The following is a 111,691-nucleotide window of genomic DNA, read 5'->3' on the forward strand; positions in this document are numbered from 1 at the left end:
AGGGCGCGATGGACCGCCAGGCGTCGGCGGTCGCGCGGCCGGCGACGATCTCCTCAAGGGCCGCACGGGCGGCCGGGTACCAGGGTTCGCCGCCGCGCAACGACGCCGTCTCCCGGCGCAGGTCCGCGTCGATCAGGATGCCGACGGCCAGCACGCTGGGCGTGATCAGCGCAAGCCTGCGGACGTATTCCGGGTGGCGCTCCACGTAGCGCACAGCGAGGTTCGCCCCGGCCGAGTGCCCCAGCAGATCCATCCGGTCGAGCCCGAGGTGTTCGCGCAGGGCGTCCACGTCCGCGACGAGACGGTCGCAGCGGTACGAGTCCTGGTCGGCCGGCACCCCGGAGGCACCGGTGCCACGGAGATCCGGCACGATCAGCCGGCGGTGCGCCGACAGGCCGCCCAGCTCGCCCAGGTAGGCGGAGGCTTGCATCGGGCCGCCCGGCAGGCAGACGACGGGAGGGCCGTCCCCGAAGACGTGGTAGGCCAGTACGGTGCCGTCGGGCGCGGGGAAGGCAGGCATGATCCCGACCCTCGCAGAGACGTTCGGCACGGGCAATCGGATTGTCCGGCGACCGCGAGTGGAAGGTGTCTGACGACCGCATGCGGACGGCGTGCGGGTTCGACACCGGGAGACGCGCATGGCGGACTGGGTGCCGCGCGAAGAGTGGGTCAAGTCCCAGCCCATGACTCTTCTGGCCTCGTGTGTGGTGATGCTGGACGATCGGGGCCGGGTCCTGATGCTCCGCTACGGACCGGGACAGCCGGCCGCCGGGACCTGGTGGCTGCCCGGCGGGATGCTGGACCACGGCGAGGATCCGTGGACGGCCGCACGCCGCGAGATGCGGGAGGAGACGGGCTCGAACTCGCGCCGGCGCCCAGGCTGATCGGCCTCGACCACCGGGCGGACGTGCTCGGCACGGGTCCGGTCCTCGACTGCTTCTTCGACGGGGGAAACGTCGCCGGGGACACGGGGATCCGGCTCAGCTCCGAACACGACCGGCACGGACTGTTCAGCCTCGACGAGTTGGCCCGCATGCCGCTCGCCGCGCCGCTCCCGACGCTCGTCTCCCTGCACACGGCGGCAATGGCGGGAGCCGTCACGTACCTGCGTGAGGGCGATCCCGTCTGACCGCCGCCACACGGCCCGGGGCGCCGGGCCTGTCATCGTGGCTCGGCCCTCTTCCACGGGCCGACGGCGAGTTTTCCGGTCGTTCCGAGGTCCAGTTCCGGAGTCACCGTCACCGGAGCGGCACCCGGCTTCGCCCACACCCTCACGTAGGGGGCGTTCACCGGGGTGCCGGACAGCACGGTATTGCGCCACACCAGGCCGGCATACGCCTCCTCGCCCGGCTTCAGGGCCAGCGGCTGGGGCGGACCGTCGGCTCCGGTGCTCGCGGCGACGGAGGATCCGTCGTGCAGGATCAGCACCTCTCCGACGCTCTGGTGGGAGTCGTCGAGCACGCTCAGCCGGGGGTATCCCTCGATGTGGTACGTGTCCGGGCCGCAGTTCACCAGATGGAGATTGACCACGCGCAGGCCCATGGCGGCATCGCCCCCGTCCGCGTACACGCGCACCCCCGACGGCGGGCAGGAGCCGGCCGGGGCCGGCGCCTCGGCGGTGGGAACGCCGCGTACGGTGACCACCTCCACCTGAGTCCGACCGGCGGCGTCCGACGGACCCGCGAGCATGTCCACGGTGTCCGCCACCGTGGCGTGCGGCTCGACGGACGACAGGACACGTGTCGTGTTCACCGGCGCGGCACCGCTCGCGGGCCGGAACCGGAAGGTGATGGTGTACCGGAAGGGCGTGTCGTGGTGGTTGGTGACCTGGAAGACCGCGCAGCCACCGGCCCTGCCGCCGGCGTCGGTGATCGTGACCTGGTCCGTCTCCGGTTCGGAACTGCCGCCCGGCGTCGCCGAAATCGTGGCCCCCGGCGTCGGCGTGGCATCGCACGCGGGAGGGGTGGCCTCTCCGGAGGACCGACCGGGCACCTGGCTGCCGCACGCCGTCAGAAATAACGCGGCGGTGGCGACCGCGAACGGCGGGAGTGACATGACACGCATCCGCAGAGTCGACCAGGATTCGAACACGATGTGCTGTGATCAGGACCACTCTTCCGGTCACAGCACTGTCACAGGCAGAGCCCCATGAGCCGATTCCAGCGCCGAGTTCCCCCGAACAGGTGACCGAGTTGTCCACAGGTTCGCCTCCGTCCACCGACTCACACGGCGCCCTTCTGCCCAACCCGCGAGCGCCGTACCGTGATTCACGCAGGGTGCGGCCCGGCCACCGGCGTGATCCCGGCGGGCGCGTCGCGGGGGACGACGGACCGAGGGGGTTCGCGGATGTCGGGGGAGACCGCGTCTGGGCTGCGCCGGGACGCCATCGGGCTGCGCGAGGTCCTGTTCCAGAGCATCACGGCCATGGCACCCGCCGCCGCGGTCGCCGCTTCCATCCCATCGGGTGCTGCCTCCGCGGGCGGCAGCCTGCCACTGTCCGTACTGATTGCGCTGGTGGCCTGTCTGTTCACCGCGTCCTGCGTGGCCGACCTGGCTCGGGAACTGCCCGCGGCAGGCTCGGTCGCCACCTACGCGGCGCGGGGTCTGCATCCCGCCGTGGGATTCCTCGTCGGCTGGGGTTATGTGTTCGTGGAAGCACTGATCCCGCCGCTGCTGCTCCTGCAACTGGGCTTCACCACGGCCGGCACACTGCACGAGGAGTGGTCGTCGTATCCGGCGGACCTGTGGTGGCCCTGGTCGCTCGCGGGCGCCGTCGTCATAGCGGTCGCCGGGTATCTGGGCGTGCGCGCCTCGGCCCGCTTCGGCCTGGTCCTCGGGGTGTTCGAGGTTCTGGTTCTCCTGGTGTTCGCCGGCTGGCTCATCGGCAGGGCGGGTGCGGACAACACCCTGTCGGTCTTCGGTACATCGCACACCGCCGACGGCCACGGAGGCATGAGCGGCGTCTTCGCGGGCTCCGTCTACACGGTGCTGGCGTTCGCCGGCTTCGAGGCCGCGGCCCCGCTCGCCGAGGAGACGCGCGACCCCCGGCGGACCATGCACCGCGCGGTGCTCGGCGCGGCCCTGGGCATCGGCCTGTTCTACGTGGTGACGACCTACGCGATGACCGTCTACTTCGGTCCGGGCCGCTTCGGGACGTTCGGCGCGTCGGGCGAGGCGTCCTGGGAGGGAGTCGCGCGGGCTTCGTTCGGACTCTTCTGGGTGCTGGTGTTCCTCGCGGTGGTGAACTCGACGATCGCCAACGCCAACGCGTGCGCGAACGTCTCCACGCGCACGGCCTTCGCGCTGGCCCGTATCCGTGTCCTGCCCGGCTTCCTCGCGCGGCTCCATCCCACGTACCGCTCCCCCGTCGCGGGCATCGCGGTGCAGAGCGCCGTCGCCGTGGGCGCGATGCTCGGTCTCGGTTTCGGCTACGACCCGGTGACCGCGTTCCTGCTGCTGGCCACGGTGATCGTCACCGTCGTCATCGGTGTCTACATCGTCGTCAATCTTGCCTGCGCGCGGTACTTCCTGCGCCAGGGGCGCGCGGCCCTCGAACCGGTGCGGCACCTGCTGTTCCCGTTGCTGGGCATCGTGGCGTTCGTCCCCGCCCTGCTGACCGCTGCCGGAATACCTGCGTTCGACTTCGTGACCCGGCTGACGGCGCCGGTTTCGTACGCCGGCCCGGTGGTCGGCGTGTGGATGGCGGCCGGAGTCGTCGTCCTGGTGATCCTGATACGGCGTCACCCCGAGCGGATAGCCGACACCGCCCGTGTCCACCTGGACGAACCCGTGTCCGCCGGCCCCCGGCAGAATGGAGCTGAACAGCGATGACCGACCCGCGAGTGCTGACCGTACGACCCGAACCGGGTGAGTACGCCTGGACGTTCGGCGGTGCCCCGCCCGTGGCGCGGATCACGCCCGGAACGGTGCTTGACCTGTACACGGAGGACTGCTTCGGCGGGCGGGTGCGGTCCGAGAAGGACCTGGTGTCCGAGGTGTGCGAGTTCCCGTTCCTGAACCCGCAGACCGGACCGTTCCACATCGAGGGCGCCGAGCCGGGCGACACGGTGGCCGTGCACTTCGTGTCGATCGAGCCGGCCCGTGACTGGGCGGCGTCGACCACGGTGCCCCTGTTCGGCGCGCTCACCTCGACGCACACCACGGCCACGTTGCAGCCTCCGCTGCCCGAGACCGTGTGGATCTGGCAGCTGGACCGGATGCGCCGCACCGCTCTGTTCCGTGCACATGACAGCGACATCGAGGCCGAGTTGCCCCTCGATCCGATGCACGGCACCGTGGGCGTGGCCCCGGCCCATCTGGAGGTGCGCTCGGCGCTGGTTCCCGACGCGCACGGCGGGAACATGGACACACCCGAGATGCGGGCGGGTGTCACCTGCTATCTCGGGGTGAACGTCGAAGGTGCGCTGCTCAGCCTGGGTGACGGGCATGCGCGGCAGGGCGAGGGCGAGACCTGCGGGGTGGCGGTCGAGTGTGCGATGAACACCGTCGTGATCGTCGAACTCCTCAAGGGTGTCTCCACCCCGTGGCCCCGCCTGGAATCCGACACCCACATCGTCTCCACCGGTTCGGCGCGCCCGTTGGAGGACGCCTTCCGGATCTCCCAGCTCGACCTCGTGCAGTGGCTGGTGCGTGACTACGGATTCGCCGAACTGGACGCCTACCAGTTCGCGACTCAGGCGGTCGAATCGCCGCTGGCCAACGTGTGCGACACCAATTACACGTGCGTGGCGAAGATCCGCAAGGAGTGGCTGCCGGACCGCGAGACCCATCGCGGACTGCACGCACGGCTGCGCGAGACCGCGGCGGAGCTGCACGTCTGACCCCGCCACCGCACTTCCCCCGAGTCCCCCATTCCCGAAAGGCGATCGCCCATGGACCGGTCCCGACCGCTGCCCAGCAGACGACGCATCCTGAAGGGCGCGGCCCTCACCGCGGTGCCCTACGCACTGCTGCCCGGCACGCGCGCCGGTGCGCAGACTCAGGCCGTCGACTATCCGTCCGCCGAGTGGCAGCCCGCCAGCACAGCCAACTTCACGGCGTCCACCCGCCCCAGCGCCTACTCCGTCGACCGCGTGATCGTCCACGTCACCCAGGAGACGTATGCCACTACCCTGTCCATCTTCCAGAACCCGCAGAAGCAGGTGTCGGCACACTATGTGGTGCGTTCCGCCGACGGGCACGTCGCCCAGTGCGTGCGCGAGGCCGACATCGCCTGGCACGCGGGGAACTGGAGCTACAACACCCGCAGCATCGGCATCGAACACGAGGGATGGGTGGACCAGCCCGCTTACTTCACCGACGCGCTGTACGAGCAGTCGGCGAAGCTGACGGCGGCGATCTGCGACAGGTACGGCATCCCCAAGGACCGGACGCACATCCTCGGGCACGCGCAGGTGCCCGGTACCGATCACACCGACCCCGGGCCGAACTGGGACTGGGTCCGCTACATCAGACTCGTCAACCTCGCCTGACCGCACCCGCCGCCCGCGCAGGGCCTCAGCCCTGCGGTCCGTCGGGCGCACGCCCGGCGTAGTGTGCCGGCGCGCGCCCGTCGCCCATCGTTCGGGTGAGCCCGGTCGAAACGGTTGTCCGCGCCGACCCCCCGAGTGACGATGTCCCCAGCCGCATCGCCGTCCGGGGGGAGGCCGAGTTGACCGATCCATGGGTGGCCCTGGAGCCGGGGGCCGACCCGACCGAGCGCGTTCGTGTGCTGCGCCGGGCGCATGAGACGTTCACCACGGCCGGCACCGTGCCGCGACCGGTGCGGTCGGTGGTGGCGGACTCCTGGCGGCGCTCCGCACGGGCGGGCGTGGGGCCGGACGGCAGCGCGCACGTGGAACTGACGGACGGCGACCTCGGCGCCTACCGCGCCGAGCACCCGCTGGCCCAGGTCATGCCGCTGTTCCGCGAGCTGATGGGCACGTTCGCGGCGGACGGTGAGCATTTGCTCGCCGTGTGCGACGCGCACGGCAGGCTGCTGTGGGTGGAGGGTCATCCCGTCACCCGGCGCAGGGCGGACCGGATGAACTTCGTGCCGGGGGCGCGCTGGGCGGAGAGCGCGGTCGGGACCAACGCGCCGGGCACGGCGGTCACCGTCGACCGGCCCGTGCAGGTCTTCGCGGCCGAGCACTTCATCCGGCAGGTGCAGCCATGGACGTGTGCCGCGGCGCCGGTGCACGATCCGCGCACCGGCCGGGTGCTCGGTGCCGTGGACATCACCGGCGGGGACGGCCTGGCGCATCCGCACAGCCTGGGGTTCGTGCAGGCGGTGGCGCGCGCCGCCGAATCCCAGCTGGCGCTGCTCACCCCGCCGCGGTCCGTGGGCGAGGCGGCCGCTCTGACCGCGCTGGGCCGCGACGAGGCGCGGCTCCTGCTGGCCGGGCGCACGCTCGTCCTCAGCCGTCGCCACAGTGAGCTGCTGGTGCTGCTGGCCCGTCACCCGGAGGGCCTGACCGGAGACGAGCTGCTGTGCGCGCTGTACGAGGACGAGTCGGTGACGCCGGTGACCATCCGCGCGGAACTGGCCCGGTTGCGCAGGTTGTTGGGGCCGGGGCTGCTGGTGTCACGACCGTACCGGCTGACGGCCGCGGTGGAGTCCGATGTCACCGTGGTGGAGCGGCGGCTGGCAGCGGGCGCGATCACGGCAGCCGTGGCCTCGTACGCCGGGCCGCTGCTGCCCGGCTCGCAGGCGCCGGCCGTCGTACGGCTGCGACGCAGTCTGGCCGATGGTCTGCGCGCGGCGCTGATCGCGCGCGGCGACCCCGATCTGCTGGCCGACTGGGCGCATGCGCCCTGGGGTGAGGACGACGTGGAGGTGTGGCGGGCGCTGGCCGTGCTGCGGCCGACGCCGTCGGTCCTGGCGCGTCTCACCGAACTGGACGCACAACTGGCGGCACCGCACAGCCCGGTCGGCGTCCCGGCCGGGACGCCGACCGGCCGCGCAACGTGGTTGCAACGTCCGGGTCCTTAGCCTCGCCGCCCGAGCTGTCCAACGGCGGGCAGCGCTTCACCGGAGGCAGACCACGATGACCCGTTACACGGCGCCCGGCACCGAGGGCGCGCTCGTCTCCTACCAGGCGCGCTACGACCACTTCATCGGTGGGGCGTACGTGCCGCCGGCGCGCGGGCAGTACTTCGAGAACCCGTCGCCGGTGAACGGTCAGCCGTTCACCGAGGTGGCGCGGGGCACCGCGGAGGACGTGGAGCGGGCGCTGGACGCGGCGCACGCGGCCGCGCCGGGCTGGGGTCGTACGCCGGTGGCGGAGCGGGCCGGGATCCTGCTCAAGATCGCCGACCGCATGGAAGCCTCCCTCGAACCGCTGGCGGTGGCCGAGAGCTGGGAGAACGGCAAGCCGGTGCGGGAGACGCTGGCGGCCGACATTCCACTCGCCATCGACCACTTCCGTTATTTCGCGGGGGCGATCCGAGCACAGGAGGGTTCGCTGGGCGAGCTCGACGACGACACGGTCGCCTATCACTTCCACGAGCCGCTGGGTGTCGTGGCGCAGATCATCCCGTGGAACTTCCCGATCCTGATGGCGACCTGGAAGCTCGCGCCCGCGCTCGCCGCGGGCAACACGGTGGTCATCAAGCCGGCCGAGCAGACCCCGGCGTCGATCCACTACTGGATGAGCCTGGTCGCGGATCTGCTGCCGCCCGGTGTGGTGAACATCGTCAACGGCTTCGGCGTGGAGGCGGGCAAGCCGCTCGCGTCGAGCCCGCGGGTGGCGAAGGTCGCGTTCACCGGCGAGACCACGACGGGGCGGCTGATCATGCAGTACGCCTCCGAGAACATCAAGCCGGTCACGCTGGAACTCGGCGGCAAGTCGCCCAACATCTTCTTCGACGACGTGTGGGCTCGGGACGACGACTTCCGGGACAAGGCGCTCGAAGGATTCACGATGTTCGCGCTCAACCAGGGCGAAGTCTGCACATGCCCGTCCCGGGCGTTGATCCAGCGTGGTCACTACGCCGAATTCCTCGACGCGGCGGTCGAACGCACCCGGCAGATCAAGCCCGGCCACCCTCTGGACACCGACACGATGATCGGCGCCCAGGCGTCCAACGATCAGCTGGAGAAGATCCTCTCCTACCTGGACATCGGCAGGCAGGAGGGCGCCAGGGTCCTCACCGGCGGTGAACGCATCGACCACGAGGGAGAGTTGAAGGGCGGGTACTACGTCCAGCCGACCATCTTCGAGGGCGACAACCGCATGCGGATCTTCCAGGAGGAGATCTTCGGCCCGGTGGTCTCGGTCACCTCCTTCGACGACTTCGACGACGCCGTCAAGATCGCCAACGACAGCCTGTACGGCCTCGGGGCGGGGGTGTGGACGCGCGACGTCAACACCGCGTACCGGGCGGGCCGGGCCATCCAGGCGGGCCGCGTCTGGACGAACTGCTACCACGCCTACCCGGCACACGCGGCGTTCGGCGGTTACAAGCAGTCCGGGATCGGCCGGGAGACGCACCGGATGATGCTGGAGCACTACCAGCAGACGAAGAATCTTCTGGTGTCGTACTCACCGAAGAAGCTCGGCTTCTTCTAGACGCACACAAAAAGGCGCCTGACCTGGATTTCCACCCGGCAGGCGCCTTTCGCTCAGTCAACTCTCGACCGAGCCCGGCTTGCGCGCTGACTCCCTTTTCCTCCCAGTGCTGTACCCCTCCTGACCGGTGCCTCCGGACCAGTCACGGACCAAATCCCCGGTTCAGCCCCCGGGTGCGTCACCTTGACTGACGCGCTGCCATTCGTTCATGGAATGCTCGATGAGGCGGTTCGCCTGCAAGACCGGCGCCGCCCCCTGGCGCATCCCGCTGGACGTCCCCGCCCGGCCCGGCGCCCTCCTCCTCGACGACCTCGCGGTGACCGCCACCGGCACCCATCTCCAACTGTGGTCCACCGCCACCACAGGCCCGTCATCCCCGTGCTCCACAACGGCTAAGCGCGAGGCAATGCCCTCGGACGAGGAGATCGATCGGGTTCGACGCCTCATCCGCCGAGTCACCGAGGATCTGGGCTCGCTGACCGAACAGGAGCGAGGCGAGATCGAGGAGGCCGTTGCCACGGTCCGCAAGACCCGGCAGGGCTTTCTCGGCATGCCCAAGATTCGGCAGCCCTTGCCCGACGTCCGTCCGGAGTGTCCGTCATGACGCCCACCCCGAGCTCAGGTGAGCGTCTCGCTCAAGGTCGCCGAGCCGACTCCGCGCGGCGCCGCCAGCGAGTCCGCAACGTCCTGGATCAGCTCTCCCGCAAGGGTGGCACCGTGTCTGTCTCCGCCGTCGCACGCAGCGCCGGAGTCGACCGGACGTTCCTCTACCGGCACCCTGATCTACTCGCCCATGTCCATGCGCTGGCCACCGAGTCGCCCCCAGACTCGGGGAAGGGCCCGACGGTCAGCCGGGCGTCACTGCAAGCAGACCTCTTGGCCGCGAACGCACGATGCACCCGGCTGTCTGAGCAGATCCGGCAACTCGAACAGCGCCTGTCCGAAGCCCTGGGCGAGCAGGTCTGGCGCAGCACCGGTATCGGACCGCCCACAGATATCGACAGATTGCAGGTCCGCATCACCGAGCTCGAGCAACAGACTCTTGACCTTCGCCTGCAACTGGAGGAGAAGGATGAGGAGTTGTCCGCCGCACGGGCCGCGAACCGTGAGCTGACCAAGACCGTCAATCAGGAACCTGGGAGAACCGCATGACCAGCCGTTACCGCAGCATCGTCGATGTCTACGCACCCTTGCGCAGAGCCGACGGCCGCGTCCTGCTCATGGAACGCGCCAACACCGGCTCCGCGGATGGCCAGCTCTGCGCACCCAGTGCGCGCCTCGAATCCGGAGAATTCGTGATCGCCGGCGCGATCCGCGAGGCCGCCGAGGAAGTCGGCGTCGAGCTCAACGAGGCCGCTCTCCATTTCGTGCACGTCGTCCACCACCGCAATGGCGACGGCCCACGCGAGGAGAGGACAGATCTCGTCCGGGTGGCTTGGTGATCAGTCACCTGGTGGCGGGTCAATCCCGAGGAGGGGTAGGAGTCACCGACGGCGACGAGTTCGATATCGCTGCGCCGCCGCTTGGCCTGCTGTTCGCGGGTGAGCCTCCATGGCAAGCTCGCCGAGGACGAGCTGAACGACCTGCTCAGAGCATGATTCAGAAGGGCCCTACACGTAACCTGTGGCCACTGGTTACTGTCGATCTGGCCAAGGCGATGCTCCAAAAGGGCTGGCGCGCCCGGGCCGGCTTCTCTGAGGCCCGGTCCGGGCGTCGCTGTCAGCTGTCGGCGTCCGTCCGCGCCGCCGTCTCCTGCTGCGGCTCCACTTGGGCCAACCGGTTGCGCAGCGCCGCCGTGACCGCCTGGTACGAGTCGCTGCCCAGCACCAGCCGCAGCGGGGCCGGCTCCGTGGCCGCGCTCTCGATGACCCGCGCCGCGATCTTCGCCGGGTCGCCGGGCACCGGGACGGGGGTGTTCCGGAATGCCTGCACCATCGCGGCCGGTGTGCCCTCGTAGGCGGGCAGCGGGTCACTCAGCCGCAGGCTGCTGCTCGTGAAGGAGGTGCGCGCGCCGCCCGGCTCGACGATCGTCACGCCGATACCGAAGGGGGCGACTTCGCTGGCGAGCGCCTCCATGAAGCCTTCGACGCCCCACTTGCCCGCGTGGTAGAGCGAGGCGCCGGGGTGCGCGGCGAGCCCGGCCACCGAGGAGAGCTGGATCAGCCGCCCGCCGCCCTGGGCGCGCAGATGCGGCAGCGCGGCGCGGACGGTGCGGATGGAACCGAGCAGGTTGGTGGCGATCTGGTGCTCCACCTGCTCGTCGGTGAACTCCTCGGCGGCGCCGAAAAGACCGTAGCCGGCGTTGGCCACCACCACGTCGATGCGGCCGAGGGCGGCGAAGGCGGCGTCCACCACCTCCCGTACCTGCTTCGGATCGGTGACGTCGAGGTGCCCGAGCCAGAAGCAGTCGTCGTACTCGGCCCGCAGATCGTCGGCCGAGCCTTCCCGCCGTACGGTGCCGGCGACCCGGTCGCCGCGGGCGAGCAGCTGCTCGGCCAGCTCGCGGCCGAAACCGCTGTTGACACCGGTGATGAACCATGTGCGCGTAGTCATGTTCCGATCTTCACCAGGACGGCGCGGATCCGGCAGCCCCAGCCGTTCCTGGTAGCGGCTGGGACAGTCACGGCAGCGGCTGCCGGCTTAACGTTGTACGTATGGACAACGCCCTCGGAGACTTCCTGCGCGCCCGGCGTGAGCTGGTCACGCCCGCGGAGGCGGGGCTGCCGGCCGGGAACGGTCTGCGCCGGGTGCCGGGCCTGCGCCGCGAGGAGGTGGCGATGCTGGCCGGGATCAGCGTGGAGTACTACCTGCGACTGGAGCAGGGACGCCACCGCAGCCCGTCCCCGCAGGTCCTGGAGGCGATCGCCGGGGTGCTGCAGTTGGACGCAGAGGGCACGGAGTATCTGCTGGCACTCGCGGGCCAGCGCCCGAACCGCCGCCGCACGGCCGCACGGCGCGACGAGCAGTTGCCGCCGAGCCTGACGATGCTGCTGCAGACGATCAATGTGCCCGCGATCGTGTTCAACAAGTACGGCGACGTGCTGGCCGCCAACCGGCTGGCCCAGGAGCTCTCCCCGGACCTGGTCCCGGGCGTGAACCGGCTGCGCTACCTCTTCACCGAACCGGCGGCACAGGAGTACCACCCCCATTGGGAGCAGTACACGGCCGCCGTCGTGGCCCACCTGCGTGCGCAGATGGGCGCGGAGACGGACGACGCGCGGCTGCACACGCTGATCGGCGAGCTGTCGCTCAAGAGCGAGCGCTTCCGCCGGCTGTGGGCCCGCCACGATGTGCGCACGGCCCACAGCTCCGAGTTCGAGATCCGGCATCCGCGCGTCGGCGGCCTGAAGCTGATGGTGGAGAAGTTCGCGGTGACCGGCGCGGACGGCCTGGAAGCGCTGCTGCTACACGCCGAGACGGGCTCGCGCTCGGCGGACGCGCTCGCGCTGCTCGCGTCCCTCACGGCAGCTGACTCATAGCCGCTGGGCCGCACGTCTCAGCCCAGGCCTGCTGGTTCGCCGCTACCGCGTGCGCCTGCCGGTCCGCGGTGGGCTGGATAGCATCCGCCATGTGGTCTCCGAGGGCTACCGTCGGTCCGCCTTACCTGCATAGTCTGTTGCACCGAGTTCGGCCTGGGCGGCACCAACTGTGCCGCCCGTCGTCGGGCGTCATGGGATGCGGACGACTTGGCCCGCATAGCTGAAGCCCACTCCGAAACCCAGCAACAGCGCTCACACGATGGACGGTCTCGCCGCCGCACGCGCCCCGGCGCCGGGTCGGCGGGCGCCGGCCACCTCGACGTCGAGAAGGACGACGGTGCATCGCTGCACGCCGACGGCTACAACCTGATCACCCTGCGATTCGTCGCCCCCGTTCCTCACCTCCCGCGACCGCACCCTGGACGCACTGGGCCACCGGCTACGGCCGGGCGGCGCCCCTGTGATCATCACCCCGCTCGCCGCCCACCCCCCTGCCGAACGCGCGGTGTCGCCCTCGACGAGGACGACCTCGCACGCCTGCAGAACCAGTGGGCGGCTGCGGAGCGGCACGACACCGACGGACTGGCCATCCTCATCCTGCGTGGCCCACGCCAGGTTGAAACCGCAGTGCACGTCGGAGCGCAGCGCACCCCGTCCAGCAACCAGCGCGGAAACCCGGCCTCGCGGCGCCAGCATCACTTCCACCCCTCGGGGCGCTACTACGGGCAGGTGGAGTCGGGACGCAAGACAGGAGAGGTCCGCGTCGCCTCCCCGGAGAGGCGGCGGTCGAGATCGGAGACGCCCTCGTCTTCCACGACCGGGACAGCGACCGGGAACTCGACGTCATCGCGAAGCGGATCACCCCGTACGCCTCGTTCGAGGATCTGCTCGATGCGGAGGATCCCGCCCGCATCGACCCGGACTGCCGGCGCGAGGAGATGCTCGTCGACCTCCGCAGCATCTACCCGCCGGCCGATGAAGCGCTCGGCGCCCTCACCTTCGACCACCGCCCCGCACGGCCCGGCCGTCCCCTGCCGATGACACCGTCGCAGTACACGCAGACCGTTCCCCACCACACGGTGTACGGCTGCCTGTACGTCCGCGACGTGCACGTCCGACCGGTACAGCTGCGCCCGGTCTACGGATCCCGGCTCTGGCAGTTCCCGGGCGGCGACCTCGACGCGCAAGGGGAAGACCCTCTCCGGACCGCCCGCCGCGAAGCGGTCGAAGAGACCGGCCTCGAACTCGGCCCGGACACACCGAGACTGCTCCTGACCCACTTCCTGCACGCCGGGCCCCGGATGCCCCTGAACAAGGTGGGTCTCATCTTCGACGGAGGCCGGCTCAGCGCGGACCAGCTCCGCCGGATCCGCCCCGCGCCGTACTCGCTCAATGGCGTCGAGACGGACGAAGGAGCCGGGCGCCATCAACTCATGCCATTCGGCGAGATCGTGGACGGCCCACAGGTCGTGCTCGGCGGGATCGAGGCTGTCCCCGGGCACCATGCGCAACCACCTGTCGTCGGCGATCGGCAAGACGCGGGCACGCACCCGCGCCGAGGCGGCCCGGCCCGTGGAGGCCAACGGCCGGCTGTGATCGCCGCGCCGTTCTCAGCGGCGGACACTTGTTGTCGCTGGAGGCGGGAGAAGTGCGCACCACAAGAGACGATGTTCAAATGTCTGATGTTTGTGTACGGTGTTCCCATGAAACGCATCAGCGCACCACGGCGGACGGCCAGCCTGTCCGCCCAGCTCGTGGAGAGCCTCCGCTCGCACATCGAGGCAGGGGGCTGGCCGGTCGGGACGCGGATCCCGCCGGAGCAGGCCCTCATCGAGGAGCTCGGGGTCGGCCGCAGCACCCTGCGGGAGGCGATCGGTGCGCTGGTGCACCTCGGCCTGCTGGAGCCCCGAGCCGGGGACGGCACCTACGTCCGCTCCTCCAGCGAGCTCCAGTCGGTCATGGTGCGGCGGGCGAGTTCCGCGCAGCGGGACAAGGTGCTGGAGCTGCGGACCGTGCTGGAGGAGTACGCCTCGGGCGCCGCGGCCCTGCGCCGCAGCGAGGAGCAGGTGCAGCAGTTGCGGGAGCTGCTGGCCGACGCCGACGCGGCCGGCGCCGGTGAGGACGCGTCCGCGGCCACGGGCGTCGACGCGCTGTTCCACCGGGCCGTGGTCCGGGCGAGCGGGAACGACCTGCTGATCGAGGTGTACGACTACCTCGGCACGGCGCTCACCGCGCACCTGGGGGGCTTGCCCTGGGATGCCGCCCACGCCGAGGAGCACGCCCGCCTGCACCGGCGGCTCGTCGACGCGATCGAGGCCGGGGACGCGGACGGCGCCCGCGACGCCGCGGCCGCGATCGTCCGGCTCACCCGCGACCGCGAAACCGCCGACGCACGCCCAGCGGAGGAACAGTGAACCCGCAGCCGGATTCGATATCCCGTCAGCACTCAGCCTCCGAGGCACCGGCCGCCGACAGCGCCCGGCCCGCCGTGTCCGCCGGACTCGTCATCGCGATCTGCCTGGTCGCGGCGAACCTGCGCACCACGCTCACCGGCGTCGGCACCCTGCTGCCGGACATCGAGCACGGCAGCGGCCTGACATCGAGCTGGGGCGGACTTCTGAGCACCCTCCCGCTGCTGACGTTCGCCGCGACGTCGCCCCTCGTAGCCCGGGCCTCCCACCGGTTCGGCAGCGCTCGCCTGCTGGTGGCGGCGCTCGGTGTGCTGGCCGTCGGGACGGTGGTCCGCTCCCTTCCCTCCGTGGCCTGCCTGTTCGCCGGAACGGTGATCCTTTCCGCGGCCATCGCGTTCGGCAATGTGCTGCTGCCGGCCCTGATCAGGCGGAGCGTGCCCGCACACCGCATCCAGGGCGTCAGCGCTCTCTATGTGACCGTCATGGGCCTGATGGCCGCGGTCTCCTCCGGGGTGTCCGCGCCGCTGGCCCACACCGTGCCGGGTTCCTGGCGCACCGCGCTGGCCTGGGGCGTCGCCTTCACCGTCGCGGCGCTCCTCGCCTGGCTGCCCCGGATGCGGGGTGACAAGCCACAGGCGTCCACCGGCGGGACCCACAGCCCGGTCCCCTGGCGGTCGCGGCTCGCCTGGCAGGTCACCCTCTTCATGGGCCTGCAGTCCCTGGCCTTCTACACCGCCGTCGCCTGGCTGCCCAGCATCCTGATCGACCGCGGCACGAGCAGCACCACGGCCGGATGGATGCTGTTCTACTACCAGGTGGTGTCCCTGGCGGCCAGCAGCCTGCTGCCCCTGCTCACCCGGGGCCGGCACGACCAGCGCTGGATGGCGGCCGGCGCCTCGGCCCTCCTGGCGGGCGGCTTCACCGTACTGATCGCCGCCCCCGCGCTGTCCGTCCTGGCGTGCACCCTGCTCGGACTCGGCGGCGGCGCGTGCCTCGTCCTCGCACTGACCTTCCAGAGCCAGCGCGCCGGCAGCTCCGGCGAAGCCGCCGCACTGGCGGGCATGGCCCAGTCCATCGGCTACCTCGTGGCGGCGGCCGGCCCCCTCCTCCTCGGCATCCTGCACGACACCACGCACAGCTGGACGCTTCCGCTCACCGTCCTGGCCGTCCTCGGCATCGCCACGGCAGTCACCGGACACGGTGCGGGACAGGACCGCCACATACGTCAGCCCTCCCGCTGACACGGTCACCCTGCCCGAACAGCAACGCCCCCACATGAACAGGCTTTCACGGCCGCAAAGGAGATCACTCGTGTCTCGCCCCCAACCCCCCACCCACGAGTTCGACGCACGGGCCGACCGACGAAGCGCCCGCCTGTACGCGACCGACGCCCAGTTCCGTGACACCGCGCCCCTGGACGCCGTCACCGAGGCGATCCGGCGCCCCGGGCTGCCGCTCGCCGATCTGGTGGCCACCGTGATGGAGGCATACGCGGACCGCCCCGCCCTGGGCGAGCGTGCCAGGGAGCCGGCCACCGACCCGGAGACGGGCCGCACCACGCTGCGCCTGCTACAGCGGTTCGACACGCTCACCTACGGCGAACTCTGGGAGCGGGTGGGTGCGGTGGCCTCCGAGTGGCGGCACCACCCCGAACACGCGGTGGGCCCCGGCGACTTCGTCGCCGTCCTCGGTCCCACGAGCGCCGAATACACCGTGGCGGATCTGGCCTGTGTCCGCTCCGGCGCGGTGTCCGTTCCCCTGCCGTCGGGTGCTTCGGCGGCACACCTGGCCCCCATCGTCGAGCAGACCGGACCGCGCCTGCTCGTGGTGGACGTCGACCACCTGGAGGTCGCGCTGGAGATTGCGGCGAATGCCCCCTCGCTGGGCAGGATCGTCGTCATCGGCCACCGGCCCGAGGCAACCGCCCACCAGGAAGAGCTGGAGTCCGCGCGCGCCCGGCTCGCGGCGCGGGGCCGCGGAGTGGCCCTGGACACGCTGGCGTCGGTCGTCGACCGGGGAAGGGCGCTGCCGTCGCTTCCCCGGGTTCCCGACGGGTCGGCGGCCGACGCGCTGAGCGCGCTGATCTACACCTCGGGAAGTACCGGCATCCCCAAGGGGGCCATCTACACCGAACGTCTGGTCAGGCAGTTCTGGGTCGACTTCGTGCCCGGCCAGGTGGTGCGGCCCTCCATCGTGCTCAACTACCTGCCGTTGAGTCACATGATGGGAAGGGGCGCACTGTTCGGGACGCTCGCCAAGGGGGGCCTCGCCTGTTTCGCGGCGTCCAGCGACCTGTCGACGCTCTTCGAGGACCTCTCCCTGGTCCGTCCCACCGAGTTCGTCATGGTTCCCCGCATCTCCGACATGCTCTTCCAGCACTACCGGGCGGAGTTGTCCCGCCGGACCGGGGCAGGCGGCGATGCGGCCGAGCCGGCGGGGCAGGTGATGGAGGAACTGCGGGAGAAGGTCATGGGCGGCCGCCTCCTGTGGGCCGTCAGCGCCTCGGCCCCGCCGGGCGCCGAGACGACGGCATTCATCGAGGACTGCTTCCATGTCAGGCTGCTCGACGGCTACGGGTCGACGGAAGGCGGGGTCGTCTCCCTCGACGGCCGGGTGCTGCGCCCGCCGGTGACCGACCACAAGCTGGCCGACGTACCCGAGCTGGGATACTTCGGAACCGACTCGCCGTACCCCAGGGGCGAACTGCTGATCAGGTCCGACCGGCTCGTCCCCGGGTACTTCCGGCGTCCGGACGCCACCTCCGAGGTCTTCGACGAGGACGGCTTCTACCGCACGGGCGACATCATGGCCCGCGTCGGCCCCGACGAACTGAGGTACGTCGACCGCCGCTCCAGCGTCCTCAAGCTGTCACAGGGCGAATTCGTCGCTGTCTCCCGCCTGGAGGCGCTCTTCAACGGCAGTCCGGTCGTCCGGCAGATCTTCCTGTACGGCAGCAGCACCCGCGCCTACCTGCTCGCGGTCGTCGTACCGACGAAGGAGGCCCTCGACCGCGTCGACGGGGATGCCCGGCGCCTCAAGCCGATCCTGCGGGAGTCCCTGCAGCAGCTCGCCACCGCGGCGGGGCTGAACTCCTACGAGATTCCACGGGACCTCCTCGTCGAGACCGAGCCGTTCGCCCCGGAGAACGGGCTGCTCTCCGGGGTGCGCAAGCCGTTACGGCCGGCCCTGACGAAGCGGTACGGCGAGCGTCTCGAAGCGCTGTACACCGAGCTGTCCGACCGTGAGGCCGAAGAACTTCGGACGCTGCGTCAGGTCGGCGCCGACCAGCCGGTACCGACTACCGTGCTGCGGGCTGCGCAGGCGCTTCTCGGGCAGGAAGAGGGTGTCGTGGAGCCTGGCACACACTTCCTCGAACTCGGCGGTGACAGCCTTACGGCGCTGACGTTCTCCCAGCTGATGAAGGAGATTTTTCACGTCGGCATCCCTGTCGACGTGATCATCAACCCGGTCAACTCGCTGCGGCAGGTGGCCGATCACATCGAGCGGGCGCTCGCGTCGGAAGACCGCCGTCCTACCGCCGACAGCGTCCACGGCCCGGACGCGACGCGACTCGACGCGGCCGAGCTGCGGCTGGACGCGTTCCTCGACGCGCGGACCGTCGCGCAGGCCGAAAGGCCGGCCGGTCCGCTGCCCGAGGCCCGGACCGTCCTGCTGACCGGCGCCAACGGCTACCTGGGCCGTTTCCTGTGTCTTGAGTGGCTGGAGCGCGTGGCGGAGCGCGGCGGCACGCTGGTATGCGTGGTCCGCGGCTCCTCCGCCGAGGCAGCCCGGGCACGGCTCGACGCGGCCTTCGACAGCGGCGACCCGGAACTCATGGAGCGCTACCGCAAGTCCGCCGCCCAGCATCTTCACGTGGTCGCCGGCGACATCGGGGAATCGCGTCTCGGGCTCGACGAGGAGACCTGGCAGCGGCTGGCCGACACCGTGGACCTGATCGTCCACCCGGCGGCACTGGTCAACCATGTCCTGCCCTACGGCCAGCTGTTCGGCCCCAACGTGCTGGGAACGGCCGAACTGATCAGGCTCGCCGTCACCTCCCGGATCAAGCAGTTCACCTACCTGTCGACGGTCGCCGTCGTCTTCGGGAACGCGGCAGCGGCCGACGAGTCGGCGGACATCCGCACCGCCTGCGGGGCACGCGGCCTCGACGGTGATTACGCCGACGGTTACGCGGCCAGCAAATGGGCCGGCGAGGTGCTGCTGCGCGAGGCGCACGAAACGTTCGGTCTGCCGGTCGCCGTCTTCCGCTCGAACATGATCCTTGCGCACCCGCGCTACCGCGGTCAGCTCAACATCCCGGATGTCTTCACCCGCCTCGTGCTGAGCCTGCTGGCGACGGGCATCGCACCCGGCAGCTTCTACGCCCGGGGCACCGGCGACGGCCGCGCACACTTCGATGCGCTCCCGGTGGACTTCACCGCGCGGGCCATCACCTCGCTCGGTGACGACGCACGAGAGGGCTACCGGACCTACAACGTGGTCAACCCGAACGAGGACGGCATCTCACTCGACACGTTCGTCGACTGGCTGATGACAGCCGGACATCCCCTGACACGTGTTCAGGACCACGCCGAGTGGATCGACCGCTTCGAGACCTCCCTGCGCGGCCTGCCCGACCGCCAGAAGCAGCATTCGCTGCTCCCACTGCTGCACGCCTTCGCCGAGCCGGAACAGCCGCTCGCCGGATCCGCCCTGCCGGCGGACCGGTTCCGCTCGGCGGTACGGACGGCAGCCCTCGACGACGAGAACGGCATCCCCCGTCTGTCACCGGACCTGATCACCAAGTACGTGGCCGATCTCCGGGCACACCGCCTGATATGACACAACCTGTGACCGCCGCGGGGCCCGCCATCGCCGGCCCTGCGGCGGCCGGGAGAGCCAGTCAGGGGCGCCGCCACCACCCGGAAGGTCATCGCCGAACGCGTCCCGCCCGCAACCGAGCCCGATCCGCCCGGGACGAACACCGCCTACAGGGCCATCGTGAACGTCTTCCAGACGCGAAAAAAGGGCGCCTGACCAGGGCAGATGCCCGCCAGGCGCCCTTCTCGGCGCGCATCCGAGCGGCGAGTTGAAACACACCCCACTCCCGGTGTCTCCCAGCCGTATCCCAGACCTGACCAGCAACTCCGCGGCGTTCCGGGGTTTTTCCGGGCCAAAGTCCCGCCAAGGCGCTCTCCGCCGACCCACCCCGCCCGGCAGGGTCGGACCAGGCCGGTGATCACACGGCCGTGGCAGTCGTAGCCGGACAGGAACCGCACCTTCGACCAGGGCGGACAAGCGCACGTACCGTCAGGGTGTCCACTGCTCGGTGCAAGCCAGACAGATGCGCCGGTTCGCCCACCGGGCCCGAGCCAGTTCCGCGGCCTCCGCCCGCCGGTGAATCACCACGCCCCAGCCGGCCCCCACCGCGACCGCGACCAGGCCGGCGAAGACCGCACCCGACACGACCACCACAATCCCCAGCAGCGCCAGACCAGCCGCCGCCAGATACGAGACATCCGCCGCGGCCGGCTGCGCGTAAACGTCACGCAGCGGCGAATCCGGCGGAAGACTGTCCCGGTAGTGAGAGAGCAACTGCACATTCGACGATCCGCACTTCGGGCTCGGGCAGTTCACGGCAACCTCGGTCAGTCCGGCGTGAGTTGGTGACGCCAGATTCCGAACCAGGGAGATCCACAGCAAGCCACAGCGGGGAACTGTGGCGCGGGTCACCGAGCCGGCGTCACACGGGATGCAGCAGTCACGCAGACCTCCGGGTGCGCCCGCGCGTACGACCCCGCTTCCGGCAGCACCGCGGGAGGCGACGGCGGATCCGGTTCCGTCCGACGATCCGACGCCCGCGCGTTCTCCAGCCGCAGCGACGTCAACCACGGCCACAAACCCGGCACCGCCCGGAGCGCGAACCGGACGGGGCGTATGCGGCACAAGCAATCAGAGAGGCGCGGGACACAGACGACTGCCGCAATCCGCAGCTCACGGCACCAGGACGGCAGGCCGAGACCGGACCGTCCGCGCCGTCAAGAACCCTCAGGTTCGGGCAACTCCGCCCACAACCGGGCCGCCATCAGATCCGCCTCGTCCTGCGGCGTACCAGCCTTCACCAGGATGAACCCGCGAGACTTATCCGGAAACGTGACCTCACGCATCTCCGTCCCCAACATGCCTTGGACCGGCTCGTCCGGCACGACAGCCTCCCTGCGACGACTTGCCGCACACCGTAAAGGGTCCCCGCGGCGAGCGCGAGGACCCTCCGCCGGACGGCCTACAGCACCGTCTTCTGCGGCGGCTCCGGCAGCCGCTCCGGCTCGGCCGTCGACGCGCGGCCGCCCGTCGCTCATCGGTTCTGTCCACCGGGCCGTGGATCCTCCGGTGGCTCTTCCTCGGGCGACCTGGTGCTTGAGGGGTGCACCGCCACGAGCAGGGCCGTCCCGGTGACGGCGAGTGCGAGCATCGTGCCCGCCAGCACCCAGGCGGTTGTCGTGTTGCCGAGGGCGGCGAGCAGATAGCCGGCCAGGAGACCACCCAATGGGACGGCGCCGTTGGGGAGAATGCCACTGGCCCCGCTGACCTGACCCAGGAGTGTGGGTGGTGTGACATCGACGCGGTGCAGACCTACCGTGACACCGCTGAGCGCACCGATGCCGCCGATGCCGGACCAGGCGATGCCCTGGACAGCGGGGTGGCGAGTGGCCGCGACGGCTGTGGCACACAGGGTCCAGCCCCAGAGCGCGAGGACGAAGATTCGGCGGGCCGGGAACAAGGCGGAGACATGTGCGGCGACTGCCGCGCCCACGAGGCCGCCGATGCCGGAGCCGGCCAGCAGCAGGCCGAGGACCCAGGTCGGCTGACGGTCCTGGGTGGCGGAGACGATGAAGAGCAGGATCATGCACTGCCAGAGCATGTTGGTGGCGCCGAACAGGAAGTTCGTGATGCGCAGGAAGGGTTCGTGCCAGAGCCACGTGACGCCTCGGCGCAGTCCCTCGGAGGGCAGGCCGTCCACGGTGTCGGGATGGCCGACCGGGTTCATGCGGCGGCCGTCGACCATGCCGAGGGTCAACGTGGCGACGGCGTAGGAACCGAGGTTGGCGAGGAACGGCAGCCACCGCATGACGCCGTAGAGGACGACTCCGACCGCGCGGGACAGCAGGACGGTGGCATGGGTCTGTGCTTCGTACAGGGACAGGGCTGTGGGGCGCTGGTCTTCCCGGACGACGTCCCGGATGGCGGCCGTCTCGGCCAGCTGGAAGAAGACGAAGAAGCATCCTTCGACGAAGACCAGGGTGATCACTGCCGGCAGGAACCAGCTCACGTCGAGCATGCCGAGGGTCACCAGTAAGGCTGCGGTGGCGAGTCCGCCGGCTTGGCATACGGCCATGGTGCGGCGCCGGTTGGCGGGTATCGGCGTTCAGCCCGGCCGGCAACTGCACGAGGATGTTGGGCAGTGCTCCGGCGAAGGTGACCCAGCCCGCGGCCACCGGGGAGCCGGTCTCGGCCAACGTCAGCAACGGGTACGCGATGCGGGCGCTGTTGGTGCCCAGCAACGAGGTGCCGTTGCCCAGCCACAGCAGCATGAAGTCGCGGTTCCTCCAGACGGAGTCGGCTTTCATCGGCCGTCCCGCATGGCCGGCCGGTCCGTCAGGTCCGCACCGGCCGGCCCTCGCGTCGCTGTCGGGGTGCTGCGCACCGGTACGGCCCGGGTGACGCGGTCGACCACTGACACTGCCATGGCTGCTCGTGTCCTTCGGACTACTCGGCTTTCGAGGGACAGGTCGGAGGGGCGCCTGGCCAGGGAAGTGCCGGGCCAGGCGGCCCATCCTGCCCGTGCCGTGCCGACCGACGATCACGTCAGGGCCGGTCGGCATCGGCTCCCGGCGCCTGGGTGACCGTCAATGTCACCGGGCCACCCGGCATCGGGGTGCCGTTCGGGAAACCGAAGGACGAGGACTGGTTCGCCTGGTCGGAGAGGCGCAGGGCGATGGTGTACGTCCCGGGGGCCACGTTGGACGGCAAGGGGAAGCTCATGGTCAACGGGCCGCTGAAGGTCAGGGAGGCGCCGCCGGTCACGGCCGGGATCATCTGCCCCGAGGAATCGATCAGGTACACGTCGTAGCCGTCAACACCCGCGGTGGTGCCCGAGACGTTGACGGTGAGGCGCAGGTCGGTGGAGTGGTCCGTCGCCGGGACGGTGGTGGGCGAGAGCATGGCCTGGTCGATCTCGGGCAGCACCGTGTCGGGTGCGGAAGTGATCGTCAGACCGGTCTCCGGTGCGCCGAACTCCGAGCCGTACAGCGCGACGTTCCCCGCACGGTCCGTGATGATCACGCCGGTGATGTGGCAGGTGAAGACCTGCCGCGGCACGTCGTAGTCCACCGAGACGGTCCCGTCCGCCGCGGTCGTCGCCGTACTGGAGGGCTGTCGGCAGCCGTTGACGCTGTCGGTGTCCACGACCGCCGACGCGACCCCGTCCCGGTCCCCGTGGGGCCGGAATCCGACCTTGACCGTCCGGGCGCCGTGCCAGGTGTCGACCGGGTTCGGCGTTGCCGTGAAAGCGTCCGCGGAGAGCACGTCGTTGGAGGTGACATGGACCGGCGCGGCTGAGAGGTTGTCGTAGCTGCTGGTGTTGCCCGCGTTGTCCGTCAGCTCGACCTTCGAGACGGTCCACGTGCCCGATGCCGCGTGTGCGGGGAAGGTCACGGACACGCCGCAGGAACTGGCGTCCGTCTGGCCCCACCCGATGTAGCCACAGCCCTGGTAGCCCGAGTACCAGGTCCACTCGATGGCGAACGAGCCGGTCAGGTGCTGCCCGCCGGGGCCGGTCAGCGTCAGGGTGCCACCTGAGACGCCGGCTTGGGGGTCGTGCACGTCGAGTTCGTAGGTCATGCTCGACGAGCCCCCGCCGACGTAGACGTACGGCTGCCGTTCGTTGTCCACCGCGAGGGCGTCGTACGTCGGGCCCCGTGTGTCGGCGAGTGTCCTTGCCCTGAACGTGTTGTGGAACGCACCCAGCCGGGCGGCGTCCCAGTCCAGCGAGGTGCCCTGGGTGTCCCATGCCTCCAGCCGGGTGACGGCCCAGGTGACCGACGTCCCCGCCGCGTACTGCGGAGGGGCCAGGGTCCACTCGTAAGTGGCCTTCTGCGGCGTCGAACCGGGCACCAGGGTGATGTCCTGGCCGGCGGAGCCCACGTCATAGGTTCCGACCAGCGGTACGCCCAGGTAGGTGCCGGCGGTCGCGCCCTGGCGGCGCAGATAGACTCGCGCGCCCATGCCGTCGGTCCCCGGGGTGGTGTCCGTCATCGTCCAGCGGAGCGTGACGGTCTTGCCGCCGGCCGTCGCGTCCACCGCGGACGGGGTGAAGTCCATGTCGGTGACGGCCATGGTGCCCGTCTCCTGCGCCGCCGCGGTCCCCGTGATCGGTGCCAGGGCCAGTGCGAGCCCCACCCCGATGACCGCGGCCATCCGTCTCAGCCGTATGCCCAACTGTGCCCCCTCATTCTGTTTTCTGTCCCGCCCCGTACCTTCGGGGCAGCCGGACTGTAACAGTCGAATCACCCACCGTACCGGGAAAATTCGGTGATCTGTTCGACTGTGTCCGTCTCGTCGACCGGAGTTCCGTGGTCCTTCGGCGAGGTGGACGCGGGTGCGGGTGACCTGGGTGGTCGGGGCGGCGGCTCCTCGCACGAGGCTCGGGGCGGCCGGGCCGTGCGGGGTCGCTCGCCTGGTGGCGGCGTCGGCCCGCCGTCCTGCTCGCACCCCGCGGACCCCGTCCGTGACGGCATGGCGGACAGCCCCCGACGCCACACCATCGACGTCCCTCGGCCCCCTGTCCGCCCGTCCCGGCCGGCGCGTGAGACGGGATCAGCGCCCGTAGCGCTCGCAGCGAAGGGGCTTGTGGGAACCGTCGGTGAGGCAGATGCGCACGACCGCCGCCCCGCCGGGGACGTCCGCCGGCACGGTCATGAAGAAACGGGCGCTCGAACCGCACACGACGTTGGGGCTCAGCTCGTCCCCCAACTGCCCGTCGTGGGTGTCGAGGGTGTACGCCCGGGTGGCCCGGCAACTCGCGATGTCGGCCGAACTCACTGACTTGTGCTCACCGGACACGATGACCGACCGATCGTGCCACTCGATGAGGCCCCTCGTGTACGTGTTCCCGATGGTGACGTCGAATTCGCTGATCGGGTAGTCGGCCGCGTGGGCGTCGGCGGCAGGGGCACCGAGGAGTGTGCCCGTGGTCAGCGCGACGGCGCTGAGGGCAGCGGCGAGATGAGTGCGCATACGGTCTCCAGGAGTCGAGCCTGTCGCAGCTGTCGGCTGACAATTGCCCCAGTGTCCGGGCACGCAGTGATCGCGTCTACGGCAGTTCGAGCCAATTGCCCGACGACGTGAATGTCACCCTCGGCTGTGGCTGCGGGCGTGCCCGTCACTGGGCGGGGAGCCGTACGGAGTAGATCGACGGGGTGTCGAGTCTGCGGGAGACGAGCATGGCGCCGGTGACCGCGAGGAGCAGGGGGACCATCAGGGCGTCGATGGTGCGGGTGAGTTCCAGCATCATGACGACGGCGGCCACGGGGGCCTGCATGGCGGCGGCGAGGACGGCGGCGGCACCGATGACCGCGAAGCCGGCGGCGGGACCCGGCCAGGCGTGGGCCCAGCCCTGCCCGATCAGGGAGCCGAGCAGAGCGCCGGTGGCGAGGGTGGGGGTGAAGAGTCCGCCGCTGGCCCCGCTGCCCAGGCTGCCCGCGGTGGCGATCGGTTTCAGGAAGAGGAGGGCCACCAGCGCGGGGGTGGCGAGCTGCGCGCCCAGGGTGAGCTGGACGATGTCCTTGCCGTTGCCGAGCAGTTGCGGATACGGGACGGCCAGCGCGCCGACCGCGGTGAACACCAGCAGGGGCGCGACCAGTCGGCGCCGTCCCGCCGGACGGCGTTCGTACGCGATCCTGATCATCCGTACCCAGGCGACGGCGACCAGCCCGGCGAGCGGGCCGATCAGCACGGCGAACACGGCGAGCGACGCGGACAGTGCCACGCCGGACAGTCGGTAGGTCGGTCCGGTGGGGAGCACGGTCCAGGAGACCGCGGTGGCGATGCAGGACGTGGCCAGGGCGGGCAGGGCCAGCCGCAGCGACAGGACGCCGAGCATCACCTCCAGGGTCATCAGCGCGCCGCCGAGCGGGACGTTGTACACCGAGGCCAGGCCGGCACCGGCGCCGCAGGCCGCCAGCAGCCTGCGGTGCGCGGTGTCGATGCGGGCCCAGTCGGACAGCCAGGAGGCCAGTGCCGCGCCGGCCAGCCGCGGTGCGGCCTCCCGGCCCAGGGAGGCACCCATGCCGACGATCACCACGGAGACCACCGCGGTGCCGAGGCTCCGGCGCAGCGGCAGGTGTCCCTCGTCCCGCCACAGCGCGGTGCTCACTTCCGAGCCGCCGGGCCCCGTCCACCAGCGCAGCAGCCACCAGCCGATTCCGGCCAACGCCCCGGCCGCGGCCAGGGCCACCACGCGGCGCTGCGCACCGGCCCGCTCGACCGCGGTCAGAAAGTCCCCCGAACTGTAGGAGTAGGTGAGGTGGGCCGCCGCGTCCAGCAGCGTCATCAGGGCGGCACCCGCAAGTCCCGCCAGCACGCCGGTGGCCACGACCAGTGCCCAAAGCCGTGCGGACAGCGTGGGGACGTCCGCCGGCGCGATGAGATTGGGCTGCCCGGACGTGCCGCCACCCGTGGCCTTGTTCCTTTCGCGGTCACCGCCTCGGCCCAGATCCATCGCTCGCCTTTCCGGGGAAGTCGGCCGTCGCACAGCCCTTGGCGTGCATCGTCTCCCGGCCCGGCCGGGCAAGGCGGAGTGCGGCGCGCGTGTCGCGCCGCCCGGGACCGGGGCCGGCAGGGGCAGCCGGAGCCGGGCCTGCGGCGGGGCTGCCCGACCGCACGGGAACACGGACGCTCGGCACACGCCCCTGGTCGGAGCACGAACTCCCCGGGTCACTCCCCGAACGGAGCACGACGAACGGCGAGCGACGAACGGCGAACGGCGAACGGCGAACGGCGAACGGCGAACGGCGAACGGAGCACGATGAACGCCCGAGCCCTTGAGCGCGCATCGCCGCACCGGGGCAGCAGGGGTGAACATCCGCGCCCAGCCGGACACGGCGACGCCCGGAGCCGAGCGGACCGCCTGACGTCGGGGCGGGCAGATCGCCGGACGGTCACCGGACGGGGAGCCCGGCCGAGCGGGTCGCAGGACCAGGACCCCGCCGAGCGCGTCATCGGCAGCCGAATGTCGGGAAACACGGCTTGACAAGGAGGCACGGGCCGGGGCCGGGTTCCAAGCTCTCCCGCACGCCCAGGTGTTTTCAGACGTCCGGCGGATACCACCGCAGTTCCACGGTGTTGCCGTCCGGGTCCAGCACGTAGAGGGAGACCGCGACGCCCTGGGCGCCGAACCGCTCGCCGGGGCCGTCCACCACGGTGAAGACACCGGAGTCGACGACCTGTTGCCAGTCGAGCGGCTCCACCACCAGGCAGATGTGGTCGACGTTGGAGCCCTCCGGCCGCCCGGCCGGTGCCTTGACGAGGTCGATGATGGTGGTGGGGCTCACCCGGACGGACGGGAAAGGTGCCTCGCCGGCCCGCCACTGGTCCACCCGTACCGGTTGCAGGCCCAACGGGCCCGTGTAGAAGGCGAGCGAGCGCTCGATGTCGACGGTGTTCAGGACGAGGTGGTCGAAGGCGATCACGCGCATGGGTGTCTCCGCTGGGTCGGGGCGCCCGGTGCGCCGATGGCGGTACGCCGGGGCCGGCGGCGCCCCGGACCTCGCCGGTCCGGGGCGACGGCTGGTCACCGGTTCGAGCATCGCCGAGCGGACATCCATGGGTCCAACGCATGTTTGTCATCCGATCCATCGTGTTTCACGATGGATCGGTGGACCTCCAGCAGATGCGCTACGTCCTCGCGGTCGCGGAGACCGCGAGCTTCACCCGCGCCGCCGAGCGGTGCCACATCGTCCAGTCCGCGCTCAGCCACCAAGTGGCCCGGCTGGAGCGGGAACTCGGCGCCCGGCTGTTCGACCGGACCAGCCGGCGGGTGCGGCTGACCACCGCCGGAGAGGCGTTCCTGCCCGCCGCCCGCCAGGCCCTGGAAGCGGCCGACCGGGCCCGGGCCGAGGTGGCGGCGGCCACCGGCGAGATACGGGGCCCGCTGACGGTCGGATCGATCCCCACCGTGGCGGCGGTCGATCTGCCGGCGGTACTCCGGGACTACCGCCTGCGCTACCCCCGGGTCCGGATCAGTCTGCGGGCGGGCTCCAGCGAACGGCTCGTCGAGCAGGTGCGCGACGGCAGCCTGGACGCGGCCTTCCTCGGCGTACAGCCCGGATTCCGGTCACAGGGCGTCCGGGACAGGGACCTCGCCCACGGGCAGCATGTCGCGGTGGTCGCCCCGGGCCACCCGCTCGCCGCGCGCCGCGAGGTGGACCTGCGTCTCCTCGCCGACGAGGTGTTCGTGGACTTCGCCGCGGGCAGCGCCGCCCGTGCCCAGTCGGACCAGGCGTTCGCGGCGGTCGGCCTGCGGCGCGAGGTCGCCTTCGAGGTCTCCGGCGTCGAACTCATGGTCCGGATGGTCCGCCACGGGCTGGGCATCGCGCTGCTGCCCGCCTCGTTCACCACGGAACTCCACGGACTGCGCTGCGTGCCGATCACCGACGGACCGGTACGGGTGGAACGCCTCGTCTGGAGCCGGTTCACCCCGTCCCCAGCGGCCTCCGCCTTCCTCGCCATGCTGGACGTCTCCCGGCCGGACCCGGCCGCCTGACCACACGTCTCAAGGCACCGGCGAGACCCGGCCCCGTGGTGCACACGGTCCCGCCCGGCGGATGGCGGTCCCGACCCGGGAACGGGGCCTCGGACGAACGGAACAGGGCTCGTACGCAGCCGGCCGTCACGGTGTTGACCTGCGGTGATAGGCAGAGCCATGGGGCGGGAAGCCACTTCGGCGAGGTGTTACCGGAGATCTTGACGCGTCCATAGAAAGCGCTTAACGTCCACACCCATGTCGTCAAACCCCGTACCGTTGGCCGACGTTGGTGTCGGCGACCGTGGGACGAAGCACGCCGGCTGCACGCCGCGGCACCAGGGCGTGGCGAGCGTGCTGAGCGTGGCCGGGCCGTGCCGGGGGCGATCCGTCGCCGCACCCCGGATCGCGCACGACCGGACTGCCGGGACGAGGCCGAACCGGCGGGCGGGTACTCCGCTGGGCGCTTCCGCTCCGTGCGGCCGGTCCACGGGCGGCACGGCTGTCCGCCCGGGGTCGAGGACGACGGCTTCATCCTCCGCGGGCCCTGCCGAAGGCATGGCGCCGCCTTCGGCACCTCCTCCGGCAGCGGCACCACCGGCCGCCCCGGCGGGACGGCGCACACCCACGCGCCGGCCTCACCCGACCGGTGGCCCGACTCGGCCGCCCGGGGCAGCGACACCGCCGCCACCGCGCCGTACCCCGGCAGCGGACGGCCACCACAACCACAGGGTCCACACGTACGCCGGAGCCGTCGGCACGGCTCCCGGCGGGATCGTGGCCGCGATCACCGCGCGGAACCCGAATCTGACGGCCGCCGACGGCCGGCCGGCCCTGCGCCCCTTCTCCCTCTCCGCCGGCCGGCCAAGCCCCGTCGGCTGACCAGGGCCGACGCCTCACCGGGGCCACCCGTCCTTCCCAACCGGCCCCACCCCGTTCCCTTCTCGCACCACCCGCTTCTGTTTCGCACCATCCGTTCCCTTGTGGGCTGCCCGCCGGTCCCTGCCCGCGCACCGCGCTCCCTCCCGCGGGGCGGGGCCGCGCCTGCCCTTACACGGAAGGCTCGATCTCGTGAACCAGCCGAACTCGCCCCGGTCGCACCCACGCGGTGCGGACCTGGTGCCCACCCGCAGGCAGGTCCTCACCCTCGGCGTGGCGACAGCCGCCGCGCTGGGGCTCGCCCGGACAGGCGCCGCACAGGCCGCCACGCCGGGCCCGCAGACGGACGGCGGCCGGGTCCTTGAGTCCCTCAACGGCACCTGGGACTTCCTGCCCGCGACCCCGGACGCCTCCTATCCCCCGCCGTCCGCGGGGTGGAACACCATTCCCGTGCCCGCGGAATGGAACATGAGCGGTGGCCCGTTCAGCACCGGCTGGCAGGCGTACGACCTGTTCGGCACGCCGGCGGAGTGGAACTCCGTCACCGCTGCCTGGTACCGGCGCGAGCTGTCCGTACCGGCGAGCAGCGAGGGCAAGCGGATCGTCCTGCGCTTCGAGGCCGTCAATGCCGCGGCCACGGTGTTCGCCGACGGGGTCCAGGTGGCGCACCACACCGACGGTCTGCTGCCCTTCGAGGCCGACATCACCGAGCAGGTCGCCTTCGGCGGGACCACCACGGTCCACCTCCTGGTGCGGTCGCCGGCCGGTCTGCGCCAGGCCGACGGCTACCACTTCCCCGGCGGGTCCTGGTGGGGCCAGTGGGGTGCCGGCATCTGGCAGGACGTGTGGCTGCTGGCCCGTGAGCCGGTCTCGGTGGCCGACACCGCGGTGGTCACCTCCGTCACCGACAAGGCGTTCACGGCCACCACGACGCTGCGCAACGACGGCGCCGCCGCCCGTACCGTACGGGTGGAGCACACCGTGTGGGACGGGCCGCGCCAGGTGCGCAGGGCGAGCGCGCAGGCGAGCGTGCCGGCCGGCGGCACCGCGCAGGTCCGGACGGACTCCGCGTGGGCCGACCCGCGGCTGTGGGGGCCGGACGACCCGCACCTGTACGAGCTGCGGGTGGACGTCCGGGACACCGCGAACGGCCCGGTGCTGGACTCGGCCACCACCCGCTTCGGTTTCCGCGAGGTCACCGTCGACGGGCCCGTCCTCAGACTCAACGGGAAGGCGCTGCTGCTGCGCGGCGACTCCTGGCACTACATGGGCTCGGTGCAGAACAGCCGTGCCTACGCCGAGATGTGGCTGGGCATGGCCAAGGACGCCGGTGTCAACTACATGCGGATGCACGCGATGCCGTACCCGCCGGTGTACTACGACGTCGCGGACGAGCTGGGCATGCTGATCATCGGCGAGTCCGGGATCTACGGGTCGTCGGGCAACTACGCGATGAACGCGGACGACTTCTGGGCCGCCTGCCACACCCATGTGACCGACTGGATCGTCCGCGACCGCCACCATCCGTCGATCATCGCCTGGAGCGCCGAGAACGAGATGCTGGCCCGCTTCGGGCAGAGCTGGTCGGCGAAGATCGCCGAACTGAAGCCCACCGTGCTCGCGAAGGACACCACCCGGCCGGTGTACTTCGAAGGCGACGGGGACCCGCAGGGCGCGGGCGACATGCGCAGCAACCACTACTCGCTGGAGATCACCAGCAACAGCACGGCGATCCCCGAGAGCGCCCGCGCCCTGGCTCCGGGACAGCCGCGCGGCACCGAGTGGGACCGCAAGAAGCCGTGGCTGATCAGTGAGTTCAGCTCGATGTACTACGCGAGCCCGTCCGACGTCAGCGCGATCGGCGGCCCGGGGGCCTATGCGGACCTGGACGGCCTGTGGGCCACGCACGCGACGATCGTCCGGGCCCAGATCGAGGGCTTCCGGCTGGCCGGCATCACCGGGATCTCCCCGTGGAACACGGTCTGGTACGGGATGCGGCCGCTGCCGTTCGACGGCACCTCGGTGCCGCGGCAGGACCCCGGCGGCTCCGGACCGGTGCTCAAGCGGGTGGGACGCTACGCGGCCACGCTCAACCCCGGGTTCCAGGAGGGACTTCCGTCCTGGCAGCCCAACCCGATCCACGGCGCCGTCGCCCGCGCCTTCTCCCCCGTCGCCGCCTTCGCCCTGGACTACCGCACCCACGTCTTCGGCGGCACGAAGTTCACGCGTGACCTGCTGCTGGTCAACGACGGGGCGGAGGACGCCAGGCTCACCGTGCGCTGGCAGGCCGGGGGCGGGTCCGGGCTGCCCACGCGCAGCGGCAGCGCCACCGTCACCGTCCCGGCGACCGGGCGCAGGACGCTCACCACAGCCCTGAGCCTGCCGAAGGTGTCCAAGGACACCCGGGCGGTCTGGCAGGTGACCGTGGAGCAGCGCGGTGAGCAGGTGTTCGCCGACCGGGCCACGGTGACCGTGTACGCCACGGCCCCGGCCGCGTTGGGCGTGCCGCTCAGGGCCGCGGTGGTGGCGGGGACCGACGGCGCGACCACGTCCGCGCTGACCGCTCTCGGTGTCACGACCCGGAAACTGGCGGACCTGTCGGCGCTGCCCGACCCGGGCTCGGGCGAGATCCTGGTGATCGCCGAAGGCGCGGAGACCGGCGCGAGTGCCGACGACGGCACCCGGGTCACGGAGTTCGTCAAGGCCGGCGGGCAGGTGCTGGTGCTCGCGCAGAGCACGCTGCCACAGATCCTGCCCTGGCCGGTGGTCGCCTCCGCGAGCGCCCAGACGGTCAGCCACGTCACGGCCCCGCACCACCCGGTGCTGACCGGCATCGGGGCGGACGACCTGCGCTGGTGGCAGACCCCCGACGAACTGGTGGTGAGCATGCTGCTGGCCAAGCCCGGGTTCGGCAGCATGCTCTCGCTCGCCGACGCCGGTCCGGCACTGTGGGGCTCCGCCCTGGCCGAGGCCCGCTACGGCAAGGGCCGTTACCTGCTGTGCCAGTACCCGGTGGTGGCCGCCCAGGCCGCCGAGCCCGTCGCCGCGAGGCTGCTGCGCAACCTGCTGCGGTACACCGCGGGCAGCCCCGAGCCGGTCCGCACCACCGCGGTACTGGCCACCGCCCCGAAGAGCGGGGTGGCGCCGGTCCTCAAGGCCGCCTCGGTGGACCTGACGGCGCTCACCGCGGTGGACGCCGCCGCGCTGGCCACCGTCGACCTGCTGTTCGTGGACGCCTCCCCGGGCAACGAGACGGCGCTGGCGTCCCTGAAGGACCACGCGGCGGACGTGACCGACTGGCTGTCCGCGGGCGGCACCCTGTGGATCAACGGTGCCACCCCGGACACCTGGCCCTCGGTGGCCGGGTTCCTGCCCGCCGGGGCCACGCTGTCGCCGGTGGACACCGTGCACCGCAACGGCGCGGTGACCACCGGGGACAGTCCGCTGACCGCCGGCCTCACCAACGCCGACCTCGACTGGCCCGGCACCGCCCTGGCCGCGCACACGCTCTCGGTCTCCGGCGGGGAGAGCGCCGCCACCACCCGCGCGGTCTCCTGGAACGCCCTGCGGGGCGGCAACGAGCAGACCAAGTACAGCAAGGCGCTGGACAGCACCCGCGGATTCACACCGGGTACCGTCCTGTGGCGCGGTGCCGGCGGGAAGGGATCGGTGGTCGTCGACCAGTTCGCCTGGCCGAACGCCTTGGCGCTGCCCACCCAGGTGGGTCTGGCCGCCCGGCTCGCCGCCAACGCCGGCGCCGCCTTCGTCGCCGGATCGGGTTCGGGCGACCTGCCCACGACCGGTTGGAAGCCGTTCACCGAACCCGACAGCGGCGGGGCCGCCAACGCCTTCGACCGCAACCCCGGCACCCGCTGGAGCAGCAACGGCGCCCAGAAACCGGGCATGTACTACGGTCTCGACCTCGGCGGGGTCCATCGCATCACCCGGGTGGTGTGGGACACCTCCGCCTCCGTCAACGACTACCCGCGCGGTGTCGACGTCCAGGTCTCCTCCGACAACACCACGTGGACCACCGCGCTCAAGATCGCCGACACCACGTCCGTCGTCGCGGCCGGGGTCCTGGTCCTCACCTTCGACCCCGTGGAGGCCCGCTATCTGAAGATCGTCGACACCGGTTCGACGGCGACCAACTACCTGTCCCTGCACGAGATATACGTCTACGAGGCGACGAGCTGACCCCACTCGCCGCACGACGCGCCGGCCCCGCCCGCCGCACGGTGGGGTGCCCGCCCTCCTTCACGGGAGTGGGCCCCCTGCCCGCGGGGCCGACGCACACCGCTTACGCGATGGCGCTCTTCCTGAGCCTGTCGAGAACCGTCAGCTCGCGCGGGGACAGCGGGGGTTCCGACAGGTGGGGCAGCGGGGAGCCGCTCACCGCGGCCAGGACGGCTCTCGGGCGCAGGAGGCGGGTCGGCGTGGTCCGCAGGCTGGTGACGTCCCACAGGGCGGAGGCCGCGTCGTAGGAACCCGTGGCCGATCGGGTCAGCATGCGGGAGTAGCGAGCGGTGAGGCGGTCGGCGATCGTCGGCTTCCCCCCGCGTACCGCGGGGTACAGCACGTCCGTCCCGACCGCGGTGGCCCAGGCTCCCTCGGCGCACTGGGCGGCGCCCCGCAGGACCCGGCGGGACAGGCCGGGACCGGCGGGGCCGGTGCGGCGCACTTCCCGGGCCAGGACCTGGGCGCCGAGCGCCGCGACGCTCATCCCTTGGCCGTACGCGGGGTTGAAGGTCGCCAGCGCGTCTCCCAGGACGATCAGGCGCTCGGGCCAGGAGGGGGACTTCTCGAAGAAGCGGCGGGCGTTGCTGGTGCTGCGGCTGACCACCACGTCCGTGAGCGGTTCGGCGCCGGAGATCAGCCAGCCGACGAGGGGATGGGGCAGGTCGAGCGTGTACCGCACGAAGTCGTCGGGGCTCTGCGGGGGTTCACCGCCCCGGGTACCGCCCAGGCTGACCATCCACCGGTCGTCCTCGATCGGGAGGATCATCGCGCTGCGACCGGGCCGGCCGTGGTAGGGGTTGGCCTGGATCACCGTCAGCGGAAAACTCTCCGCACCCGCGGGAGTGCGGTAGACGCGGGTCGCGTTCGCCAGGCCGGAGTCGACGTTCCGCACGGGCACACCCGTGATGCCGATCTCCTCCAGCCACCGGAGGATGTGCGAGCCGCGTCCGCCGGCCTCCACCACGATGTCGGCGTCGAGTTCGGGCCCGAGCGGGTCCCCCGCGTCCGACGCGCCGACACGTACACCGTGCACCCGTCCGGCGTCGCCCAGCAGGCCCTCGACCGCGGCCCGGTGGACACGGACGTTGCCGCTGACGCTCAGCACGGCCTCGCGGACCACCCAGTCCAGCAGGGCCCGGGTGCAAGTGATCATGCTGGGCCCGTCATGGCGATAGCGGTGGAACCACCCGTCCGGGGTGAGGGCGACCATGCCCGAGCTCAACGAGACCTCGTGCGCCCCCGCGGCCAGCAGCCGTGCGCGTACGCCCGCTCCGGGCAGCAGGTCCTCCATCGCGGCCAGGCCGCCCGCCATGAGCAGGTGTGCGTGGTGTCCCTGGGGGACGCCCTTCCGGTTCTCGGGGCCGTCGGGCAGGACGTCGCGGTCGAGGAGGAGGACTTCGTCGGCTGCGGGAGACAGCGCTGCGGCAGCCAGCAGTCCGGCCAGCCCCGCTCCGACGACGACAGCTCTACCCATGATGCTCCTTCATGCCGAGGTGGGTGCAGTCACTGCTCTCTCGCTTGCCGCGGTGTCGCGAGCCGGACGCGCGCCAGCGCGTCGGCCAGGTCCAACAGTTCACTGGTGAGGCGGTACTTGGCGGGATGCGCCGTGGAGGCGTCCCCGTCGACGGAGTTGCGGCGTGCCGCCTCCACGGTCATGGCCGCCTCCGAGGCGGCCCGCGCGCTCCTGGACGTGTGGCCCTGCTCGACCGCGGCCTGGTACGCCTCCTCACCCACGCGGTCGTCGAACTCGGCCGCCAGACGCAGCAGCGCGTCGTGGATCGACACCTCAAGCAGGTGGAGGCGGGTCCTCGGCAGTTGCCAGCAGGACGGCTGCGGCTTCGGCACGGTCGCCACGTCCCGCACCTCCAGCCACAGCGGCTCCAGGCTGCGGAACTCGGTCAGGCTGCGTCGCTGGGCGGCGACCGCGGAGACCAGTCCCGGCAGGACGAAGCCGGCGGCGCAGAGCAGGGCGCCGAGCGAGGCGGCCGGCGGGGCGACGGTCGTGGAGAGGAAATCCAGGTCGTACCCGAGCCACCGGGCCACGACCGCCGTGGCCTTGGTGCAGACGAACCCGGTCACGTCCAGCGTCAGTCCGGCGAGGATCAGCCTCAGGCCCGTTCGGAGCAGGCCGGTCACCTCGTCCCGCACCCACCGTAGGCACAGCAGGGACATCATGATGGTCGAGGCCAGGTGTCCCGCGAGGTAGAGGACGATCATCTCCCGCAGGTAGCGGGTGTTCGCATAGTAGGTGTCGAGGTCCTGGAGCCGTTCCGTGCCGGCGTCCGCCAGGAAGAAGAGGACGATGATGGTGATGATCAAAGAGGCGTAGACGGCCATGCCGGCGCGGACCATCCGCCGCACCTGCCGGGGCGGGCCGCCTCTCCAGTGGATCAGCAGGATCAGCAAGGAGCCGCTGTAGGCGGACAGCGCGCTGTAGGTGAGCGGCGCACCCGCGTTGGGGATGCCCGTGAATCTGTTGAACGCGGCCAGGGTCGTGGGGGCCGCGCAGAAGAACGTCAGGGCGCCCAGGCAGATGGATGCGCAGGTGGGCAGGGTCAGCGGGTTCCGGGGAGCCGTCCGCGGGTGGCGAAAGATCACGACAGCGGCCAGGAAGAAGACCAGAGCCGCTATGTACACGACAAGGCTCATGTGCCGTGGCTCCGTTCGGCTCCGCCGGCGGTGGTGGGGGCCGGTTCCGGGTGCGCCGGGGTCAGGGCCGGTCCTGGCAGCGGGGAGCGGACACGGAAGGCGGCGACGGCGTCAGAGGCCGCGAGAGCGTCCGCGAGAGGGCCGAGCGCCGTCGGCTCCGGTGTCCGCGACAGTCGGTCGGCGGTGTCGAGGGGGCGGGCGTTCGGCGTTCCGCTGTGTTCGGCCGCCGCCGCGACGGTCACGGCCCACGCCGTCGACGTGGCGCGCTCGGGGTCGCCCGTCGTGTGCAGTTCCGCCGCGTACGCCCGGTCGTAGAGTCTGCGGTCGTAGAACTCCTCGATGTCCCTGAGTCCGTTGAGAATGCTGCTCTGGCGCCAGATCAGCCACATGAACGGTGAGAACGGACGCGGTACCCGCAGGGCCCGCCGGGTGAGGACCTCGTCCAGTTCCCGTTCGAGCGGGGCGAGCCGGACGTAGTCACGCCGCGACTGGCGCAATTCCGTCAGGCGGGGACCGGCGAGTGGCACGAGGACCCCCGCCGTGGTCAGGAAGGCTCCGACTCCGGCGCAGACGGGTGCGATCGTCGTGCTCAGCATCGACAGGTCCTGCCCGCTCCAGCGGGCCACCACGGCGATCAGCTTGGAGAGGCTGTAACCGGTGGTGATCAGTGTGCCGAAACCCATGATCAGCAGGCCGCCGCGCAGCCAGGGACGGCGTCGCACCTGGCGGGCCCAGCGCAGCGACCACAGCGAGGTGACGGTCACGGCCGTCAGATGCGCCACGAGGTACAGGACGATCATCTCGGCGATCCAGGGGGTCGCCGAGTAGTAGGTGTCGAAGTCGGTCCGGCGTTCCCGGTCCGCGCGCCCGATCACGAACATCACGGCGATGGCGACGACGACCGCGGCGTAGCCGCACACCCAGCGCCGAGTGGTCCGGCGCGCGTCGGATCCCGCACGCCAGTGGGCGATCAGTACCAGCGACGCCGCACCGTAGGCGGTGATCGATATGTAGGTCAGGGGCGCCGCCAGGTTGGGTACACCGCTGAGGTCGTTGATCGCCCTCACGGTCGGTGGCGCGCCGAAGAGGAAGCACAACGACGCCAGGGCCAGCACCGCGTTGATGGCGCGCAGGGCGGGCTCACGCCAGTGCCGGACGAGGTCGGGCAGCTTGATCAGGAGTCCGAGCGACAGCGCGGCGCAGCTGACGTAGTTGATCAGCCCGCTCATCTTCGCGTCCCCCCGCGGTAGTTGAGCGCGGCTCCGATGCGTCCGGCGAGGTCGTCGGTGTCGGAGGGGAGTTCCATGAGGGACCGCATGCGCTGGCCGACCAGCAGCCCGAACAGCTCGGCCTCCCGCTCTTCCGCCAGCAGGAAGTCGGTACGGGCGGCGACCGGTTGGGGATCGCCGTGGCCGGGGATCTGGTCGGGGGTGATTCTGCTCATTTTATACATGTGCCACATTTCATGACCGAAGATCCCCGTCTGATGCCACGGGACGGCGTCCTTCTCGACGAGGACGTCGTCGTGGTCCGTGCGCTCCAGCCAGAGTCCGGTGGCTGCCGATGCCGCCGGGAAGTTCACCTTGTGCACGTAGATGGGCCGGCCGCGCCACTCGATCGCGGCCTGGACGAGGGCCTCGAAGAGCTGTTCGGGGCGCGCGGGGGCCTGTGCCCGGATCGGGTCGATGAGTGTGTCGGCGAATCTGCGCATCTCCTTGTTGCGGGTCTGCGCCAGCCGCCACCGCCGCAGCCCGCTCATCATCGCCATGCGCGGCTCCCCTCGGCGGCCGGCCGCGTGCGAGGGCGGGGCCTCGGCGAGCCGGGCCGGGCGTCGCACCGCCGGATGGGCGCGACCGTGCGCGGGGTCCCGGAGAACTCGGCGTTCATCGGCAGTCTCCGCCGGTCGGTCCGCTGCCTTCGGTCCCGGTCCCGGGACCGTCGGCGTCCGGACAGGTGATCATGTCGGCCCACCGGCTGAGGCTGCTCAGTGCGTCCGGGAGGATGTGCGGCGCCCGCGCGGCGAGGCGCCGGAACTCGGGTGTGCGCAGTGCGGCGAGGGGGTCCGATCTGGCCTCCAGACCTCGCAGTACGGGTTGCAGCGCTTCGTTCAGCGCTTCGGGTTCGTCCGCGGTCAGGAAGCCGGGCGGCTGCGCGAAGAAGCGACGCAGCCTGTCCGCGGACTCCAGGCTGGGGACTCCCTTGGTGAGCCAGTCGCTCATGGTCTGGCGGGACACACCCGCGTGGGCGGCGAGTTCCTCGACCGAGTAGCGCCTCCCGTCGGGCCGTCGCCGTGTCCTGCGCAGGAGTTCCAGCCGCTGGCGTACCCGTTCGGCCACCGACGTCTCGTCGGGCCGCCCGCCGTCCAGCAGGGATCGGACGACGGCCTCGGGAACACCTGCGTGCAAGGACAGGTCGGCGACGTCAAGGGCGTCCGTCAGCCGCTCGGGGCGTCCGGCGGCGTGCGCGAGCCGCTCCAGGGTCTCCCCGAGCCGTGCGTAGGCGTCTTCTGCTGCCACCGAGCACTCTCCCCGGCTGCGTCGGCCGACCAGGTCGAACCGGCACCTCGGGAGTGCCTGCCCCACCTCAGAAATGCCAAATGCTCCAGCCCTGTTACACAAGTCCGATTGACACCTCGCGGGGAGAATAGCAGGCAGGACACGTGTGGTGATGCTCCGTCGGGACATCCGTGGCCGGTTCCGGTCCGGTCCGCCGCGGCCCTGAAGCCGGCCCCGGAGCGGGGCGGGCGCGCGGCCCGGGTCGGGTAGCTTGGGCAAAGAAGCAGTGAACGTGTCGAGGTGTCGAGGTGTGAGGAGGTCCCGGGCAGTATGGCAGAGGTGATCGACTCCGAGCCGCCCACCGAGGGGGCACCGCGCCGTTCCACGGTGCGCTGCGACGGTGAACTCCTCAGCTGCGTACGGCTCGTTCCCTCCCCCGGAGCGTCGGCGGACGGGCGGCCGACCGTGGTGTTCCTGCACGGCGCGGGCACCAGTGACAAGTCGCGTTTCACCGGCCTGATGACGGAGGTCGCCGCCCGCGGGCACGAAGCGTTGGCCTTCGACTTCTCCGGGCACGGCGAGAGCACGGGGACGCTCCCGGAGTTGAGTCTGCGCCGTCGGTTCCACCAGGCCCGGGACGTGATCGGCCAGCACGTCCCGGGCGGCCGGCCGCTGGTCCTGGTCGGCTTCAGCATGAGCGGGCAGACCGTCGCCGACCTCGCGGCCCACTACCGTGCGCGGGTCGCGGCCGTGGGGCTGTGCGCCCCGGCGGTGTACGCCTCGGCCGCCTGGCCGTTGCCCTTCGGTGACGGTTTCACCGAGGTCATCCGGAGACCGGACAGTTGGCGGGATTCGCCGGCGCTCGGGGTCTTCGCCGGGCTGACCGCGCGTGCCGTGCTCGCGACGCCCGGCACGGACGCGGTCATCCCGCCTGCCGTGACCGAGGCCGTCGCCGGTGCGCTTCAGGCGCGCTCCCGGTTCACCCGGCTCGTCCTTACGGAGGCCGACCATCGCCTGGGGCTGTGGTTCGCCCGCGACGCGTCGTCACGGCGCCGTTTCGTCGAGGCCCTGCTCACCGGCGGCTGAGCCGCCCGTCCAGGCCGCGCGGCGCCGGGGGACGGTCAGCTGTCCAGGCCCCCGCGGCGGACCAACTGGCTGGCGATGACGTTGCGCTGGATCTCGTTGGCGCCCTCGCCGACGATCATCAACGGGGCGTCCCTGAAGTACCGTTCGACATCGGACTCGGTTGAGTAGCCGTAACCGCCGTGGATGCGGACCGCGTTGAGGGCGATCTGCATGGTGGTCTCCGAGGCGAAGAGTTTGGCCATGCCCGCTTCCATGTCGACCCGGTGTCCGGCGTCGGCCTCCCGTGCCGCGAACAGGGTGAGCTGCCGGGCCGCCATGAGCGAGGTCGCCATGTCCGCCAGGTAGTTGCCGATCGACTGGTGCTGCCAGATCGGCTTGCCGAACGACTCCCGTTCCCGGGCGTGGGCGAGGGCGTCCTCCAGGGCGGCCCGGCCGACGCCGAGGGCGCGGGCGGCGACCTGGAGCCGGCCGGTCTCCAGGCCCTTCATCATCTGCGCGAAGCCCCGGCCCTCGACCCCGCCGAGCAGGGCACCGGCAGGCGCCCTGTGGTCCACGAAGGACGGCTCGCAGCTCTCCAGGCCCTTGTAGCCGAGCTTGGGCAGGTCGCGGGAGACCGTCAGGCCGGGTCCGTGTTCCACGAGGAGCACGGAGATGCCCGGTGCGCGGGGCTCGCCGCCGGGTCCGTCTTGCACAGCAGTGCGATCAGCTGTGACCTGCGGGAGTTGGTGATCCAGGTCTTCGTGCCGGTCACGACGTAGCCGCCGTCCGCGTCCTTGCGCGCCACCGTGCGCATCGCCTGGAGGTCGGAGCCGCCGCCCGGCTCGGTCAGCGCCATCGTCGCCCGGACCTCGCCGGTGGCCATCCTGGGCAGATACCGCCGCTTCTGCTCGTCCGTCCCGAAGTGCAGCAGCAGTTTGGCGACGACCGTGTGGCCGCCCGTCGCGCCCGCGAGGCTCATCCAGCCGCGGGCCAGTTCCTCCGTGACGAGGACGTAGCAGGGGGTGGACACCGGTGTGCCGCCGTACTCCTCGGGGACGGCGAGGCCGAAGACGCCGAGGTGCTTCATCCGCTCGATCAGGTCCGCGGGGCAGGTGTCGGTGTGCTCCAGTTCCCGGACCACGGGCCTGACCTCCTTGTCCACGAAGTCACGCACCGTGCGGACGGCGAACCGTTCCTCGTCCGGCAGGATGTCCAGAGTGCTCATGCTGTGCCGCTCCTCGCTCACGGCCGTGCGGCCGTGGGTGGTCCGGTGGGCGTGCGCGGCGGTCAGACGACGCCCGCCGCCCTCAGTCCCTCGATGTCGTCCGCGTCGTACCCCAGCCGGGCCAGGATCGCGTCGGTGTGTTCACCGACGGCCGGGACCGGGTCCATGCGCGGTGCGGTACCGGCGAGGTCGACGGGTGGCAGCAGCGCGGACACCGTCCGCTCGCCGGGGAGAGCGACGCTCCGCCAGCGCTGCCGGACGCTCAGCACGGGGTGGGCCAGGAACTGCGTCATGTCGTTGACACCGGCGTTGGCGATGCCCACGGCGTCCAGCAGTTTCATCACCGCGCGGCTGTCCAGCTCGCGAAAGCGCCCGGCGATGAGGGTGTTCAGCTCCTCGCGGTGGGCCACCCGGTCCGGGCCGGTGGCGAAGCGCGGATCCGCGACGAGATCCGGTCGGCCCAGGAACCCCTCGCACAGCGCGGTCCACTCGCGTTCGTTCTGGACGGAGAACAGGACCTCTTTGCCGTCGGCGGCCGGGTAAGCGCCGTAGGGGGCGATGGTCGCGTGCTGGGTACCGAGCCGCGGAGGCTGGCCGCCGCCGTAGCGGGTGTAGTACGCGGGCTGGCTCATCCACTCCGCCAGCGCCTCGAACAGGGAGACCTCGACGGCCCGGACCGTGCCGCGGGTGGCACGGGCGAACAGCGCGGTGAGGATGCCCGAGCAGGCGTACATCCCGGCGGCGATGTCGGCGACCGAGATGCCCGTCCGGGCACCGCCCTCGGGGGTGCCGGTCAGCGAGACGAGGCCCGTCTGGCACTGCACCAGCAGGTCGTACGCCTTGCGGTCGGCCCAGGGTCCGCTGGTGCCGTAGCCGGAGACGGAGCAGGGGATCAGGCGCGGGAAGCGTTCCGTGAGGACGTCGGTGCCAAAACCCAGCCGGGCGGCCGCGCCCGGGGCCAGGTTCTGCACGAACACGTCGGCGTCCGCGAGCAGCCGGCCCAGGATCTCCTTTCCCCGGTCACTCGCGAGGTCGAGTGTGATCGACTCCTTGGAGCGGTTGAGCCAGACGAAATAGCTGGACTCGCCGTGCACGGCCGTGTCGTACCGGCGGGCGAAGTCTCCGCCGTCCGGCCGCTCCACCTTGATCACCCGGGCGCCGAGGTCGGCCAGCTGCCGGGTGGCGAAGGGGGCCGCGACCGCCTGTTCGACGCTCACGACGGTGATGCCGGTCAGGGGCGGTTCTTCGACGGGGTCGATCATGCGGCGGCCTCCAGGAGCGGGTTCCCCGGCGCGGACTACGATCGGGAGCCGGCAATCCCCATCATGAGCGGTCACCGGACTCATGGGCTGTCACCACCATCATGAGCTGTCGTGCGAGCCGAAGTGAACAGCGGTCCGTGACCGGTCGGGACCCGTGAGCGACCGTGACCGGGACCCGGTGGGCCGCGCGGCGGCAGCGCGCCGGAACAGGGAGGTCGGAGATCATGGACGAGACCCCGCACCCGCTCGGTTCGTACGTCGAGTCCTGGGCTCCCGGGCCGGTCACGGACACCGACCCGCTGCCCCCGGGTCCGGCCGCCGCCGTGTCCGCGCTGCTGGACCTGCCCGCACCCGTCGCGGCCGACGGCGATCCGCTGCCGCCGCTGTGGGAGTGGTTCCACTTCCTGCACTGGCCGGCCCAGCGTGACCTCGGCCCGGACGGGCATCCGCGCGCCGCGCGGTTCCTGCCGCCCGTCCCCGACCGGCAGCGCATGATCGCCGGCGGACGCTGTGAGATCACCACTCCCCTGCGCCTCGGCGAGCCGGCCGAGCGGATCAGCAGCCTGGCCGCGGTGACGCCCAGGCGCGGCCGCTCCGGCGATCTGCTGTTCGTCACCGAACGCCACGAGTTCCGGCAGCACGGCCGTCTCCGGCTGGTCCAGGAGCAGGACGTCGTCTACCGGTCCGGCCGCAGCGCCGCGGCGCGGCACCCGCACACGGTCGACGGCGGCGCCGCACCGGAGCCCGCGGGCCCCTGGCGGCTGCGGCTGCACCCGGATCCGCCCCTGCTGTTCCGCTTCAGCGCGCTCACCGCCAACGCCCACCGCATCCACTACGACGCGCCGTACTGCCGTACCGTCGAGGGGTATCCCGGTCTCGTCGTGCACGGCCCACTGCTGGCCCTGCTCATGCTCGAACTGGTCCGCCGCAACGCGCCCGGCCGCCGGGTCCGCACGCTGGCCTACCGGCTGCACCGTCCGGTGTTCGCCGACGAACACGTCCTGGCCGACGGTACGCCCGACGGCGACCACGCCCGACTGCGCGTCGCCACGCACCGCGAGGCCCGGCACGCCACGGCCGAGGTGACCTTCGTCTGAGCGGCCGGACCACGGACACAGCGGGCCACGGTCGGGTTTCGGCCAAGGGTGTCCGTATCTCAACTGGTAGGCGGAGACACGGCTGTTGGGCCGCACAGTTGATCAATAACCTTGTTGCCCGCAGGCTGTGACTCACTCTAGGAGCCCCATGTCCACCGCTCAGCAGGTACCTGACATCCTCGCGCCCGAGTTCGCCGCAAACCCCTATCCGGCCTACCGGGCGATGCGGAAGAGCGCTCCCCTCATCTGGCACGAAGTCACGCAGAGCTACATCATCTCGCGCTACGACGACGTCGAGCGCGTCTTCAAGGACAAGAACAGCGAGTTCACCACCGACAACTACAACTGGCAGATCGAGCCGGTGCACGGCAAGACCATCCTGCAGTTGAGCGGTCGCGAGCACTCGGTCCGGCGGGCGCTGGTCGCACCGGCCTTCCGCGGCAGCGATCTGCAGGAGAAGTTCCTGCCCGTCATCGAGCGCAACTCCCGTGAACTGATAGACGCCTTCCGCCACACGGGCTCCGCGGACCTCGTCCACGACTACGCGACACGGTTCCCCGTCAACGTCATCGCGGACATGCTGGGCCTGGACAAGAGTGACCACGACCGGTTCCACGGCTGGTACACCTCGGTGATCGCCTTCCTGGGCAACCTGTCCGGCGATCCGCAGGTCGCGGCGGCCGGGGAGCGCACCCGGGTGGAGTTCGCCGAGTACATGATCCCGATCATCCGGGAGCGGCGCGACAACCTGGGCGACGACCTGCTGTCCACGCTCTGCGCCGCCGAGGTCGACGGCGTACGGATGAGCGACGAGGACATCAAGGCATTCTGCAGCCTGCTGCTCGCCGCGGGCGGTGAGACCACCGACAAGGCCATAGCCAGCATCTTCGCCAACCTGCTCGCGCACCCCGAGCAGTTGGCGGCCGTCCGCGAGGACCGCGGCCTCATCCCCCGCGCCTTCGCGGAGACGCTGCGCTACACGCCGCCCGTCCACATGATCATGCGGCAGTCGGCGACCGAGGTCGTCCTCAGCGGAGGCACCATACCGGCGGGCGCGACCGTCACCTGTCTGATCGGGGCCGCAGGCCGCGACGAGAAGCGCTACCGCGATCCGGACCGGTTCGACATCTTCCGGGACGACCTGACCACGACCACGGCCTTCTCCGCCGCGGCCGACCATCTCGCCTTCGCGCTCGGCCGGCACTTCTGCGTGGGCGCGCTGCTGGCGAAGGCCGAGGTCGAGACCGGCGTCGGTCAGCTGCTCGACGCGATGCCCGACGCCCGGCTGGCCGACGGCTTCGACCCGGTGGAGCAGGGCGTGTTCACCCGTGGCCCGCAGTCGCTGCCGGTGCGGTTCACACCGAGCGCCGCCTGAAGGAACGAGCCGCCGCCCGCGGCCGGACCGGACGGACCTGCCGTCGTCCCGGTCCGCCGCGGCGCCCGCGCGCTACTGGACGACCGGTGTGAACAGCGCGGGCAGTGTCGTCAGACCGCGCATCCAGATGGACGGACGCCAGGTCAGTTCCTCCGGTTCCACCGCCAGGACCAGGTCCGGCAGCCGCTCCAACAGCGTCTCGACCGCCGTACGGGCGATGACGTCGGCGAGCAGCGGCGCCGGGTACGGACAGCGGTGCTCGCCGTTGCTGAACGACAGATGGGCGGAGTTCTCCGCGCCGACGTGTGCCTCGGGCCAGATCTGCGGATCGGTGTTGGCCGCGGCGAGACCCAGTACGACACAGTCGCCCGCCCGGATCAGCCGGCCGCCGAGCTGGGTGTCGCGCACCGCCCAGCGGCCGATGAAGTTCTGGGTCGGCGTGTCCAGCCAGAGGACCTCGTTGAGGGCCTCGCCGACGCTGAGCCGGCCACCGGAGACGTTCAGGGCGAACCGCTCGTCGGTGAGCAGCAGCCGCAGCGTGTTGCCGATCCAGTTGGCGGTCGGCTGCTGGGCCGCGGCGATCACGGAGATCAGATCCTGGACGATCTCCTCGTCGGTCAGCCCCGCCGGGTCGAGGATCATCCGGGAGGTGACGTCCGGGCCCGGCCGGTCCCGCTTCTCCTTGACCAGTCGCTGGATCCGTTCGCCCACCCGGATGTAGGCGGCGACCGGGTCGTCGCCCTCCGCGGCGTCGAGCGAGATCCGCAGGTCCTCGACGAGTTGCTGGGTGTCCGTGCCCTGGTGCGGCATCCCGCACATCTGCACCGCCGCGCGCATCGGCAGGGCATGCGCGTAGGTGCTCATCAGCTCGGTCCGGCCGCTGCCGGCGAAGTCGGCGATGAGCCGGTCGGCGATGACCTGGCAGTCACGGGCCAGTTCGAACTGGTCGACGCCCTCCAGCGCCTGGGTGATCACACCGGCCCGGCGCCGGTGCTCCTCGCCCTCGGTGAACAGCACCGAGGGCTGGTAGCCGACGAAGGGCAGCAACGGCCAGTCCTGGGGAATGGCCGACCACTGGTTCCAGCGCCGCGAGTCCCGGGCGAACAGCTCGTCGTGGCTGGTCACATAGCTGACCTCGGTGTAGCCGAGGACGAGCCAGGCCGGCACGTCCCCGTCGAGCAGCACGGGCGCGACGGCGCCGTGCTCGCGGCGCAGACTCCGGTACAGCTGTGACGGCGCCTGCTGGTACTCCAGACCGGCCAGCGGCACCGCACCGTGGTGGGCCGGGCAGCCCGGGGGCGGTGTGGGGTCGGATCCGGTGTCGGTCACGATGCGCTCTCCTTGACCGCGGCCATCTGGTAGAGGTGATCCACGAGGGTGATCAGTACGTCCTTGCCCGATGCCCGCACCCGTGCGTCGCATTCGACCAGCGGTACGTGCTCGGGCACGGCGAGCGCCTGCCGTATCTCGTCCAGGGAGTACCTGGAGGGGTCGTCGTCGAAGCGGTTGACGGCCACCACGAACGGCGTCTTGTGCTGTTCCAGGCGGTCTATCGCGTACCAGGAGTCGTTCATCCGCCGGGTGTCGACCAGGACGACCGCGCCCAGTGTGCCGGAGAAGAGCCGGTCCCACAGGAACCAGAAGCGCTCCTGCCCCGGGGCGCCGAACAAGTACAGCACCATGCGGTCGTTGAGGCTGATCCGGCCGAAGTCGAAGGCCACGGTGGTGGTGGTCTTCGCCCGCACTCCGCTGATCTCGTCGACGCCGACACCGGCCTGCGTCATCACTTCCTCGGTGTTCAGCGGCCGGATCTCGCTCACCGAGCGGACCAAGGTCGTCTTGCCGACACCGAATCCGCCCACGACGACGATCTTCAGTCCGGTCTCGGCGGCATCGGCCAAGGGCGCGCGGCTGGAAGGCAGCTCAGAGATTGCGGAGCCCATCGAGCACCTCCTTGAGAAGGGCGGTTTCGGGAAGCGAGGCGAAGGATTGTGCCGCGCGCGGGTGGCGCGCGGTGATCCGGCTGGTGGCCAGCAGGTCACCGAGCAGGATGCGCACCACGGTGATCGGAAGTTTCAGCTCCGCGGCGATCTCGACCACGGCCGTCGGGTGCCGGCACAGTTCGAGGATCCTGATGTGTTCCGACTGCATGCCGGCGGTGGGCTCGCATTCGCTGACCACCAGGGTGACCAGGTCGAAGGAGTCGTCGGCGCGGCTGCGTCCGCCCGTGACCGTGTAGAGCCGATCCGGATCACCGGTGTCCACGGGCTTGCGCGTCACGAGGAGGCACTCCCCGCCACCGGATTGCGGGGCTCGGCCCGCAGGTGCTCACCGATCTGCTCGACCAGCTCGGTCATCTGGTTGCCGACCACGCCCGGGTCGGCGGCCTCGTCGGCCACCACGGCCAGGTGGGCTCCCTCGCCCGCCTCCACGATGAACAGCAGCCCGCCGTGGAACTCGGTCATGGAGTGGCGGACTCCGCCGGTGCCGTCGCCGAACTCGACGGACGCGCCCTGGGCGAGGGCCTGGATGCCCGAACAGATCGCGGCGAGCTGGTCGGCCTGGTCCAGCGTGAGGTTCTCGGTCCAGCAGAGCTTCAGGCCGTCCCGGGAGAGCACCAGGGAGTGACGGGTCCCGGGAGTACGTTCCAGGAGGTTCTGCAGAAGCCAGGTCAGGCTGTTGTCGGTGGTCTGCATGGCAGGTGATGGGACGGTGGTGCCCGGTTGTCCGGTCACCGGCCCGTTCCTCCAATTCTCGCGAACTTGGGGCAGGGGATGCCAAGGCTCTGGGCGTCGTACGGAGGACGCCGTGGTGCTACTCCGGGGCGGGCGGCTCCGACTCCGTGCCGTCGGACGGGATCGTGTCGCCCGCGCCGGCCCGGCGTCCGCGGTGGAAGGCACCGAACTGCGCGCCCGCGTCCCGGGCCGCCCCGCGTCCGCCCGGACGCGGTTCGTCGCGGCCGGGGGTGTCGTCGCCGGTCCTGCGCTGCCGTCGTTCGTGTTCGGCCTCGGCCATGGTCCGGCCGGGGGCACGCACCGGCAGGCCGTTGGCCGTGGAGGCGGTACGGCGGGTCAGGCCCGGATCAGGCTCCGGCTCCGGCTCGGCCACGCTCGGGATGTCCGGTCGGGAGAGGGTGAACAGCTCGGTTTCCAGGGCGGGCACGGGCCCGGGGGCGGGGATCACCGTTTCCGTGCGGGGCTCGGAGGCGGCGGGGCCGGGGTCGCGCTGCTGGGCGAGCAGTTGCGGCGGCAGCAGGACGACGACACCCGTGCCGCCGCGCGACGACGGCCGGTAGTTGACGCTGATCCGGTACTTGGCGGCCAGTCGTCCGACCACGGCCAGACCGAGGCGGGTGCCCTGCAACGAGGCGAGGTCGGTCATCTGCCCCGCCACCGCCCGCTCGGCGTGCCGCATCGCGGCGTCGGCCATCTTCAGGCCGCTGTCCTCGATGGTCACGACGATTCCGGCGGTGCGCTCCTCCACGTAGACGTGGACCTCGTCGATGGGCGGGGAGAAGTTGGCGGCGTTGTCCATCAGTTCGGCGAGCAGGTGCATGACGCCCTCGGCCGCGTAACCGGAGATCGCGGCCTGGGTGGAGCAGTGCATGCGGACGCGCTGGTAGGCGGCGATCCGGCCGACCGCGCCGCGCAGGATGCTCTCCATCACGATGGGCTTGTTCCAGGCGCGGCTGGACCGGCCGCCCATCAGCAGGGCCAGCCGGTCGGTCATGAGACCCAGCTGGGAGGTGCTGTGGTCGAGACGCAGCAGATCTCCGAAGACCTCCTCGCCGTACCGCTCCTGGAGTTCCCGGAGGTCGGCGAGCATGCTGACGGCCTTGGCCTGGACGCGGCTGAGGGCCTTGGCCGAGGCGGCCTGCGCGGCGGCGGCGCGCCGCTCGCTGAGGGCCATCTCCCGCAGGAACAGCTCCACGGGAGTGCGCAGCAACGGCAGGGTCGGCCAGTCCAGTTCGGCCATGACGACCTCCGCGGAGCTGCCCTCGCGCAGCCGGGCGATGGCCGCGGGCAGCGTGTGCTGCGTCAGCCGTTCCAGCTCCGCCGCGCCGAGCCTGCGCTCCCGCTCGGCCTCGTGGTGCTCGGCGCGGGCCGCGGCGGCCTGCCGGACGGCTTCCTCCATGAGGGTGGCGAACGCCTGTACGATGCGCCGCAGTTCCGGTTCGGCGACGGATCCGGAGTTGGCCACCGCGATGTCGGCGCCGGCCCCGTCGTGCAGTTGTTTCGCCACGGCCGGCAGCGCGACGTTCGCCACGTGCAGGGCGCCCGCGTGCTGCTGGGCCAGCTGTGCGTTGAGAGTGCTGAGCCGCGCCGCCTGCTCGTCGGCCGTCCGGCGGGCGCGTCGTACCAGCCGGGAACTCACGAGGGTGGCGCAGCCCAGGCAGAGCCAGGAGGCCCCGGCCACCGCCAGCGTCCAGCCCCGGGCGGGCTCGGGTGCCGCCGCCGAGACGCCGCCGGCCGCCGCGGCGGTCGCCAGCAGCACGGCCGGAGGTACGGCCCGTGCGGTGCGGGACGCCTTCGTCCGGGGCTGGCGGGGGGAAGCAGGCACTGACATTCCGCGGTCCCTCTGGTCCTAGAGAGCAGGGCAAGATCGATCGGCACACGTCGACCGCAGGTCAGAACGGCTCCAGGTGGAGCGGAACCGTCCGGACGGCACCCGGCACATGCTAGTCATCCCGCGGACCGCGCATGCCGGACAAGCTGCACACTCCGCCCAGGAGCGAACTTCGTCGAGATTTGGCCACCTGAACCAAAGGATGTGATAGGGATTTCGGCCGCCGGACACGGCGTGATGTCCCAAACGCCCTGAGTCCGCATGCAGTTGTCCTGCGTCGCTCAGTGGATCTTCCGTCAACCCCGGCGATCTTCTCGTCCGAGAGGCCACTGCTTTCAGCCGATTATGGCCGAGAGTCGGCCCTGACGAGGAGTCCGGACCCGACGACGACGGCGGGGCCGGTCCTCGCGACGCGTGTGAGGGCGTCCGGCCGGGCGGGTTCCCGGCGGACGCCCTTTCCCGCGCGGGTCGTTCAGCCGGCCTTGCGGGCCACGCCGCTCCAGAAGCCGATCTCGTCGGATCCGGGCGGCGGCGGGGCGTCCGGGCGCCAGAACGGGGCCTGGACGAGGCCCGGTTCGATCAGGTCGAAGCCGTCGAAGAACTGCCCGACCGCGGCGTGCGAACGCAGGTTGAGGGTCGCGGTGGCCTTGCTGTAGACGGCCTGGGCGGCGCTGCGGTCGGCGAAGTCGCCCGTGGCGTGCGAGAGCACCAGGTAGCTGCCGGCCGGCAGCGCGTCACGCAGCGCGGCGACGACCTCCCCGGGCCGTTCGGCGTCGGTGAGGAAGTGGAGGATGGCGACCAGGAGCAGGGCGACGGGCTCGTCGAAGTCGATGATCCGGCGGACGTCGGGGTGGTCCACGATCGCCTGCGGGTCGCGCAGGTCCCCGAGCACGATGCTGGTCACGCCGGAGCGGCTGAGCAGCGCGCCGGCGTGCGTGTGCACGATCGGATCGTTGTCGACGTACGCGACGCGGACGTCCGGCGCGATGTCCTGGGCCGTCTCGTGGACGTTCGGCGAGGTGGGCAGGCCGGTGCCGATGTCGAGGATCTGGCGGACACCGCTGCCGACGACGTGCTGGACGGCCCGGCGCAGGAACGCGCGGTTGGCCTGCACGCCGACGCGTACCTCGGGGGCCGCGACGGCGAGTGCGTCGCCCGCGTCCCGGTCCACTTCGTAGTTGTCCTTGCCGCCCAGCAGGTAGTCGTAGATCCGCGCGGGATGCGGCCTGCTGGTGTCGATCTCCTCGGCGCGGAAGCCGTCCTGTCTCACGCTGCGCTCTCCTCTCGGGCGACCGTCACGACCCCCTTGCCCGCGGCCGGCCGACGACAGCTTTTCACACCAACACCAGGGCTCACAGGGGTATTTCCGCGGGTCACACGGTTGTACCGGTGTACCGGCCGCTCCGCCGGCGCCCGGTCATCAACAGGGCGGGGCATCGGCCGTCCGCCCGTCGCCCTGGCACGGTTTCCGGCCGGCCCACCTCGACCGTGGCCCGGCATGCTCACCGGGCCGGCCGTCGTCGGCCGGTGAGCATGCCGGGCCCGGCTCGCGTGCTGGCCCCGCGCCGCCACGGGATTAGCGCCGCCACGGGAGTTCCGTGCCGACGGGTTCGGCCTGCCCGGGCCGGCCGGCGCCCGACGGGGTGCGCGGTGCGGCCGGCCCGGGCCTCCGTCAGGAGCGGCGCGAGCGCCGTGCCGCGGCGAACGCGACACCGGCTCCGAGGACGATCACGACGGCCGCGGCCCCGGCGATCGGACCGACGGGCGCGCTCGAACCGGTCTCCGCCAGCGGCGGGGAGCTGTCGTCCGGCGACGGCTGCGGGGCGTTGGGCGGAGCCGACTGCAAGGGCGGGACGTCCGCGCTGGTGGGGGGCGTCTCGGCGGGCTTGGGGGTGGTCGGGGCCGAGCTGGTCCCGGCGGGGGGCGTGCTGTCCGCCGGGGTGGCGGGCGTCGCGGGCGCCGTCGGGGTCGTCTGCGACGGGGTCGGGGTGGGCGAGTCGGGCGTGCTGGGCGTGCAGGGCTTGTCGCCGCCGTTCCACGCCGCGACGAGGTGGTACGGGGTGGAGATGTTGTCGGGCTGGTACGGCGCGGGGCCGTGGCCCTCGCCCGTTCCGCCGTCGTAGGTGACGTCGTCGCCGTACAGGTCGATCTGGCCGTAGCAGTCGGGCGACTTCACGGTGAGCCGCTGCCAGGTCCGCTGCGCGTCGTCCGCGCCGGCCAGGTCCGCGGCGGTGAGGTAGACGGTGGCCTTGTCGACCAGCGTCTGGTGGCCCGAGGACTCCCAGTTCGGGCCCTCGGTGGTGTATTCGGCGAGGGAGACGGGGTACTTGCAGCCCTCGGCGACGGACTGGCCTGCGGCCAGGCGGACTTCGACGGTGCCGGGGACGGTGTCCCACTGGCGGAATCCGCCCTGCGAGGTCCAGTCGGCACCGACGACGTTTCCGTCGGCGCCGACTATGCGGTACTGAACCGTGGCGGACTGGCAGTCGCCGCCCGTCGTGGCGCTCGCCGTGCCCGCGCCGAGCACGGGGACGGCTGCGGCGAAGGCGGTCGCGGCGAGCGCGGCGAGGGTTCTGGAGTTGGGGGAACGCGACAAGATGAGCCTCTGTGGAAGTGGTGTGCGGGAGGTGGCGGGCGCGAGGACGGACACCGGCGGGTTCCGACGCGACCGAAGGACACCGAAGACCCCTGCAGACCCCTGCAGACCCCTGAAGAACGCCGAAGAACACGGACGGACACGGCGGAACACCGAGAACACCGAGAACGACGACGGACACCGAGGACGCCGACGGAGACCGGCGGTGGCCGATGGGCACAACGGATGCGACGGACATGACGGATACGACGCGGCAACGGCCGGACGAACCGGACCGAGCCACTCACGCCCCTGCGCTCACTCTAGCCACAGCGAAGCAACCGAATTCTCACGGCCCTTCACAACTCCCGTCAATCCTCCACGGGTTCGGCGGGCGCCCGGTGGCCTCAGTGCTCCGGCGGAATCTCCTGCTCGGCCCAGATGATCTTGCCGTCGGGCACGTACCGGGCGCCCCAGCGATGGGCCACCTGGGCCACCAGGAACAGGCCCCGGCCGCCCTCGTCCGTGCTGCGGGCGTGCCGCAGCCGCGGTGCGGTGCTGCTGCTGTCGGAGACCTCGCAGGTCAGCCGGGAGTCACGGATCAGCCGCAGGCGCAGGGGCGGTGAACCGTAGCGGATCGCGTTGGTGACCAGCTCGCTGACGATGAGTTCGGTCGTGAAGGCCAGTTCTTCGTAGCCCCAGTCCATCACCTTCCGGGTCGCACGGCTGCGCAGTTCGCCGACGGCCGCCGGGTCCAGGGGCACGTCCCAGGAGGCGACGCGGTCGGCGCCCAGTTCGTGGGTGCGTGCCAGCAGCAGCGCGATGTCGTCGAGTTGCGGCTGGGGGACGAGCTGCTGCGCGGCGGTGGCGCACAGCGTTTCGAGATCGAGGCCGGGCCGGGACAGCAACCGGCCCAGCTTGGCCATGCCCACGCCGATGTCGCGGTCGATCCCCTCGACCAGACCGTCGGTGTAGAGACCGAGCAGACTGTTCTCGGCGAGTTCGATCTCGGTGGCCTCGAAGGCCACCCCGCCCAGCCCGAGCGGCGGTCCGGCGGGCAGTTCGGGGAACATGACCTGGCCGTCGGGGGAGATCACCACCGGGGGCGGATGGCCCGCGCGGGCCAGCGTGCACACCCGGGTCACCGGATCGTAGACGGCGTACAGACAGGTAGCTCCGAGGAACGTCGTGACGGTCTGGCTGGCCGCCTCGCCGTCCGGCTCCTCCTCGCTCAGCCGCAGCACGAGGTCGTCCAGGTGGGCCAGCAGTTCATCGGGGGGCATCTCCATGTCCGCGAGGGTCTGCACGGCGGTGCGCAGCCGGCCCATGGTCGCCGCCGCCGCGATGCCGTGGCCGACGACGTCCCCGACGACCAGTCCCACCCGGGCGCCGGAGAGGGGGATCACGTCGAACCAGTCGCCGCCGACCCCGCCGGTCGCGTTGGCCGGCAGGTAGGAGGAGGCGACCTCCATGGCCGTGCCGCCGCTCAGGGCGTGCGGCAGCAGACTGCGCTGGAGCGTGACCGCCGCCGTGTGCTCCCGGCTGTAGCGGCGGGCGTTGTCCACGCACAGCGCGGCCCGTGCGACCAGCTCCCGGGCCAGCAGGACGTCGTCGGGGTGGAAGGGGACCGGGTTGAGCGAGCGCACGAACGTGGTGAGGCCGAGGACGGTGTTCCGGGCCCGCATCGGCACGGCGATCATGGAGTGCAGTCCGAACTTGCGCATCCGGGCGGCGCGGACGGGTTCCTCGGACACCCACAGCTCGTCGGAGGGGTCGAGGACGGGGGTGAAGATCGGGTCGCCGTCGACGAGCAGGTTCAGGTCGTGCGGCGGCGGGATGAAATCCACCCGATCGCCGATCTGCGCGACCGCTTCCGGGCAGCCCTCCCGCACCGAGCTCAGGCCGGCCCTGCGCATCCCGAGCCGGGCGGTGGCCGGTCCGGCGTCGGACAGCCACGCCCCGTGACCCTCCAGGCTCAGCACGGGCTCCAGCAGATCGACGACCACGAAGTCCGCGAAGCGGGGTACGGCGAACTCCGCCAGCTCCTGAGCGGTCCGCATCACGTCCAGGGTCCGGCCGACCTGGCTGCCGGCCTCGTTGACCATCGCCAGGAGCCGGCGCGCGTACCAGCGCTCGGTGATGTCCAGGACCATGTAGCAGACGCCGGTGACCTCGCCGACGGCGTCGACCAGCGGGAAGAACGACGAGGAGTACGCGTGCCGGCGGTGCGGATCGGCCCAGCTCCAGCCCTCGTACTCGTAGTCGGTGACCGGGACCCCGGTCACCATCACCTTGCGCATCAGGGCTTCCAGGGTCTCCGCCTGCAGACCCGGCAGCAGCTCGCCGAGCCGCCTGCCCAGCCGCTGGTCACGGGGCACACCGCCGAACTGTTCCAGGGTGTCGTTCAGCCAGAGGTAGCGCAGCTGGGGGTCCATCACGGCCATGCCGATCGGGGAGCGGGTCAGGAAGCCGTCGAGGACGGACTCGCGCATCGTCCACTGCGGCAGCTGTTCGCGGCCCGAGACCAGGAAGCACTCCTCCCCGCCGATCCCGAACGACGCCGACACCCGGAGATCGGCCTCGATGCGCCGGCCGTCGCGGTGCCGCAGCGCGATCAGGCCGCTCCACCCCTTGCCCTCGCGGCAGTGCTCCACGATGCCCGCCAGCCGCAGGGAATCCCCGGCCAGCGCCAGCAGGCGGGCGCCGGAGCGCCCGACGATCTCCTCGGCGGCATAGCCGAGCAGCGCCCGTGCGCCGCAGGTCCAGCTGACCACGGCGCCCCGCGCGGACACCACCGCGACCGCGTCGTTGGACATGTCGAAGAGATCGCGCTGCCCCGTGGCCGGAGGCGCGTCGGATCCGTTTCGCCCAGGTGCCATCTGTCCCATCCTCTACAAGACAACATGGTCCTGCCTGGCCGCCGGATGCGCACGGCCCGGGGCGTGACCGCGGACGGTCACCGGTCGGCCGGCCGGCCGGCGCGGAGTGTCCGGGCGATGAGCAGGGTGGCGTCGTCCCGGTCGTCCGGGGTGCGCAGCGCGGCGAGCAGCCGGTCGCAGGTCTCCTCCAGGGGCCGGTCGGGGCCGTCCAGGAGGCCGAGCAGCGTGTCCAGGCGGTCGTCTATCGCGTCGTGGCGGGTTTCGATCAGGCCGTCCGTGTAGAGGACGAGCAGGTCACCGGGGTCGAGGTCGACGGTGCTGCTGAGGAAGGTGACCCCGCCGACGCCCAGTGGGACACCGGTGGGCAGGTCGAGCAGTTCCGGGAGGCGGCCACCGCGCACCAGGACGGGCGGCAGGTGTCCCGCGTTGGCCAGATGGCATTCGCCGCGGGCGGGGTCGTAGACGGCGTAGAGGCAGGTCGCGATGTAGTGCTCAAGACCGCTCGCGGTCCGGTCCAGGTGGTGGAGCACCTGTGCGGGGTCGAAGTCGAGGACGGCGAGGGTGCGGGCGGCGGTGCGCAGCCGCCCCATGGTGGCCGCCGCGTCGATGCCGCTGCCCATCACATCGCCGACTACCAGCACGGTCCTGCCGTCGGCGAGGGCGATGGTGTCGAACCAGTCGCCGCCCACCTCGCTCGCGGCGTGGGCGGGCCGGTAGCGGGAGGCGACCTCCAGGCCGGCCAGCCGCGGCGGGTCCTCGGGCAGCAGGCTGCGTTGCAGGGTGACGGCGGTGTTGCGTACGCACTGGAACCAGCGGGCGTTGTCGATGCTGACCGCGGCGCGGGAGGCCAGGTCGCCGGCCAGCATCACGTCGTCCTCGGTGAAGGGCAGCGGGTTGCGGGTCCGCTTGAGGTCCAGGGCCCCGAGCACCTCGCCGCGGGCGATCAGGGGTACCGCCAGGTAGGAGTGGACGCCCGCCCGGGCCAGCAGCGGGACCGATGCGGGATCGCGGGCGATGCGTTTCAGGTCGGGGCCGGTCACGTGCGGCACCAGGACCGGGCGGGCGGTGTGGACGCACTCGGCGAGCAGCCGGTCGGCCGCGTAGGTGACCGGTTCCCCGGGCAGATCGGCCGTCCGGGTGGCGGCGCTCGGGCAGGCGACGACCAGGGCGAGGGAACGCATCAGCGCGGGTCCGCCGGCCGGCGCGACGGGATGGCAGGACAGGACCGAGTCGAGGACGTCGACCGCCGCGACGTCGGCGAGTTCGGGCACCACGACCTCGGCGAGTTCACGGGCGGTGTGGTTCACGTCCAGGGTGGTGCCGATGCGGGCGGAGGCGTCGGCGATCAGGGCGAGGCGTCGGCGGGCCCGCTCGGCCTCCTGGGCGGCGCGATGCCGCTCGGTGATGTCCACGACGGCGCCGGCGACGCCGAGCACCTGCCCGCCGGAGTCCTCCAGCCGGAAGTAGGAGACGGACCAGGCGTGGTCGTGGTCGGGATCGGCGGGGGTACGGCCGGTCGTGCGCCGGTCGATGAGGGGGCGGCCGGTCTCCAGCACCCGGCGCATGGCGCCTTCGATGTAGTCGGCGTCCAGGTCCGGCAGCAGGTCGCGCAGCGACCGGCCCCTGCTCGCCTCCGCGGGTATGCCGTTGATCCGCTCCAGGGCCGGGTTCACGGTCAGGTAGCGCAGGTCCTTGTCCTGGATCGACAGCCCGATCGGGGACTGCGACACCAGGCGCTCGGACAGTGCCAGGTCGGTCTCGACCCGCCGGAGGGCGCCGTAGTCGGCGGCGATGCCCAGGGCGAAGACGGCGCCCCGGTGATCGAGCAACCGCATGTTGCGGAACTCCACCAGCCGGGTGCCGCCGTCCCTGTGCCGGACGGGGAAGGCCCCCGCCCAGCTCACGCCCGTCTCCATGACCTCGGCGAACAGGGATATCACCAGGTCCAGGTCCGCCTCGTGGACGAGCAGCCGGCCCGCGTACTTGCCGAGCGCCTCTTCGGCGCTGTAGCCGAACAGATCCTCGGCCGGGGCGCTCCAGAACACGATCCGGCCATCGGAGTCCAGCACCACCGCGGCGACGCCGAGGACGTCGAGGAGGCCGTACCGCTCGCGCGACCCGGCCTGCCGCAGGATGCCGTCGGCCCGGAAGGGTTCGGCAGTCATCCCGGTTCTCCCTCCGTCCCGCAGCAGGGCGCTGCACAGAGTCCGGCCCCCGGCCCCGGGCGGTGACCGGTGTGACCTTTCCCATGGTCCCTCGGCCCGCGCCGGACCCGCATCCCTCGCCCCTCCGGCGCGGCCGCGACCGCGCACACCGACGCCGCCGCCGCTCTCCGCGCCCTTTGCCGCCTTCTCCGTCTCTCCTCGTGCGGACCTGCTTCTCCCTGTGCCGCCGACCGCGACGGCGGCACGGCGCCGATGAGGGGCCGCACTCACCCACCGTGACCGCCCCCGCACGCTCGGCCGCGGATCCGGGCCGCTCCGCGGTCCAGGCACCGAGTCCGGGTCAATCGATCCGCACGCCCCCGCGGGCCCGGTCCGGATGCGGGGTGCCCGCCCGGTTGATCACGTGCCCCCGTCGGCGTCGGCCGAGTCCGCCACACAGGGTTCGGGCCGATCGATCACACACCCCACCGACCCGGTCCGCCCCACAGGGTGCGGGCCGGTCGATCGCACACCGCCGCAGGTCACCCCGTACGCCGTCGGGTGACCGCGTCCCCTCCCCCACCCCGTGGCGACGGCACCGCACGCGAGTTCGGCACGGCCGGTCGACGAGGTGCGGTGGACGGCGACCTGACGAGTCGTGAGACTGGAAGCTTTCCCTGCCCCGACCCGGACGGTGATCATGTATCAGGAGATTCCGCGCGTCGAACTCACCCCGCAGGCCGCCGAATTGATCCGCCGGCTGCGTGCCGCGCACGGCCCGCTGATGTTCCATCAGTCCGGCGGCTGCTGCGACGGCAGCGCGCCCATGTGCTACCCGGAGGGCGAGTTCCGCACCGGAGGTTCGGACGTGCTGCTGGCCGAACTCGACGTCGAGGGCGTCGACGAGCCGGTCACGTTCTGGATGTCGCGCAGCCAGTACGAGGTGTGGAGCCACACCCGGCTGATCGTGGACGTCGTCCCCGGCCGTGGCAGCGGCTTCTCCCTGGAAGCACCCGAGGGCGTACGTTTCCTCACCCGTTCGCGTGTGGTCGACGCCTAGCCACCACGGCGGGCACCCGCGTCTGCTGCACTGCCCCTGACATCAGCACACAAGCGACGGTTGACGGGATTTCAGGGGTGGGGGCGACAGTGACGCGTCGGCATGGGCGGCTCACGGCGGGCAGAGCGGTACTCACGGTTCTCACGGCGTTCGGCGTGGTGGCCGGTGCGGCGCTGACGGGGGCGGCCCAGGCCGCCGCGGCGGCCGGCACCACGATCGCGCCGGGCGTGACCTACCGGCAGTTCGACCTGTCGGCGGCCAAGGGGACGACACACGTCCACCTGGTCTCCGTCGACCTGGGCGACCCGCACGTCCGCGTGGACCTGCTGTACCCGGGGAAGATCGCGGCCCGTTCGTCGGTCTCCGCACTCGCCGACTCGGCGGGCGCGATCGCGGGTGTGAACGGCGACTTCTTCAACATTGACGAGACCCAGCACCCGGGCGTCGAGGCGACGGGCGCGAGCGTGGGGCCGGTCATCGCGCGGGGCCGTGCGGTCAAGGCCGCGGTGCCGCGTGGTCAGCGGTTCGGCCCGGCGCTGCCGCCCGGCACGACCACCGAGGAGGTCTTCGGCGTGGGCACCGACCGGCGGGCCCGGCTGGACCGGCTCCGGCTCGCCGGCTCCGTCCGCACACCGGACGGCCGGCTGCCGCTCGGCGGCCTCAACCAGTACGCGCTGCCGGTGAACTCCGTGGGCGCGTTCACCGCGCAGTGGGGCAGCGCCTCCCGGCTGCGCGCCACCTGCGGCACCGACACCGACCGGGCCGCCGCGTGCAGCAGGGACACCTACGAGGTGAAGGTCCGCGGCGGCCGGGTCGTGTCCGTGTCGGACACCCCGGGACGCGGCGCCGTCGCCGCGGGCACCACGGTTCTGGTGGGCCGGGAGGCAGGGGCGCAGCGGCTGCGGAAGCTGTCCGTGGGCGAGCGGGTGACCGTACAGAACTGGCTGGCCGCCGCCGGCTCCAAGACCCCCTACCGCTTCGCCCTGGGCGGCTTTCCGGTGCTGCGCGCGGGCCGGCCCCTCGCCGGCCTCGACGGCAAGACGTCCGCGGTGCGCACCGCCGTCGGCATCGCGGACGGCGGACGGCGGCTGCTGCTGCTCGCCGTGGACGGTGCGCCCGCCTACCGCAGCGGCCTGACCGTCGCCGAAGTCGCGGACGAGATGCGCGCGTTGGGCTCGGTCGACGCCTTCGGCCTGGACGGCGGCGGTTCGACGACGCTGGTCACCCGCGCGCCGGGCGCACGCACGGTGGCGGTGCGCAACCACCCGAGCGGTGGCGCCGAGCGCCCGGTGCCCAACGGCATCGGGGTCTTCACGGCGCCGTGAACACGTCGGCCCGGCCCCTCGCCCCGGTCACGGCCGCAGACTGCTCACCATGTCCGCGGTCGCGGTGAGCCCGCTCTGAATGGTAGGGGCCACGCTCGTGCTGGCCAGATAGAACCCGAGCAGCACGCAGACCAGGGCGTGGGAGATCTTCAGCGCGCCGTTGCGCAGGAAGACCACGGCCCAGATCAGGAGCAGCAGCACCACAGAGATGGAAATGGCCATCGCGAACCTCCTCCGCCACGCCAGTTCGCGGCGTTCGGCCGTAAGTGTGGCGTAGCGGGGGGTTCGTCCGGGCGGCTGACGTGTCCTCCGATCGAGTGGTGTTCGCGGTTCCGCTACGCCGGCGTGTGGGCGTCCAGGAACGCCTCCAGGCCCGCGAGGTCGTCGGTGTTGAGGTAGTCGACGCCGGCGGCGAGCAGTTCGGTCCACAGCGCGTCCCGCGCCGGGCCCGCCGCGTCCGGGGTGGCCCAGAACCGGATCTGCTGCCCGCGCGCGTGCGCCGCCCCCACGATGTCCCGCAGCTTCTGCCGCTCGGCGGCCGGGAACGGCCCCTCGCCCGGCCAGCTGAAGTTGAGCGTCCAGTTGTCGCTGATCAACGGGACGAAGGAGGCCGGTGCCGTGCTGCCGAGGTCGCTGAGCCGGCCGTCGTAGAAGGCGCGGCGCTCGGTCTGCGCCTCCATCGGGGTACGGGCGGCGCGGTCGCCGGAGATGACGGCGGTGGCCGGTCCGGGGTGCACCCGGCCGTGCGCGTACGTGGTGAACAGGTGCTGGTAGCGGCGCAGGTGGCGGTCGAGTTCGAGGTAGGTGGAGGAGCCCTCGGTCTTGATGTCGATGAGGAGTTGCAGGGGCCTGCGCGCTCCCCGGTACACGGCGCCGCGGTTGGCCTCGACCCGGGCGGCGAGCGGGTCGAGGTAGAGGGATTCGAGGGTGCGGGACGGATCGAGGTCGGTCACGTCGTGGCCGATGAGGAGTTGGTCGCCGACGAGGAAGATGTCGGCCTCGACGCTGCCGAAGCGGTGGTCGAGGGCGTCGAAGAGGGGGCGCTGGTGCTCGTAGTCGTTGTGCGCGTGGGCGTGCCACAGCGGGCGCGGGGCGTGCGGGCCGCGGCTCGCCGACGCCTGCGCGGCGGGCAGGGCGACCGCGCCCGCGAGGGCGGTGCCGAGGGTGGTGAGGGCTCTGCGGCGGGTGGTGAGGGCCATGCTCTGCCTCCCTGATCGGGCCGGTGGGACCGAAGGGAGTATGCGTGCCGAAGGTGTCCGAGTGGCATGGCCGTGCGGGGAGTTGGCCGGACCGACGTCATGCGTTCACTTCGCCGGAACGGCGCGCAGGAGACAGCCCGCCCCAGGTGGGACGGGCTGTCGGTGGGGTCGCCGCGGGGCCGGGTCAGGGGGCACGCAGGTCGACCAGTTCGGCCAGCGCGGCGCGGTGCGCGCCCGCCGTGCCGAAGGCGAGGGAGTCCGCCTTGGCCCGCTTGAGATACAGGTGGACGGGGTGCTCCCAGGTCATGCCGATGCCGCCGTGGAGTTGCAGCGCCTCCTCCGCGGCGCGCACGGCGACCGGCGCCGCGTACGCCTGGGCGACGGCGACCGCCACGTCCGCGTCCGTGCCGGTGGCCAGCGCGTCGGCGGCGGCCCGTGCCGCGGCCCGGAGGCCGGCCACCTGGAGCCACAGGTGCGCGAGCCGGTGCTTGAGCGCCTGGAATCCGCCGACCGGCCGGTTGAACTGCCTGCGTTCCTTCAGATGGCGGACCGTCTCGGTCAACGCCCAGTCGGCGAGGCCGAGTTGCTCGGAGGCCAGCAGTCCGGCGCCGGTCCGCAGGGCGCGTCGTACGGCGGGTTCGGCCTCACCGAGGCGGCGGGCGTCCCGCACCCCGTCGAGGACGACGCGGGCCACCGGCCGGGTGAGGTCCAGGGACACCTGGGGTACGACGGTCGCGGCGGCGGCGTCGACCGCGTACAGGCCGCCGTCGTCCGCCGGTACGAGCAGCACGTCGGCAACGGCCGCGTCCGCGATGCCGGTCAGCTCTCCGTGCAGCGCCCCGCCTTCGAGGCGTGCCCGCTTGACGGGCGCGCCCGGCGCGGTGTGCAGGGCGACCGTGAGCGCGCAGGTCGTCGTCGCGGACGCGCATGGGGCCAGCAGGTCGTCGGCGCCGCAGGCCAGCAGTGCCTCGGTGGCCACCACGGCACTGGTCAGAAAGGGCACGGGGGCGACGGCGCGGCCCAACTCCTCCAGGACGACGGCCGCTTCCCGGTGGGTGGCGCCCTGGCCGTCCAGTTCCTCGGGCACCAGCAGGCCCGCGATGCCCATTCCGCCGGCGAGGGACTTCCACAGCGGCACGTCGTGCGGGGTGTCCGTCTCGCTCCGGGCGATGACGCCCGCCGCGTCGCAGTGGTGCGTGAGCAGGTCGCGGACGGCGGCGCGCAGTGCCTCTTCCTCCGGCGAGTGGAGCAGGTCGGGCTCGGTGCTCATCGGGCCAGGTCCTTCCAGGCGACGTCCTTGTCGGTGCGCGGCTCGACGGGCAGGCCGAGGACCCGCTCGGCGACGATGTTCAGCAGGATCTCGCTGGTGCCGCCCTCGATGCTGTTGCCCTTGGACCGCAGGTAGCGGTAGCCGGCCTCGCGACCGGTGAAGTCGACGAGTTCGGGCCGGCGCATGGTCCAGTCGTCGTACAACAGCCCTTCCTCGCCGAGGAGTTCCACTTCGAGTCCGCTGATCTCCTGGTTGAGGCGGGCGAACGCCAGCTTCATGCCGGAGCCCTCGGGGCCGGGCTGGCCCGCGGCGAGCTGCTGGCGCAGGCGTTCGGCGGTGAGGCGGGCCACCTCGGACTCGACCCAGAGTCCGAGCACACGCTGGTGCAGGTCGTGGGTGCGCAGTTCGGGGCGTTGCCGCCAGGTCCTGGCGACGTTGTCGATCATGCCGCCCTCCCGGGGCAGCCGCATGCCGCCGATGGAGACGCGTTCGTTCATGAGCGTGGTCCGCGCGACCCGCCAGCCGTCGCCGACCTCGCCGACGCGATGGGAGTCGGGGATGCGCACGCCGGTGAGGAAGACCTCGTTGAACTCGGCCTCGCCGGTGATCTGGCGCAGCGGCCGTACCTCCACGCCGGGGTCGGTCATGTCGCAGACGAAGTAGGTGATGCCTTGGTGCTTGGGCACGTCCGGGTCGGTACGGGCGATGAGGATGGCCCAGCGCGCGAGGTGGGCGCTGGACGTCCACACCTTCTGCCCGTCGATCACCCAGGTGTCCCCCTCCCGGCGGGCCCGGGTGGCGAGCGCGGCCAGGTCGGATCCGGCGCCGGGCTCGCTGAACAGCTGGCACCAGACCTCCTCGCCCGTCCACAGGGGGCGCAGATGGCGCCGCCGCTGCTCGTCGGTGCCGTGGCGCAGGAGGGTGGGGGCTGCCATGCCGAGGCCGATGCCGATCCGCCGCGGGTCGTTGTCGGGGGCGCCCGCGGCGGCCAGTTCGGCGTCCACGACGGCTTGCAGGGAGCGCGGGGCGCCTAGACCGCCCAGGCCCTCCGGGTAGTGCACCCAGGCCAGCCCCGCGTCGAAGCGGGCCCTGAGGAAGTCGAGGCGGCCGGTGCTCGCGGGCGGATGTCCGGCCAGCAGCTCGTGGGTGCGGCGGCGCAGGTGGGCGGCGTCGGTCATGCGGCGGCTCCGTTCCACGGTGTCGGTACGACGGCGATCCGGCCGGTGGTCACCCCGTCGGCGACACGCTGCACGGCCGCCGCGGCCTGAGCCTGCGGCACCCGCGCACTCACCAGCGGTCTGATCGCGCCCCGCGCGGCCAGACCGGTGAGCTGTTCGTGGCAGTGCCGGACCAGCTCGGGGTTCTTGGTGTTGTACAGGCCCCAGTGCAGTCCGAGGATGGCGTAGTTCTTCACCAGGGCGTGGTTGAGCGCGGGGCTCGGGACGGTGCCGCTCGCGAAACCGACCACGAGGATACGGCCCTCGAAGGCGACGGCCTTGGCGGACTGGGCGTAGGCGTCCCCGCCCACCGGGTCGTAGACCACGTCGGCGCCCCGGCCGCCGGTGGCCTGCTTCACCGCGGCGACGACGTCCTCGGTATGCCGGTCGACGACGACGTCGCAGCCCAGTTCCCGGGCGACGGCGGCCTTGCCGGCGCCGCCCACCACGCCGATGACCGTGGCCCCGGCCGCCTTGCCGAGCTGCACGGCGGCGCTGCCGACCCCGCCCGCGGCGGCGTGCACGAGCAGGGTCTCGCCGGTCTGGAGGCGGGCCCGGCGGTGCAGGCCGAACCAGCCGGTCTGGTAGCCGATGTGCAGCACGGCGGCCTCGGCGTCGTCCAGCGTGTCGGGCGCGGGCAGCAGCGCGGCGGCGTCGGCGACGGCGTACTCGGCGAAGCCGCCGTACGGCAGCGCCGGGGTGGCGATCACCCGGCGGCCGTCCGGAGTCTCGCCGCAGATCTCCACGCCCGGGGTGAACGGCAGCGGCGGACGGATCTGGTACTGGCCGCGGCACAGCAGGGCGTCCGGGAAGTTGACGCCTGCGGCGCGCACCCGCAGCAGGACCTGGCCCGCGCCGGGCGTGGGCCGCTCCGTCTCCGTCAGCCGCATCACCTCCGTCGGCTCACCGATCTCGTGCACCTGCCATGCCTGCATGCGGGCCTCCACGGGGCTGCGTCACCGGAACCGGGATCGATCGCATACTAAGCGGTCGCTTGACCATCTGGAAACAGTCACCGCGCACCGGACCCGGGACAGCCGCGCACGCCGTACCGAGACAGTCACCCCGCCTGCCAGGGACGGCACCGCACGCCGCACGGAACCAGCAGCCGCCGTCAGCCGTACGGAAAGCGCGGCCCGGCAGCCGCACGGGAAGCACGCCCCGCCGGCCGCACGGGAAGCAGCGTTCGTCAGCCGCACGGGAGCCGGCGTTCGTCAGCCGTGCGCACAGTGCGCCCCGTCAGCCGTGCGGAAGCGCCCCGGCGGCCGTACGGAGAGCACGCCCCGTCAGCCGCCCTCGCCGTTCCGGGCCGGCCGCGTCCGCACATGCATCCGCTCGCCCTGTGGCCCGAAGAGGCTGAGGAACTCCACCGGCCCCTCCCCCGTCGACCCGAACCAGTGCGGGACCCGGGTGTCGAACTCGGCCGCCTCCCCCGGCCCGAGCACCACGTCGTGCCCGCCGAGCACCAGCCGCAGCCGCCCGGACAGCACGTACAGCCACTCGAAGCCCTCGTGGGTCTGCGGGTCGGGTTCCTGGCGGCGCCGTGGTTCGAGCACCTTGAACGCCTGCGGTCCGCCCGGCTGGCGGGTGAGCGGCCAGTGGGTGCGCCCGCCCCGCACGATCGGCTTCGTGGCCCGCACCCGCGGGTCGTCGACGGGCGGGGCGCCGACCAGTTCGTCCAGCGGCACCCGGTGCGCCCGCGCGATCGGCAGCAGCAGCTCCAGGGAGGGTTTGCGCAGACCGGCCTCCAGCCGGGACAGCGTGCTCACCGAGATGCCGGTGGCCGCCGCGAGCCCGGCCAGCGTGGCGCCCCGCTCCTTGCGGATCCGCCGCAGCCGCGGGCCGACCTCGGCGAGCACCTCGCCGGTGTCGCCGCGCACGTCCGCGGCACCGCGCGCGCCCCCGTTCACGTCACCCCTTTGCCTCGCGTCGCCCATGCGCCCATTGCAGTTTCAGCAAATGCATTTGTCAACACGGCAGGATCCGGGCGACCGTCGCCGTGGAGGTGGTCACCGTGACCGAGAAGACCGAGAAGACCGAGGAGTACGAGGCGATCGTCGTGGGGGGCGGGGCGGCCGGGCTGTCCGCCGCACTGGTGCTGGGGCGTTCCCGGCGCCGCACGCTGGTCGTCGACGCGGGCGAGCCGCGCAACGCGCCCGCCGCACACATGCAGGGCTATCTGACCCGCGACGGCATGTCCCCCGCCGAGTTCCTCGCCACCGGCCGGGCGGAGATCGAGCGCTACGGCGTGGAACTGGTCCGGGACCGTGCGGTGGACGTCACCCGCGGCGCCGGGTTCGCCGTCACGCTGGCCGGCGGGCGGACGGTGCGCGCCCCGCACCTGGTCGTCGCGACCGGACTGCGCGACGAACTGCCGCCGCTCGACGGCCTCGCCGAGCGCTTCGGCCGGGACGTGCTGCACTGCCCGTACTGCCACGGCTGGGAGGTCCGCGACCGGGCGTTCGGCGTGCTCGCCGCCTCCCCGGCGAGTGTCCACCAGGCGCTGATGGTGACCCAGTGGTCCAAGGACGTGACCCTCTTCCTGCACCGGGTCACCGAGGACGAGCTGTCGGACGACGATCTGCGCAAGCTGGCGGCGGCCGGGGTGCGGGTGGTCCCCGGCGAGGTGGCGGGCCTCACGGTCGCGGACGACCGGCTGACCGGGGTGCGGCTCGCCGCCTCCGCGGGCGGCACCGTCCACGACCGCGAGGTGCTGTTCGTGGCGCCGCGCGCGGTGCCGCGGACCGATCTGCTGGTGCGGCTCGGCGCCGCGATGCGCGAGACGCCCTTCGGCACCTTCCCGGTCACCGACGAGCGGGGCCTGACGAGCGTGCCGGGCCTGTGGGCGGCGGGCAACGCGAGCGGCTTCGCCGAGCAGGTGGTGAACGCGGCCAGCCGCGGCTACCGGGCAGGCGCGGCGATCAACGGGACCTGCTCTTCGCGGCTCTCGACGCGGCCGTCGGGGTGTAGTGCCGGCGCCCCCGGTGCACCATGGGCTGCATGCTGCTGGCCCGGCTCGCCGACGTGTCCCGGGAGGTCGCCGCCACCGCGGCCCGGTCCCGGAAGACCGCCCTGCTCGCCGAGTTGTTCCGGGACGCGGAGCCGGACGACGTGCCGATCGTCATCCCCTATCTGGCCGGGCGGCTGCCGCAGGGCCGGCTCGGCGTCGGCTGGAAGGCGCTCGGCCGGCCCGTGCCCCCGGCCGCGGAGCCCTCCCTCACCGTGCGGGAGGTGGATGCCCGGCTCACCGAACTGGGCAAGCTCTCCGGTCCCGGCTCACAGGCGCGGCGGGCCCGGCTGGTCGGCGCGCTGTTCGGCGCGGCCACCGAGTCCGAGCAGCGCTTCCTGCTCGGACTGCTCACCGGCGAGGTGCGGCAGGGCGCCCTGGACGCCGTCGCCGTGGAGGGCCTGGCACAGGCGACCGGGGCGGACCCGGCCCAGGTCCGGCGAGCGGTGATGCTCGCCGGGTCGCTCCAGGCGGTCGCCGCGGCGCTGCTCGGGGACGGTCCCGGGGCGCTGGACCGGTTCCGGCTCACCGTCGGCCGCCCGGTACAGCCGATGCTGGCCCGGACCGCCTCCTCGGTCGCGGACGCGGTCGGGCACCTGGGCGCCTGCGCCGTCGAGGAGAAACTGGACGGCATCCGCGTCCAGCTCCACCGGGACGGCGACTCGGTGCGCATCCACACCCGCACACTGGACGACATCACCGACCGGCTGCCCGAAGTGACGGCCGCCGCCCTGGAGCTGAGGGGCGAGCGGTTCATCCTGGACGGCGAGGTGATCTCGTTCGACGCGGCCGGCCGACCGCGGTCGTTCCAGGAGACGGCCGGCCGGGTCGGCTCCCGGGTGGATGTGGCGCGGGCGGCCCGGGAGGTCCCCGTCTCCCCGGTGTTCTTCGACGTCCTCGCGGCCGGCGACCGTGACCTGCTCGACCTGCCGTTCGCCGACCGGCACGCCGAGCTGGCCCGGCTGGTGCCCGCGCCGATGCGGGTCCGCCGGACCCTGGTGTCCGGCCCCGAGGACGTCCGGGAGGCGGAACGGTTCCTCGCCGAGACCCTGGCGCGCGGTCACGAGGGCGTCGTGGTCAAGGCGCTGGACGCGCCCTACAGCGCGGGGCGCCGCGGGGCGTCCTGGCTGAAGGTCAAGCCCGTGCACACCCTGGACCTGGTGGTCCTGGCCGCCGAGTGGGGCCATGGCCGCCGCGCCGGCAAGCTCTCCAACCTCCATCTGGGCGCCCGCGACCCGGACGGCGGCTTCGCCATGCTCGGCAAGACCTTCAAGGGCATGACCGACGCGATGCTCGGCTGGCAGACCGAGCGGCTGCGCGCGCTGGCCGTCGAGGACGACGGCCGGGTCGTCACCGTACGCCCCGAACTCGTCGTCGAGATCGCCTACGACGGCCTCCAGCGCTCCTCCCGCTATCCGGCCGGCGTCACCCTGCGCTTCGCCCGCGTGGTCCGCTACCGCGAGGACAAGGGGCCGGAACAGGCCGACACCGTCGAGTCACTGCTCGCCGCGCACCCGGGGATCCGGGCGTGACCGGCCGGCGGAGCGCGGGCCTGCTCCTGTTCCGGCACACCGGAGAGGACCTGGAGGTACTGCTCGGCCACATGGGCGGACCGTTCTTCGCCCAGAAGGACGCCGGTGCGTGGACCGTGCCGAAGGGCGAGTACGACGCCGGCGAGAGCGCCTGGGACGCGGCCCGGCGCGAGTTCCGCGAGGAGCTGGGCCTGCCGCCGCCCGACGGCGCGGCCGTGCCGCTGGGCGAGGTCGGACAGGCCGGCGGCAAGGTCGTCACGGCGTGGGCGGTGGAGGCGGACCTGGATCCGGCGGCCGTCGTACCCGGCACCTTCCGGATGGAGTGGCCGCCGCGGTCGGGCCGGATCCGGGAGTTCCCGGAACTGGACCGGGTGGAGTGGTTCGGGCTCGACCGGGCGGGACAGCTGATCGTCCGGGCGCAGGCCGCGTTCCTCAACCGGCTGGCGGAGCACGCGACGGGTCGCTGAGCCCCGGTCCGCAGCGCCCGGCCGGACCGCGCCACGCCGCACGGGACCGGCACGGCACGACCGATCCGTGGCGCAGCGATCGGTGGCTGCCCGCGGCGACGCCGGACGCGGTCGGACGGCAGGACGACATAATCGCGACCGGACCATCGCCGTTCCGCGGCGCGCGGCCCGCCCCCGGCCGGGTGCGGGCGGGCCGGTGGGCCGGCCACCGGGCCGCGGCGGTCGTGGCGGACCGAGCCGTATCGCGTACGCACGGGAGCGACCGAGGCGTATCGCGTACACACAGGGGTGACCGAACCCTCTCGCGTCCGCACGGGGACGGCCGGGAAGCCGGGCCCGGCCGCTCCCCGCGGCGGCCGGCCGGCCGCACCCGCGCCGGGCCGTGGTGCGCCGGACCGGCGGCCGGTACCGGGTGGGCCCCGCACACGTTGCGGACCCCACCGCCGCGCGGGAAGGTCGAAACACAGCCCGCTCCGAGGGAGGTCGGCCATGCCCATCGCGACGGTGAACCCGGCGAACGGCGAGACGATCAAGACGTACGAGGCCATGGGCGAGGAGGAGATCGAGCGTCGGCTCCAGCTCGCCGCGGCCACCTTCCGCACCTACCGGTCGAGTCGGTTCACGGACCGCGGGCGCCTGCTGCTCCATGCGGCGAACCTCCTGGACGAGGACCGGGAGGACATCGCGCGGACCATGACCACCGAGATGGGCAAGCCGGTCAAGCAGGCCCGCGCGGAGGCCGCGAAGTGCGCCAAGGCGATGCGCTGGTACGCCGAGCACGCCGAGAACCTGCTGGCCGACGAGGTGCCCGCCGACGCCGATGTGCGGGACTCCGGCGCGTCACGCGTACGGGTGCGCTACCGGCCGCTCGGTCCGGTGCTCGCGGTCATGCCGTGGAACTTCCCGCTGTGGCAGGTGATGCGGTTCGCGGCCCCGGCCCTGATGGCGGGCAACGTCGGACTGCTCAAGCACGCCTCCAACGTCCCCCAGACCGCCCTTTACCTGGAGGACCTGTTCCACCGGGCGGGCTTCACCCCGGGCTGCTTCCAGACCCTGCTCATCGGGGCGGGGGCGGTCGAGGACGTGCTGCGCGACGAGCGGGTCAAGGCCGCGACGCTGACCGGCAGCGAACCCGCGGGCCGGGCCGTCGCCTCGGTCGCCGGGGACATGGTCAAGAAGACGGTGCTGGAGCTGGGCGGCAGCGATCCGTACGTGGTCATGCCGTCCGCCGACCTGGACCGGGCCGCGCAGGTCGCGGTGACCGCCCGGGTGCAGAACAACGGGCAGTCGTGCATCGCCGCCAAACGGTTCATCGTGCACGCGGACGTCCACGACGCCTTCGCCGAGCGGTTCGTCGCGGGGATGCGGGCGCTGACGGTCGGCGACCCGATGGCCGAGGCGACGGACGTCGGTCCGCTCTCCACCGAGCAGGGACGGGCCGATCTGGAGGAGCTGGTCGACGACGCCCGGCGCGGCGGGGCCGGGGTGCTGTGCGGCGGCCACCGGCCGGAGGGCCCCGGCTGGTACTACCTGCCGACGGTGCTCACCGCAGTCACCCGCGAGATGCGCATCCACCGCGAGGAGGCGTTCGGGCCGGTGGCCACGCTCTACCGGGCCGCCGACCTCGACGAGGCCGTACTGATCGCCAACGACACACCGTTCGGTCTGAGTTCGAACGTATGGACGCGGGACAAGGCCGAGGTCGACCGGTTCGTACGGGACCTGGAGGCGGGCAGCGTGTACGTGAACGGGATGACCGCGTCCCACCCGGCGTTCCCGTTCGGCGGGGTGAAGCGATCCGGGTACGGGCGTGAGCTGTCCGGGCACGGGATCCGCGAGTTCTGCAACATCACCACGGTTTGGCAGGGTGCGTGACGCTTCCAGGGCTACGATCCGATCTGTGAACCGCGAAGTGACCCTGCCTCTGATCGTCGACGACCGCGGTAACTTGCAGGTGGCCGCATCCGACGTGAGCAAGCTGCTCCGCACGGTGGGCGGACGGTGGCTGCGGCTCGTCGAAGCCGGGCAGGACGGGCTCGACGAGGACACGGTCGCCGCGCTGACGATCGAACTGGCGAAGCTGGCCGACCGTATCGACGTGGCGTGCATCGCACACAGCAGCGGAGCCCCCTGAAAGTGCGAGAACCCACGTACCCCACAACCACGACGACGCCCCAAGCCGCGCGGGAACCGCGTGACCAGCCACGGCGCACCCGGCCATGAACCCCGCACAGACAGCGCCCCGAAGGGGCGCGGGGAACTGCGCGACCAGCCACGACGCGCCCGCACAGGGTCGGCACCGCCGCCCACCACTCCCCCCTCTCGCACCCCGTCGAGCCGAGCGCCGCGACCCGGCGTCGGAGTGGCCCGTAACAGCCGCCCCGACCACCGAAGTTGGCGGCAGCCGGAACACGGCCGCGCCGGGCACGACGACCCCGCCGGACACACCGGACCCGACGGACGCGAACGGCGGCACAGGCCAGGCGGCCGATCCACGGCATGCGGCGGTCCGTTGGGCCAGATGCAGGAAGGCACACCCGTCCAGCGGCGTCCCCCGCCCCCGTTCCAGGGCCGGCAGGCCGACCGCGCCCGGCTCCCCCGCCCCCTCGGTGATCAACGGCACGAGCGGATTCGCCCGCGGGTCCGGGGCGGCCCCGGCAGGCGTCGAGGCCAGCGATTCCTTGGCCGTCCGCCGCATCGCCTCCCCCGTCCGGGTGTTGGGAGCCGGTGCCCGCTCTCCACCCGCCGTCCCCGATTCGGAGTAACCCCGCGAGAGATCGTCGCCCCCTCGGGTGAACCTGAATGCACCACCTTCTGATCGGGGGCGAAGGCCCCCGGACGGCGAAAGCAGGGACGGCTCATGGCGACTTTGTGCAGACCCTCGGTGTCCGTACCAGAGAACGTGATCACGATGGAGGAGACACTGGAGCTCGCGCGCGAGCGTCACGCGGACCATCCGCAGCTGCCGCTGGCCCTCCGGCTGATCGAGAACACGGGCGTACGCACCCGGCACATCGTGCAGCCCATCGAGGAGACCCTGAAGCACCCCGGCTTCGAGGACCGCAACAAGCTCTACGAGGCGGAGGCGAAGGCCCGGGTGCCCGCCGTGATCCAGCGGGCCCTCGACGACGCCGAGCTGCTGACCTCTGACATCGATGTCATCGTCTACGTGTCGTGCACGGGCTTCATGATGCCGTCGCTGACCGCATGGCTGATCAACGAGATGGACTTCCCGAGCACCACCCGGCAGCTGCCCATCGCACAACTGGGCTGCGCGGCCGGCGGTGCCGCCATCAACCGCGCGCACGACTTCTGCACGGCCTACCCCGAGGCCAACGTGCTGATCGTGGCCTGCGAGTTCTGCTCGCTGTGCTACCAGCCCACCGACCTGGGCGTCGGCTCGCTGCTCTCCAACGGCCTGTTCGGCGACGGCATCGCCGCGGCCGTGGTGCGCGGTCAGGGCGGCACCGGTGTGCAGCTGGAGCGCAACGGCTCGTACCTGATCCCGAAGACCGAGGACTGGATCGCGTACGACATCCGGGCCACGGGCTTCCACTTCCTGCTGGACAAGCGGGTGCCCGCCACGATGGAGCCGCTCGCCCCGGCGCTCCACGACCTCGCGAACACCCACGGCTGGAACGCGTCCGACCTGGACTTCTATGTCATCCACGCGGGCGGGCCGCGGATTCTCGACGACCTCAGCAAGTTCCTGAAGGTCGAGCCGCACGCGTTCCGGTTCAGCCGGGCCACGCTCACGGAGTACGGCAACATCGCCAGCGCCGTGGTGCTGGACGCGCTGCGCCGGCTGTTCGACGAGGGCGGCGCCGAGGACGGGGCCCGCGGACTGCTCGCCGGCTTCGGTCCGGGCATCACCGCCGAGATGACGGTGGGCAGCTGGGTGCAGAGGGACTGAGGGACGACATGGCCGAAGAGACGCTCACCGACGCACTGCCGACGGTCCGGAACTGGCCGGCGGCCGAGCTGACCGGAGTCGACTTCGATCCGGTGCTGCGCGAGCTGATGCAGGAGGGACCGGTCGCCCGGATCCAACTGCCGGGCGGCGAGGGCTGGGCGTGGCTGATCACCCGGTACGAGGACGTACGGGCGGTGACCAACGACCCCCGGTTCGGCCGTACGGCGGTCATGGACCAGCAGGTCACCCGACTGGCCCCGCACTTCGTCCCGTCCCGGGGCGCGGTCGGCTTCCTGGACCCGCCCGACCACACCCGGCTGCGCCGCGCGGTCGCGCCCGCGTTCACCGCGAAGGGCGTGCAACGGATCCGCGACAAGGCCCGGGCCCTGCTGGACGAGCTGGTCGACGAGCTGCTGCGCGGCGACCCGCCGGCCGATCTGGCCGCGACGGTGCTCGGCCCCTTCCCCATCGCGGTGATCTGCGAGCTGATGGGTGTTCCGGTCGCGGACCGGCAGGACATGCACGCCTGGACGCAGGCGATCCTGTCGGCCACGCACGGCGAGGAGGCCAGCGAGCAGGCCAAGGACGAGATGGGCGCGTACTTCGCCGATCTCGTCGGCGTACGCCTGGACAGCACGGCCGAGGACGTCGCCTCACTGCTCGGCGCCGCCGTGGGCCGGGACGAGGTGACGCTGGAGGAGGCGGTCGGTCTCGCCGTTCTCCTGCAGATCGGCGGCGAGGCGGTCACCCACAACAGCGGGCAGATGTTCTACCTGCTGCTGACCCGCCCCGACCTCGTCGAACGGCTCCGCGCGGAGCCGGCGGCCAGGCCCCGGGCCATCGACGAACTGCTGCGCTACGTCCCGCACCGCAATGCGGTCGGACTGTCCCGGATCGCCCTGGCGGACGTGGAGGTCGGGGGCGTACGGATCCGTGCGGGCGACCCGGTCTATGTGTCGTACCTGGCCGCCAACCGCGACCCGGACGTCTTCCCCGATCCGGATTCGATCGACTTCGACCGCAGTCCGAACCCGCATGTGGCGTTCGGTTCCGGCCCGCACTACTGCCCCGGCGGCATGCTGGCCCGGCTGGAGTCGGAGCTGCTGGTGGACGTGCTGCTGGACCGGGTGCCGGGCATGCGGCTCGCGGTGGAGCCGGACCGGATTCCGTTCCGGAAAGGCGCGTTGCTCCGTGGCCCCGAGGCACTGCCCGTGACCTGGTGAGGGTGCGATGACCGCGACGGAGGGGCTGCTGGTACCGCCGGGACAGGGACGTATCGTCCAGGCGCCGGCCCAGCGTGTGACGTTCAAGGTGACCGGGACGCACTCACGGACGGCCTCCACCTTCGAGGTGGAGGTCCCGCCCGGCTTCGACGTCGGCGCCCACGTGCACACGCGCAGCGAGGAGTTGTTCTACGTCCTGGAGGGCGAGCTGGACGTACTGGCCTTCGAACCGCGGGTCCGTACGCCCGACAACTGGCGTCACTGGGAGTCCAGCTCGGGCAACAGGGTGGTGCGGGCGACGCCCGGCACCGTCATCGTCGTCCCGCCCGGCTGCCCGCACGCCTTCGCCAATCCGACCGACAGCCCGGCCAAGATGTTCTTCCAGGCGTCTCCGCCGCCCGATCACGAGCGGTACTTCGAGGAGTTGCTGGAGATCCTGGGCGACGGGGGTCCGCCGGACCACGCCGCGATCGAGGCGCTGCGCAGGCGCTACGACATCGAGCAGCTGACGCCGCTGCGGCACAACTGACCAGCCGGTGTCCGCCCGCGGGCGGCGCCCCGCACCGCGTCCGCCACCCACACCGGGTGACGGAGCGGTACGGGGCGCCGCCCGCGGTGGGCCGAAGGGGTCCGAAGGATGCCGAAGGGGGCGTACCGCGGCCCGTCCGGCGGGGGCGCTCAGCGGATCGGCAGGCCCGACAGGGTACGGGCGATCACCAGGCGCTGGATCTCGCTGGTGCCTTCGAAGATCGTGTAAATGGCGCTGTCCCTGTGCATCCGCTCCACCGGGTACTCCCGGGTGTATCCATTGCCGCCGAGGATCTGGATCGCCTGGGCGGTCACCTTCTTCGCGGTCTCGCTGGCGAACAGCTTGGACATCGAGCCCTCGGCCGCGGTGAACGGTTTGCCGTTGATCGCCATCCAGGACGCCCGCCACACCAGCAGCCGCGCCGCGTCGATCTGGGTGCGCATGTCCGCGAGCTGGAAGGCAACCCCCTGGTTGTCGATGATCGGCCGGCCGAACTGCGCACGTGTCCTGGCGTAGTCGAGGGCGACCTCGTACGCGGCCCGGGCGGTGCCCACCGCCATCGCGCCGACCGCGGGCCGGGACGCCTCGAACGTGGCCATCGCCGCGTTCTTCGTCCGTTCGCCGCCGCTGCGGGCCCGCTCCCGGGCCCGGGCCAGGCGCTGGTCCAGCTTCTCCTTGCCGCCCAGCAGGCACGAGCCGGGCACCCGGACGTCGTCCAGGACGACCTCGGCGGTGTGCGAGGCGCGGATGCCGTGCTTCTTGAACTTCTGGCCCTGGGTGAGCCCCCGGGTCCCCGGCGGGACGATGAACGAGGCGTGCCCCTTGGAGCCCAGCTCCGGGTCGACCTGCGCGACGACGACATGGACGCTCGCGATGCCGCCGTTGGTCGCCCAGGTCTTGGTGCCGTTGATCACCCACTCGTCCTTGGCCTCGTCGTACACGGCGCGCGTGCGCAGGGAGGCCACGTCGGAGCCGGCGTCGGGTTCGGAGGAGCAGAAGGCCGCGACCTTGACGTCGGTCGCGTCGCCGTACATCTGCGGGATCCAGGTGCCGATCTGCTCCTCGGTACCGTTGGCGAGGACGCCCACGGCGGCGAGGCCGGTGCCGACGATGGACAGGGCGATGCCCGCGTCGCCCCAGAACAGTTCCTCCATGGCCATCGGAATACCGAGCCCGGTGGGGTCGAAGTACTGCTGGGCGTAGAAGTCGAGGGAGTAGATGCCGACCTTGGCGGCCTCCTGGATGACCGGCCAGGGAGTCTCCTCACGCTCGTCCCATTCGGCGGCCGCGGGGCGGATCACATCGGCGGCGAAGCCGTGCAGCCACTCCTTGACCTCCTTCTGTTCGTCGTTGAGCTCCATGGTGAACTCGGCCATGTCCCCTCCAGCTGCGGCACGTGCCTGTTACTTGCGGTAACAAAAGTGTGTTACTGACCGGTAGGAGAAGTCAACTCCCGATGCCCCGTCGCCCTCCCGTTCGATGGCAGGGGCACCGACAGTGTTAGTTTGCGCAGGCGTCACCGGAACAACACGGGTGGGGAGATCACATGGACACCACACAGCGGACCGAGCAGCAGCGGTCCGCCGACCGCCGACGGCGCGAGTTGTTGGAGGCCGCGGACCGGGTGGTGCTGCGTGACGGTCCGCAGGCGTCGATGAACGCCATCGCCGCGGAGGCGGGCATCACCAAGCCGATCCTGTACCGGCACTTCGGCGACAAAGGCGGCCTTTACGCGGCCTTGGCCAAGCGGCACACGGACGCGCTCCTCGATTCGCTGCGGGCCGCGCTGGACGCTCCGGCGGAGCGGCGCGAGCGGGTCGAGGCCACCCTGGACACCTATCTCGCCGCGATCGAGGCCCGGCCGCAGGTGTATCGCTTCCTCATGCATCCGGCGGAGGGCTCCCAGAGCGACGCGGGCTTCGACGTCGGCAAGCACAGCGCTCCGCTGCTGCGGCGGATGGGCGAGGAACTGGCCCAGGTGATCGAGGACCGGCTGGACCTGGGTCCGGGCAGCCAGCAGCTGGCCCGGGTGTGGGGCCACGGGATCGTCGGCATGATGCACGCGGCAGGCGACTGGTGGCTCGGCGAGCGACCCTGCTCACGTGCGGAATTGGTGAAGAGTCTCGCCGATCTGCTGTGGGGCCGGCTGGCCGCCGCGGGAGACCGGGCGGGCGGTCCGGGGTTCTGACGTCCCTGCGCGGGGCGTCCTCGGTGGGCGGTCGCCCGGCTCCGGGCGGTTCGGTGCCGGGTTGCGGCCGCCCGCCCGTGCGGCGGGCCGCCGCAGCAGCAGCGTCGTGAACCCCGGCCCACCGGGCCACGACGCTCGGCTCACCGATGCCAGTCGGACCGGCCCCCGATGCCAGGAGGACCGGCTCACCAGCGGCGTACCGCTCGGCTCACCGATGCCACGGGGCCCGGCTCAGCTGCCGCAGCAGTCGCGTGCGGCGCCAGCCCTTGACCCGGTCCGCGTAGACCTTGCCCTCCACGTGGTCCCACTCGTGCTGCAAACACCGGGCGAAGAACCCGGTGCCGTGCACGGTCACCGGTTCACCGGTCAGCGAGAAGCCCTCGACGACCGCGTGGTCGTACCGCTCCGTCGCCGCCTCCAGGCCCGGCAGCGACAGACAGCCCTCCGGACCGCGCACCACCACTCCGCCCGACTCCACCAGCCGCGGGTTGACCACATGTCCCAGGTGGCGTACGTCCTCGTCGTCCGGGCAGTCGTAGACGAACACGCTGAGCGGCACACCGACCTGGTTCGCGGTCAGCCCCACCCCCTCGGACGCGTACATCGTCGCGAACAGGTCCTCGACCAGTTCCGCCAGTCCGGCGCCGAAGTCGGTCACCTCCGCGCAGGGGGTGTGCAACGCCGGGGCGCCGTGCAGAGTGAGAGGGCGGACCCGGCCGCGGGCGCCCCGAATGGAACCGTTTCGCATGGGCGCAAGGGTACGGTTCCCTGGGCCCACACCCCGCCGCGCTGGCGTGGGCCGGGATTCGGGTGTGCGAACGGATCTCGATAGGCTGACGTCCACCACGTTGCCGGACGGCTCAAGCACGGCGCGTACGCAAGGAGGATCGAGAACTGATGGCAGGCAACTCGGACCCGCTCACGCCGCGGGCCAAGCTGGCCGTGACCGCGGGCAAGGCGGTCGCTGCGGCGTCGCGCGCCGCCGGTCGCGGCAGCGGATCGGTGATCGGTGGCCGGGTCGCGCTGAAACTCGACCCCGACCTCCTCGCCCGGCTCGCCCAGAACCTGGACGTCATCCTGGTGTCCGCCACCAACGGCAAGACCACCACCACCCGGCTCATCGCCGAAGCGCTGCGCGCCGCGGGCCCGGTCGTCTCCAACGCGCTCGGCGCCAACATGCCGGCCGGCATCACCTCGGCCCTCGCGGGCCGTTCGGATGCGCGCTACGGCGTGATCGAGGTCGACGAGAAATACCTGGCCGGCGTGGCCCGGGACACCGACCCCAAGTGCATCGCGCTGCTCAACCTCTCCCGAGACCAGCTCGACCGCGCCGCCGAGACCCGGATGCTCGCCGAGAACTGGCGCGAGGGCCTGGCCGGCGCCAAGGCCGTCGTCGTCGCCAACTGCGACGACCCGCTGGTGGTGTGGGCCGCCTCCTCCTCCCCCCATGTGATCTGGGTCGCCGCCGGCCAGATGTGGAAGGACGACGCCTGGTCCTGCCCCTCCTGCGGTGGTGTGATGCAGCGCCCCGGCGACGACTGGTACTGCGGCCAGTGCGGATTCCGCCGTCCGGCGCCGAGCTGGACGCTGCACGGAGACCATGTCCTCGACCCGCACGGCTCTGCCTGGCCGATCCACCTTCAGCTGCCGGGCCGCGCCAACAAGGCCAACGCCGCCAGCTCCGCGGCCGTCGCCGCGGTCTTCGGTGTGCCGCCGCAGGTCGCCCTTGAGCGCATGTACCAGGTGCAGGCAGTGGCCGGGCGCTACGACGTGGTCCAGTTCCTCGACCGCGGCCTGCGGCTGCTGCTGGCGAAGAACCCGGCGGGCTGGCTGGAGACCTTCTCCCTGATCGACCCGCCGCCCACCCCGGTGATCCTCTCCGTGAACGCGCGCGGCGCGGACGGCACCGACACCTCCTGGCTGTGGGACGTCGACTACACGCGGCTGACCGGCCACCCGATCTTCGTCATCGGCGACCGGAAGCTGGACCTCGCGGTGCGCCTGGAGGTGGCGGGCCAGCAGTTCCAGGTCTGCGAGAGCGTGGACCAGGCCGTCCAGCAGGCACCGCCCGGCCGTATCGAGGTCATCGCGAACTACACCGCGTTCCAGGACCTGCGCCGCCGGGTCGGCAACTGACGGCACACCCGACACGAAGGACGATCACTTCATGAGCGACAACAGCCTGCGTCTGGTGTGGATCTACCCGGACCTGCTGAGCACCTACGGCGACCAGGGGAACGCGCTCGTCGTGGAGCGGCGGGCCCGGCAGCGCCGCCTCGACGTGGCCCGGCTCGACGTGCGCAGCGACCAGCCGATCCCGACCTCCGGGGACATCTACCTGATCGGTGGCGGCGAGGACCGGCCGCAGCGGCTCGCGGCGGAACGCCTGCGCCGCGACGGGGGCCTGTACAAGGCGGTGGAGAACGGCGCGATCGTCTTCTCGGTGTGCGCGGGCTACCAGATCCTCGGCCACGAGTTCATCAACGACCTCGGCCAGCGCGAGCCCGGCCTCGGACTGCTCGACGTGGTCTCGGTGCGCGGCGAGGGCGAGCGGTGCGTCGGTGATGTCCTCGGGGACATCGACCCGCGTCTGGGACTGCCGCCGCTGACCGGCTTCGAGAACCACCAGGGCGTCACTCACCTCGGCCCCGCGGCCCGCCCCTTGGCCCAGGTCCGGCTGGGCCGCGGCAACGGTACCGGGGACGGAACGGAGGGCGCGTACAACGACACCGTCTTCGGTACGTACATGCACGGGCCCGTTCTCGCCCGTAACCCGCTGATCGCGGATCTGCTGCTGAAGCTGGCGCTGGACGTGAACGCGCTGCCGCCGGTCGACGACCGGTGGTACGAGGCGCTGCGCAATGAGCGGATCAGTGCTGCGCAGCAACCAGCGTAGGCGCTCCGCTGGGTTTGGCGGGTGGGGCTCGGGCCGGGGGCGTTATGGGGCCTTTGGGTGGGTGCGGGTGCGTTGTGGTTGGCCTCATGCACCAGGTCGCGGGCCGGGTGCCCGACGAAGACCTGCGTACGCTGGACGAACTGGTCGACCGCATGCACGCGGAGGTCCGGGAGTCGGGTGCGATAGCCGCCGACACCGATCGCGCCTTCCACCGCACCCTCTACCGCTCGCTCGACAACCCGCTGCTCAGCGAACTCCTCGACGCGTTCTGGTCCGCCTTCCACCGGGTGCGGGCGCAGAGTATCGGCGCGGCCACGGACGGCGAGGAACTGGCCCGGATGCACGGCCGGGTCCTCACGGCCGTGCGCGCGGCCGACCCGACGGCCGCGGAGGCGGCGATGCACCGGCCTTTCGACGACATCCGGGGCCGCCTGGCGCACCAGTGAACCGCGCCCTCCGGTTTCCGCACCGGACCCGTTCCGCTGCTCCGCCGACGCTCCGCGCGGGCCCTCCTGACGGCAGCCCCGCTCACATGTGCGGGCACGTCCAGCAGACGGACGGGCACTTCGGAGCGACCCCCTCCCGCCGGTAGGGTGACCGGGATCGAGCCGGACAACGTGGTCCGGCCCCAGGCCCACGTCAAGAAGGTAATTCGGGCTATGCGCATTGGTGTCCTCACGTCCGGCGGCGACTGCCCCGGCCTGAACGCCGTCATCCGGTCCGTCGTGCACCGTGCCGTCGCCGACCACGGCGACGAGGTCATCGGTTTCCGGGACGGCTGGAAGGGCCTCCTGGAGTGCGACTACCTCAAGCTCGACCTCGACGCCGTCGGCGGCATCCTCGCCCGCGGCGGCACCATTCTCGGTTCCTCCCGGGTACAGCCCTCCCACCTGCGGGACGGCGTGGAGCGGGCCCGCGGCCACGTCACCGAACTCGGCCTCGACGCGATCATCCCGATCGGCGGCGAGGGCACGCTGAAGGCGGCCCGGCTGCTCTCCGACAGCGGCCTGCCCATCGTGGGCGTCCCGAAGACCATCGACAACGACATCGCCGTCACGGACGTCACCTTCGGCTTCGACACGGCCGTGGGCGTCGCGACCGAAGCCCTCGACCGGCTCAAGACCACCGCCGAGTCCCATCAGCGCGTCCTCGTCGTCGAGGTCATGGGCCGGCACACCGGCTGGATCGCGCTGCACTCCGGCATGGCGGCCGGCGCCCACGCCATCGTCGTACCGGAACGCCCCTTCGACATCGACGAGTTGGCCCGCAAGGTCGGCGAGCGCTTCGCGGCGGGCAAGCGGTTCGCGATCGTGGTCGCCGCGGAGGGCGCCAAGCCGAAGGCCGGCACCATGGACTTCGACGAGGGCGGCAAGGACGTCTACGGGCACGAGCGGTTCGCCGGGATCGCCCGGCAGCTCTCCCTCGAACTGGAGGAGCGGCTCGGCAAGGAGGCCCGTCCGGTCATCCTCGGGCATGTGCAGCGGGGCGGGACGCCCACGGCGTACGACCGGGTGCTGGCGACGCGGTTCGGGTGGCACGCGGTGGAGGCCGTGCACCGCGGGGAGTTCGGGGTGATGACGGCGCTGCGCGGCACCGACATCCTGACCGTGCCGCTGGCAAAGGCCGTGGAGACGCTGAAGACGGTGCCCGTGGAGCGGTACGAGGAAGCGGAGTGCGTTCTCTGACGGGACTTCCCTGAGGGGGCTCTGGGAGGAGTTCTCCGACTGGACTTCTCTGACCGGAGTTCTCTGACCGGAGTTCTCTGGCGGGAGTTCTCTGGCGGGAACGCGCCGCGGGGGCGTCGTCCCGCAGGCGGGTACGGGTGCGGTGTGGCTCGCCTCACGGTTCGGCACGTTCCCAGGGGAGCGCGTTGCCCTGCCCCCCGGTCTCAGAGGCTGCCGGGGGCCGCTCTAGTCTGTGTGCGGACAGACAGGCACAACCCCCATGAATCAGGAGCCGGCGGATGGAGCACAGTGGGCACGGCATGACGATGGATCTGCCGCCGTTCACGCTGGGGCGGGGACTCCAGTGGTCCACCGACCCGTTCTTCCTCGTCGCCTGTCTGCTGGGACTGGCCCTCTACGGGTGGGGGGTGGTGCGGCTGCGACGGCGTGGCGACGCCTGGCCGGTCGGGCGGGCCGTCTCGTTCGTCGTCGGTGTGCTCACCGTCGCGCTGACGATGTGCACCAAGCTGAACGACTACGGCATGGTCATGTTCAGCGTGCACATGGTGCAGCACATGGTGATCAGCATGCTCTCGCCCATCCTCATCCTGCTGGGCGGGCCGGTCACGCTGGCGCTGCGCGCGCTGCCGGTCGCGGCCCGCGGCCACAAGGGTCCGCGCGAGCTGCTGCTGGCCCTGCTGCACAGCCGCTACATGCGGATCATCACACACCCCATGTTCACCATCCCGCTGTTCATCGCGAGCCTGTACGCGCTGTACTTCACCCCGCTGTTCGACTTCCTGATGGGGTCGAAGACCGGGCACGTCGTGATGATGGTGCACTTCCTCGCGGTGGGCGTGGTGTTCTTCTGGCCCATCATCGGCGTCGACCCCGGCCCGCACCGGCCCGGGTACCTGATGCGGATGCTGGAGCTGTTCGCGGGAATGCCCTTCCACGCGTTCTTCGGCATCGCGCTGATGATGGCGTCCTCGCCGATGATCGGCACGTTCAGCCATCCGTCCGCCTCGCTCGGGATCGACGCGCTCTCCGACCAGACCGCCGCGGGCGGCATCGCCTGGGCGTTCAGCGAGATCCCGTCAGTGCTGGTGCTGATCGCCCTGCTGTTCCAGTGGCACGGGTCCGAGCAGCGGCAGGCGCGGCGCAAGGACCGGGCCGCCGACCGGGACGGCGACAAGGAGCTGGCGGCGTACAACGCCTACCTGGCCTCCCTGCACGCCCGCAAGGGCTGAGACCGCGCAGCCGTCGTGGCCCGCTTCCGGCCGGGCCCGGCCGCTCGGATTCGTTCCCGGTCCGAACGGGGCACCATGGAGGGAACGGACCATGAGGAGGGTGTCGCGATGCCCGGTTCCAGGCACGGTTCCACGAAGGCGATGGGGGTGCTCACCGTCGGCGGTCTGGTCGTGGTGACGGCCTACTCGGTGGTGCTCGGCAGCAACGGGTGGCTGTGGTTCGGCTGGGTCGTGCTGGGTCTGCTCACCCTGGCGATGGTCGTCACGCAGAGCAACTGAGCGACCGGTCGGCCGAGCCGGCCGCTCCCGGGCCGGGCCGCGGGTTCACCCGGTGGTGAGCCGGGCCGCCGAGTGCACCCCCGGCCAGTACTTCGGCACCCTGGCCGTGATCTTCATGCCGGCCCCGACCGCGGTCTCGATGACGAGGCCATGGTCGTCGCCGTAGACCTGGCGGAGCCGGTCGTCGACGTTGGACAGCCCGATGCCGCCGGAGGGGCCGATCTCGCCCGCGAGGATCCGGCCCAGTTCGCCGGGGTCCATGCCCACGCCGTCGTCCTCGATGACGACCAGCGCTTCGGCGCCCGCGTCCTGGGCGGTGATCTGGATGTGGCAGGCGTCGGCCTTGCCCTCAAGACCGTGTTTGACGGCGTTCTCGACCAGGGGTTGCAGGCACAGGAACGGCAGGGCGACCGGCAGCACCTCGGGCGCGATCTGCAGGGTGACCGAGAGCCGGTCGCCGAACCGGGCGCGGACCAGCGCCAGATACTGGTCGATCGCGTGCAGTTCGTCGGCGAGGGTGGTGAAGTCGCCGTGCCTGCGGAAGGAGTACCGGGTGAAGTCGGCGAACTCCAGCAGCAGTTCCCTGGCGCGCTCGGGGTCGGTGCGCACGAACGAGGCGATCACCGCCAGCGAGTTGAAGATGAAATGCGGGGAGATCTGGGCGCGCAGGGCCTTGATCTCGGCCTCGATGAGCCGGGTGCGGGACCGGTCGAGGTCGGCCAGCTCCAGTTGGACGCTGACCCAGCGGGCCACCTCGCCCGCGGCCCTGACCAGCACGGCCGACTCCCGCGGGGCGCAGGCGACCAGCGCGCCGTGCACCCGGTCGTCGACGGTGAGGGGCGTCACCACGGCCCAGCGGACCGGGCAGTCCGGCCTCTCGCAGGACAGCCGGAACGCCTCGCCGCGGCCGGTCTCCAGCGGTCCGGCCAGCCGCTCCATGATCTCCCCGCGGTGGTGGCCCCCCACGCCGTCCCAGACCAGGACCCGCTGCTGGTCGGTCAGGCACAGGGCGTCGGTGCCGAGCAGGGTGCGCAGCCTGCGGGCCGACTTGCGGGCGGTCTCCTCGGTGAGCCCGGCGCGCAGCGGGGGCGCCGCGAGCGACGCGGTGTGCAGGGTCTGGAAGGTGGCGTGCTCCACGGGGGTGCCGAGCCCGCCCTGACGGTCCGGCCGTGCGGTGCGCCGCCCCAGCCAGAAGCCGGCCGCGAGCAGCGGCAGGACGGCGACGCACAGGCCCGCCAGGAAACCGGTCATCGCCGCACCCCCGGGCGCGACGAGGTGACGGCCGGGCGCGTCCGGCACGGCGGAGCGGCGCCCGCACGGGACACGGGACGGGGCGCTGCCGGCGCGTGCGGGTCCGCCCGGTACGGGCCGGGCCGACCACCCGAGGGGGTCCAGCGGCACCTCACGGCCCCTCCAGCGGAGCGCCCAGTTCCTCCGGCAGGTGGAACCTCGCCAGGACCGCCGGCGTACCGGGCGGCACCCGGGCCGGGGTGGCCAGGGACACCAGCACCATGGTGAGGAACCCGAGCGGGACCGACCACAGCGCGGGCCAGGTGAGCAGGGCGTGCACGGTTCCGGTGCCGGGCAGGCCCGCCATGGTCGCGGCCACCGCGGCGAACGCGCAGCCGCCACCCGTCAGCATGCCCGCGGCGGCCCCCGGCGGGGTCAGCCGCCGCCACCAGATGCCGAGGACGAGCAGCGGGCAGAAGGACGAGGCCGAGACCGCGAAGGCCAGGCCCACCGCGTCGGCCACCGGCAGCCCGCCCACGAGCGCGCTCGCCGCCAGCGGCACCGCCGTGGCGAGGACCGTGCCGAGCCTGAAGTGCCGTACCCCGCGGGACGGCAGCACGTCCTGGGTGAGCACGCCCGCCACGGCCATGGTCAGTCCCGAGGTGGTGGACAGGAACGCGGCGAAGGCGCCGCCCGCCACCAGCGCGCCGAGCAGGTCGCCGCCCGGCCCGCCGATCATCCGGCCGGGCAGCAGCAGGACGGCGGCGTCGGCGTCGCCGGTGATGCTGAGATCGGGGGCGTACAGCCGGCCCAGTGCGCCGTACACGGGTGGCAGCAGATAGAAGGCGCCGATCAGGGCGAGGACGGCGACGGTGGTGCGGCGGGCGGCGACGCCGTGCGGGCTGGTGTAGAAGCGGACGACGACGTGCGGCAGGCCCATGGTGCCGAGGAAGGTGGCGAGGATGAGCCCGTACGTGGCGTACAGCGGACGGTCCTCGCGGCCCGTGGCGAGCGAGGCGGACATGCCGTCGCCCGCGCCCCGGACGGCGACCGGCACCGCGTCGCCGGGCACGAAGTCCAGCCGGGTGCCCCGTTCGAGGTGGTGGGTGCCGGCCGGCAGGCCGATCCGCGCCCCGTCGAGCCGGCGGCCGTCGACCGTGCCGGTCACGGTGACGGTCAGCGGTGTGTCGAGCCGCAGGTCGACGGTGTCCTGGACGCGCACGGAACGCTGCTCGCGGAAGGCGGCCGGTTCGTCGAAGGCGTGCCGGGGGGCGCCGTCGCCCTGCCAGGCGAGGACCAGGAACAGGGCGGGGACGAGGAGGGCGGTGAGCTTGAGCCAGTACTGGAACGCCTGGACGAAGGTGACGCTGCGCATGCCGCCCGTCGCGACCGTCGCCACCACGACCACCGCCACGATGATCCCGCCGAGCGGTTCGGGCGCGCCGGTGAGCACCGCCAGGGTGAGCCCGGCGCCCTGCAGTTGGGGCAGCAGGTACAGCCAGCCGACGCCGACGACGAAGGCCCCGGCCAGCCGGCGTACGGCGTGCGAGGCGAGCCGGGCCTCGGCGAAGTCGGGCAGGGTGTAGGCGCCGGAGCGGCGCAGCGGGGCGGCGACGAACAGGAGCAGCACCAGATAGCCCGCCGTGTAGCCCACCGGGTACCAAAGCATGTCCGGGCCCTGGAGCAGGACCAGGCCCGCGATGCCGAGGAAGGAGGCGGCGGACAGGTATTCGCCGCTGATGGCGGCGGCGTTGAGGTGCGGTCCGACGGTGCGCGAGGCGACGTAGAAGTCGGAGGTGGTGCGCGAGACGCGCAGGCCGAAGGCGCCGACGAGGACGGTGGCCACGACGACGAGGGCGACGGCGGCGACGGCGTAGCTGGAGTTCACGGCGGTCCTGCGATCCTCGTCTCAGCGGTCCTCGACCAGACGCACCAGGTCGCGCTCGTTGCGCTCGGCGGTGCGCACGTACCAACGGGCGAGCAGGACGAACGGAGCGTACAGGCCGAAGCCGAGCACCAGCCATTCGAGGCGGCGGGCCTGCGGGGCCGCCGCGAACACCAGGGGCAGCGGGCCGACCAGCAGCACGAGGACCGCGAACACGGCCAGGGCGGCGCGCAGTTGGGTGCGCATCAGGGTGCGTACGTAGGTGTGGCCCAGGGTGGTCTGCTCGTCGATCTCGGTGCGCGGCCGGTGGTGACCGGGGGTCCGCCGGGTGCGACGGGGCGGTCCGGTGACGACGACGCGCCGTTCTGCGGGTTCCATCGCGGCCTTCCCTATCCGGTGGTCCGGCGCATCAGCAGGTCCCGCAGTTCGCGCGTGTGGCGTCGGCTGACCTGGAGTTCCTCGTCACCGACCAGGACGCTCACGGTGCCTGCGCCCAGCCGGAGTTCGCCGATGTGGCGCAGCGCGACGAGATGGCGGCGGTGAATGCGGACGAAGCCGCGCGAGCGCCAGCGGTCCTCCAGGGTGGACAGCGGGATGCGGACGAGGTGGCTGCCGCGGTCGGTGTGCAGCCGGGCGTAGTCGCCCTGGGCCTCGACGTGGGTGATGTCGTCGACGGCGACGAACCGGGTCACGCCGCCGAGTTCGACGGGCAGTTGGTCCGGGTCGGGTTCGTGCACCGGGATCCGGGGGGCGGCGGTGCTGCCCGGGTCGGGTTCGTGCGCCGGAACCCGGGGGGCGATGGCACTGCCCGGGTCGGGTTCGTGCACCGGGACCCGGGGAGCGGCGGCGCCGCCGCGCAGTTCGGCGACCCGGCGCACGGCTTCCGCCAGCCGCTCCTTGCGGACCGGTTTGAGTACGTAGTCGACGGCCTTGAGGTCGAAGGCGCGCACCGCGAAGTCCTCGTGCGCGGTGACGAACACGACCAGCGGCGGATGCGCGAACCCGGTCAGCAGCCGAGCCGTCTCCAGCCCGTCGAGGCCGGGCATCTGGATGTCGAGGAAGACGACGTCGATGGCGTCGGGTCCGTCCGGGCCCGATTCCAGTGCGCGGGTGATGCGGCGCAGTGCCCCGGTCGCGTCGCCGGCGCCCTCGACGCTGCCGACGCGCGGATCGGCGTGCAGCAGGTAGAGGAGTTCCTCCAGCGAGGGGCGTTCGTCGTCGACGGCGAGGGCGCGCAGCATGAACGTGGAGTGTAGGTGGAATCCGAACGGGTGGACATGTCCCGGGCGTGGCGGTTCCCGCTGGATACAGTGCCGACATGAACAGCAGGACCGCCCCGTTCGACACACTCGACCGGAAGATCGTCACCGCGCTCGTGGCGAACGCCAGGAGCAGTTTCGCCGAGATCGGCTCGGCGATCGGACTGTCGGCCACCGCGGTCAAGCGGCGCGTGGACCGACTGCGTGAGACGGGCGTGATCACCGGGTTCACGGCCACGGTGAAACCGGCGGCGCTCGGCTGGCGCACGGAGGCGTACGTCGAGGTGTACTGCGAGGGTGCCGCCCCGCCGCGGCGGCTGGCCGAGGTGGTGCGCGACCACCCGGAGATCACGGCCGCGATGACGGTGACGGGCGGCGCGGACGCGCTGCTGCACGTGCGGGCGCGGGACGTCGAGCACTTCGAGGAGGTGCTGGAGCGGATCCGGGTGGAGCCGTTCATCCGGAAGACGATCAGTGTGATGGTGCTGTCCCATCTGCTGCCGGAGAGTCCGGAGGCCGCCGCGACCCAGGCGGCACCGGAGTAAACCTCGGCACACGCAGCACTGCTGCGTTGTGGCCGCGTATAACGCATCATTCCTGCGCACACACGCAGCTCTCTTTTCTTGTCGGGCATCTCCGTCACTTCCTACCTTGGTGCCACCGTCAGTCGACACCGCAGGAAAGCGGAGGAACACCTCTGTGCCCGACAGCCGTGTGCCGCGCCCCCGGCGCTTCCTCGTCTGCGAACCCAGACACTTCGCCGTGCAGTACGCGATCAACCCCTGGATGCATCCCGACACCCGGGTCGACGTCGACCTGGCCCAGGAGCAGTGGCAGTCGTTGATCAGTGCCTATCTCGCCCACGGGCACACGGTCGAGGCCGTGGCCCCTGTCTCCGGTCTGCCCGACATGGTGTTCGCCGCGAACGCCGCGGTCGTCGTCGGCAACCGGGTCTTCGGCTCCCTCTTCCTCGCCCCGCAGCGCCGTCCCGAGTCGACCCACTACGACCTGTGGTTCAAGACGGCGGGCTTCGACGTGCACCACCCGCGGTCGGTGTGCGAGGGCGAGGGCGACCTGGTCCCGGCCGGCCCGCACGTGCTCGCCGGCACCGGCTTCCGCACGACCCGCGACGCTCACCAGGAGGCGCAGGAGTTCTTCGGTGTGCCGGTGATCAGCCTGACCCTGGTGGATCCGTACCTGTACCACCTGGACACGGCGCTGTTCGTCCTGGACGACCGCAACATCGCCTATTTCCCGGGGGCGTTCTCCCCCGGCAGCCGCGAGGTGCTCGCGCGGCTGTACCCCGACGCGGTGCTCGCCACGCGCGAGGACGCGATGGCCTTCGGCCTGAACTCCGTCTCCGACGGGCGCCACGTCTTCATCGCGCCGCGGGCCGAGGCCCTCGCCGCGCGCCTCGCCGACCACGGCTATGTCCCCGTCCCCGTCGACCTGTCGGAGTTGCACAAGGCCGGCGGCGGCATCAAGTGCTGCACCCAGGAGATCCGCTCATGACAGCACCCGCACGTACGCGTACCTCCGCCGACCTGATCCAGGCGGAGGAGCCGGTCCTCGCGCAGAACTACCATCCGCTGCCCGTGGTCGTCGCCCGTGCCGAGGGCACCTGGGTGGAGGACGTCGAGGGCCGCCGGTATCTCGACATGCTGGCCGGCTACTCGGCCCTCAACTTCGGCCACCGCCATCCCGGGCTGATCGAGGCCGCGCACCGCCAGCTGGACCGGCTGACCCTCACCTCGCGCGCCTTCCACCACGATCTGCTCGCCGAATTCGCCGAGCGGCTGGCCGGGTTGACGGGGCTCGACATGGTGCTGCCGATGAACACCGGCGCCGAGGCGGTGGAGAGCGGCATCAAGGTCGCGCGGAAATGGGCGTACGAGGTCAAGGGCGTCCCCGCCGACCGGGCCACCATCGTGGTCGCGGCGGAGAACTTCCACGGCCGGACCACCACGATCGTCGGCTTCTCCACGGACGAGTCGGCACGGGCCGGCTTCGGGCCCTTCACCCCCGGCTTCCGGATCGTCCCGTACAACGACCTCGCGGCGCTGGAGGCGGCGATCGACGGGACGACGGCGGCGGTGCTGATCGAGCCGGTCCAGGGGGAGGCCGGGGTCGTCGTCCCGGACGACGGCTACCTCACCGGGGTGCGGGAGCTGACCCGGCGTGCGGGCTGCCTGTTCATCGCGGACGAGATCCAGTCGGGTCTCGGCCGCACCGGCCGCACCCTCGCCGTCGAGCACGAGTCCGTCGAACCCGATGTGGTCCTCCTCGGCAAGGCGCTGGGCGGTGGCATCGTGCCGGTCTCCGCGGTGGTGGCCCGCCGTGCCGTGCTGGGCGTGCTGCGGCCGGGCGAGCACGGTTCCACGTTCGGCGGGAACCCGCTGGCGGCGGCGGTCGGCACGGCGGTGGTCGGACTGCTGGAGACGGGCGAGTTCCAGCGCCGGGCGACGGAGCTGGGCGTGGTCCTGCGGGACGGGCTGACCGCCCTGGTCGGCCGGGGCGTGATCGGTTTCCGTTCGCGCGGGCTGTGGGCGGGCGTGGACATCGACCCGGCCATCGGCACCGGCCGGGAGATCGGTGAACGGCTGCTGCGGGAGGGAGTCCTGGTCAAGGACACCCATGGGTCCACGATCCGGCTGGCGCCCCCGCTGACGATCACCGCGGAGGAGCTGCGCTCCGCGCTGGCGGCGGTGGGGAGGGTACTGGTCTGAGGCGTGCCCGCCCCCTCCCGGCGGCCCGCGGCCGGGAGGGGGCGGCCCGCGGTCAGCCCTGGCCGAGCAGGTGCTGCATCTCCCCGATCTCGGTGTTCTGCGCGGTCACGATGGAGCCTGCCAGGCTCTTGGCCGGGCCGTAGGCGCCCTTGGCCTGCTCGGTCGTGGCCATCTCGACGGCGCCCTTGTGGTGTTCGACCATCATGGTCAGGAACTTCGTGTCGAAGTCCTTCCCGGTGGCCTTCTCCAGCGCGGTCATGTCCTTGTCGTCCATCATCCCGGTCATGCCCGAGTTCCCGCTCATGCCCGGGTCGCCGTGGTCCATGCCCGCCATGGGCACGTCCTCGCCCCACGCCTTGAGCCAGCCGGTCAGCGTGGTGATCTCCGGGTCCTGTGCCTTCTCGATGCGGGTGGCGAGGTCCTTGACCTGCACGGAGGAGGCGCGGTCGGCGGCAAGCCGGGCCATCGCGACGGCCTGCTGGTGGTGCGGGATCATGCCCTGCGCGAAGGTGACGTCCTGGGCGTTGTGGGTGCCTGCGGTGTCGGTCGCGCTCGTGGACGGCGTGGCGCCGTGCCCCGCGTGGCCGCCGCCGTCACCGCCGTCGCCGCTGCCGCAGGCGGCGAGGACGAGCGCGGCGCCGGCCGCGGCCAGGACGAGGGCGGCGCGCCGCACCGGGGTACGGGTGGCCCTGCCCGACGCGGTCGCGGCGCGGACGGTCGTGCCCGGCGCGGCGGCGTCGGGCGTGGTCGTGGTGGTGTGGATGGTCATGCGTGAACTCCTGCGGTACGAAATGATCCGTGATGGTCATGGGCATGCCGAACACCGCACCGGCCGGAGGGGTCCGGGTGCGGTGGTCGCGGCCTCTAGATCCGCAGGAGTTGGAGTTCCGCCAGGGACGGTGGCGCACGGGCGCCGTCGGGCGCCGTGGCCGGGCACGAGCCGGGCCGGTCGGCACGCACGGCGGCGGCCACCGGTCGCGCGACGAGCCCGGGCAGGACGGGCCCCCAGCTCACGGCGCCGGATGCGCAGGCCGGGTCGGCGTGCCGCACGTGCTGTCCGCCGCAGTGCCCGTCGTCCGGACAGTCGGGGCCGGCGGCGACCACCGCCGTCCGGTGCGGGACGGAGCCGTGGTCCGGTCCGCCGCCCATGGCGCCGCCGGGCGCCAGCGCGTGCATGCCGAACAGCCCGGCCAGCAGCCCGAGCACGAGCAGCGCCCGCCACCGCCGTGGAGGCGGGGACGGGTGCCGGTCGGTTCGGGTCATCGGGCCCATCGTAGGGGGTGCGTGACCACGGGCCACTGGCGGTACGCCTTCCGGCCGCGTCCTCCTGCACGCGGCGCCCACCTGCCCCCTCGGTACGTGGCGCCTCCTCCGTACGCGGCGCCCCTGTACCCCCTTCGTACCCCGCGCCCCCGTCCACCGGCCCGACCCGAGGTCCGCATGGGCCGACTTCCTTGACCGTGCCGTCGACCTGGGAAAGGCTCAGTCTTGAAGCGGACCTGGCAAAGTTGAAGGGGCGAGCCGTGTTCTACTACCTGCTCAAGTACGTGCTGCTGGGACCGCTGCTCAGGCTGGTCTTCCGGCCCCGCACGGAAGGGCTGGAGCATGTGCCGGCGTCCGGGGCCGCCATCATCGCCGGCAATCACCTCTCGTTCTCCGACCACTTCCTGATGCCCGCGATCCTCAAGCGGCGCATCACCTTCCTCGCCAAGGCGGAGTACTTCACCGGCCCCGGCGTCAAGGGCCGGCTTACCGCGTTCTTCTTCCGCAACGCCGGTCAGATCCCGGTCGACCGCTCCGGCAAGGACGCCGGTCAGGCCGCGATCCGCGAGGGCCTCGGCGTGCTGCGCAAGGGGGAACTGCTCGGCATCTACCCGGAGGGCACCCGCTCGCACGACGGCCGCCTGTACAAGGGCAAGGTCGGCGTGGCGGTGATGGCGTTGAAGGCGGGCGTCCCGGTCGTCCCGTGCGCGATGATCGGCACCTTCGAGGCCCAGCCGCCGGGCAAGGTCATCCCGAACGTCCATCCCGTCGTCATCCGCTTCGGCAAGCCCCTCGACTTCTCCCGGTACGCCGGCCTGGAGGACGAGAAGACCGTCCTGCGCGCCGTCACCGACGAGATCATGTACGCGATCCTGACACTGTCCGAGCAGGAGTACGTGGACCGGTACGCCGCCGCCGTCAAGGCGGAGGAGGCGGCGGCGCAGGGGGTGAAGGAGCGGAGGTTCCCGCGGGCGCCGCTGAGCTGACGGGAGGTTCCCGAGGCGGCCCGTGCCGGGCTCTGCCCTCCGCAGAACGGGCGGTGTCCGGCGGGTCCGGGTCCGTACCGTCGCCCCATGAGACGTGCTGTGGTGATCGGGGCGACGGGGCAGATCGGCCGTCCGACGGTGGACGCGCCGGCGCGGGCCGGCCGGACCGGCGGCTTCCCGCTGCTCGCGGGGGCCCGTCCCGACCTGTTCGACCACGCGGCCGAGGACGCCTGGCCGCGCGCACGGTGAGCGAGCGGTACGGAAGGGGCGGCCGGGGGACACATCTCCCGGCCGCCCCTCAGGTCGTGCCGTACGCCGTTACGGCTTCGGCGTGGCGTGCGGGGCGCAGGTCACGTCCGCGGCGTCCACCTCGCCGGTGAGCAGGTAGGTGTCGACCCGGCTGTTGATGCACGGGTTGACCAGCCCGGTCACGCCGTGCGAACCGGCGTCCCGCTCGGTGATCAGTCGGGAGCCCCGGAACCGCTGGTGCAGTTCGACGGCGCCCGCGTAGGGGGTGGCGGCGTCCCGGGTGGACTGCACGATGAGCACCGGGGGCAGGCCCTTGCCGGTCTTCACGTCGACGGGGGTCCGCTGCTTGACCGGCCAGGTGGCGCACGGCAGGTTCATCCAGGCGTTGGCCCAGGTCAGGAACGGGTAGTCCTGGTGCAGCCGGGTGTTGTCCCGGTCCCACCGCCGCCAACTGGTGGGCCACTTGGCGTCGGTGCACTCGACGGCGGTGTAGACCGCGTTGCCGTTCTCCGAGGCGATGTTCCCGGCGGTGTCGGACAGGTCCGGGGCGGCGGCGTCCACCAGGGCCTGGGTGTCGCCCGCGACGTACTTGCCGAACACCGTGGCGACCGGCACCCACGAGGAGTCGTAGTACGGGGCGCTCTGGAAGAAGGAGGTCAGTTCGGCCGGGCCGGCGACCCCGCCGATGGGGTGCTCCTTGGCGGTGGCGCGCAGGCGGAGCCACTGGGCCTGGACGGCGTCGCGGGTGGTGCCGAGGTGGAAGGTGGCGTCGTTCGCGGCGACCCAGTCCTGCCAGTCCTTCCAGCGGCCCTCGAAGGCGACGTCCTGGCTGAGGTTGGCCTCGTACCAGATGTTGTCCCGCGCCGGGTCGACCACGCTGTCGACGACCATGCGCCGGACGTGCCCGGGGAACAGCGTGCCGTAGACGGCGCCCAGGTAGGTGCCGTAGGAGACACCGAGATAGTTGATCTTCTTCTCGCCGAGCGCGGCCCGGATGACGTCCAGGTCGCGGGCGGTGTTCGGCGTGGTCATGTACGGCAGCATGGTGCCGCTGCGTTCGTAGCAGCCGTCCGCGTACTCGCGGGCCAGCTTGCGCTGGGCGAGCTTGTCGGCCTCGGAGCCGGGCACCGGGTCGGCCTTGGGTGCCTTGACGAACTCCTGCGGGTCGATGCAGGAGATGGGCGTGGAGTGGCCGACACCGCGCGGGTCGAAGCCCACGAAGTCGTACGCCTTGGCCGTGTTCGCCCACACCGGGTTCTTGGTGGTGACCCGGGTCGGGAAGCGCAGCCCGGAGCCGCCGGGACCGCCCGGGTTGTAGACGAGCGCGCCCTGGCGCTCCTGCGCGGTGCCCGTGTTGCCGATGCGGTCGACGGCGAGCTTGATCTGCTTGCCGTCGGGCTTCGCGTAGTCGAGCGGCACGGTGACCCAGCCGCACTGGATGGGCTTGGCGAGCGCCCAGTCGGCCGGGCAGTCCTGCCAGTCGATGCCGGCCTTCGCCGCCCGCTCGGCGGCAGTCGCGACGCCCCGGGCCTCGCGGCTCTGGCTGTGCCCGGCGGTGGCACTGGCGGTGGGCGCCGAGACGGCGCCGGCTATCAGGGTCACGGTGACGAGTGCGGTGGCCGAACCGAGTGCGAGCACCCGGTTCTTCCGTCTGTTGTCCCTCAAGTGGGCCCCTCCCCCTGCATTGGTGTGAACGTCAGGGGGATCCTCGTGCCTGTGCGGAGGCTGAGAACAGGGGTCGTTGACCTTCTTTGCCAATCCGATAACCGGATGATCATGTCCCGGTTTGCGGGTCCTGGTCGAGCAGCGCCAGCGCCTCGTCCAGCGTCCGCCGCAGCCGCAGTCCGTCGGCGGCCACGGCGCTCACCAGGACGGCGGGACCGGCGAGCGGAGTGACCGCCGCGCCCTCCCCCAGCATCCGGGCGACCGGTCTCCGGTCGGTGAACTCGGGTCGTACGAGGACGAGTTGCCCCACGGCTCGGTGGCCGCCGAGTACGGCGGGCCCGTCCCAGCCGCCCGCCGCGCCGGGCCCGCAGGCAAGCTCCTGGTCGAGCACGGCGCACCCGGCGATCCGCACCGTCAGCCGGCTGCCGAGCCGCCCGGGTTCCTCGCCCACCCGGCCGAGCACCTGCTCCTCGCGCAGCACGAGCCGGGCTCCGGCGTCCAGGTCGGCCCGAGTGGTGACCGACAGCTCGCTGCCGGCGGCGGAGATCAACGGCTCGGGCAGCCAGCGCAGTTCGCCCCCGGCGGCGACGCTGAGCCGTACGTCGTAGCGTGCCTCTCCCTTCGCCTGGCCCGGCAGCGCGATGGTCGCGGCGGCCGACCCGACGTGCAGCCGGGCCCCGGCCGCAACGAGCGTCTCGACCGTGAACCGGTCGCCGCCGAGCGGCCCGCCCATCGCCCCGACGAGCACGACCCGGGCCCGAGCGCCGCTCGCCCGGGTGCGCCGCGGCGCCAGTGGGCCCTCGCCCGACAGCACGGGCAGCGCGGTACCGCCCCGGCCGTCCGGGCGCGCGACGATCCGCGCGGCCGCCCGTACCCCGGTCGCGGTCACGCCGCCCACGCGGCGAGCCGTTCGCGCACCCAGGCGGCGACCTCCGCGACGCCCGTCTCGCCGCGCAGCGACTGGAAGACGACGGGCAGCCCGGCCCGCTGCGCCTTCGCGTCGGCGGCCATCCGCGCGAGGTCGGAGCCGACGTACGGCGCGAGGTCGGTCTTGTTGACCACGAGCAGGTCGGCGGTGGTGACGCCGGGGCCGCCCTTGCGCGGGATGTCGTCCCCGCCGGCCACGTCGATGACGAAGACCTGCGCGTCGACGAGCCCCCTGGAGAAGGTCGCGGTGAGGTTGTCCCCGCCCGACTCGACGAGGACCAGGTCCAGCGGCCCGACCTCGTCCTCCAGGTCCTCGACCGCTTCGAGGTTGGCCGAGATGTCGTCCCTGATCGCGGTGTGCGGACAGGCTCCCGTCTCCACGGCCGTGATCCGCTCGGGCGGCAGCACGGCCTCACGCAGCAGGAACTCGGCGTCCTCGCGGGTGTAGATGTCGTTCGTGACGACGGCGAGCGACAGTTCGTCCCGCAGGGTCCGGCACAGGGCGGCGACGGTGGCGGTCTTGCCCGATCCGACGGGTCCGCCGAGGCCGATCCGCAGCGCCCGCCGCGACCCGTCCGCCCGCCGGGCGTCGGCACTGACGGCCGCGGGGCCGTGGTGAGCGTGGTCGAGATGCATGGCGGGTCTCCTTCAAGGCACTCTTCACGAGGCGGGTTTCGCCGACTCCATGGCTCTGGGCGGTTCTGTTGGTTCTGTTGGTTCTGTTGGCTTTTTGCTCGGGGTGCCGTGGGCCGGTCAGGAAGCGAAGAGCCGGACGGCCCGTGCGGCGTGCGCCTGGGCCCCGATCTCCAGCAGCGGCGCCGAGGCCGCGGGCAACGCGTCCACACCCTCGTCGAGGGCCCGCCGCGCCGCCGCCACCGCACATCCCACAACCATGTCCAGCTCCGGTGCCAGCCGGGCCAGCACCCCGGTCGCGTCGAACGGATCCAGGCTCAGCAGCCGTACGGTGGCCGTCGCCGGCCCGCTCACGCTCTCGTACGCCGCGCAGTGGGCCGCGTCCGCGGCCTCCAGGCCGGCTGCACGCGCCACCAGGCCCAGCACCACGGGCTGGTGCGCGCCTTTGGGGAACTCCCGTCCCAGGGCGTTAAGTTCGGGACACGGCCAGGTCGCCCTGGCGGCCCGCAGCAACTGCCGGCCGAGTCTGCGCGCGGCGTCGCGCAGCGCGGGCGAGGGGGTGCGGGCGTCCGCCGCCGCGTCCAGCGCGGCGGGGCCGATGCCGAGCACCGCCGCCGCGGCGAGCGAGGCCGCCACCAGACCCGCCGTGTGCAGCCGCCCCCGGCAGAAGTCCGCGAGGTCGGCGGCACCGGTGATCCGCCCGGCCGTGACGGCGGCCTCCGCCCCGCCGGAGTGCGCATGCCCTCCGGCGGGAAAGCGGCCGTCGGCCAGGACGAGGAGTGCTGCCCGGGACATCAGAACAGGAAGTAGCGCTGGGCCATGGGCAGTTCGGCGGCCGGAGCGGCCTCGACCAGTTCACCGTCGATGTGCACGGCGAAGCTGTCGGGGTCGATCCGGACCTCGGGCCGCGCGGCGTTCTCCTTCATGTCGGCCTTGGTCACGCCGCGCGTCGACTCGATCGCGACGAAGCGCTTGCCCAGCCGCAGCCGTTCGGGCAGCCCGTCCTCGACGGCTGCCGGGGCGACGAAGTTGACCGAGTTCGCGGCGGGCGCCCGGCCGATCGCCCCGTACATGGGGCGCGGGAGGATCGGCTGCGGGGTGGGAATGGAGGCGTTCGAATCGCCCATCTGCGCGTACGCGATCTGGCCGCCCTTGATGACCAGCAGCGGTTTCACGCCGAAGAACGCGGGCTCCCAGAGCACCAGGTCGGCGAGCTTGCCGCTCGCCACGGATCCCACGTCCCGGGCGAGGCCCTGCGCGAGTGCCGGGTTGATCGTGTACTTGGCGACATAGCGCCGTACCCGCCGGTTGTCGGCGCGGCCGTCGCCGGGCAGCGTGCCCCGGCGCCGCTTCATCACGTGGGCCGTCTGCCAGGTCCGCAGGACGACCTCCCCGATCCGGCCCATCGCCTGGGAGTCGGAGGAGATGATCGAGATGGCGCCCAGGTCGTGCAGGATGTCCTCGGCACCGATCGTCGACGGCCTGATCCGGGACTCGGCGAACGCCAGGTCCTCGGGGACCGCGGGGTTGAGGTGGTGGCACACCATCAGCATGTCGAGGTGTTCCTCGGCGGTGTTGACGGTGAACGGCCGGGTCGGATTGGTCGAGCTGGGCAGCACGTGCGGCTCGGAGACCACGGTCATGATGTCCGGCGCGTGCCCGCCGCCGGCCCCCTCGGTGTGGTACGCGTGGATGCCGCGCCCGCCGATCGCGGCGAGCGTGTCGCCGACGAAGCCGGCCTCGTTGAGGGTGTCCGTGTGGATGGCGACCTGGACGCCGGTGCGGTCGGCGACGGTCAGCGAGGCATCGATGACGGCCGGGGTCGCCCCCCAGTCCTCGTGCAGCTTCAGGCCCAGCGCGCCGCCGCGGATCTGCGACAGCATCGCTTCGTGCGAGACGGTGTTGCCCTTGCCGAGGAAGCCGACGTTGACCGGGTAGTGCTCCATCGCCTCGAACATCCGGGCGAGGTGCCAGGGGCCGGGCGTCACCGTGGTCGCCTTGGAGCCCTCGGCCGGTCCGGTGCCGCCGCCGACCAGCGTGGTGATGCCGGCGGCCAGCGCCTCGTCGGCCTGCTGCGGGCTGATGAAGTGCACGTGCGCGTCGATCGCGCCGGCGGTCAGGATCCGCCCGTTGCCCGCGATCACCTCGGTCTCCGGGCCGATGACCAGCTCGGGGTGCACCCCGTCCATCGTGTCCGGGTTGCCGGCCTTGCCGATCCCGGTGATCCGGCCGTCGCGGATGCCGATGTCGGCCTTGACGATCCCCCAGTGGTCGACGACAACCGCACCGGTGATCACGGTGTCGGGGGTGCCGTCCGCACGCGTGGCCCGCGACTGGCCCATGGATTCGCGGATGACCTTGCCGCCGCCGAAGACCGCCTCGTCCCCGGCGAGACCGGGCCCGCCCGAGCGGTCCTCCTCGATCTCGATCAGCAGGTCGGTGTCGGCGAGCCGGATCCGGTCGCCGGTGGTCGGGCCGAACAGGCCGGCGTAGGCGGCGCGGGAGATCTCAGGCATCGAGGGCACCTCCGGTCTCCCCGCGCAGGCCCGGCACGATCCGGGCGCCGGCGATCGGGACGAGTCCGACCTCGGCGGGGATGCCGGGCTCGAAGCGCACGGCGGTTCCCGCGGCGACGTTCAGCCGCTTTCCGTGTGCGGCGGCGCGGTCGAACTCCAGGCCGGGGTTGGCCTCGGCGAAGTGGTAGTGGGAGCCGACCTGGACGGGCCGGTCGGCGGCGTTGAGCACGGTGAGCCGGGTGACCTCGCGGCCCTCGTTGCAGACAATGGGGTCCTCGGCGAACAGGATTTCTCCGGGAATCACGGCGGCCCTCGTCAGACGATCGGCTCGTGGACGGTGACGAGCTTGGTGCCGTCCGGGAAGGTGGCCTCGACCTGGACGTCGTGGATCATCTCAGGGACGCCCGTCATGACGTCTTCCCTGGCGAGGATCGTGCGGCCGGAGGCCATGAGGTCGGCGACGGCACGTCCGTCCCGCGCGCCTTCGAGGATGTGCGACGTGATGATCGCCACCGCCTCGGGGTGATTGAGCTTCAGACCCCGGGCCCGCCGCTTCTCGGCGACGTCGGCCGCGACATGGATCAGCAGCCGCTCTTGCTCGTGCGGGGTCAGTTGCATGTCCCACCTCACAGTCCTACTCCGGACCGTGCGGGGTCCGAGTGCCGCAGCCACCACGGCAGAGATAGATGTAACACATGGCCAGATGGGGCGATCTCGCCCAATTGGGACACCGAAAACCCCTGATGGCGTGGATCGGCAGGTTAGTTCGCCGGAGTTTCAGCGACGTTAACCAGACCTTGATCACTTCATGACCGTTTCCTGGGCTCCGTCATACCGGCGCGATCACACCCACCGGACCACCGGACCTCCCGGGACGCCCTCCGCAGTTCACCGCCCGACCGGGTGCGGCACTGCGACCGAGCGCGGCCGCCGGCCGGCGGCGGCCGACCAGCGCTCGTGCGGGCGTCGCCGACCGGCCGTGGCGGGGACATCGCGGCGGCGGGGAGGTGGTGCGGGCGTCACCTGACGGCGGGGTCCGGGCATCGCCGGCCGGCCGTGGCGCGCGCCGACGACCGGCGTCCGGGTCATGAGCCGTGGGGCCCGCGGTGCTCGGCCGCGATGCCGAAGCGCCGCCGTTCACGCGGTGCGCCCCCGGCCTCGCGGACGCTGGAGACGGAGCTGACCACCTGGTCGTCGGCGGGCTCCGGAAGTTCTTCGAGCCGCTCCAGGTCGGCGGCGGAGACAAGGGCGACGAGGGGCTTGCCGTGGCGCGTGACGACGACGCGCTCACCGCCGTAGACGACCCGGTTGATCAGGTCGGCGAGTTCAGCCCTGGCTTGCGTCACCGGAATCTCGTAGGCCATGACCCCAGCTTACGGGGCACCCCGGGCCTTCTCCCCGGACCGCGTGCGCCCCCGCACACCGCAGCCCCACCCGGACGATCTGTACGTCCTGTACATTTTTTACAGAGAGCTTTCGCCGGAAGCGGCCGCGCCGCGAGGAGGGGTACGTCATGATCCGACCGTCCGCCCGTCACGTTCTGCCCGAGTTCACCGAGCGCACGAGCAGCGGTCTGCGCACGCTCGATCCGTACTCGAAACTGCTCGAAGGCCGCATCGTCATCCTGGGCACGCCGATCGACGACACGGCGGCGAACGACGTGATGGCGCAGTTCATGCACCTCGAACACGCCGCGCCGGACCGGCCCATCTCGCTGTACATCAATTCCCCGGGCGGCTCGTTCAGCGCGATGACGGCGATCTACGACACCATGCGGTACCTCGCCTGCGACGTGGACACCCTCTGCCTCGGGCAGGCCGGCTCCGCGGCGGCCGTGCTGCTCGCGGCCGGCACCCCCGGCAAGCGGCTCGCGCTGCCGGGCGTACGGCTGCTGCTCCAGCAACCGTCACTGCCCCGGCCGGTACAGGGCCAGCCCAGCGACCTCGTCATCGAGGCCGACGAGCTGACGCGCGTCCGCGCCCTCCAGGAGGAGATCCTGGCCCGCCATACGGGACGCACCCCTCAGCAGATCCACGAGGATCTGGAGCGGGACCTGATCCTGGACGCCCAAGGCGCACTGGAGTACGGACTGGTGGACCACATCGTCCGCAGCCGCGGGGCCGCGCGCACGCCGGACGCCGGGTGAGCCGCGGATGCTGCCGCCGGAACTGCCGCCGCTGCCCGCCCTGACCCGCGCCGAGGGCGAACTGATCGACCGCTACCTCGAAGCGGTCGACCTGCTGGGCCGGATCAACCCGGCGCGCGGCGCGGACACCTACCCCGCACTGCGGGCCGCCCAGGCGCTGGCGCGCACGGCGGTCGAACTGCGGGACGCGCTGGCCCTGATGCACCTGCGGGGCGAGAGGGAGCTGCACGCGGTCACGCTGGCGCGGGCGCTGCGCGTACTGGACGGCGAGCGGCGCACCGCCCGGGTCGCGCTGCCACCGGACGGCGCGGGGTGATGCGGGGTTCCCCGGACCCCCGGTCCGCCGCGTCGGCGCAACGCCGGGGGCCGGGCTGAAACGGCCCAACCGGCGTACCTCTGTTCGGCGTAGGCGGACGTCCCTTTTCGGGACCGCGAAGGGTGTGCGGGGCGTGGGGCCGACGGAGCCGCCGAAGTGCTCCCGTGCTGGTCCGAGGGCTCGTCGGCGTTTCGGCCATGGGCGGAATGGACCGCCCTCCGCCCAAACAGGTGGGTGGTGACTAAAGACACACATCGCCGGTTGCGTTGGGATTTTCTGACAGTTGTGAGTGAAGATCCCTGTCCGACGACAAGCCCCCGCCACAGCGGCGGGGCGGTCCGGGCGGACGCCGAGTCCTGCCGCCGCCCGGATGCCCGGTCGACAGGAGTGGATCGGCAGGAGTGGAGGACCCAGGCACGACGGGTCGCCGGAACGGACGCGAGTCCGGTCCGAGCGGCCCTTGGGGTGAAGCCGTGGCGACGCGGCCGGGCAACTTCGCCAGCCCGAATCCGACAGGTCATCCTTCACAGGCGGCTGACGAAGGGTTGCGCATGACTGCGCTCAATCGTGTCCCATCGCTGATGGCGCGGGCCGGTACGGCCTCGGCGCTCACCCTCGCCGCCGTGGGCGGCTCGATCGTGGCCCCTGGTCTGGCACCCGAGGCAGCGGCCGCCACCATGGGCGCCAGGGCCCTCAAGGTCGCGGCGTCCAAGAAGGGCTCCCCGTACAAGTGGGGCGCCACCGGCCCGCGCAGATTCGACTGCTCCGGGCTCACGCTGTACTCGTTCAAGAAGGCGGGCAAGGCCCTGCCGCGTACGGCGGCCCAGCAGTACAACAAGACGCGCCACATCTCGGTCAGGAGCCGCAAGGCCGGAGACCTGGTGTTCTTCCATGCGGGTTCCAGCGTCTACCACGTCGGCATCTACGCAGGTAAGGGGAAGATCTGGCACGCCCCGAAGACCGGGGACGTGGTGCGGCTGGAAAAGATCTGGACCAGGCGAGTCTGGTACGGACGGGTGAACTGACCGGTCCGAGGGGATGCCGGCTCCTGGCGTCGTGCCGTCATCCCCTCGGCGCCCGTTCACGGCTGACCTGGCATCAGGACAGCAGCGGTTCGAGGAGCAGGGCCGCGCCGAGGGCCGCCAGGGCCAGTCCCGTGCCCGCGCCGAGGGCCCGCGCGGCGCGTGGCTCGCGCAGCCACCGGCCCAGCCGGTCCACCAGCAGCGCGACCGCCGGGAACCACACCAGGGTCAGCCCGATCACGATCAGCGCCAGCAGCAGGGTCCTGGGCAGCGCCGGGCCGTCCCGCGGCACGAACTGGGGCAGCAGGCTGAGGAAGGTCAGTGAGACCTTGGGATTGAGGGCGTTGGTGACGAACCCCTGCCGCAGCGGATGCGCGGCCGAGGGCAGTAGCGGCCCGGCTTCCGCGGCGGGGCGGCGCAGGGACCACAGGGTCCGTCCGCCGAGGTACAGGACGTAGGCGCCGCCGAGCAGTTGCAGCGCGCGGAACAGCGGGGGCACGGCCACCAGGGCCGCCGCGACCCCGGCGACCACGAGCGTCGTGTGCACGAGCAGCCCGCCCGCGATGCCGAGCGCGCAGGCGACGCCGTGCCGGCCAGTTGGCGAAGCCGGAGCGGGAGGCGGGCACCGCCCTGCTGGTCCGGCACCACCGCGGCGCACGGCTGACCGGCGCGGGCGAGCTGCTGGTGGTGCGGGCACGCCGGGTCCTCGACGAACTGGACCGCGCCCGGCACGAGCTGGCCCGGCTGGCCGGCCTGTCGGGCGGCACGCTCCGGCTCGGCACGTTCCCGACCGCCGGTATCCATCTGCTGCCCCCGGTCCTCGCCGTGTTCCGCCGGGCCCATCCGGACGTGGAGCTGTCGGTCGCGGACCACGACCCGCCGCACGGGGTGACGGCCGTCGCGGCCGGTACGGTGGACCTCGCGCTGACGCACTCCTACCACCCGGCCGAGCCCTTCCCGGTACCGTCCTCGGTGCGCCTGGAGCCGGTGCTGGTGGAGGAACTGGTCCTGGTGACCGCCCCGGGGCACGCCCTGAGCGACGGCGCCGCACGGCTGCCGCTGTCCGCACTCGCCGGGCAGCCGCTGATCAGCATGGCCCCGGACCATCCGGCCCGGCGGGGCGTGGAGTCCCTGCTGGCCGCGGCGGGGGCCACGCCGTCCGTGCTGGTGCCGACCCCCGGGTACGCAGTGGTGTGCGCGCTGGTCAGCGCCGGGCTCGGGGTGGCCGTCGTACCCGAGACGGTGGCGCGCACGGCGGTCACCCCGGTCGGGGTGCGGGCGCTGGAGGGGGGCGGGATGCGCCGTACGATCCTGGTCGCCCACCGCGCGGACGAGGTGGCGCCGGCCGCGGACGCCTTCCGGGCGCTGCTGCGCGGGGCGTTCGGCCGTGCGCACCAGGCGTGACCGCTACGGTTCCTGCTGTCCCACCGCCGTCACCGGCTGCGCCGGCACGGTGAAGGGCAGTTCGACGGAGATGGTCTTGCCGCCCTCGCGGGTGGGGCGGACGTGCAGCTTGCCGCCGCATTCGGCGGTGAGCCAGCGGACGATGACCATGCCGCGGCCGTTGTCCTGCTGGACGGCCGCGGGGAGTCTCTTCGGGAAGCGCGGATGGCTGTCGGTGACACCGATGCGCAGGTGTTCGTCACGGTCGAGGACCAGGTCCACCGTGAAGGTGGGTGACTGGCCGAAAGTGTGCTGTACGGCGTTGGTGGCGAGTTCGGAGACGATGAGCCGGACCGTGTCGCCGATGTCCGTGTCCGGCGCCATGCCCCACTCCGCGAGGGTGCCCATCACATGGGAGCGGGCAGCGGAGACCGAGGCGGGGTCGCTCGGCAGAGTGACGGATACTTCCAGATGGTCTGCCATGGCGATCTCGTCCCTTTCCCACGGGGCCGCGGTCCGACATGGAGGATGGTTCGAGTACGGTCCCGGACTGGTGCTTCGTCGCCAGACTGCCATTACCGCGCCGGTCACGCGGGTCGATCCACCAAGATATGCATATATCTGTCGCTCGAAGCGGTGAACTCTGCGACGGCAGAGCGTATTTGGGCGGCTCGGAAGGAGTAAGGAGTAGCCCATGCAGCACGGTCCCGCGGTGCGCCGCCGGAAACTGGGCGCCGAACTGCGTGCCCTGCGCACCGGCACGGGTCTCACGAGCGGTGAGGCGGCCCGGCTGGTGGGCTGGCACCAGTCGAAAGTGAGTCGCGTCGAGACGGGCGCCAGTGGCGTGAAACCGACCGATGTGCGCTTACTGCTCGACGCCTACGGTGTGACGGACACCCAGTTACGGGAGTTGCTCCTGGTGCTGGCGGGGTCCGAGGACGTCGGCGGCCGGCACCACTGGTGGCACGCCTACCGCGGGGTGCTGCCACCCACCTACCGCGACTTCATCAGCCTGGAGTCGCAGGCCAGCCGGATGCGCACGCTGGAGACATCGGTGGTCCCGGGGCTGCTGCAGACGCCCGAGTACGCCCGCGCGGTGACCCGGGCGGCGGTGGAGGGCCTCGCCGAGGACCGGCTGGACACGCTGGTGGAGGTGCGGCTGGCCCGGCAGGACGTGCTGCGCTCGCAGCCGCCGCTGGAGCTGAGCGCGGTCCTGGACGAGGCGGTGCTGCGCCGCGAGGTCGGCGGTCCGGACGTCATGGCCCGGCAACTGGAACGGCTCATGGAAGCGGCACGCCTGCCCCAGGTGAGGCTCCAGGTGCTGCCGCTCGCCGCCGGAGCGCACATCGGCATCACCGGCCCTTTCGTTATCTTCTCATTTCCGAACACATCTGATCTGGATGTTGTTGTTCTCGACCATTTGACGAGTAGCCTCTACCTGGAGCGGAAAGAAGACCTCCAGGCATACACAGATGCCTTCAACACCCTTCAGTTCCACGCGCTTTCCCCCGAGGACTCGTTGGATTACATCGCCGGGATAGGTGACGGCTCGTAAGGAGGCACCATGACTGCACTGCCTCGGAACGTACCTTCCACTTCCGAACTGTCCGCTGTGTGCTGGCTGCGCAGCAGCTACAGCACGGGCGCCAACAACTGTGTGGAGACGGCGCGGCCGTGCTCCGGTCCGTGGACCGGGCTGCTCGCCGTGCGCGACTCCAAGGATCCGACCGGACCCGCGCTGCTCTTCTCCCCCGGGAGCTGGGCGGGTTTCGTCGCCGCACTGCGTTGATCCCCCTACCCCACTGTCCGATCGGTTCCTGACCGATTCCGATCGTTTTCGCCCCGGCGGCGCACGGCCGTGTCACGCCGACTCATGGTCGCGCCTCGCCGATCACCCGGACAGCGCATGCGACATCGGCCCCGGAGAGGTCCGCACGGGCGGTCAGCCTGAGCCGTGAAACACCGTCGGGCACGGAAGGAGGACGGAAGCAGCCCACGGCCAGGCCCGCCGCACGGCAGTCCGCCGCCCAGCGGACGGCGCCCTCCGGGGACGGCGCACGCACCGAGACGACCGCGGCGTCCGGACGGACCGCCTCAAGACCCGCCGCGGTCAGCCGCGCGTACAACTCGGCCGCGACCGCACGCGCGCGTGCGGCACGTTCGGGTTCGCGCCGCAGCAGGCGCAGGGCCGCGAGCGCCGCGCCCGCCGCCGCGGGCGCGAGGCCCGTGTCGAAGATGAACGTACGGGCCGAGTTGACCAGATGGTCGACGACCCGCGCGGGACCGAGCACGGCGCCGCCCTGGCTGCCCAGTGACTTGGACAGCGTGACCGTGGCGACGACGTCGTCGGCGCCCGCCAGACCGGCGGCGTCCGGGGCTCCCCGGCCGCCCTCCCCCAGCACGCCGAACCCGTGGGCGTCGTCCGCCAGCAGCCCGGCGCCGTGCTCCCGGCAGGCCTCGGCGAGGGCGGCGAGCGGCGCGGCGTCCCCGTCGACCGAGAAGACCGTGTCGGAGACGACCAGCGCGGACCCCATGTGCGTGTCCAGCGCCTTGCGCACCCCGTCCGGGTCGGCGTGTGCGACCACCCGGGTGACACCGCGCGCCAGCCGGCAGCCGTCGATGAGGGAGGCGTGGTTGCCCGCGTCGGAGACGATCAGGGAGCCGTGCGGCGCCAGCGCGGTGACCGCGGCGAGATTGGCGGCGTATCCGGAGGAGAAGACCAGCGCGGCCTCGAAGCCGCAGAAGGCGGCCAGCTCACGCTCCAGTTCGGCGTGCAGCTCCGTCGTGCCGGTGACCAGCCGGGAACCGGTGGCGCCGCCGCCCCAGGCATGCGCCGCGTCGGCGGCACCCGCGGCGACCTCCGGGTGCCGGGCCAGTCCCAGGTAGTCGTTGCCCGCGAGGTCGAGGAGGGGCGAGTCGGCGGGGCGGGGCCGCAGGGTGCGGACGAGTCCGGCCCGGCGGCGCAGCTCCGCCTGCTCGTCGATCCAGCCGAACGTCATGGCCCCTCCGGTGATTTTGTAGGCAGTGGACAGACACTAGCCGGACGATCAGCCACCCACCGTGTGGCAATACCCCTACATCGAATGGCCTCCGTTGTACGAACCCTCCTTGGCCCGGGACGGCACCACAGGGCAGGATCGGGCCTCATGAACCTCCTGAACACGCTGGTGGACAAGGGCCTGCGGCGCGAGCCGCCGACCCGGGACGAGGCTCTCGCCGTGCTCGCCACCACCGACGACGACCTGCTCGACGTGGTGGCCGCGGCCGGCAAGGTGCGCCGGCACTGGTTCGGCCGGCGCGTCAAACTCAACTACCTGGTCAACCTCAAGTCCGGGCTGTGTCCCGAGGACTGCTCGTACTGCTCGCAGCGGCTGGGCTCGACGGCCGGCATCCTGAAGTACACCTGGCTGGGGTCCGACGAGGCGTCCGAGGCCGCCGCCGCGGGTCTGGCCGGCGGTGCCAAGCGGGTCTGCCTGGTGGCCAGCGGCCGGGGCCCCACGGACCGGGACGTGGACCGGGTCTCCGAGACGATCAGGACGATCAAGGAGCGGAACGAGGGCGTCGAGGTCTGCGCCTGCCTGGGCCTGCTCTCCGACGGCCAGGCCGAGCGGCTGCGCGCGGCCGGCGCCGACGCCTACAACCACAACCTCAACACCTCCGAGGCAACGTACGCGGGCATCACGACGACGCACACCTACGCCGATCGGGTGGACACGGTGCGCAGGGCACACGCCGCGGGGCTGTCCCCCTGCTCCGGTCTGATCGCGGGCATGGGCGAGAGCGACGCGGACCTGGTCGACGTGGTCTTCGCGCTGCGCGCGCTGGATCCGGACTCGGTGCCGGTGAACTTCCTGATCCCGTTCGAGGGCACCCCGCTCGCCGAGGAGTGGAACCTCACGCCGCAGCACTGTCTGCGCATCCTCGCGATGGTCCGGTTCGTCTGCCCGGACGTCGAGGTCCGGGTCTCGGGCGGACGCGAGGTGCACCTGCGCACCCTCCAGCCGCTCGCGCTGCATCTGGCCAACTCCCTCTTCCTGGGCGACTACCTCACCAGCGAGGGCCAGGCGGGCAAGGCCGATCTGGAGATGATCGCGGACGCCGGGTTCGTGGTGGAGGCCGCCGACGAGGTCACACTGCCCGAGCACCGGGCGGCGCGCACGGAGGCGGACCGCGGTACGCGTACGGGCGGTGAAACCTGCGGGGCGCAGAGCGGCGGAGCCTGCGGGGCGCACGCGGGCGGTGGAGCCCGCGAGGCACACGAGGACTGTGGGGCCTGCGGGACGCGCGAGGGCGGTGAAGCCCGCGGTCCCGCCGCCGCTCCCGCGCCACGGGGGAACGAGCCCCGTACCGACCTGGTGGCGGTCCGCCGCCGGGGCGCCGGAACGGACCTGGCGCCCAATGCCTGACCTCGGCCTCCCGGAACTGCTGGAGCTGGACCGGCGGCACGTCTGGCATCCGTACGGCCCGATGCCCGGCCGCGGCATGCCGCTCGTCGTGGAGTCGGCGAGCGGGGTGCGGCTGCGCCTGGGCGACGGCTCGGGCGAGCTGGTCGACGGCATGTCGTCCTGGTGGTCGGCGATCCACGGCTACAACCACCCGGTGCTCAACGAGGCCGCGCGCAGCCAGCTGGAGCGGATGAGCCATGTGATGTTCGGCGGGCTCACCCACGAACCCGCCGTCCGGCTCGCAAAACTCCTTGTCGACATGTCTCCTGATGGTCTGGAGCATGTCTTCCTCGCCGACTCCGGCTCGGTGTCGGTCGAGGTCGCGGTCAAGATGTGCCTGCAGTACTGGCGCTCGACCGGCCGTCCGCGCAAGCAGCGGCTGCTGACCTGGCGGGGCGGCTACCACGGCGACACCTGGCAGCCGATGTCCGTGTGCGACCCGGAGGGCGGGATGCACGGGCTGTGGAGCGGTGTGCTGCCGATCCAGGTCTTCGCGGATCCACCGCCGGCCGAGTACGAGGAGGCGTACGCCGAGCAGCTGCGCGAGCTGATCGGACGGCACGCGGACGAGCTGGCCGCCGTGATCGTCGAACCGGTCGTGCAGGGCGCGGGCGGGATGCGGTTCCACTCGCCCCGGTATCTGCGGGTGCTGCGCGAGGCGTGCGACGCGCACGACGTGCTGCTGGTGTTCGACGAGATCGCGACCGGATTCGGCCGGACGGGCGCGCTGTTCGCCGCGGAGCACGCGGCGGTGACACCGGACGTGATGTGCGTGGGCAAGGCGCTGACCGGCGGGTATCTGACGATGTCGGCGACGCTGTGCACGTCCCGGGTGGCCGATGGGATCTCCCGTGGTGAGGTCCCGGTACTCGCCCACGGGCCCACGTTCATGGGCAATCCGCTGGCCGCGGCCGTGGCCTGTGCGTCGATCGAGCTGCTGCTCGGACAGGACTGGCGCGCGGAGGTGGAGCGGATCGAAACGGGCCTGCGGGCCGGACTCGCTCCGGCTGCGGGGCTGCCCGGGGTACGCGAGGTACGGGTCCTGGGCGCCATCGGGGTGGTGCAACTGGACCACGAGGTGGACCTGGCGGCGGCCACGGCGGCGGCCGTGCGCACGGGTGTCTGGCTGCGGCCGTTCCGTGACCTGGTCTACACGATGCCGCCGTACGTCACCGCCGACGCGGACGTGGCCCGCATCGGGCGTGCGGTGTGCGCGGCGGCGCGGGAGGGATGAGATGCCGGTACTGGTGATCACGGGCACGGGCACCGAGGTCGGCAAGACGGTCACGACCGCGGCGGTGGCCGCCACCGCGGTCGCGGCCGGCCGTTCGGTGGCCGTGCTGAAGGCCGCGCAGACGGGGGTGGGGCCGGGCGAGCGCGGGGACGCGGCCGAGGTGGCCCGGCTCGCGGGTGCGGTGACGGCCGCCGAGCTGGCCCGCTACCCGGAGCCGTTGGCGCCGGGTACGGCGGCCCGGCGGGCGGGTCTGCCCCCGGTGCGTCCGCACGAGGTCGCCGAGGCCGCCGAAAAACTGGCCGCCGAGCACGATCTGGTGCTGGTGGAGGGGGCGGGCGGGCTGCTCGTGCGGTTCGACGCGGCGGGCGGCACCCTGGCGGACGCGGCCGGGCTGCTGGACGCGCCGGTGCTGGTGGTCGCCCCGGCCGGTCTCGGCACCCTCAACGCCACCGAACTGACGGCACGTGAGCTGCGTTTCCGCGGGGTCGAGTTGCTCGGTGTGGTGATCGGAAGCTGGCCCCGGGCCGCCGATCTCGCCTCGCGGTGCAACCTCGCCGATCTGCCGGAGGTCGCCGGTGCGCCGCTGCTCGGCGCCCTGCCCGCGGGGGCGGGCGCGCTGCCGCCGGCCGGCTTCCGCGCGGCGGCGCCGGCCTGGCTGGCCCCGGCCCTGGGCGGCACCTGGGACGGGGAGGCGTTCCGGACCCGGGAGGCACCCCCTGGGCCCGGTGTGGCCGGTGGCCTCACTTGACCTGGTCGGAACGCCCGAGGAAACGGAAAGTGTTGTTCCCGTCCGCCTGGAACAGGAAGTACAGCGACTTGGCCGACGGGTCCAGGAACAGGTCGGCCTTGGACCAGTCCTTGGCGCCCTTGGCGGAGACGGCCAGGGTGATCTGTCCGATGCGGGTCTGCTCCCAGAGATACGGAAGGGGCCGCCGGCCTCGGCGTTCGTGTACTCGCCCGTCTCGGTGAGGGTGTCGTCGGCGAAATCGTTGTCGGAGTCGCCGTAGGAAGCGGGGACGTCCGTCAGGGAGGTGACCGCCTCGTCGGAACGCAGGCGCTGCGAGGGGCAGCGCATCATCTCCTCAAGGACTTCGGCGTTCTCCCAGTCGGCCTGCTCCGGGGTGCGGTGCACCGTGACGACGGCGCTCAGCAGGAGCTGCCCCTTCGTGCCGCTCGCCGGTATCGCGTAGGAGCGGGTCGAGGTGGCGAGGACGTCCGTCGGGAGCGCCTGCTGCTGCCAGACGCAGTCGTCGCCGAGGACCGCCCAACGCCGCGGGTCGCTCTCGTACGGGGTCCGGCGGACCGCGCCGCTGCCGAAGGCGTCGGGGTCCGGGATGACGTCCCCGATCAGCGCGACCGCCTGGGCCTTCGTCGTCGGCAGCCGGACCGGGTCCACGACGGCCGTCGGCGACGGGCCGGGCGTCGTCGCGGCACCCGGCGCGGCCGAGGCGCACCGCGTGCCTGATCACGACCACGAACCCCCCTTGGAACAACCGGTCACCGAGCGTGCGCCGCGATGCTGGGCGGTAACTGCCGTGCCGTCACAGCCGGTTGACGATCACGTGCCCCAGCCGTACCCCGGCTGTCACAGACTCGGCACAGACCGGACGACCCGCCACCGCGGGCCCGGCGATCCCCCGGTGTCGCTCACCGGGCCGTCGTCCACTGCCGCAGCTCCCGCGCGATGTCGGCCACCGACGCCTCCCCGCTCTTGACCAGCCGCGCCAGATCGCGGACCTGTTCCGGTGCGGTGGCGACCCTGAGGCCGCTGGCGACGAGGTAGGCGTAGGCGACGGCGGAGGCGAACAGGGCGTTGGAACGCTCCAGCGCGGGGATGTGGATCAACTGCTGGAGCAGCGCGGCAGCGCGCGCGTGCGGGCCCTCGTAGACGGGGATGCCGAATATCTCGGCCCGGTGCCGCTCGACCGCGGCGACCAGGGCACCCCAGTCGGTGACCTGGGGGTCCCCCGGTGTCTGCTGTTCGGCGAGCATGAGCAGCCAGGCGAGGTCGATGTTCAGGTCGTTCAACGGTTCAGCGCCGGCCTTCGGTCCGGCCGGTGCCGCGGCCTTCGTCGAACTCCTCCGCGAACACACCCTCGTACTGCTTCATGAAGTCGGCGGCGGCCTCCACGAAGGTGCGGCCCGATTCCCCTGTGTCCTGCTGGACCAGTTCCTCTATGTAGCGGTTGACGCTCATGCCCCGGGCCTGGGCACGCTCGCGGGCGGCTCGGGCGGTGCCCTCGTCCACCCGCACGTTCAGTTGGGTCTTGGCCATACGTCGACGCTAGCGTCAAGATGCTAGCGGTGGCAAGCGGGGGCCCGGTCGGGGCCGGGGGCTCGGGCCGCGCTCGTCCCGTGCGTACCGCGGGACGCGGACGCCCCCCGCGAAGAGGCTGGCGTCCCTCGCGCACGGCTGATGGAATCGTCGCGCTGCTTCGCGTCGTACGCCGTCGAGGAGGGTTCATGCCACGGCCGTTTCGCTTCGGGGTCAATCTGCTCGCTCCGGTGCCCGCCGAGGAGTGGCGGGCCAAGTGCCGCCGGGCCGAGGAACTGGGGTACGACGTGATTCTCGTCCCCGACCACCTCGGCATGCCGGCACCGTTTCCGGCGCTGGTCGCGGCGGCCGACGCGACCGAGCGGCCCCGGGTGGGCACGTTCGTGCTCAACGCCGGGTTCTGGAAACCGGCGCTGCTGGCCCGCGAGGTGGCGACGACGGACGCCCTGACCGGCGGCAGGCTCGAACTCGGACTGGGCACCGGTTACGTCCGGGCCGAGCACGACACCGCGGACCTGCCCTTCGCATCGCCCGGCGAGCGGGTGGACCGACTGCGGCGCACCGTGGCGGAGTTGGAGCGGCTGCTCGGTTCCGCGGACCACCTGCCGCGCCCCGCCCAGTCCAGGATGCCGCTGCTGATCGGCGCCAACGGCGACCGGATGCTGCGGCTGACCGCGGAGCACGCCGACATCGCCGCCTTCACGGCGCTCCGTTCGGTACCGGGGAGCGCGACGGGGCAGTTGACGCCGATCGGCCCCGAAGAACTCGACGAGCGCGTGGCCCGCTACCGGGACCTGGCCGCGGGCCGTACGGAGCCCGCCGAGCTGAACCTCCTCCTACAGGTGGTCGCGGTCACCGATGACCGCGAGGCCGCGCTGCGTCCACTGCTGGAGCGGCAGCCCCGACTGACTCTGGAGCAGGCGCCGGACCTGCCCGTCGTGCTGGCCGGCACCCTGTCGGAGATCACCGGCCAGGTGCGGGCGCGGCGCGAACGGTACGGGTTCTCGTATCTGACCGTGCTGGAGCCGTACATGGAGACGTTCGCACCGGTCATCGCGGAACTGCGCGACACGTAGGCGCAGAGACCGCCCGGATCGCGGCCCGCGGAATCCGGTCGCCTGGCGGGCGGGAGGTCTGGTTGGCTCGCTCCATGAGCGATCTCCACCTCCGCCGCGCCGCCTTCCCGGACATCGACACCGTGCTGCGGTTCTGGCGCGACGCCGCGGAAGGAACCAGTATCAGCGACGACCACGACGGCGTCGCCCGCCTGATCGCACGGGATCCCGAAGCCCTGATCCTGGCGGAACGCGACGGTCTTCTGGTGGGGACCGTGATAGCCGGCTTCGACGGATGGCGCTGCTCGGCCTACCGGCTGGCCGTCCATCCCGACCACCGTCGGCAGGGCATCGCCACCGCCCTGCTCCAAGCGGCCGAACAACGCTTCGCCGACCTGGGCGGGCGGCGTGTCGACGCCATGGTCCTGGAGGCCAACGAGCGGGCGCAGCACGCCTGGGCCGCGGCCGGTTACCACCGCGAGGACCACTGGCGGCGGTGGATCAAGGCGGTGTGAGCGGGCGCCGGATCCGGGGCCCGGCCGCTCCCGCTACGCCCCGTTCGTCTCGGCTACGCCCCGTGCGCCGAGCCGGCCGCGGCCCCGGCCGGTGTGGATGATCCGCCGAAGGACTGCCGGCAGTGCCGCAGCAGCTCGCGCAGCGCCGGGCTTTTGACCTGCGCCGAGATCAGTGCGAGCACCGCGGGCACGTCCGCGTCGGTGATGGCCACGGTCCGCAGGCTCGGGTAC

103 protein-coding genes, 6 pseudogenes and 1 riboswitch (2 of these 110 only partly in view) are annotated in these 111,691 nt (G+C 72.0%); of the genes and pseudogenes, 55 read left to right on the plus strand and 54 right to left on the minus strand.

Annotated elements, in window-relative coordinates; translation table 11 throughout:
* Positions 1-520, minus strand: partial view of an alpha/beta fold hydrolase gene (locus ACFY2B_RS07330; protein WP_390762169.1) — the 5' portion only. The gene continues 320 nt to the left of window position 1, outside the view; only the first 520 of its 840 coding nucleotides appear in the window; the start codon lies at positions 518-520; its stop codon lies beyond the left edge, outside the window.
* 118 nt (positions 521-638) lie between these two features.
* Between ACFY2B_RS07330 and ACFY2B_RS07335 the strand changes: the two genes are divergently transcribed.
* A complete protein-coding gene (locus tag ACFY2B_RS07335) occupies positions 639-884 on the plus strand; it encodes an NUDIX hydrolase (protein WP_390762170.1) in 246 nt (81 codons plus the stop codon).
* Positions 818-1,129: a hypothetical protein gene (locus ACFY2B_RS07340; protein WP_390762171.1), complete on the plus strand. Its 312-nt coding sequence runs from the start codon at positions 818-820 to the stop codon at positions 1,127-1,129. The genes ACFY2B_RS07335 and ACFY2B_RS07340 overlap by 67 nt, the downstream gene beginning before the upstream one ends.
* Before the next feature lie 32 nt (positions 1,130-1,161).
* Here ACFY2B_RS07340 and ACFY2B_RS07345 read toward each other — a convergent pair whose 3' ends face one another.
* The gene (locus ACFY2B_RS07345) at positions 1,162-2,055 is read right to left on the minus strand and encodes a DUF4232 domain-containing protein (RefSeq protein WP_390762172.1); all 894 of its coding nucleotides are present in this window, start codon (positions 2,053-2,055) and stop codon (positions 1,162-1,164) included.
* Positions 2,056-2,346: 291 nt separating this feature from the next.
* On the opposite strand from ACFY2B_RS07345, the gene ACFY2B_RS07350 reads away from it, so the two are divergent.
* The 8 genes from ACFY2B_RS07350 (at position 2,347) to ACFY2B_RS07385 (ending at position 10,012) form a co-directional block, all read left to right on the plus strand.
* Positions 2,347-3,831 carry an APC family permease gene (locus ACFY2B_RS07350; protein ID WP_390762173.1) on the plus strand — a complete coding sequence of 495 codons (1,485 nt, stop codon included), beginning with the start codon at positions 2,347-2,349 and terminating at the stop codon, positions 3,829-3,831.
* Positions 3,828-4,841 (plus strand): acetamidase/formamidase family protein, encoded by a 1,014-nt coding sequence (locus ACFY2B_RS07355; protein WP_390762174.1) that lies wholly within the window; start codon positions 3,828-3,830, stop codon positions 4,839-4,841. Before ACFY2B_RS07350 ends, ACFY2B_RS07355 begins: the two co-directional genes overlap by 4 nt.
* Before the next feature lie 51 nt (positions 4,842-4,892).
* Positions 4,893-5,492, plus strand: coding sequence for an N-acetylmuramoyl-L-alanine amidase (locus ACFY2B_RS07360; protein WP_390762175.1), 600 nt, complete (start codon positions 4,893-4,895; stop codon positions 5,490-5,492).
* Positions 5,493-5,671: 179 nt separating this feature from the next.
* Positions 5,672-6,991: a GAF domain-containing protein gene (locus tag ACFY2B_RS07365; RefSeq protein WP_390762176.1), complete on the plus strand. Its 1,320-nt coding sequence runs from the start codon at positions 5,672-5,674 to the stop codon at positions 6,989-6,991.
* Between the two features lie 55 nt (positions 6,992-7,046).
* On the plus strand, positions 7,047-8,570 hold the full coding sequence (locus ACFY2B_RS07370; RefSeq protein ID WP_390762177.1) for an aldehyde dehydrogenase family protein: 1,524 nt from the start codon (positions 7,047-7,049) through the stop codon (positions 8,568-8,570).
* Between the two features lie 220 nt (positions 8,571-8,790).
* A complete protein-coding gene (locus ACFY2B_RS07375; RefSeq protein ID WP_390762178.1) occupies positions 8,791-9,174 on the plus strand; it encodes a hypothetical protein in 384 nt (127 codons plus the stop codon).
* Positions 9,171-9,722: a DUF6262 family protein gene (locus ACFY2B_RS07380; RefSeq protein WP_390762179.1), complete on the plus strand. Its 552-nt coding sequence runs from the start codon at positions 9,171-9,173 to the stop codon at positions 9,720-9,722. The genes ACFY2B_RS07375 and ACFY2B_RS07380 overlap by 4 nt, the downstream gene beginning before the upstream one ends.
* The gene (locus ACFY2B_RS07385; RefSeq protein ID WP_390762180.1) at positions 9,719-10,012 is read left to right on the plus strand and encodes an NUDIX domain-containing protein; all 294 of its coding nucleotides are present in this window, start codon (positions 9,719-9,721) and stop codon (positions 10,010-10,012) included. The genes ACFY2B_RS07380 and ACFY2B_RS07385 overlap by 4 nt, the downstream gene beginning before the upstream one ends.
* Before the next feature lie 277 nt (positions 10,013-10,289).
* Here the strand turns inward: ACFY2B_RS07385 and ACFY2B_RS07390 are convergent, their stop codons facing one another.
* The gene (locus ACFY2B_RS07390) at positions 10,290-11,123 is read right to left on the minus strand and encodes an SDR family oxidoreductase (RefSeq protein WP_390762181.1); all 834 of its coding nucleotides are present in this window, start codon (positions 11,121-11,123) and stop codon (positions 10,290-10,292) included.
* A 101-nt stretch (positions 11,124-11,224) separates the two neighbouring features.
* Here ACFY2B_RS07390 and ACFY2B_RS07395 point away from each other — a divergent pair, with 101 nt between their 5' ends.
* The 6 genes and pseudogenes from ACFY2B_RS07395 (at position 11,225) to car (ending at position 19,302) form a co-directional block, all read left to right on the plus strand.
* Entirely contained in the window at positions 11,225-12,049 is an 825-nt protein-coding gene (locus ACFY2B_RS07395) for a helix-turn-helix domain-containing protein (protein WP_390762182.1), read from the plus strand.
* A gap of 1,037 nt (positions 12,050-13,086) precedes the next feature.
* A pseudogene (locus ACFY2B_RS07400) lies at positions 13,087-13,254 on the plus strand (NUDIX hydrolase); the annotation flags it as partial.
* Between the two features lie 283 nt (positions 13,255-13,537).
* Positions 13,538-13,645: pseudogene (locus ACFY2B_RS07405) on the plus strand (DNA-binding response regulator); the annotation flags it as partial.
* Positions 13,646-13,752: 107 nt separating this feature from the next.
* The gene (locus ACFY2B_RS07410) at positions 13,753-14,463 is read left to right on the plus strand and encodes a FadR/GntR family transcriptional regulator (protein WP_390762346.1); all 711 of its coding nucleotides are present in this window, start codon (positions 13,753-13,755) and stop codon (positions 14,461-14,463) included.
* Entirely contained in the window at positions 14,460-15,701 is a 1,242-nt protein-coding gene (locus ACFY2B_RS07415; protein ID WP_390762183.1) for a CynX/NimT family MFS transporter, read from the plus strand. The genes ACFY2B_RS07410 and ACFY2B_RS07415 overlap by 4 nt, the downstream gene beginning before the upstream one ends.
* 70 nt (positions 15,702-15,771) lie before the next feature.
* Positions 15,772-19,302 carry a carboxylic acid reductase gene (car, locus tag ACFY2B_RS07420; protein WP_390762184.1) on the plus strand — a complete coding sequence of 1,177 codons (3,531 nt, stop codon included), beginning with the start codon at positions 15,772-15,774 and terminating at the stop codon, positions 19,300-19,302.
* 468 nt (positions 19,303-19,770) lie between these two features.
* Here the strand turns inward: car and ACFY2B_RS07425 are convergent, their stop codons facing one another.
* From ACFY2B_RS07425 to ACFY2B_RS07435, 3 genes are all read right to left on the minus strand, one after another.
* Positions 19,771-20,193 carry a hypothetical protein gene (locus ACFY2B_RS07425; RefSeq protein ID WP_390762185.1) on the minus strand — a complete coding sequence of 141 codons (423 nt, stop codon included), beginning with the start codon at positions 20,191-20,193 and terminating at the stop codon, positions 19,771-19,773.
* Between the two features lie 305 nt (positions 20,194-20,498).
* Positions 20,499-20,666 carry a hypothetical protein gene (locus tag ACFY2B_RS07430; protein ID WP_390762186.1) on the minus strand — a complete coding sequence of 56 codons (168 nt, stop codon included), beginning with the start codon at positions 20,664-20,666 and terminating at the stop codon, positions 20,499-20,501.
* Between the two features lie 149 nt (positions 20,667-20,815).
* Positions 20,816-21,856 carry a hypothetical protein gene (locus tag ACFY2B_RS07435; protein WP_390762187.1) on the minus strand — a complete coding sequence of 347 codons (1,041 nt, stop codon included), beginning with the start codon at positions 21,854-21,856 and terminating at the stop codon, positions 20,816-20,818.
* An 80-nt stretch (positions 21,857-21,936) separates the two neighbouring features.
* Between ACFY2B_RS07435 and ACFY2B_RS07440 the strand changes: the two genes are divergently transcribed.
* The gene (locus ACFY2B_RS07440) at positions 21,937-22,182 is read left to right on the plus strand and encodes a hypothetical protein (RefSeq protein WP_390762188.1); all 246 of its coding nucleotides are present in this window, start codon (positions 21,937-21,939) and stop codon (positions 22,180-22,182) included.
* 144 nt (positions 22,183-22,326) lie between these two features.
* Here the strand turns inward: ACFY2B_RS07440 and ACFY2B_RS07445 are convergent, their stop codons facing one another.
* The 4 genes from ACFY2B_RS07445 to ACFY2B_RS07460 form a co-directional block, all read right to left on the minus strand.
* Positions 22,327-23,937, minus strand: a complete 1,611-nt coding sequence (locus tag ACFY2B_RS07445; RefSeq protein ID WP_390762189.1) for a hypothetical protein — start codon at positions 23,935-23,937, stop codon at positions 22,327-22,329.
* A 399-nt stretch (positions 23,938-24,336) separates the two neighbouring features.
* Positions 24,337-24,756, minus strand: coding sequence for a hypothetical protein (locus ACFY2B_RS07450; RefSeq protein ID WP_390762190.1), 420 nt, complete (start codon positions 24,754-24,756; stop codon positions 24,337-24,339).
* A 145-nt stretch (positions 24,757-24,901) separates the two neighbouring features.
* Positions 24,902-26,239 carry a chloride channel protein gene (locus ACFY2B_RS07455; RefSeq protein WP_390762191.1) on the minus strand — a complete coding sequence of 446 codons (1,338 nt, stop codon included), beginning with the start codon at positions 26,237-26,239 and terminating at the stop codon, positions 24,902-24,904.
* 586 nt (positions 26,240-26,825) lie between these two features.
* On the minus strand, positions 26,826-27,215 hold the full coding sequence (locus tag ACFY2B_RS07460; protein ID WP_390762192.1) for a VOC family protein: 390 nt from the start codon (positions 27,213-27,215) through the stop codon (positions 26,826-26,828).
* 179 nt (positions 27,216-27,394) lie between these two features.
* Here ACFY2B_RS07460 and ACFY2B_RS07465 point away from each other — a divergent pair, with 179 nt between their 5' ends.
* A complete protein-coding gene (locus ACFY2B_RS07465; RefSeq protein ID WP_390762193.1) occupies positions 27,395-28,282 on the plus strand; it encodes a LysR family transcriptional regulator in 888 nt (295 codons plus the stop codon).
* Positions 28,283-29,332: 1,050 nt separating this feature from the next.
* Entirely contained in the window at positions 29,333-33,337 is a 4,005-nt protein-coding gene (locus ACFY2B_RS07470; RefSeq protein ID WP_390762194.1) for a sugar-binding domain-containing protein, read from the plus strand.
* A 103-nt stretch (positions 33,338-33,440) separates the two neighbouring features.
* Here ACFY2B_RS07470 and ACFY2B_RS07475 read toward each other — a convergent pair whose 3' ends face one another.
* The 5 genes from ACFY2B_RS07475 to ACFY2B_RS07495 all read right to left on the minus strand — a co-directional run bounded on the left by ACFY2B_RS07475 (position 33,441) and on the right by ACFY2B_RS07495 (position 38,544).
* Positions 33,441-34,853: an NAD(P)/FAD-dependent oxidoreductase gene (locus ACFY2B_RS07475; protein WP_390762195.1), complete on the minus strand. Its 1,413-nt coding sequence runs from the start codon at positions 34,851-34,853 to the stop codon at positions 33,441-33,443.
* Between the two features lie 29 nt (positions 34,854-34,882).
* Entirely contained in the window at positions 34,883-36,028 is a 1,146-nt protein-coding gene (locus tag ACFY2B_RS07480; RefSeq protein WP_390762196.1) for an MAB_1171c family putative transporter, read from the minus strand.
* Positions 36,025-37,257: an MAB_1171c family putative transporter gene (locus ACFY2B_RS07485; protein WP_390762197.1), complete on the minus strand. Its 1,233-nt coding sequence runs from the start codon at positions 37,255-37,257 to the stop codon at positions 36,025-36,027. Before ACFY2B_RS07485 ends, ACFY2B_RS07480 begins: the two co-directional genes overlap by 4 nt.
* On the minus strand, positions 37,254-37,796 hold the full coding sequence (locus ACFY2B_RS07490) for a toxin (protein ID WP_390762198.1): 543 nt from the start codon (positions 37,794-37,796) through the stop codon (positions 37,254-37,256). The genes ACFY2B_RS07485 and ACFY2B_RS07490 overlap by 4 nt, the downstream gene beginning before the upstream one ends.
* Before the next feature lie 115 nt (positions 37,797-37,911).
* Positions 37,912-38,544, minus strand: coding sequence for a helix-turn-helix transcriptional regulator (locus ACFY2B_RS07495; RefSeq protein ID WP_390762199.1), 633 nt, complete (start codon positions 38,542-38,544; stop codon positions 37,912-37,914).
* 309 nt (positions 38,545-38,853) lie between these two features.
* On the opposite strand from ACFY2B_RS07495, the gene ACFY2B_RS07500 reads away from it, so the two are divergent.
* Positions 38,854-39,609, plus strand: a complete 756-nt coding sequence (locus tag ACFY2B_RS07500) for an alpha/beta hydrolase (protein ID WP_390762200.1) — start codon at positions 38,854-38,856, stop codon at positions 39,607-39,609.
* Between the two features lie 35 nt (positions 39,610-39,644).
* On the opposite strand, the pseudogene ACFY2B_RS07505 reads toward ACFY2B_RS07500, so the two are convergent.
* Both ACFY2B_RS07505 and ACFY2B_RS07510 read right to left on the minus strand, forming a co-directional pair.
* Positions 39,645-40,813 (minus strand): annotated as a pseudogene (locus tag ACFY2B_RS07505) (acyl-CoA dehydrogenase family protein).
* 62 nt (positions 40,814-40,875) lie between these two features.
* Complete coding sequence (locus tag ACFY2B_RS07510) at positions 40,876-42,075, minus strand: CaiB/BaiF CoA transferase family protein (protein WP_390762201.1); 1,200 nt, start codon at positions 42,073-42,075, stop codon at positions 40,876-40,878.
* A 224-nt stretch (positions 42,076-42,299) separates the two neighbouring features.
* Between ACFY2B_RS07510 and ACFY2B_RS07515 the strand changes: the two genes are divergently transcribed.
* Both ACFY2B_RS07515 and ACFY2B_RS07520 read left to right on the plus strand, forming a co-directional pair.
* Positions 42,300-43,172 carry a hypothetical protein gene (locus ACFY2B_RS07515; RefSeq protein WP_390762202.1) on the plus strand — a complete coding sequence of 291 codons (873 nt, stop codon included), beginning with the start codon at positions 42,300-42,302 and terminating at the stop codon, positions 43,170-43,172.
* A 148-nt stretch (positions 43,173-43,320) separates the two neighbouring features.
* Complete coding sequence (locus ACFY2B_RS07520) at positions 43,321-44,547, plus strand: cytochrome P450 (protein WP_390762203.1); 1,227 nt, start codon at positions 43,321-43,323, stop codon at positions 44,545-44,547.
* A gap of 72 nt (positions 44,548-44,619) precedes the next feature.
* On the opposite strand, the gene ACFY2B_RS07525 is transcribed toward ACFY2B_RS07520, so the two are convergent.
* The 9 genes from ACFY2B_RS07525 to ACFY2B_RS07565 all read right to left on the minus strand — a co-directional run bounded on the left by ACFY2B_RS07525 (position 44,620) and on the right by ACFY2B_RS07565 (position 56,732).
* Positions 44,620-45,876 (minus strand): cytochrome P450, encoded by a 1,257-nt coding sequence (locus ACFY2B_RS07525; RefSeq protein ID WP_390762204.1) that lies wholly within the window; start codon positions 45,874-45,876, stop codon positions 44,620-44,622.
* The gene (locus tag ACFY2B_RS07530) at positions 45,873-46,490 is read right to left on the minus strand and encodes an ATP/GTP-binding protein (protein ID WP_376527148.1); all 618 of its coding nucleotides are present in this window, start codon (positions 46,488-46,490) and stop codon (positions 45,873-45,875) included. The genes ACFY2B_RS07525 and ACFY2B_RS07530 overlap by 4 nt, the downstream gene beginning before the upstream one ends.
* Entirely contained in the window at positions 46,471-46,827 is a 357-nt protein-coding gene (locus ACFY2B_RS07535; protein WP_390762205.1) for a DUF742 domain-containing protein, read from the minus strand. Before ACFY2B_RS07535 ends, ACFY2B_RS07530 begins: the two co-directional genes overlap by 20 nt.
* On the minus strand, positions 46,824-47,243 hold the full coding sequence (locus ACFY2B_RS07540) for a roadblock/LC7 domain-containing protein (RefSeq protein WP_390762347.1): 420 nt from the start codon (positions 47,241-47,243) through the stop codon (positions 46,824-46,826). Before ACFY2B_RS07540 ends, ACFY2B_RS07535 begins: the two co-directional genes overlap by 4 nt.
* Before the next feature lie 118 nt (positions 47,244-47,361).
* The gene (locus tag ACFY2B_RS07545) at positions 47,362-49,113 is read right to left on the minus strand and encodes an ATP-binding protein (RefSeq protein WP_390762206.1); all 1,752 of its coding nucleotides are present in this window, start codon (positions 49,111-49,113) and stop codon (positions 47,362-47,364) included.
* Between the two features lie 472 nt (positions 49,114-49,585).
* Positions 49,586-50,383, minus strand: a complete 798-nt coding sequence (locus ACFY2B_RS07550; protein ID WP_390762207.1) for an SAM-dependent methyltransferase — start codon at positions 50,381-50,383, stop codon at positions 49,586-49,588.
* 402 nt (positions 50,384-50,785) lie between these two features.
* The gene (locus ACFY2B_RS07555) at positions 50,786-51,709 is read right to left on the minus strand and encodes a hypothetical protein (RefSeq protein WP_390762208.1); all 924 of its coding nucleotides are present in this window, start codon (positions 51,707-51,709) and stop codon (positions 50,786-50,788) included.
* A gap of 386 nt (positions 51,710-52,095) precedes the next feature.
* Entirely contained in the window at positions 52,096-54,567 is a 2,472-nt protein-coding gene (locus ACFY2B_RS07560; RefSeq protein WP_390762209.1) for a SpoIIE family protein phosphatase, read from the minus strand.
* Positions 54,568-54,644: 77 nt separating this feature from the next.
* Positions 54,645-56,732 carry a SpoIIE family protein phosphatase gene (locus ACFY2B_RS07565; protein WP_390762210.1) on the minus strand — a complete coding sequence of 696 codons (2,088 nt, stop codon included), beginning with the start codon at positions 56,730-56,732 and terminating at the stop codon, positions 54,645-54,647.
* Between the two features lie 679 nt (positions 56,733-57,411).
* Here ACFY2B_RS07565 and ACFY2B_RS07570 point away from each other — a divergent pair.
* Entirely contained in the window at positions 57,412-57,771 is a 360-nt protein-coding gene (locus ACFY2B_RS07570) for a DUF779 domain-containing protein (protein ID WP_390762211.1), read from the plus strand.
* A gap of 89 nt (positions 57,772-57,860) precedes the next feature.
* Positions 57,861-59,096, plus strand: coding sequence for a phosphodiester glycosidase family protein (locus tag ACFY2B_RS07575; protein WP_390762212.1), 1,236 nt, complete (start codon positions 57,861-57,863; stop codon positions 59,094-59,096).
* Positions 59,097-59,123: 27 nt separating this feature from the next.
* Here ACFY2B_RS07575 and ACFY2B_RS07580 read toward each other — a convergent pair whose 3' ends face one another.
* The 6 genes from ACFY2B_RS07580 to ACFY2B_RS07605 form a co-directional block, all read right to left on the minus strand.
* Complete coding sequence (locus ACFY2B_RS07580; RefSeq protein ID WP_376527125.1) at positions 59,124-59,318, minus strand: hypothetical protein; 195 nt, start codon at positions 59,316-59,318, stop codon at positions 59,124-59,126.
* Positions 59,319-59,431: 113 nt separating this feature from the next.
* Positions 59,432-60,295, minus strand: a complete 864-nt coding sequence (locus ACFY2B_RS07585) for a phosphatidylinositol-specific phospholipase C/glycerophosphodiester phosphodiesterase family protein (RefSeq protein WP_390762213.1) — start codon at positions 60,293-60,295, stop codon at positions 59,432-59,434.
* A gap of 184 nt (positions 60,296-60,479) precedes the next feature.
* On the minus strand, positions 60,480-61,565 hold the full coding sequence (locus tag ACFY2B_RS07590) for an acyl-CoA dehydrogenase family protein (protein WP_390762214.1): 1,086 nt from the start codon (positions 61,563-61,565) through the stop codon (positions 60,480-60,482).
* Positions 61,562-62,743, minus strand: a complete 1,182-nt coding sequence (locus ACFY2B_RS07595; protein WP_390762215.1) for an acyl-CoA dehydrogenase family protein — start codon at positions 62,741-62,743, stop codon at positions 61,562-61,564. Before ACFY2B_RS07595 ends, ACFY2B_RS07590 begins: the two co-directional genes overlap by 4 nt.
* On the minus strand, positions 62,740-63,717 hold the full coding sequence (locus ACFY2B_RS07600) for an NADPH:quinone oxidoreductase family protein (RefSeq protein WP_390762216.1): 978 nt from the start codon (positions 63,715-63,717) through the stop codon (positions 62,740-62,742). The genes ACFY2B_RS07595 and ACFY2B_RS07600 overlap by 4 nt, the downstream gene beginning before the upstream one ends.
* Before the next feature lie 351 nt (positions 63,718-64,068).
* The gene (locus ACFY2B_RS07605; protein ID WP_390762217.1) at positions 64,069-64,719 is read right to left on the minus strand and encodes a helix-turn-helix domain-containing protein; all 651 of its coding nucleotides are present in this window, start codon (positions 64,717-64,719) and stop codon (positions 64,069-64,071) included.
* Between the two features lie 62 nt (positions 64,720-64,781).
* Between ACFY2B_RS07605 and ACFY2B_RS07610 the strand changes: the two are divergent.
* The 8 genes and pseudogenes from ACFY2B_RS07610 (at position 64,782) to ACFY2B_RS07645 (ending at position 73,453) form a co-directional block, all read left to right on the plus strand.
* Positions 64,782-65,752, plus strand: a pseudogene (locus ACFY2B_RS07610) (NAD(P)/FAD-dependent oxidoreductase).
* Between the two features lie 30 nt (positions 65,753-65,782).
* Positions 65,783-67,321 (plus strand): ATP-dependent DNA ligase, encoded by a 1,539-nt coding sequence (locus ACFY2B_RS07615; protein ID WP_390762218.1) that lies wholly within the window; start codon positions 65,783-65,785, stop codon positions 67,319-67,321.
* Positions 67,318-67,788 carry an NUDIX domain-containing protein gene (locus ACFY2B_RS07620; RefSeq protein ID WP_390762219.1) on the plus strand — a complete coding sequence of 157 codons (471 nt, stop codon included), beginning with the start codon at positions 67,318-67,320 and terminating at the stop codon, positions 67,786-67,788. Before ACFY2B_RS07615 ends, ACFY2B_RS07620 begins: the two co-directional genes overlap by 4 nt.
* Positions 67,789-68,277: 489 nt before the next feature.
* Positions 68,278-69,663, plus strand: a complete 1,386-nt coding sequence (locus ACFY2B_RS07625) for an NADP-dependent succinic semialdehyde dehydrogenase (protein WP_390762220.1) — start codon at positions 68,278-68,280, stop codon at positions 69,661-69,663.
* Between the two features lie 25 nt (positions 69,664-69,688).
* The gene (locus ACFY2B_RS07630; protein ID WP_390762221.1) at positions 69,689-69,922 is read left to right on the plus strand and encodes a DUF6213 family protein; all 234 of its coding nucleotides are present in this window, start codon (positions 69,689-69,691) and stop codon (positions 69,920-69,922) included.
* Between the two features lie 726 nt (positions 69,923-70,648).
* Positions 70,649-71,701 (plus strand): type III polyketide synthase, encoded by a 1,053-nt coding sequence (locus ACFY2B_RS07635; protein WP_390762222.1) that lies wholly within the window; start codon positions 70,649-70,651, stop codon positions 71,699-71,701.
* An 8-nt stretch (positions 71,702-71,709) separates the two neighbouring features.
* The gene (locus ACFY2B_RS07640; RefSeq protein ID WP_390762223.1) at positions 71,710-72,924 is read left to right on the plus strand and encodes a cytochrome P450; all 1,215 of its coding nucleotides are present in this window, start codon (positions 71,710-71,712) and stop codon (positions 72,922-72,924) included.
* Positions 72,925-72,931: 7 nt separating this feature from the next.
* Positions 72,932-73,453, plus strand: a complete 522-nt coding sequence (locus ACFY2B_RS07645; protein WP_376536266.1) for a cupin domain-containing protein — start codon at positions 72,932-72,934, stop codon at positions 73,451-73,453.
* A gap of 149 nt (positions 73,454-73,602) precedes the next feature.
* Here the strand turns inward: ACFY2B_RS07645 and ACFY2B_RS07650 are convergent, their stop codons facing one another.
* Positions 73,603-74,829: an acyl-CoA dehydrogenase family protein gene (locus tag ACFY2B_RS07650; protein WP_390762224.1), complete on the minus strand. Its 1,227-nt coding sequence runs from the start codon at positions 74,827-74,829 to the stop codon at positions 73,603-73,605.
* A gap of 170 nt (positions 74,830-74,999) precedes the next feature.
* On the opposite strand from ACFY2B_RS07650, the gene ACFY2B_RS07655 reads away from it, so the two are divergent.
* A complete protein-coding gene (locus ACFY2B_RS07655; protein ID WP_390762225.1) occupies positions 75,000-75,641 on the plus strand; it encodes a TetR family transcriptional regulator in 642 nt (213 codons plus the stop codon).
* Between the two features lie 208 nt (positions 75,642-75,849).
* On the opposite strand, the gene def is transcribed toward ACFY2B_RS07655, so the two are convergent.
* Entirely contained in the window at positions 75,850-76,389 is a 540-nt protein-coding gene (def, locus tag ACFY2B_RS07660; protein WP_390762226.1) for a peptide deformylase, read from the minus strand.
* Between the two features lie 149 nt (positions 76,390-76,538).
* Here def and ACFY2B_RS07665 point away from each other — a divergent pair, with 149 nt between their 5' ends.
* From ACFY2B_RS07665 to ACFY2B_RS07690, 6 genes are all read left to right on the plus strand, one after another.
* Positions 76,539-77,777, plus strand: a complete 1,239-nt coding sequence (locus ACFY2B_RS07665) for a MurT ligase domain-containing protein (RefSeq protein WP_390762227.1) — start codon at positions 76,539-76,541, stop codon at positions 77,775-77,777.
* A gap of 31 nt (positions 77,778-77,808) precedes the next feature.
* Positions 77,809-78,537, plus strand: a complete 729-nt coding sequence (locus ACFY2B_RS07670) for a type 1 glutamine amidotransferase (RefSeq protein WP_390762228.1) — start codon at positions 77,809-77,811, stop codon at positions 78,535-78,537.
* Positions 78,538-78,623: 86 nt separating this feature from the next.
* Positions 78,624-78,983, plus strand: a complete 360-nt coding sequence (locus ACFY2B_RS07675) for a FadR/GntR family transcriptional regulator (protein ID WP_390762229.1) — start codon at positions 78,624-78,626, stop codon at positions 78,981-78,983.
* Between the two features lie 213 nt (positions 78,984-79,196).
* Positions 79,197-80,222: a 6-phosphofructokinase gene (locus ACFY2B_RS07680; RefSeq protein WP_390762230.1), complete on the plus strand. Its 1,026-nt coding sequence runs from the start codon at positions 79,197-79,199 to the stop codon at positions 80,220-80,222.
* Positions 80,223-80,500: 278 nt separating this feature from the next.
* Positions 80,501-81,451: a cytochrome c oxidase assembly protein gene (locus ACFY2B_RS07685; RefSeq protein ID WP_390762231.1), complete on the plus strand. Its 951-nt coding sequence runs from the start codon at positions 80,501-80,503 to the stop codon at positions 81,449-81,451.
* Between the two features lie 108 nt (positions 81,452-81,559).
* Positions 81,560-81,730 carry a hypothetical protein gene (locus ACFY2B_RS07690; RefSeq protein ID WP_376536286.1) on the plus strand — a complete coding sequence of 57 codons (171 nt, stop codon included), beginning with the start codon at positions 81,560-81,562 and terminating at the stop codon, positions 81,728-81,730.
* A 45-nt stretch (positions 81,731-81,775) separates the two neighbouring features.
* Here ACFY2B_RS07690 and ACFY2B_RS07695 read toward each other — a convergent pair whose 3' ends face one another.
* From ACFY2B_RS07695 to ACFY2B_RS07710, 4 genes are all read right to left on the minus strand, one after another.
* Positions 81,776-82,981 carry a sensor histidine kinase gene (locus ACFY2B_RS07695; protein WP_390762232.1) on the minus strand — a complete coding sequence of 402 codons (1,206 nt, stop codon included), beginning with the start codon at positions 82,979-82,981 and terminating at the stop codon, positions 81,776-81,778.
* A 151-nt stretch (positions 82,982-83,132) separates the two neighbouring features.
* Positions 83,133-84,848, minus strand: a complete 1,716-nt coding sequence (locus ACFY2B_RS07700) for a cation acetate symporter (RefSeq protein ID WP_390762233.1) — start codon at positions 84,846-84,848, stop codon at positions 83,133-83,135.
* A 21-nt stretch (positions 84,849-84,869) separates the two neighbouring features.
* Entirely contained in the window at positions 84,870-85,223 is a 354-nt protein-coding gene (locus ACFY2B_RS07705; protein WP_390762234.1) for a hypothetical protein, read from the minus strand.
* Between the two features lie 11 nt (positions 85,224-85,234).
* Positions 85,235-86,086 (minus strand): LytR/AlgR family response regulator transcription factor, encoded by an 852-nt coding sequence (locus tag ACFY2B_RS07710; protein ID WP_390762235.1) that lies wholly within the window; start codon positions 86,084-86,086, stop codon positions 85,235-85,237.
* Positions 86,087-86,163: 77 nt separating this feature from the next.
* Here ACFY2B_RS07710 and ACFY2B_RS07715 point away from each other — a divergent pair, with 77 nt between their 5' ends.
* The 3 genes from ACFY2B_RS07715 (at position 86,164) to rocD (ending at position 88,830) form a co-directional block, all read left to right on the plus strand.
* Complete coding sequence (locus tag ACFY2B_RS07715) at positions 86,164-86,649, plus strand: Lrp/AsnC family transcriptional regulator (RefSeq protein WP_376536294.1); 486 nt, start codon at positions 86,164-86,166, stop codon at positions 86,647-86,649.
* Between the two features lie 154 nt (positions 86,650-86,803).
* The gene (ddaH, locus tag ACFY2B_RS07720; RefSeq protein ID WP_390762236.1) at positions 86,804-87,616 is read left to right on the plus strand and encodes a dimethylargininase; all 813 of its coding nucleotides are present in this window, start codon (positions 86,804-86,806) and stop codon (positions 87,614-87,616) included.
* Positions 87,613-88,830: an ornithine--oxo-acid transaminase gene (rocD, locus tag ACFY2B_RS07725; RefSeq protein WP_390762237.1), complete on the plus strand. Its 1,218-nt coding sequence runs from the start codon at positions 87,613-87,615 to the stop codon at positions 88,828-88,830. Before ddaH ends, rocD begins: the two co-directional genes overlap by 4 nt.
* A gap of 52 nt (positions 88,831-88,882) precedes the next feature.
* Here the strand turns inward: rocD and ACFY2B_RS07730 are convergent, their stop codons facing one another.
* Entirely contained in the window at positions 88,883-89,599 is a 717-nt protein-coding gene (locus ACFY2B_RS07730) for a DUF305 domain-containing protein (protein ID WP_390762238.1), read from the minus strand.
* A gap of 95 nt (positions 89,600-89,694) precedes the next feature.
* Entirely contained in the window at positions 89,695-90,093 is a 399-nt protein-coding gene (locus ACFY2B_RS07735) for a DUF6153 family protein (RefSeq protein WP_390762239.1), read from the minus strand.
* A gap of 260 nt (positions 90,094-90,353) precedes the next feature.
* On the opposite strand from ACFY2B_RS07735, the gene ACFY2B_RS07740 reads away from it, so the two are divergent.
* On the plus strand, positions 90,354-91,079 hold the full coding sequence (locus ACFY2B_RS07740) for a lysophospholipid acyltransferase family protein (protein ID WP_390762240.1): 726 nt from the start codon (positions 90,354-90,356) through the stop codon (positions 91,077-91,079).
* Between the two features lie 87 nt (positions 91,080-91,166).
* A complete protein-coding gene (locus tag ACFY2B_RS07745) occupies positions 91,167-91,328 on the plus strand; it encodes a hypothetical protein (RefSeq protein ID WP_390762241.1) in 162 nt (53 codons plus the stop codon).
* A 69-nt stretch (positions 91,329-91,397) separates the two neighbouring features.
* Here the strand turns inward: ACFY2B_RS07745 and ACFY2B_RS07750 are convergent, their stop codons facing one another.
* The 8 genes from ACFY2B_RS07750 to ACFY2B_RS07785 all read right to left on the minus strand — a co-directional run bounded on the left by ACFY2B_RS07750 (position 91,398) and on the right by ACFY2B_RS07785 (position 98,433).
* A complete protein-coding gene (locus ACFY2B_RS07750) occupies positions 91,398-92,993 on the minus strand; it encodes an alpha/beta hydrolase (RefSeq protein WP_390762242.1) in 1,596 nt (531 codons plus the stop codon).
* Between the two features lie 109 nt (positions 92,994-93,102).
* Entirely contained in the window at positions 93,103-93,882 is a 780-nt protein-coding gene (locus tag ACFY2B_RS07755) for an urease accessory protein UreD (protein ID WP_390762243.1), read from the minus strand.
* Entirely contained in the window at positions 93,879-94,556 is a 678-nt protein-coding gene (gene ureG / locus ACFY2B_RS07760; protein WP_390762244.1) for an urease accessory protein UreG, read from the minus strand. The genes ACFY2B_RS07755 and ureG overlap by 4 nt, the downstream gene beginning before the upstream one ends.
* Positions 94,557-94,673: 117 nt before the next feature.
* Complete coding sequence (locus ACFY2B_RS07765; RefSeq protein ID WP_390762245.1) at positions 94,674-95,348, minus strand: urease accessory protein UreF; 675 nt, start codon at positions 95,346-95,348, stop codon at positions 94,674-94,676.
* On the minus strand, positions 95,348-97,069 hold the full coding sequence (locus ACFY2B_RS07770) for an urease subunit alpha (protein ID WP_390762246.1): 1,722 nt from the start codon (positions 97,067-97,069) through the stop codon (positions 95,348-95,350). Before ACFY2B_RS07770 ends, ACFY2B_RS07765 begins: the two co-directional genes overlap by 1 nt.
* Complete coding sequence (locus ACFY2B_RS07775; protein ID WP_390762247.1) at positions 97,062-97,373, minus strand: urease subunit beta; 312 nt, start codon at positions 97,371-97,373, stop codon at positions 97,062-97,064. Before ACFY2B_RS07775 ends, ACFY2B_RS07770 begins: the two co-directional genes overlap by 8 nt.
* 11 nt (positions 97,374-97,384) lie before the next feature.
* A complete protein-coding gene (locus ACFY2B_RS07780) occupies positions 97,385-97,687 on the minus strand; it encodes an urease subunit gamma (protein WP_390762248.1) in 303 nt (100 codons plus the stop codon).
* Positions 97,688-98,154: 467 nt separating this feature from the next.
* Positions 98,155-98,433 (minus strand): type II toxin-antitoxin system Phd/YefM family antitoxin, encoded by a 279-nt coding sequence (locus ACFY2B_RS07785; protein ID WP_390762249.1) that lies wholly within the window; start codon positions 98,431-98,433, stop codon positions 98,155-98,157.
* 149 nt (positions 98,434-98,582) lie between these two features.
* Here ACFY2B_RS07785 and ACFY2B_RS07790 point away from each other — a divergent pair, with 149 nt between their 5' ends.
* From ACFY2B_RS07790 to ACFY2B_RS07800, 3 genes are all read left to right on the plus strand, one after another.
* Positions 98,583-99,215, plus strand: coding sequence for an ATP-dependent Clp protease proteolytic subunit (locus tag ACFY2B_RS07790; protein WP_390762250.1), 633 nt, complete (start codon positions 98,583-98,585; stop codon positions 99,213-99,215).
* A gap of 7 nt (positions 99,216-99,222) precedes the next feature.
* Positions 99,223-99,531 carry a hypothetical protein gene (locus ACFY2B_RS07795; RefSeq protein WP_390762251.1) on the plus strand — a complete coding sequence of 103 codons (309 nt, stop codon included), beginning with the start codon at positions 99,223-99,225 and terminating at the stop codon, positions 99,529-99,531.
* Between the two features lie 337 nt (positions 99,532-99,868).
* Positions 99,869-100,079: riboswitch (cyclic di-AMP (ydaO/yuaA leader) on the plus strand.
* A gap of 3 nt (positions 100,080-100,082) precedes the next feature.
* Entirely contained in the window at positions 100,083-100,556 is a 474-nt protein-coding gene (locus tag ACFY2B_RS07800) for a C40 family peptidase (protein ID WP_390762252.1), read from the plus strand.
* Between the two features lie 73 nt (positions 100,557-100,629).
* Here the strand turns inward: ACFY2B_RS07800 and ACFY2B_RS07805 are convergent.
* A pseudogene (locus ACFY2B_RS07805) lies at positions 100,630-101,139 on the minus strand (LysE family translocator); the annotation flags it as partial.
* Positions 101,140-101,147: 8 nt separating this feature from the next.
* Between ACFY2B_RS07805 and ACFY2B_RS07810 the strand changes: the two are divergent.
* A pseudogene (locus ACFY2B_RS07810) lies at positions 101,148-101,957 on the plus strand (LysR substrate-binding domain-containing protein); the annotation flags it as partial.
* 3 nt (positions 101,958-101,960) lie between these two features.
* Here ACFY2B_RS07810 and ACFY2B_RS07815 read toward each other — a convergent pair.
* Positions 101,961-102,419 carry an ATP-binding protein gene (locus ACFY2B_RS07815; RefSeq protein ID WP_390762253.1) on the minus strand — a complete coding sequence of 153 codons (459 nt, stop codon included), beginning with the start codon at positions 102,417-102,419 and terminating at the stop codon, positions 101,961-101,963.
* Positions 102,420-102,630: 211 nt separating this feature from the next.
* Here ACFY2B_RS07815 and ACFY2B_RS07820 point away from each other — a divergent pair, with 211 nt between their 5' ends.
* Positions 102,631-103,491, plus strand: a complete 861-nt coding sequence (locus tag ACFY2B_RS07820; protein WP_390762254.1) for a helix-turn-helix domain-containing protein — start codon at positions 102,631-102,633, stop codon at positions 103,489-103,491.
* A gap of 9 nt (positions 103,492-103,500) precedes the next feature.
* Complete coding sequence (locus ACFY2B_RS07825; protein WP_390762255.1) at positions 103,501-103,725, plus strand: DUF397 domain-containing protein; 225 nt, start codon at positions 103,501-103,503, stop codon at positions 103,723-103,725.
* 82 nt (positions 103,726-103,807) lie between these two features.
* Here ACFY2B_RS07825 and ACFY2B_RS07830 read toward each other — a convergent pair whose 3' ends face one another.
* Positions 103,808-104,935, minus strand: a complete 1,128-nt coding sequence (locus ACFY2B_RS07830; RefSeq protein ID WP_390762256.1) for an 8-amino-7-oxononanoate synthase — start codon at positions 104,933-104,935, stop codon at positions 103,808-103,810.
* Between the two features lie 147 nt (positions 104,936-105,082).
* Here ACFY2B_RS07830 and bioB point away from each other — a divergent pair, with 147 nt between their 5' ends.
* The 3 genes from bioB to bioD are packed head-to-tail and all read left to right on the plus strand — an operon-like array spanning position 105,083 to position 108,363.
* The gene (bioB, locus tag ACFY2B_RS07835; RefSeq protein ID WP_390762257.1) at positions 105,083-106,342 is read left to right on the plus strand and encodes a biotin synthase BioB; all 1,260 of its coding nucleotides are present in this window, start codon (positions 105,083-105,085) and stop codon (positions 106,340-106,342) included.
* A complete protein-coding gene (locus tag ACFY2B_RS07840; protein WP_390762258.1) occupies positions 106,335-107,615 on the plus strand; it encodes an adenosylmethionine--8-amino-7-oxononanoate transaminase in 1,281 nt (426 codons plus the stop codon). Before bioB ends, ACFY2B_RS07840 begins: the two co-directional genes overlap by 8 nt.
* Before the next feature lies 1 nt (position 107,616).
* A complete protein-coding gene (gene bioD, locus ACFY2B_RS07845) occupies positions 107,617-108,363 on the plus strand; it encodes a dethiobiotin synthase (protein ID WP_390762259.1) in 747 nt (248 codons plus the stop codon).
* A gap of 899 nt (positions 108,364-109,262) precedes the next feature.
* Here the strand turns inward: bioD and ACFY2B_RS07850 are convergent.
* Positions 109,263-109,643, minus strand: a complete 381-nt coding sequence (locus ACFY2B_RS07850; protein ID WP_390762260.1) for a fic family toxin-antitoxin system, toxin component — start codon at positions 109,641-109,643, stop codon at positions 109,263-109,265.
* Between the two features lie 4 nt (positions 109,644-109,647).
* Positions 109,648-109,890 carry a toxin-antitoxin system HicB family antitoxin gene (locus ACFY2B_RS07855; protein WP_390762261.1) on the minus strand — a complete coding sequence of 81 codons (243 nt, stop codon included), beginning with the start codon at positions 109,888-109,890 and terminating at the stop codon, positions 109,648-109,650.
* A 188-nt stretch (positions 109,891-110,078) separates the two neighbouring features.
* Between ACFY2B_RS07855 and ACFY2B_RS07860 the strand changes: the two genes are divergently transcribed.
* Positions 110,079-110,966: an LLM class F420-dependent oxidoreductase gene (locus tag ACFY2B_RS07860; RefSeq protein ID WP_390762262.1), complete on the plus strand. Its 888-nt coding sequence runs from the start codon at positions 110,079-110,081 to the stop codon at positions 110,964-110,966.
* 74 nt (positions 110,967-111,040) lie between these two features.
* Complete coding sequence (locus ACFY2B_RS07865; RefSeq protein WP_390762263.1) at positions 111,041-111,460, plus strand: GNAT family N-acetyltransferase; 420 nt, start codon at positions 111,041-111,043, stop codon at positions 111,458-111,460.
* A 53-nt stretch (positions 111,461-111,513) separates the two neighbouring features.
* Here the strand turns inward: ACFY2B_RS07865 and ACFY2B_RS07870 are convergent, their stop codons facing one another.
* On the minus strand, positions 111,514-111,691 hold the 3' portion of the coding sequence (locus ACFY2B_RS07870; protein ID WP_390762264.1) for a LysR family transcriptional regulator. Its footprint extends 743 nt past the window's final position; the window shows 178 of its 921 coding nt (coding positions 744-921); its start codon lies off the right edge, out of view — the gene reads right to left on this strand; it ends in the stop codon at positions 111,514-111,516.

Source organism: Streptomyces sp. NPDC001270 (assembly GCF_042896695.1).
Taxonomy (GTDB): Bacteria; Actinomycetota; Actinomycetes; order Streptomycetales; family Streptomycetaceae; genus Streptomyces.

Coding starts and splice junctions, on each gene's coding strand:
- ACFY2B_RS07625 (WP_390762220.1), top strand. CDS start 68,278: ATGCCCATCGCGACGGTGAACCCGGCGAACGGCGAGACGATCAAGACG.
- ACFY2B_RS07650 (WP_390762224.1), bottom strand. CDS start 74,829: ATGGCCGAGTTCACCATGGAGCTCAACGACGAACAGAAGGAGGTCAAG.
- ACFY2B_RS07645 (WP_376536266.1), top strand. CDS start 72,932: ATGACCGCGACGGAGGGGCTGCTGGTACCGCCGGGACAGGGACGTATC.
- def (WP_390762226.1), bottom strand. CDS start 76,389: ATGCGAAACGGTTCCATTCGGGGCGCCCGCGGCCGGGTCCGCCCTCTC.
- ACFY2B_RS07840 (WP_390762258.1), top strand. CDS start 106,335: ATGCCTGACCTCGGCCTCCCGGAACTGCTGGAGCTGGACCGGCGGCAC.
- ACFY2B_RS07350 (WP_390762173.1), top strand. CDS start 2,347: ATGTCGGGGGAGACCGCGTCTGGGCTGCGCCGGGACGCCATCGGGCTG.
- ACFY2B_RS07710 (WP_390762235.1), bottom strand. CDS start 86,086: ATGCTGCGCGCCCTCGCCGTCGACGACGAACGCCCCTCGCTGGAGGAA.
- ACFY2B_RS07435 (WP_390762187.1), bottom strand. CDS start 21,856: ATGGCCGTATGCCAAGCCGGCGGACTCGCCACCGCAGCCTTACTGGTG.
- ACFY2B_RS07585 (WP_390762213.1), bottom strand. CDS start 60,295: ATGGCCCTCACCACCCGCCGCAGAGCCCTCACCACCCTCGGCACCGCC.
- ACFY2B_RS07485 (WP_390762197.1), bottom strand. CDS start 37,257: ATGAGCGGGCTGATCAACTACGTCAGCTGCGCCGCGCTGTCGCTCGGA.
- ACFY2B_RS07655 (WP_390762225.1), top strand. CDS start 75,000: ATGGACACCACACAGCGGACCGAGCAGCAGCGGTCCGCCGACCGCCGA.
- ACFY2B_RS07785 (WP_390762249.1), bottom strand. CDS start 98,433: ATGGCCTACGAGATTCCGGTGACGCAAGCCAGGGCTGAACTCGCCGAC.
- ACFY2B_RS07480 (WP_390762196.1), bottom strand. CDS start 36,028: ATGAGCCTTGTCGTGTACATAGCGGCTCTGGTCTTCTTCCTGGCCGCT.
- ACFY2B_RS07360 (WP_390762175.1), top strand. CDS start 4,893: ATGGACCGGTCCCGACCGCTGCCCAGCAGACGACGCATCCTGAAGGGC.
- ACFY2B_RS07590 (WP_390762214.1), bottom strand. CDS start 61,565: ATGAGCACCGAGCCCGACCTGCTCCACTCGCCGGAGGAAGAGGCACTG.
- ACFY2B_RS07705 (WP_390762234.1), bottom strand. CDS start 85,223: ATGGAACCCGCAGAACGGCGCGTCGTCGTCACCGGACCGCCCCGTCGC.
- ACFY2B_RS07595 (WP_390762215.1), bottom strand. CDS start 62,743: ATGACCGACGCCGCCCACCTGCGCCGCCGCACCCACGAGCTGCTGGCC.
- ACFY2B_RS07665 (WP_390762227.1), top strand. CDS start 76,539: ATGGCAGGCAACTCGGACCCGCTCACGCCGCGGGCCAAGCTGGCCGTG.
- ACFY2B_RS07385 (WP_390762180.1), top strand. CDS start 9,719: ATGACCAGCCGTTACCGCAGCATCGTCGATGTCTACGCACCCTTGCGC.
- ACFY2B_RS07675 (WP_390762229.1), top strand. CDS start 78,624: ATGCACCAGGTCGCGGGCCGGGTGCCCGACGAAGACCTGCGTACGCTG.
- ACFY2B_RS07855 (WP_390762261.1), bottom strand. CDS start 109,890: ATGGCCAAGACCCAACTGAACGTGCGGGTGGACGAGGGCACCGCCCGA.
- ACFY2B_RS07695 (WP_390762232.1), bottom strand. CDS start 82,981: ATGACCGGTTTCCTGGCGGGCCTGTGCGTCGCCGTCCTGCCGCTGCTC.
- ACFY2B_RS07540 (WP_390762347.1), bottom strand. CDS start 47,243: ATGCAGACCACCGACAACAGCCTGACCTGGCTTCTGCAGAACCTCCTG.
- ACFY2B_RS07565 (WP_390762210.1), bottom strand. CDS start 56,732: ATGACTGCCGAACCCTTCCGGGCCGACGGCATCCTGCGGCAGGCCGGG.
- ACFY2B_RS07685 (WP_390762231.1), top strand. CDS start 80,501: ATGGAGCACAGTGGGCACGGCATGACGATGGATCTGCCGCCGTTCACG.
- ACFY2B_RS07640 (WP_390762223.1), top strand. CDS start 71,710: ATGGCCGAAGAGACGCTCACCGACGCACTGCCGACGGTCCGGAACTGG.
- ACFY2B_RS07395 (WP_390762182.1), top strand. CDS start 11,225: ATGGACAACGCCCTCGGAGACTTCCTGCGCGCCCGGCGTGAGCTGGTC.
- ACFY2B_RS07410 (WP_390762346.1), top strand. CDS start 13,753: ATGAAACGCATCAGCGCACCACGGCGGACGGCCAGCCTGTCCGCCCAG.
- ACFY2B_RS07815 (WP_390762253.1), bottom strand. CDS start 102,419: ATGGCAGACCATCTGGAAGTATCCGTCACTCTGCCGAGCGACCCCGCC.
- ACFY2B_RS07865 (WP_390762263.1), top strand. CDS start 111,041: ATGAGCGATCTCCACCTCCGCCGCGCCGCCTTCCCGGACATCGACACC.
- ACFY2B_RS07680 (WP_390762230.1), top strand. CDS start 79,197: ATGCGCATTGGTGTCCTCACGTCCGGCGGCGACTGCCCCGGCCTGAAC.
- ACFY2B_RS07510 (WP_390762201.1), bottom strand. CDS start 42,075: ATGATCGACCCCGTCGAAGAACCGCCCCTGACCGGCATCACCGTCGTG.
- ACFY2B_RS07520 (WP_390762203.1), top strand. CDS start 43,321: ATGTCCACCGCTCAGCAGGTACCTGACATCCTCGCGCCCGAGTTCGCC.
- ACFY2B_RS07735 (WP_390762239.1), bottom strand. CDS start 90,093: ATGACCCGAACCGACCGGCACCCGTCCCCGCCTCCACGGCGGTGGCGG.
- ACFY2B_RS07615 (WP_390762218.1), top strand. CDS start 65,783: ATGCTGCTGGCCCGGCTCGCCGACGTGTCCCGGGAGGTCGCCGCCACC.
- rocD (WP_390762237.1), top strand. CDS start 87,613: ATGACAGCACCCGCACGTACGCGTACCTCCGCCGACCTGATCCAGGCG.
- ACFY2B_RS07560 (WP_390762209.1), bottom strand. CDS start 54,567: ATGGCACCTGGGCGAAACGGATCCGACGCGCCTCCGGCCACGGGGCAG.
- ACFY2B_RS07515 (WP_390762202.1), top strand. CDS start 42,300: ATGGACGAGACCCCGCACCCGCTCGGTTCGTACGTCGAGTCCTGGGCT.
- ACFY2B_RS07745 (WP_390762241.1), top strand. CDS start 91,167: ATGAGACGTGCTGTGGTGATCGGGGCGACGGGGCAGATCGGCCGTCCG.
- ACFY2B_RS07730 (WP_390762238.1), bottom strand. CDS start 89,599: ATGACCATCCACACCACCACGACCACGCCCGACGCCGCCGCGCCGGGC.
- bioB (WP_390762257.1), top strand. CDS start 105,083: ATGAACCTCCTGAACACGCTGGTGGACAAGGGCCTGCGGCGCGAGCCG.
- ACFY2B_RS07530 (WP_376527148.1), bottom strand. CDS start 46,490: ATGGGCTCCGCAATCTCTGAGCTGCCTTCCAGCCGCGCGCCCTTGGCC.
- bioD (WP_390762259.1), top strand. CDS start 107,617: ATGCCGGTACTGGTGATCACGGGCACGGGCACCGAGGTCGGCAAGACG.
- ACFY2B_RS07635 (WP_390762222.1), top strand. CDS start 70,649: ATGGCGACTTTGTGCAGACCCTCGGTGTCCGTACCAGAGAACGTGATC.
- ACFY2B_RS07475 (WP_390762195.1), bottom strand. CDS start 34,853: ATGGGTAGAGCTGTCGTCGTCGGAGCGGGGCTGGCCGGACTGCTGGCT.
- ACFY2B_RS07380 (WP_390762179.1), top strand. CDS start 9,171: ATGACGCCCACCCCGAGCTCAGGTGAGCGTCTCGCTCAAGGTCGCCGA.
- ACFY2B_RS07825 (WP_390762255.1), top strand. CDS start 103,501: ATGACTGCACTGCCTCGGAACGTACCTTCCACTTCCGAACTGTCCGCT.
- ACFY2B_RS07820 (WP_390762254.1), top strand. CDS start 102,631: ATGCAGCACGGTCCCGCGGTGCGCCGCCGGAAACTGGGCGCCGAACTG.
- ACFY2B_RS07770 (WP_390762246.1), bottom strand. CDS start 97,069: ATGCCTGAGATCTCCCGCGCCGCCTACGCCGGCCTGTTCGGCCCGACC.
- ACFY2B_RS07580 (WP_376527125.1), bottom strand. CDS start 59,318: ATGGCCATTTCCATCTCTGTGGTGCTGCTGCTCCTGATCTGGGCCGTG.
- ACFY2B_RS07670 (WP_390762228.1), top strand. CDS start 77,809: ATGAGCGACAACAGCCTGCGTCTGGTGTGGATCTACCCGGACCTGCTG.
- ACFY2B_RS07570 (WP_390762211.1), top strand. CDS start 57,412: ATGTATCAGGAGATTCCGCGCGTCGAACTCACCCCGCAGGCCGCCGAA.
- ACFY2B_RS07370 (WP_390762177.1), top strand. CDS start 7,047: ATGACCCGTTACACGGCGCCCGGCACCGAGGGCGCGCTCGTCTCCTAC.
- ACFY2B_RS07450 (WP_390762190.1), bottom strand. CDS start 24,756: ATGCGCACTCATCTCGCCGCTGCCCTCAGCGCCGTCGCGCTGACCACG.
- ACFY2B_RS07335 (WP_390762170.1), top strand. CDS start 639: ATGGCGGACTGGGTGCCGCGCGAAGAGTGGGTCAAGTCCCAGCCCATG.
- ACFY2B_RS07790 (WP_390762250.1), top strand. CDS start 98,583: ATGATCCGACCGTCCGCCCGTCACGTTCTGCCCGAGTTCACCGAGCGC.
- ACFY2B_RS07500 (WP_390762200.1), top strand. CDS start 38,854: ATGGCAGAGGTGATCGACTCCGAGCCGCCCACCGAGGGGGCACCGCGC.
- ACFY2B_RS07860 (WP_390762262.1), top strand. CDS start 110,079: ATGCCACGGCCGTTTCGCTTCGGGGTCAATCTGCTCGCTCCGGTGCCC.
- ACFY2B_RS07355 (WP_390762174.1), top strand. CDS start 3,828: ATGACCGACCCGCGAGTGCTGACCGTACGACCCGAACCGGGTGAGTAC.
- ACFY2B_RS07800 (WP_390762252.1), top strand. CDS start 100,083: ATGACTGCGCTCAATCGTGTCCCATCGCTGATGGCGCGGGCCGGTACG.
- ACFY2B_RS07690 (WP_376536286.1), top strand. CDS start 81,560: ATGCCCGGTTCCAGGCACGGTTCCACGAAGGCGATGGGGGTGCTCACC.
- ACFY2B_RS07375 (WP_390762178.1), top strand. CDS start 8,791: ATGAGGCGGTTCGCCTGCAAGACCGGCGCCGCCCCCTGGCGCATCCCG.
- ACFY2B_RS07795 (WP_390762251.1), top strand. CDS start 99,223: ATGCTGCCGCCGGAACTGCCGCCGCTGCCCGCCCTGACCCGCGCCGAG.
- ACFY2B_RS07545 (WP_390762206.1), bottom strand. CDS start 49,113: ATGTCAGTGCCTGCTTCCCCCCGCCAGCCCCGGACGAAGGCGTCCCGC.
- ACFY2B_RS07830 (WP_390762256.1), bottom strand. CDS start 104,935: ATGACGTTCGGCTGGATCGACGAGCAGGCGGAGCTGCGCCGCCGGGCC.
- ACFY2B_RS07715 (WP_376536294.1), top strand. CDS start 86,164: ATGAACAGCAGGACCGCCCCGTTCGACACACTCGACCGGAAGATCGTC.
- ACFY2B_RS07455 (WP_390762191.1), bottom strand. CDS start 26,239: ATGGATCTGGGCCGAGGCGGTGACCGCGAAAGGAACAAGGCCACGGGT.
- ACFY2B_RS07390 (WP_390762181.1), bottom strand. CDS start 11,123: ATGACTACGCGCACATGGTTCATCACCGGTGTCAACAGCGGTTTCGGC.
- ACFY2B_RS07345 (WP_390762172.1), bottom strand. CDS start 2,055: ATGTCACTCCCGCCGTTCGCGGTCGCCACCGCCGCGTTATTTCTGACG.
- ACFY2B_RS07600 (WP_390762216.1), bottom strand. CDS start 63,717: ATGCAGGCATGGCAGGTGCACGAGATCGGTGAGCCGACGGAGGTGATG.
- ACFY2B_RS07765 (WP_390762245.1), bottom strand. CDS start 95,348: ATGTCCCGGGCAGCACTCCTCGTCCTGGCCGACGGCCGCTTTCCCGCC.
- ACFY2B_RS07460 (WP_390762192.1), bottom strand. CDS start 27,215: ATGCGCGTGATCGCCTTCGACCACCTCGTCCTGAACACCGTCGACATC.
- ACFY2B_RS07605 (WP_390762217.1), bottom strand. CDS start 64,719: ATGGGCGACGCGAGGCAAAGGGGTGACGTGAACGGGGGCGCGCGCGGT.
- ACFY2B_RS07490 (WP_390762198.1), bottom strand. CDS start 37,796: ATGGCGATGATGAGCGGGCTGCGGCGGTGGCGGCTGGCGCAGACCCGC.
- ACFY2B_RS07780 (WP_390762248.1), bottom strand. CDS start 97,687: ATGCAACTGACCCCGCACGAGCAAGAGCGGCTGCTGATCCATGTCGCG.
- ACFY2B_RS07445 (WP_390762189.1), bottom strand. CDS start 23,937: ATGGCCGCGGTCATCGGGGTGGGGCTCGCACTGGCCCTGGCACCGATC.
- ureG (WP_390762244.1), bottom strand. CDS start 94,556: ATGCATCTCGACCACGCTCACCACGGCCCCGCGGCCGTCAGTGCCGAC.